97 protein-coding genes, 1 tRNA gene, 3 rRNA genes and 3 pseudogenes (2 of these 104 running past the window's edge) are annotated in these 113,847 nt (G+C 71.3%); 38 read left to right on the top strand and 66 right to left on the bottom strand.

What is annotated here, in order from left to right:
* Positions 1-728 (top strand): annotated as a pseudogene (locus tag ACWZEH_RS19505) (helix-turn-helix domain-containing protein) (it extends 99 nt beyond the left edge of the window).
* A complete protein-coding gene (locus ACWZEH_RS19500; protein ID WP_456192446.1) occupies positions 725-931 on the top strand; it encodes a DUF397 domain-containing protein in 207 nt (68 codons plus the stop codon). Before ACWZEH_RS19505 ends, ACWZEH_RS19500 begins: the two are co-directional and overlap by 4 nt.
* Positions 932-988: 57 nt before the next feature.
* On the opposite strand, the gene ACWZEH_RS19495 is transcribed toward ACWZEH_RS19500, so the two are convergent.
* From ACWZEH_RS19495 to ACWZEH_RS19470, 6 genes are all read right to left on the bottom strand, one after another.
* Positions 989-1,306, bottom strand: coding sequence for a hypothetical protein (locus tag ACWZEH_RS19495; RefSeq protein WP_456192445.1), 318 nt, complete (start codon positions 1,304-1,306; stop codon positions 989-991).
* Between the two features lie 275 nt (positions 1,307-1,581).
* The gene (locus ACWZEH_RS19490; protein WP_456192444.1) at positions 1,582-3,297 is read right to left on the bottom strand and encodes a bifunctional uroporphyrinogen-III C-methyltransferase/uroporphyrinogen-III synthase; all 1,716 of its coding nucleotides are present in this window, start codon (positions 3,295-3,297) and stop codon (positions 1,582-1,584) included.
* Positions 3,294-4,292 carry a hydroxymethylbilane synthase gene (hemC, locus tag ACWZEH_RS19485; RefSeq protein ID WP_456192443.1) on the bottom strand — a complete coding sequence of 333 codons (999 nt, stop codon included), beginning with the start codon at positions 4,290-4,292 and terminating at the stop codon, positions 3,294-3,296. Before hemC ends, ACWZEH_RS19490 begins: the two co-directional genes overlap by 4 nt.
* The gene (locus tag ACWZEH_RS19480) at positions 4,289-6,055 is read right to left on the bottom strand and encodes a glutamyl-tRNA reductase (protein WP_456192442.1); all 1,767 of its coding nucleotides are present in this window, start codon (positions 6,053-6,055) and stop codon (positions 4,289-4,291) included. The genes hemC and ACWZEH_RS19480 overlap by 4 nt, the downstream gene beginning before the upstream one ends.
* A complete protein-coding gene (locus ACWZEH_RS19475) occupies positions 6,052-6,855 on the bottom strand; it encodes a redox-sensing transcriptional repressor Rex (RefSeq protein ID WP_456192441.1) in 804 nt (267 codons plus the stop codon). The genes ACWZEH_RS19480 and ACWZEH_RS19475 overlap by 4 nt, the downstream gene beginning before the upstream one ends.
* 289 nt (positions 6,856-7,144) lie before the next feature.
* Positions 7,145-7,435 carry a glutaredoxin family protein gene (locus ACWZEH_RS19470; protein ID WP_456192440.1) on the bottom strand — a complete coding sequence of 97 codons (291 nt, stop codon included), beginning with the start codon at positions 7,433-7,435 and terminating at the stop codon, positions 7,145-7,147.
* Positions 7,436-7,648: 213 nt separating this feature from the next.
* On the opposite strand from ACWZEH_RS19470, the gene ACWZEH_RS19465 reads away from it, so the two are divergent.
* The 3 genes from ACWZEH_RS19465 to ACWZEH_RS19455 all read left to right on the top strand — a co-directional run bounded on the left by ACWZEH_RS19465 (position 7,649) and on the right by ACWZEH_RS19455 (position 11,354).
* Positions 7,649-8,560, top strand: coding sequence for an HAD family hydrolase (locus tag ACWZEH_RS19465; RefSeq protein WP_456192439.1), 912 nt, complete (start codon positions 7,649-7,651; stop codon positions 8,558-8,560).
* Positions 8,561-9,006: 446 nt separating this feature from the next.
* A complete protein-coding gene (locus ACWZEH_RS19460; RefSeq protein WP_456192438.1) occupies positions 9,007-9,840 on the top strand; it encodes an ECF subfamily RNA polymerase sigma factor, BldN family in 834 nt (277 codons plus the stop codon).
* Between the two features lie 242 nt (positions 9,841-10,082).
* Positions 10,083-11,354 carry a DUF5667 domain-containing protein gene (locus tag ACWZEH_RS19455; protein ID WP_456192437.1) on the top strand — a complete coding sequence of 424 codons (1,272 nt, stop codon included), beginning with the start codon at positions 10,083-10,085 and terminating at the stop codon, positions 11,352-11,354.
* A gap of 85 nt (positions 11,355-11,439) precedes the next feature.
* On the opposite strand, the gene ACWZEH_RS19450 is transcribed toward ACWZEH_RS19455, so the two are convergent.
* The 11 genes from ACWZEH_RS19450 to ACWZEH_RS19400 all read right to left on the bottom strand — a co-directional run bounded on the left by ACWZEH_RS19450 (position 11,440) and on the right by ACWZEH_RS19400 (position 23,769).
* Positions 11,440-12,606, bottom strand: coding sequence for a lysophospholipid acyltransferase family protein (locus ACWZEH_RS19450; protein ID WP_456192436.1), 1,167 nt, complete (start codon positions 12,604-12,606; stop codon positions 11,440-11,442).
* A gap of 13 nt (positions 12,607-12,619) precedes the next feature.
* Entirely contained in the window at positions 12,620-13,687 is a 1,068-nt protein-coding gene (locus ACWZEH_RS19445) for an NAD-dependent epimerase/dehydratase family protein (RefSeq protein WP_456192435.1), read from the bottom strand.
* Between the two features lie 137 nt (positions 13,688-13,824).
* Positions 13,825-13,923, bottom strand: a complete 99-nt coding sequence (locus ACWZEH_RS19440; protein WP_003948845.1) for a 30S ribosomal protein bS22 — start codon at positions 13,921-13,923, stop codon at positions 13,825-13,827.
* A gap of 156 nt (positions 13,924-14,079) precedes the next feature.
* Positions 14,080-14,292, bottom strand: a complete 213-nt coding sequence (locus ACWZEH_RS19435) for a helix-turn-helix domain-containing protein (protein WP_062193679.1) — start codon at positions 14,290-14,292, stop codon at positions 14,080-14,082.
* 129 nt (positions 14,293-14,421) lie between these two features.
* Complete coding sequence (locus ACWZEH_RS19430) at positions 14,422-15,237, bottom strand: phosphatase (protein ID WP_456199698.1); 816 nt, start codon at positions 15,235-15,237, stop codon at positions 14,422-14,424.
* Between the two features lie 222 nt (positions 15,238-15,459).
* On the bottom strand, positions 15,460-16,632 hold the full coding sequence (locus ACWZEH_RS19425; RefSeq protein ID WP_456192434.1) for an acetoin utilization protein AcuC: 1,173 nt from the start codon (positions 16,630-16,632) through the stop codon (positions 15,460-15,462).
* The gene (locus ACWZEH_RS19420; RefSeq protein ID WP_456192433.1) at positions 16,583-17,818 is read right to left on the bottom strand and encodes an MFS transporter; all 1,236 of its coding nucleotides are present in this window, start codon (positions 17,816-17,818) and stop codon (positions 16,583-16,585) included. Before ACWZEH_RS19420 ends, ACWZEH_RS19425 begins: the two co-directional genes overlap by 50 nt.
* 60 nt (positions 17,819-17,878) lie before the next feature.
* Positions 17,879-18,529, bottom strand: coding sequence for an HAD family hydrolase (locus ACWZEH_RS19415; protein ID WP_456192432.1), 651 nt, complete (start codon positions 18,527-18,529; stop codon positions 17,879-17,881).
* A gap of 65 nt (positions 18,530-18,594) precedes the next feature.
* Positions 18,595-18,711, bottom strand: a 5S ribosomal RNA gene (gene rrf / locus ACWZEH_RS19410).
* Positions 18,712-18,810: 99 nt separating this feature from the next.
* Positions 18,811-21,931, bottom strand: a 23S ribosomal RNA gene (locus ACWZEH_RS19405).
* A 308-nt stretch (positions 21,932-22,239) separates the two neighbouring features.
* Positions 22,240-23,769, bottom strand: a 16S ribosomal RNA gene (locus ACWZEH_RS19400).
* The 16S, 23S and 5S rRNA genes sit together here, the layout of an rRNA operon.
* A gap of 901 nt (positions 23,770-24,670) precedes the next feature.
* Between ACWZEH_RS19400 and trpS the strand changes: the two genes are divergently transcribed.
* Together trpS and ACWZEH_RS19390 are read left to right on the top strand one after the other, a co-directional pair.
* Entirely contained in the window at positions 24,671-25,711 is a 1,041-nt protein-coding gene (gene trpS / locus ACWZEH_RS19395; protein WP_456192431.1) for a tryptophan--tRNA ligase, read from the top strand.
* A gap of 121 nt (positions 25,712-25,832) precedes the next feature.
* On the top strand, positions 25,833-26,420 hold the full coding sequence (locus ACWZEH_RS19390; protein WP_456192430.1) for a cysteine hydrolase family protein: 588 nt from the start codon (positions 25,833-25,835) through the stop codon (positions 26,418-26,420).
* 81 nt (positions 26,421-26,501) lie between these two features.
* Here the strand turns inward: ACWZEH_RS19390 and proC are convergent, their stop codons facing one another.
* The 5 genes from proC to ACWZEH_RS19365 form a co-directional block, all read right to left on the bottom strand.
* Positions 26,502-27,314, bottom strand: coding sequence for a pyrroline-5-carboxylate reductase (gene proC / locus ACWZEH_RS19385; RefSeq protein WP_456192429.1), 813 nt, complete (start codon positions 27,312-27,314; stop codon positions 26,502-26,504).
* A 131-nt stretch (positions 27,315-27,445) separates the two neighbouring features.
* The gene (locus ACWZEH_RS19380; RefSeq protein WP_456192428.1) at positions 27,446-28,243 is read right to left on the bottom strand and encodes an ABC transporter permease; all 798 of its coding nucleotides are present in this window, start codon (positions 28,241-28,243) and stop codon (positions 27,446-27,448) included.
* Positions 28,240-29,097, bottom strand: a complete 858-nt coding sequence (locus tag ACWZEH_RS19375; RefSeq protein ID WP_456192427.1) for an ABC transporter ATP-binding protein — start codon at positions 29,095-29,097, stop codon at positions 28,240-28,242. The genes ACWZEH_RS19380 and ACWZEH_RS19375 overlap by 4 nt, the downstream gene beginning before the upstream one ends.
* Positions 29,098-29,302: 205 nt before the next feature.
* Complete coding sequence (locus ACWZEH_RS19370; RefSeq protein ID WP_456192426.1) at positions 29,303-29,815, bottom strand: EamA/RhaT family transporter; 513 nt, start codon at positions 29,813-29,815, stop codon at positions 29,303-29,305.
* Between the two features lie 53 nt (positions 29,816-29,868).
* Positions 29,869-30,183 (bottom strand): SH3 domain-containing protein, encoded by a 315-nt coding sequence (locus ACWZEH_RS19365; protein WP_456192425.1) that lies wholly within the window; start codon positions 30,181-30,183, stop codon positions 29,869-29,871.
* Positions 30,184-30,372: 189 nt separating this feature from the next.
* Between ACWZEH_RS19365 and ACWZEH_RS19360 the strand changes: the two genes are divergently transcribed.
* The gene (locus tag ACWZEH_RS19360) at positions 30,373-32,595 is read left to right on the top strand and encodes a serine/threonine-protein kinase (protein ID WP_456192424.1); all 2,223 of its coding nucleotides are present in this window, start codon (positions 30,373-30,375) and stop codon (positions 32,593-32,595) included.
* Positions 32,596-32,700: 105 nt separating this feature from the next.
* Here the strand turns inward: ACWZEH_RS19360 and ilvD are convergent, their stop codons facing one another.
* The 4 genes from ilvD to ACWZEH_RS19340 form a co-directional block, all read right to left on the bottom strand.
* On the bottom strand, positions 32,701-34,554 hold the full coding sequence (ilvD, locus tag ACWZEH_RS19355) for a dihydroxy-acid dehydratase (protein WP_456192423.1): 1,854 nt from the start codon (positions 34,552-34,554) through the stop codon (positions 32,701-32,703).
* Between the two features lie 170 nt (positions 34,555-34,724).
* Positions 34,725-35,375: a TetR/AcrR family transcriptional regulator gene (locus tag ACWZEH_RS19350; protein ID WP_456192422.1), complete on the bottom strand. Its 651-nt coding sequence runs from the start codon at positions 35,373-35,375 to the stop codon at positions 34,725-34,727.
* Entirely contained in the window at positions 35,372-36,205 is an 834-nt protein-coding gene (locus ACWZEH_RS19345) for a sugar phosphate isomerase/epimerase family protein (RefSeq protein WP_456192421.1), read from the bottom strand. Before ACWZEH_RS19345 ends, ACWZEH_RS19350 begins: the two co-directional genes overlap by 4 nt.
* Positions 36,206-36,595: 390 nt before the next feature.
* Entirely contained in the window at positions 36,596-37,528 is a 933-nt protein-coding gene (locus ACWZEH_RS19340; protein WP_456192420.1) for a Ppx/GppA family phosphatase, read from the bottom strand.
* Positions 37,529-37,623: 95 nt separating this feature from the next.
* Here ACWZEH_RS19340 and ACWZEH_RS19335 point away from each other — a divergent pair, with 95 nt between their 5' ends.
* The gene (locus tag ACWZEH_RS19335; protein ID WP_456192419.1) at positions 37,624-38,478 is read left to right on the top strand and encodes a DUF3109 family protein; all 855 of its coding nucleotides are present in this window, start codon (positions 37,624-37,626) and stop codon (positions 38,476-38,478) included.
* Positions 38,479-38,702: 224 nt separating this feature from the next.
* On the opposite strand, the gene ACWZEH_RS19330 is transcribed toward ACWZEH_RS19335, so the two are convergent.
* Positions 38,703-40,595, bottom strand: coding sequence for a BACON domain-containing protein (locus ACWZEH_RS19330; RefSeq protein WP_456192418.1), 1,893 nt, complete (start codon positions 40,593-40,595; stop codon positions 38,703-38,705).
* Between the two features lie 221 nt (positions 40,596-40,816).
* Here ACWZEH_RS19330 and radA point away from each other — a divergent pair, with 221 nt between their 5' ends.
* Both radA and disA read left to right on the top strand, forming a co-directional pair.
* Positions 40,817-42,226 (top strand): DNA repair protein RadA, encoded by a 1,410-nt coding sequence (gene radA / locus ACWZEH_RS19325; protein ID WP_456192417.1) that lies wholly within the window; start codon positions 40,817-40,819, stop codon positions 42,224-42,226.
* Between the two features lie 143 nt (positions 42,227-42,369).
* The gene (gene disA, locus ACWZEH_RS19320; RefSeq protein WP_456192416.1) at positions 42,370-43,494 is read left to right on the top strand and encodes a DNA integrity scanning diadenylate cyclase DisA; all 1,125 of its coding nucleotides are present in this window, start codon (positions 42,370-42,372) and stop codon (positions 43,492-43,494) included.
* Between the two features lie 319 nt (positions 43,495-43,813).
* Here disA and ACWZEH_RS19315 read toward each other — a convergent pair whose 3' ends face one another.
* Positions 43,814-44,695, bottom strand: a complete 882-nt coding sequence (locus ACWZEH_RS19315) for a hypothetical protein (protein ID WP_456192415.1) — start codon at positions 44,693-44,695, stop codon at positions 43,814-43,816.
* 339 nt (positions 44,696-45,034) lie between these two features.
* Between ACWZEH_RS19315 and ACWZEH_RS19310 the strand changes: the two genes are divergently transcribed.
* The 5 genes from ACWZEH_RS19310 to cseC all read left to right on the top strand — a co-directional run bounded on the left by ACWZEH_RS19310 (position 45,035) and on the right by cseC (position 49,784).
* Positions 45,035-45,970, top strand: a complete 936-nt coding sequence (locus ACWZEH_RS19310) for an HhH-GPD family protein (RefSeq protein WP_456192414.1) — start codon at positions 45,035-45,037, stop codon at positions 45,968-45,970.
* Positions 45,971-46,290: 320 nt separating this feature from the next.
* Positions 46,291-46,830, top strand: coding sequence for a SigE family RNA polymerase sigma factor (locus ACWZEH_RS19305; RefSeq protein WP_456192413.1), 540 nt, complete (start codon positions 46,291-46,293; stop codon positions 46,828-46,830).
* The gene (locus tag ACWZEH_RS19300) at positions 46,818-47,501 is read left to right on the top strand and encodes a hypothetical protein (protein WP_456192412.1); all 684 of its coding nucleotides are present in this window, start codon (positions 46,818-46,820) and stop codon (positions 47,499-47,501) included. The genes ACWZEH_RS19305 and ACWZEH_RS19300 overlap by 13 nt, the downstream gene beginning before the upstream one ends.
* A 232-nt stretch (positions 47,502-47,733) precedes the next feature.
* Positions 47,734-48,432: a two-component system response regulator CseB gene (gene cseB / locus ACWZEH_RS19295; protein WP_456192411.1), complete on the top strand. Its 699-nt coding sequence runs from the start codon at positions 47,734-47,736 to the stop codon at positions 48,430-48,432.
* Positions 48,321-49,784, top strand: a complete 1,464-nt coding sequence (gene cseC, locus ACWZEH_RS19290) for a two-component system sensor histidine kinase CseC (RefSeq protein WP_456192410.1) — start codon at positions 48,321-48,323, stop codon at positions 49,782-49,784. Before cseB ends, cseC begins: the two co-directional genes overlap by 112 nt.
* Positions 49,785-49,837: 53 nt before the next feature.
* Here cseC and ACWZEH_RS19285 read toward each other — a convergent pair whose 3' ends face one another.
* Complete coding sequence (locus ACWZEH_RS19285) at positions 49,838-50,551, bottom strand: M23 family metallopeptidase (RefSeq protein ID WP_456192409.1); 714 nt, start codon at positions 50,549-50,551, stop codon at positions 49,838-49,840.
* Between the two features lie 453 nt (positions 50,552-51,004).
* Here ACWZEH_RS19285 and ACWZEH_RS19280 point away from each other — a divergent pair, with 453 nt between their 5' ends.
* On the top strand, positions 51,005-51,658 hold the full coding sequence (locus ACWZEH_RS19280; RefSeq protein ID WP_456192408.1) for an HAD family acid phosphatase: 654 nt from the start codon (positions 51,005-51,007) through the stop codon (positions 51,656-51,658).
* Between the two features lie 93 nt (positions 51,659-51,751).
* Here the strand turns inward: ACWZEH_RS19280 and ACWZEH_RS19275 are convergent, their stop codons facing one another.
* On the bottom strand, positions 51,752-54,277 hold the full coding sequence (locus ACWZEH_RS19275; RefSeq protein ID WP_456192407.1) for an ATP-dependent Clp protease ATP-binding subunit: 2,526 nt from the start codon (positions 54,275-54,277) through the stop codon (positions 51,752-51,754).
* A 430-nt stretch (positions 54,278-54,707) separates the two neighbouring features.
* Between ACWZEH_RS19275 and ACWZEH_RS19270 the strand changes: the two genes are divergently transcribed.
* Positions 54,708-55,412 (top strand): SCO3374 family protein, encoded by a 705-nt coding sequence (locus tag ACWZEH_RS19270; protein WP_456199696.1) that lies wholly within the window; start codon positions 54,708-54,710, stop codon positions 55,410-55,412.
* Here ACWZEH_RS19270 and ACWZEH_RS19265 read toward each other — a convergent pair.
* The 10 genes from ACWZEH_RS19265 to ACWZEH_RS19220 form a co-directional block, all read right to left on the bottom strand.
* Positions 55,391-55,726 carry a histone-like nucleoid-structuring protein Lsr2 gene (locus ACWZEH_RS19265; protein ID WP_456192406.1) on the bottom strand — a complete coding sequence of 112 codons (336 nt, stop codon included), beginning with the start codon at positions 55,724-55,726 and terminating at the stop codon, positions 55,391-55,393. The genes ACWZEH_RS19270 and ACWZEH_RS19265 overlap by 22 nt on opposite strands.
* A 298-nt stretch (positions 55,727-56,024) precedes the next feature.
* Positions 56,025-56,558, bottom strand: coding sequence for an amino-acid N-acetyltransferase (locus ACWZEH_RS19260; protein WP_456192405.1), 534 nt, complete (start codon positions 56,556-56,558; stop codon positions 56,025-56,027).
* 9 nt (positions 56,559-56,567) lie between these two features.
* Positions 56,568-57,059, bottom strand: coding sequence for a BlaI/MecI/CopY family transcriptional regulator (locus tag ACWZEH_RS19255; protein ID WP_456199694.1), 492 nt, complete (start codon positions 57,057-57,059; stop codon positions 56,568-56,570).
* Between the two features lie 245 nt (positions 57,060-57,304).
* The gene (locus ACWZEH_RS19250; RefSeq protein ID WP_456192404.1) at positions 57,305-57,484 is read right to left on the bottom strand and encodes a hypothetical protein; all 180 of its coding nucleotides are present in this window, start codon (positions 57,482-57,484) and stop codon (positions 57,305-57,307) included.
* An 87-nt stretch (positions 57,485-57,571) separates the two neighbouring features.
* Complete coding sequence (locus ACWZEH_RS19245; RefSeq protein WP_456199693.1) at positions 57,572-58,264, bottom strand: hypothetical protein; 693 nt, start codon at positions 58,262-58,264, stop codon at positions 57,572-57,574.
* 372 nt (positions 58,265-58,636) lie between these two features.
* On the bottom strand, positions 58,637-59,434 hold the full coding sequence (locus ACWZEH_RS19240) for a type III pantothenate kinase (RefSeq protein ID WP_456192403.1): 798 nt from the start codon (positions 59,432-59,434) through the stop codon (positions 58,637-58,639).
* A gap of 9 nt (positions 59,435-59,443) precedes the next feature.
* Positions 59,444-60,433, bottom strand: a complete 990-nt coding sequence (nadC, locus tag ACWZEH_RS19235) for a carboxylating nicotinate-nucleotide diphosphorylase (RefSeq protein WP_456192402.1) — start codon at positions 60,431-60,433, stop codon at positions 59,444-59,446.
* Between the two features lie 5 nt (positions 60,434-60,438).
* Entirely contained in the window at positions 60,439-62,268 is a 1,830-nt protein-coding gene (locus ACWZEH_RS19230) for an L-aspartate oxidase (protein WP_456192401.1), read from the bottom strand.
* Positions 62,265-63,260, bottom strand: a complete 996-nt coding sequence (gene panC, locus ACWZEH_RS19225; RefSeq protein WP_456192400.1) for a pantoate--beta-alanine ligase — start codon at positions 63,258-63,260, stop codon at positions 62,265-62,267. Before panC ends, ACWZEH_RS19230 begins: the two co-directional genes overlap by 4 nt.
* Positions 63,257-64,216, bottom strand: a complete 960-nt coding sequence (locus ACWZEH_RS19220) for a Rossmann-like and DUF2520 domain-containing protein (RefSeq protein WP_456192399.1) — start codon at positions 64,214-64,216, stop codon at positions 63,257-63,259. Before ACWZEH_RS19220 ends, panC begins: the two co-directional genes overlap by 4 nt.
* Before the next feature lie 437 nt (positions 64,217-64,653).
* On the opposite strand from ACWZEH_RS19220, the pseudogene ACWZEH_RS19215 reads away from it, so the two are divergent.
* Positions 64,654-65,775 (top strand): annotated as a pseudogene (locus tag ACWZEH_RS19215) (threonine aldolase family protein); the annotation flags it as partial.
* A 100-nt stretch (positions 65,776-65,875) separates the two neighbouring features.
* Here ACWZEH_RS19215 and ACWZEH_RS19210 read toward each other — a convergent pair.
* The 3 genes from ACWZEH_RS19210 to ACWZEH_RS19200 form a co-directional block, all read right to left on the bottom strand.
* Positions 65,876-66,508, bottom strand: a complete 633-nt coding sequence (locus ACWZEH_RS19210; protein ID WP_456192398.1) for an AAA family ATPase — start codon at positions 66,506-66,508, stop codon at positions 65,876-65,878.
* 49 nt (positions 66,509-66,557) lie between these two features.
* The gene (locus ACWZEH_RS19205; RefSeq protein ID WP_456192397.1) at positions 66,558-67,229 is read right to left on the bottom strand and encodes a response regulator; all 672 of its coding nucleotides are present in this window, start codon (positions 67,227-67,229) and stop codon (positions 66,558-66,560) included.
* A gap of 66 nt (positions 67,230-67,295) precedes the next feature.
* Complete coding sequence (locus tag ACWZEH_RS19200; RefSeq protein ID WP_456192396.1) at positions 67,296-68,498, bottom strand: sensor histidine kinase; 1,203 nt, start codon at positions 68,496-68,498, stop codon at positions 67,296-67,298.
* Positions 68,499-68,616: 118 nt separating this feature from the next.
* On the opposite strand from ACWZEH_RS19200, the gene ACWZEH_RS19195 reads away from it, so the two are divergent.
* A complete protein-coding gene (locus ACWZEH_RS19195) occupies positions 68,617-69,747 on the top strand; it encodes an SAM-dependent methyltransferase (protein WP_456192395.1) in 1,131 nt (376 codons plus the stop codon).
* 45 nt (positions 69,748-69,792) lie between these two features.
* Here ACWZEH_RS19195 and ACWZEH_RS19190 read toward each other — a convergent pair whose 3' ends face one another.
* Complete coding sequence (locus ACWZEH_RS19190; protein WP_456192394.1) at positions 69,793-70,944, bottom strand: NADH-quinone oxidoreductase subunit D; 1,152 nt, start codon at positions 70,942-70,944, stop codon at positions 69,793-69,795.
* A 31-nt stretch (positions 70,945-70,975) separates the two neighbouring features.
* Here ACWZEH_RS19190 and ACWZEH_RS19185 point away from each other — a divergent pair, with 31 nt between their 5' ends.
* Complete coding sequence (locus tag ACWZEH_RS19185; RefSeq protein ID WP_456192393.1) at positions 70,976-71,554, top strand: PH domain-containing protein; 579 nt, start codon at positions 70,976-70,978, stop codon at positions 71,552-71,554.
* Positions 71,551-72,885: a PH domain-containing protein gene (locus ACWZEH_RS19180; RefSeq protein ID WP_456192392.1), complete on the top strand. Its 1,335-nt coding sequence runs from the start codon at positions 71,551-71,553 to the stop codon at positions 72,883-72,885. The genes ACWZEH_RS19185 and ACWZEH_RS19180 overlap by 4 nt, the downstream gene beginning before the upstream one ends.
* 148 nt (positions 72,886-73,033) lie before the next feature.
* Here ACWZEH_RS19180 and ACWZEH_RS19175 read toward each other — a convergent pair whose 3' ends face one another.
* A complete protein-coding gene (locus ACWZEH_RS19175) occupies positions 73,034-74,506 on the bottom strand; it encodes a hypothetical protein (RefSeq protein ID WP_456192391.1) in 1,473 nt (490 codons plus the stop codon).
* A gap of 481 nt (positions 74,507-74,987) precedes the next feature.
* Between ACWZEH_RS19175 and folP the strand changes: the two genes are divergently transcribed.
* The 5 genes from folP (at position 74,988) to ACWZEH_RS19150 (ending at position 78,215) form a co-directional block, all read left to right on the top strand.
* The gene (gene folP / locus ACWZEH_RS19170; protein WP_456192390.1) at positions 74,988-75,911 is read left to right on the top strand and encodes a dihydropteroate synthase; all 924 of its coding nucleotides are present in this window, start codon (positions 74,988-74,990) and stop codon (positions 75,909-75,911) included.
* Complete coding sequence (locus ACWZEH_RS19165; RefSeq protein WP_456192389.1) at positions 75,908-76,429, top strand: nuclear transport factor 2 family protein; 522 nt, start codon at positions 75,908-75,910, stop codon at positions 76,427-76,429. The genes folP and ACWZEH_RS19165 overlap by 4 nt, the downstream gene beginning before the upstream one ends.
* 271 nt (positions 76,430-76,700) lie before the next feature.
* On the top strand, positions 76,701-77,060 hold the full coding sequence (gene folB, locus ACWZEH_RS19160; RefSeq protein WP_456192388.1) for a dihydroneopterin aldolase: 360 nt from the start codon (positions 76,701-76,703) through the stop codon (positions 77,058-77,060).
* On the top strand, positions 77,057-77,668 hold the full coding sequence (gene folK / locus ACWZEH_RS19155; RefSeq protein ID WP_456192387.1) for a 2-amino-4-hydroxy-6-hydroxymethyldihydropteridine diphosphokinase: 612 nt from the start codon (positions 77,057-77,059) through the stop codon (positions 77,666-77,668). Before folB ends, folK begins: the two co-directional genes overlap by 4 nt.
* 55 nt (positions 77,669-77,723) lie before the next feature.
* A complete protein-coding gene (locus ACWZEH_RS19150; RefSeq protein ID WP_456192386.1) occupies positions 77,724-78,215 on the top strand; it encodes a DUF3180 domain-containing protein in 492 nt (163 codons plus the stop codon).
* 18 nt (positions 78,216-78,233) lie between these two features.
* On the opposite strand, the gene folE is transcribed toward ACWZEH_RS19150, so the two are convergent.
* From folE to dacB, 6 genes are all read right to left on the bottom strand, one after another.
* Positions 78,234-78,839: a GTP cyclohydrolase I FolE gene (gene folE / locus ACWZEH_RS19145; RefSeq protein ID WP_456192385.1), complete on the bottom strand. Its 606-nt coding sequence runs from the start codon at positions 78,837-78,839 to the stop codon at positions 78,234-78,236.
* Between the two features lie 146 nt (positions 78,840-78,985).
* Positions 78,986-81,025, bottom strand: coding sequence for an ATP-dependent zinc metalloprotease FtsH (gene ftsH, locus ACWZEH_RS19140; protein WP_456192384.1), 2,040 nt, complete (start codon positions 81,023-81,025; stop codon positions 78,986-78,988).
* Between the two features lie 187 nt (positions 81,026-81,212).
* Positions 81,213-81,773, bottom strand: coding sequence for a hypoxanthine phosphoribosyltransferase (gene hpt / locus ACWZEH_RS19135; RefSeq protein ID WP_456199691.1), 561 nt, complete (start codon positions 81,771-81,773; stop codon positions 81,213-81,215).
* A 61-nt stretch (positions 81,774-81,834) separates the two neighbouring features.
* Positions 81,835-82,908 carry a tRNA lysidine(34) synthetase TilS gene (gene tilS, locus ACWZEH_RS19130; RefSeq protein ID WP_456192383.1) on the bottom strand — a complete coding sequence of 358 codons (1,074 nt, stop codon included), beginning with the start codon at positions 82,906-82,908 and terminating at the stop codon, positions 81,835-81,837.
* A gap of 288 nt (positions 82,909-83,196) precedes the next feature.
* Positions 83,197-84,363, bottom strand: a complete 1,167-nt coding sequence (locus tag ACWZEH_RS19125) for a zinc-dependent metalloprotease (protein WP_456192382.1) — start codon at positions 84,361-84,363, stop codon at positions 83,197-83,199.
* 82 nt (positions 84,364-84,445) lie between these two features.
* Positions 84,446-86,068: a D-alanyl-D-alanine carboxypeptidase/D-alanyl-D-alanine endopeptidase gene (gene dacB / locus ACWZEH_RS19120; RefSeq protein WP_456192381.1), complete on the bottom strand. Its 1,623-nt coding sequence runs from the start codon at positions 86,066-86,068 to the stop codon at positions 84,446-84,448.
* Positions 86,069-86,147: 79 nt separating this feature from the next.
* On the opposite strand from dacB, the gene ACWZEH_RS19115 reads away from it, so the two are divergent.
* Both ACWZEH_RS19115 and ACWZEH_RS19110 read left to right on the top strand, forming a co-directional pair.
* The gene (locus tag ACWZEH_RS19115) at positions 86,148-86,639 is read left to right on the top strand and encodes an inorganic diphosphatase (protein ID WP_042174359.1); all 492 of its coding nucleotides are present in this window, start codon (positions 86,148-86,150) and stop codon (positions 86,637-86,639) included.
* Between the two features lie 150 nt (positions 86,640-86,789).
* Positions 86,790-88,499, top strand: coding sequence for a threonine/serine exporter family protein (locus ACWZEH_RS19110; RefSeq protein WP_456192380.1), 1,710 nt, complete (start codon positions 86,790-86,792; stop codon positions 88,497-88,499).
* Between the two features lie 96 nt (positions 88,500-88,595).
* On the opposite strand, the gene ACWZEH_RS19105 is transcribed toward ACWZEH_RS19110, so the two are convergent.
* A complete protein-coding gene (locus ACWZEH_RS19105; protein ID WP_456192379.1) occupies positions 88,596-89,603 on the bottom strand; it encodes a DedA family protein in 1,008 nt (335 codons plus the stop codon).
* A 137-nt stretch (positions 89,604-89,740) separates the two neighbouring features.
* On the opposite strand from ACWZEH_RS19105, the pseudogene ACWZEH_RS19100 reads away from it, so the two are divergent.
* A pseudogene (locus tag ACWZEH_RS19100) lies at positions 89,741-90,100 on the top strand (YbjQ family protein); the annotation flags it as partial.
* A gap of 25 nt (positions 90,101-90,125) precedes the next feature.
* Here ACWZEH_RS19100 and ACWZEH_RS19095 read toward each other — a convergent pair.
* Entirely contained in the window at positions 90,126-90,887 is a 762-nt protein-coding gene (locus tag ACWZEH_RS19095) for a MerR family transcriptional regulator (RefSeq protein WP_456192378.1), read from the bottom strand.
* Positions 90,888-91,248: 361 nt separating this feature from the next.
* Here ACWZEH_RS19095 and gad point away from each other — a divergent pair, with 361 nt between their 5' ends.
* The gene (gene gad / locus ACWZEH_RS19090; RefSeq protein WP_456192377.1) at positions 91,249-92,658 is read left to right on the top strand and encodes a glutamate decarboxylase; all 1,410 of its coding nucleotides are present in this window, start codon (positions 91,249-91,251) and stop codon (positions 92,656-92,658) included.
* A gap of 14 nt (positions 92,659-92,672) precedes the next feature.
* On the opposite strand, the gene ACWZEH_RS19085 is transcribed toward gad, so the two are convergent.
* The 6 genes from ACWZEH_RS19085 to ACWZEH_RS19060 all read right to left on the bottom strand — a co-directional run bounded on the left by ACWZEH_RS19085 (position 92,673) and on the right by ACWZEH_RS19060 (position 98,365).
* Positions 92,673-93,494 carry an ABC transporter permease gene (locus ACWZEH_RS19085; protein ID WP_456192376.1) on the bottom strand — a complete coding sequence of 274 codons (822 nt, stop codon included), beginning with the start codon at positions 93,492-93,494 and terminating at the stop codon, positions 92,673-92,675.
* Positions 93,491-94,489, bottom strand: coding sequence for an ATP-binding cassette domain-containing protein (locus tag ACWZEH_RS19080; RefSeq protein ID WP_456192375.1), 999 nt, complete (start codon positions 94,487-94,489; stop codon positions 93,491-93,493). Before ACWZEH_RS19080 ends, ACWZEH_RS19085 begins: the two co-directional genes overlap by 4 nt.
* A gap of 117 nt (positions 94,490-94,606) precedes the next feature.
* Positions 94,607-95,248 carry a PadR family transcriptional regulator gene (locus ACWZEH_RS19075; protein ID WP_456192374.1) on the bottom strand — a complete coding sequence of 214 codons (642 nt, stop codon included), beginning with the start codon at positions 95,246-95,248 and terminating at the stop codon, positions 94,607-94,609.
* Between the two features lie 25 nt (positions 95,249-95,273).
* The gene (locus ACWZEH_RS19070) at positions 95,274-95,822 is read right to left on the bottom strand and encodes a DinB family protein (protein ID WP_456192373.1); all 549 of its coding nucleotides are present in this window, start codon (positions 95,820-95,822) and stop codon (positions 95,274-95,276) included.
* Between the two features lie 128 nt (positions 95,823-95,950).
* Entirely contained in the window at positions 95,951-97,411 is a 1,461-nt protein-coding gene (locus ACWZEH_RS19065; protein WP_456199690.1) for an aldehyde dehydrogenase family protein, read from the bottom strand.
* A gap of 129 nt (positions 97,412-97,540) precedes the next feature.
* A complete protein-coding gene (locus ACWZEH_RS19060) occupies positions 97,541-98,365 on the bottom strand; it encodes a helix-turn-helix domain-containing protein (protein WP_456199689.1) in 825 nt (274 codons plus the stop codon).
* A gap of 364 nt (positions 98,366-98,729) precedes the next feature.
* Between ACWZEH_RS19060 and ACWZEH_RS19055 the strand changes: the two genes are divergently transcribed.
* The gene (locus ACWZEH_RS19055; protein WP_456192372.1) at positions 98,730-99,209 is read left to right on the top strand and encodes an ATP-binding protein; all 480 of its coding nucleotides are present in this window, start codon (positions 98,730-98,732) and stop codon (positions 99,207-99,209) included.
* Between the two features lie 163 nt (positions 99,210-99,372).
* Here the strand turns inward: ACWZEH_RS19055 and ACWZEH_RS19050 are convergent, their stop codons facing one another.
* Positions 99,373-99,672, bottom strand: a complete 300-nt coding sequence (locus tag ACWZEH_RS19050; protein ID WP_456192371.1) for a DUF397 domain-containing protein — start codon at positions 99,670-99,672, stop codon at positions 99,373-99,375.
* A gap of 423 nt (positions 99,673-100,095) precedes the next feature.
* On the opposite strand from ACWZEH_RS19050, the gene ACWZEH_RS19045 reads away from it, so the two are divergent.
* Positions 100,096-100,725 carry a hypothetical protein gene (locus ACWZEH_RS19045; RefSeq protein ID WP_456192370.1) on the top strand — a complete coding sequence of 210 codons (630 nt, stop codon included), beginning with the start codon at positions 100,096-100,098 and terminating at the stop codon, positions 100,723-100,725.
* Positions 100,726-100,847: 122 nt separating this feature from the next.
* Entirely contained in the window at positions 100,848-101,387 is a 540-nt protein-coding gene (locus ACWZEH_RS19040; protein WP_456192369.1) for a DUF4232 domain-containing protein, read from the top strand.
* 238 nt (positions 101,388-101,625) lie between these two features.
* Here ACWZEH_RS19040 and ACWZEH_RS19035 read toward each other — a convergent pair whose 3' ends face one another.
* Positions 101,626-102,813: a DUF2786 domain-containing protein gene (locus ACWZEH_RS19035; RefSeq protein ID WP_456192368.1), complete on the bottom strand. Its 1,188-nt coding sequence runs from the start codon at positions 102,811-102,813 to the stop codon at positions 101,626-101,628.
* Positions 102,814-102,907: 94 nt separating this feature from the next.
* Here ACWZEH_RS19035 and ACWZEH_RS19030 point away from each other — a divergent pair, with 94 nt between their 5' ends.
* Both ACWZEH_RS19030 and ACWZEH_RS19025 read left to right on the top strand, forming a co-directional pair.
* A complete protein-coding gene (locus ACWZEH_RS19030; protein WP_456192367.1) occupies positions 102,908-103,687 on the top strand; it encodes a Clp protease N-terminal domain-containing protein in 780 nt (259 codons plus the stop codon).
* Between the two features lie 89 nt (positions 103,688-103,776).
* The gene (locus ACWZEH_RS19025; protein WP_456192366.1) at positions 103,777-105,465 is read left to right on the top strand and encodes a bifunctional 3'-5' exonuclease/DNA polymerase; all 1,689 of its coding nucleotides are present in this window, start codon (positions 103,777-103,779) and stop codon (positions 105,463-105,465) included.
* Positions 105,466-105,531: 66 nt separating this feature from the next.
* Here the strand turns inward: ACWZEH_RS19025 and ACWZEH_RS19020 are convergent, their stop codons facing one another.
* Complete coding sequence (locus ACWZEH_RS19020; RefSeq protein ID WP_456199688.1) at positions 105,532-106,380, bottom strand: helix-turn-helix transcriptional regulator; 849 nt, start codon at positions 106,378-106,380, stop codon at positions 105,532-105,534.
* Positions 106,381-106,622: 242 nt separating this feature from the next.
* Between ACWZEH_RS19020 and ACWZEH_RS19015 the strand changes: the two genes are divergently transcribed.
* Both ACWZEH_RS19015 and ACWZEH_RS19010 read left to right on the top strand, forming a co-directional pair.
* A complete protein-coding gene (locus tag ACWZEH_RS19015; protein ID WP_456192365.1) occupies positions 106,623-107,636 on the top strand; it encodes an NADP-dependent oxidoreductase in 1,014 nt (337 codons plus the stop codon).
* A gap of 268 nt (positions 107,637-107,904) precedes the next feature.
* A complete protein-coding gene (locus ACWZEH_RS19010; protein ID WP_456192364.1) occupies positions 107,905-109,791 on the top strand; it encodes an AMP-dependent synthetase/ligase in 1,887 nt (628 codons plus the stop codon).
* A 301-nt stretch (positions 109,792-110,092) separates the two neighbouring features.
* Here ACWZEH_RS19010 and ACWZEH_RS19005 read toward each other — a convergent pair whose 3' ends face one another.
* The 4 genes from ACWZEH_RS19005 to ACWZEH_RS18990 form a co-directional block, all read right to left on the bottom strand.
* Positions 110,093-110,326, bottom strand: coding sequence for a hypothetical protein (locus tag ACWZEH_RS19005; RefSeq protein WP_456192363.1), 234 nt, complete (start codon positions 110,324-110,326; stop codon positions 110,093-110,095).
* A 425-nt stretch (positions 110,327-110,751) separates the two neighbouring features.
* Positions 110,752-110,825: transfer RNA gene (locus ACWZEH_RS19000), tRNA-Thr, on the bottom strand.
* Between the two features lie 118 nt (positions 110,826-110,943).
* Entirely contained in the window at positions 110,944-112,545 is a 1,602-nt protein-coding gene (locus ACWZEH_RS18995) for an alpha/beta hydrolase (protein WP_456192362.1), read from the bottom strand.
* 97 nt (positions 112,546-112,642) lie between these two features.
* Positions 112,643-113,847, bottom strand: partial view of a DNA polymerase III subunit delta' gene (locus tag ACWZEH_RS18990; RefSeq protein ID WP_456192361.1) — the 3' portion only. 1 nt of this gene lie beyond the right edge of the window; the window shows 1,205 of its 1,206 coding nt (coding positions 2-1,206); its start codon straddles the right edge of the window (only 2 of its three bases are visible, at positions 113,846-113,847); its stop codon occupies positions 112,643-112,645.

Here is a 113,847-nt window from a genome sequence, read left to right as displayed (position 1 = left end):
GCGGAGTTCGGGGCGGCGATCAAGTACGGGGAGGAGATGGTCTCCTGTGTGGAGCGGGGGCGGCGGATTCCCCGGCCGGAGTACCTGGACGCGGCGGACGAGGTGCTGGGGGCGGGCGGGAAGATCGCCGCGCTCAAGCAGGACGTGGCGGAGGTCCGGTACCCGAAGAAGGTACGGGACTTGAAGAAGCTGGAGGCTGAGGCCGTCGAGCTGGGGGCCTACAACAACTCCGTCATTCACGGGTTGCTGCAGACGGAAGAGTACGTGCGCGCGTCGGTCGCCACCCGACGGCCTCCGTTCACGGAAGACGAGTTCGAGCAGCACGTGGCAGCACGCTTGGCCCGCCAGGACATCCTGACCAAGACTGCTCCGCTGCGCCTCTTCGACTTCGTCCAATGCGAGTCGACGCTCCGCCGTCCCATCGGTGGCAGGATGGTGATGCGAAGGCAGCTCGAACACTTGCTGGAAGTGGGGCAGTTGAGAAACGTCGACTTGCAAGTCCTGCCCCTGGACCGCGAGGACAACGGCGGACTGGCAGGTTCGTTCAGGTTGCTGCGGCTACGAGATGGCAGCACGGTAGGTCACAACGAAGTCCAGCTCGTCAGCCGTGTGATCACCGACCCCAGGGAAGTCCAAGTGCTGGACATCCGCTATGGGACCATCCGGGCGCAGGCTCTCACCCCCGGGAGTCGCTGGCCTTTATCGAGAAAGTGCTGGGAGAGAAATGATCCGCAAGCCCTCAAGGGAAGATGCCACGGCTCCCGAGTGGATAAAGAGCAGCTACAGCACGCCTGACGGTCCCGACTGCGTCGAGGTGGCGGCTGTCCCTGACCACCTCCTCGTCCGCGACTCCAAGAATCCGGACGGCCCCCGGCTCGCCCTCACCCCCACCGCCTGGGCGACCTTCCTGCCGTACGCGTCCGAGCGCTGACATAGCAACACACATGGCCCGCACCCGAATTAAAGGGGTGCTGGCCACGTCTGCGTGTCAGTCGGCGACCGGAGCCGCCTCCGCCGCAGGGCCCTCTCCCCGTGCCTGCTGCAAAGTCTCCGCGATCGCGGCGAACTCCTCCAGCGCGGGCAGGTTGTCCGCGTCGTCGAGGCCCGGGTCACGGAGCCGGGTGATGTCGAGGTCGGCCTTGTCGCGGGCGATCGGTTCCTCGTACGTGTACGCCTTGAAGCGTTTCCTCCCGACCCGCTTCGGAGGACGGCGTCCCGCGGAGTGGCGTAACGGATCCTGGCTGGGAAGTGCGCCGTTTCCGTGCCCTCGCCCGTGCCCTCGCGTGCATCGACTGCCGGTGAACACTCCCTGGGAACGGGGCGAGCCACCGTGCGACTGTCCTTGGCAGTGCCTGGTCTGTGATCCCTGAGCCCAATCGTCCTTGAGGCTGCGCGCAGGGACACAACCGCCGCTCGGAACGAAGCAGTTGAGCCCGCAGCCCCAGGCGTCGGCGCGCGCCCGCGGGGCATGGTGGGGCGGCCTCGGGGCAGACACGGCGCTCCCGGGCCACAGAAACGACGCCGTGCCCCGGGAACCGCCGAACGGCGGCACCGGGGCACGGCATACCTACGAACAGAGCGTTACGTCGTCGACCGGCGCCTGCGCGCCCCCGGGCGCCGTTCGCTCGGGCGGGTCACCGGGTCGCCCGCGTCCAGCGCGGCCGTGCGGCGGCGGGCGCCGAAGTCGGCCAGGGCCTCCGCCAGCTTGTGCACCGACGGCTCCGGGGCCATGACGTCGACCCGCAGCCCGTGTTCCTCGGCCGTCTTCGCCGTCGCCGGGCCGATGCAGGCGATGACCGTCACGTTGTGCGGCTTGCCCGCGATGCCGACCAGGTTCCGGACCGTCGACGACGAGGTGAAGAGCACCGCGTCGAAGCCGCCGCCCTTGATCGCCTCGCGGGTCTCCGCCGGCGGCGGCGAGGCGCGCACCGTGCGGTAGGCGGTGACGTCGTCGACCTCCCAGCCCAGGTCGATCAGGCCGGCCACCAGTGTCTCGGTGGCGATGTCGGCGCGCGGCAGGAAGACGCGGTCGATCGGGTCGAAGACCGGGTCGTAGGGCGGCCAGTCCTCCAGGAGCCCCGCCGCCGACTGCTCGCCGCTGGGCACCAGGTCGGGCTTGACGCCGAAGGCGATCAGCGCGTTGGCGGTCTGTTCGCCGACCGCGGCGACCTTGATCCCGGCGAAGGCGCGGGCGTCGAGACCGTACTCCTCGAACTTCTCCCGCACCGCCTTGACCGCGTTGACGGAGGTGAAGGCGATCCACTCGTAGCGGCCCGTGACCAGGCCCTTGACCGCCCGCTCCATCTGCTGCGGGGTACGGGGCGGTTCGACGGCGATGGTCGGCACCTCGTACGGCACCGCGCCGTAGGACCGCAGCTGGTCGGAGAGCGACGCCGCCTGCTCCTTCGTGCGCGGCACGAGCACCTTCCAGCCGAACATCGGCTTGGACTCGAACCACGCCAGCCGGTCGCGCTGGGCGGGGGCGGAGCGCTCACCGACCACGGCTATGACCGGCCGGCCGCCCTCGGGCGACGGCAGCGCCTTCGCCTGCTTCAGCGTCTGCGCGATCGTGCCGAGTGTCGCCGTCCAGGTGCGCTGCCGGGTCGTCGTACCGGCGACGGTCACCGTCAGCGGGGTGTCGGGCTTGCGACCGGCGGACACCAGTTCGCCCGCCGCCGCGGCCACCGAGTCGAGCGTCGCGGAGACGACCACCGTGCCGTCCGACACCCCGACCTCGGTCCAGCACCTCTCGGACGCGGTGCGCGCGTCCACGAACCGTACGTCCGCGCCCTGCGCGTCCCGCAGCGGTACACCGGCGTACGCGGGCACGCCGACCGCGGCCGCGACACCGGGGACGACCTCGAAGGTCACCCCGGCCGCCACGCACGCCAGCATCTCCTCGGCGGCGTACGCGTCGAGGCCGGGATCACCGGCCACCGCACGGACGACCCGCCTGCCGCCCCGTGCGGCCTCCATGACAAGATGTGCCGCATCCCGCACCGCGGGTGCGCCAACGGTTGATGACGCGCCGTCAACAACCGTGAGTTGAGGCGTGCCTGTGCCCGGAGCGGACGTCGCGGAGGAACCCGCCGAGTCCGTGTCCGTGGGCACCTCGGCGACGCCCTGCCTGGCATGCCGGCGTACGACGTCGAGCACCTCGTGCTCGGCGACGAGAACGTCCGCGTTCGCCAGCGCCTCCACGGCGCGCAGAGTCAGCAGTCCCGGATCCCCGGGTCCGGCACCGAGGAAGGTGACGTACCCGTGTTCCGGAGGGGGTGGAAGGGTGGTGGGGCTCACAGTGCTCGCTCCCCCATCAGACCGGCCGCGCCCTGCGCGAGCATCTCGGTGGCGAGTTCGCGACCGAGCGCCATCGCCGCCTCATGCGTCTCGGGCACGGGACCGGTGGTGGACGACTGCACCAGCGTGGTGCCGTCGGTCGTGCCGACGACGCCCCGCAGGCGCATTTCCTTGACAATCGACCCGTCCGTCTGGGGGTCCCCCCGGTCTCGAGCGAAGTCGAGAACTGGGGGAAGGTCGGCGAGCGCCCCCACAGGGGCGGTGCAGCCGGCCTCCAGGGCGGCGAGCAGTGACCGCTCGGCCGTCACGGCGGCCCGCGTGAACGGGTCGTCGAGCTCGGCGAGCGCGGCGGTCAGCTCCGTGTCCCGCACGGAACACTCGACCGCCAGGGCCCCCTGGCCGGGGGCGGGCAAAACCGTGTCGACCGACAGGAAGTCGGTCACCTCGTCGCTGCGCCCGACCCGGTTCAGTCCGGCGGCGGCCAGCACGACGGCGTCCAGCTCACCGCTGGTGACGTACCCGATCCGGGTGTCGACGTTGCCGCGTATCGGCACCGTCTCGAACTCCAGGCCGCGGGTCACCGCGTACGCGTTCAGCTGAGCCATCCGACGCGCCGCGCCGGTGCCGATGCGGGCGCCGTGCGGAAGGTCCGTGAGCTTGAGCTCGTCGCGCCCGATGAGCACGTCCCGCGGGTCCTCGCGCTCCGGTACCGCGGCCAGGACCAGCTCGTCGTGCGGCGCGGTCGGCAGGTCCTTCAGCGAGTGCACCGCGAAGTCCACCTCGCCGCGCACCAGGGCGTCACGCAGCGCGGCCACGAAGACGCCCGTACCACCGATCTGCGAGAGGTGCTCACGCGACGTGTCACCGTACGTGGTGATCGGGACGAGCTCGACAGGCCGTCCGGTCACCTGGCTCACGGCATCCGCCACCTGCCCGGACTGGGCCATGGCGAGCTTGCTCCGCCTGGTCCCGAGCCTCAGTGCCTTTCCAGTCATGCCGGCCCTCGGTTCTCTGCGATGTTCGCGACGGTCGCGTTCTTCGCGTTCTTCTCGGTGCTTTCCTCGGCTCGGGAGACGGAGGCCACCGTCTCGGGGTCGAGGTCGAACAGGGTGCGCAACGCGTCCGCGTACCCGGCGCCGCCGGGTTCGGCCGCGAGCTGTTTGACCCGCACGGTCGGCGCGTGCAGCAGCTTGTCGACCACCCGCCGCACGGTCTGGGTGATCTCCGCGCGGTGCTTGTCGTCCAGGCCGGGCAGCCGGCCCTCGAGGCGGGCTATCTCACCGGCCACCACGTCCGCGGCCATGGTGCGCAGCGCGACCACGGTCGGCGTGATGTGCGCGGCCCGCTGTGCCGCCCCGAACGCCGCCACCTCGTCGGAGACGATACGCCGGACCTGGTCCACGTCGGCAGCCATCGGAGCGTCCGCGGACGCCTGGGCGAGCGCCTCGATGTCCACCAGCCGCACCCCGGCGAGGCGGTGCGCGGCGGCGTCGACGTCGCGTGGCATCGCGAGGTCGAGCAGGTACAGCACGGGCTCCGGGCGCCACGGCTCGGCCACCGGCTCCGGACGGCGCCGCTCGGGGATCCGGCCGACGCTCGCCGCGGTCGCGGCCAGCGCGCCGATCAGCTCGGGGTCCACCTGGTCGGCGCCGTCGGCGCCGCGCCGGCCGGCCTGGCGGCGGTCGACGGCGCCGCCCGCGGCCCACGCCGCGTGCTGCTCCAGCGTCGACGCGTCCATGCCGGCGACGGCCGCCTCGCCCATCACGGAGAAACCGGGCGGCACGGAGGCCAGGTCCAGCGGGCAGTCCTCGTCGGTACCGATGCTCACGGGAGGCAGGGACGCCGTCCGCGCCTCCGGCACCCCGCCTCGTACGGTCTCCGGCGCCTCACCGCGTACGGTCCCCGGCTGCGCTCCGACCCGGCCCTCGACACCGGCGGCGATCGCCTCGGCGGTGAGGACGAGCCCGGTCGCGCCCGTGCAGGAGACGACCACGTCGGCACGTGTCAGCTCGAACGGCACCGATCCCATCGGTACCGCGCGGGCCGGCACGTCCGTGTCGTCGCCCTCCGTCAGGATCTCCACGAGGCGCTCGGCACGGTCGGCGGTGCGGTTGGCGATCACGATCTCGCGGACACCGGTCCGCGCGAGTGTGGCCGCGGCCAGCGACGACATCGAACCGGCGCCTATGACCAGGGCCTTCTTGCCCTGAGCCCAGGTCTCGACGGGTGCGCCGAGGGCCAGCTGCTCCAGGCCGAAGGTGACCAGGGACTGCCCGGCGCGGTCGATGCCGGTCTCCGAGTGGGCCCGCTTGCCGACCCGGAGCGCCTGCTGGAACAGGTCGTTCATCAGCCGGCCGGCGGTGTGCAGTGCCTGCGCACGCGCCAGCGAGTCCTTGATCTGGCCGAGGATCTGCCCCTCACCGACCACCATCGAGTCCAGTCCGCAGGCCACCGAGAACAGGTGGTGGACGGCGCGGTCCTCGTAGTGCACATAGAGATGGGGAGTGAGCTCCTCCAGGCCGACCCCGCTGTGCTGTGCCAGCAGCGTGGACAGCTCGGCGACACCGGCGTGGAACTTGTCCACGTCGGCGTACAGCTCGATGCGGTTGCAGGTGGCGAGCACAGCGGCCTCGGCGGCCGGTTCGGCGGCGACCGTGTCCCGCAGCAGCTTGGTCTGCGCGTCCATGCTCAGCGAGGCCTGGTCCAGCACACTGACCGGCGCGCTGCGGTGGCTCAGTCCGACGACGAGGAGACTCATGTCGGCATCACGGCGGGTACGTCCCCGTCGGGTCCCTGGTCGACGGCGGGCTCCTGGTCCGCGGCGGCGCCCCGGCGCGCGACGACGGGCGGCTGGACGGAGGCGGCGGCCGGGACCACGGCCCCGGAGGCGGCCAGCTCACCGGCCTTGCGCTGCTCGTGGAAGGCGAGGATCTGCAGCTCGATGGAGAGGTCCACCTTGCGTACGTCGACGCCGTCCGGGACGGACAGCACGGTCGGCGCGAAGTTCAGGATGGAGGTGACCCCCGCGGCCACCAGGCGCTCGCAGACCTGCTGGGCGGCGCCGGCCGGCGTCGCGATCACACCGATCGACACACCCTCGTCCTCGACGATCTGTTCCAGTTCGTCGGTGTGCTGGACGGGTATCCCCGCGACGGGCTTTCCGGCCATCGCGGGGTCGGCGTCGATGAGCGCGGCGACCCTGAATCCTCGGGAGGCGAACCCGCCGTAGTTGGCGAGCGCGGCACCGAGGTTGCCTATACCGACGATCACAACCGGCCAGTCCTGGGTCAGGCCGAGTTCGCGGGAGATCTGGTAGACGAGATACTCGACGTCGTAGCCCACACCCCGGGTCCCGTAGGAGCCCAGGTAGGAGAAGTCCTTGCGCAGTTTCGCGGAGTTGACGCCCGCGGCAGCCGCCAGTTCCTCCGAGGAAACCGTGGGCACCGAGCGCTCGGAGAGCGCGGTGAGGGCGCGGAGGTACAGCGGAAGCCTGGCGACGGTGGCCTCGGGAATTCCTCGGCTACGGGTCGCCGGTCGGTGAGTTCGGCCAGTTGCCACGGTGCTCCTGCGGGTAGAGCGGGGCTTCAGGCGGTCATACGTCCCCGGACCGCCCCGTCGAATGCAGGCTATGCCTTTGTGAACGCGTGCACAAAGATGGTGTCCGTTTTGTCCACCCAAAGTGACCGGGGTCACGCGCTCCCGGCGCATTCGTGCGGAACCGGTGCACGAGCACCCTGGCTCCCTTTGTTCCGGGGGCAAAACCGCACACTCTCCTCTGCGTATCCCGCCCCCGAGACCTGGTCGCCATCGATCCTAAGCGACTTTCCGGTTGTTTTGTACTGGCCGGTCAGTCACACCCCCGGTCGGTCAGGGCCCTGCGGAGGCGTCCCTCGTCGACACGCCAGAACGTGTGCTGGCGGCCGTCGACGAGGACGACGGGAATCTGCTCCCAGTACCGCTCGTGCAGTTCTGGGTCCCGGGTGATGTCCTTCCTCTCCCACGCCACCCCGAGATCGCCGCACACCTTCTCCACCACGGCCTGGGCGTCGTCGCACAGATGACAGCCGGGCTTGCCCACAAGGGTGACGAGACGATCCTGCGAAGCCTTGCGGCGGAAGAGCGGACTCATGCCGGCCATTCTCGCCCCTCGACGGGACAGGGGAACCCCCTGCGACCCCTGTGGTGCGGGACGGCGCACGGGACGGCGCATGAAGCGGTCCGCCGGTCCGGCCCTCGGGGAGCGGCCCCCTGTGGGCCGGGAGGGCTGCTTTAACGACACGGACGTGCGGAGTTCACGGTGTTCAAACCTCTCGACTCCGGAACGGCCGGACGGACTGGCTATGCTCACGCCATGGCCGCTCTCGGATGGCTCACTCCCCGTAGGCGCTCCGCCACGGCGCGGAGCGTATTGGCAGGCGAGGCCTCGGCGGAGGCAGCACGCAAGTCCACCCAGGAAGTTTCCGGCCGCGAACCGGATTTCCCGGTTCACGGCGACGAGCGGGCTGCCGCGTTCTTCGACCTGGACAACACCGTGATGCAGGGCGCGGCCCTGTTCCACTTCGGCAAGGGCCTCTACAAGCGGAAGTTCTTCGAGAAGCGCGACCTCGCCCGGTTCGCGTGGCAGCAGGCGTGGTTCCGGCTGGCCGGCGTCGAGGACCCCGAGCACATGCAGGACGCACGCGACTCCGCGCTCTCCATCGTCAAGGGCCACCGGGTCTCCGAGCTGAAGTCCATCGGCGAGGAGATCTACGACGAGTACATGGCCGAGCGGATCTGGCCGGGGACGCGGGCGCTGGCACAGGCGCACCTGGACGCGGGCCAGCGGGTGTGGCTGGTCACGGCGGCGCCGGTGGAGATCGCCCAGGTGATCGCGCGCCGACTGGGCCTGACCGGAGCCCTCGGGACGGTGGCCGAGTCCATCAGTGGCGTGTACACCGGCAAACTGGTGGGCGAGCCGCTGCACGGCCCGGCCAAGGCCGAGGCGGTGCGCGCACTGGCGACCGCGGAGAACCTGGACCTGAACCGCTGCGCGGCGTACAGCGACTCCCACAACGACATCCCGATGCTCTCGCTGGTCGGGCACCCGTACGCGATCAACCCGGACTCCAAGCTGCGCAAGCACGCCCGCACCGAGGACTGGCGCCTGCGGGACTACCGCACGGGACGCAAGGCGGCGAAGGTCGGCATCCCCGCGGCCGCGGGTGTGGGCGCGGTGGCCGGCGGCACGGCCGCGGCCATCGCGATGCACCGACGCCGGCGCTGAACTCCGGCCGCTCCCGGTCACCCCTGCCGCGCCTGCCGCCGCCTGCCGCTTCCTGCAGCCCGGTCAACTCCGCGGCGACGGACACCCGTACGGCCGCCGGTCCGATCAGCGCGGAGCAAAAGTGGCACCCCGCCCGCAAACCCGGCCAATCCAACTGCCGCGCCCCGCAACCCCGCTGTCCAGTCCTCTTGGCTGCACACGGCCACAACACGTCCCACGTCGAACCGGAATGCGAAGCATTTCGGTCAATACTCGGTCATCATCGAGCGCCTGAACGACCGTCAACAGGCCACCAAAACGACGTAATCGACGTTTTCAGCAACTCGGCGTAGCAGGCCCTGCACGAAGCGTTATTCTCCTCAGACGCAAACCGGTGCCCCTCCGTCGCCACGACGGGTGAAAGGTTCCGCACTGCACGTGATGGAAGCTCTGCCTCTGGGAGTCCCGTGTACCCACACGTCGGGGTTGACGGCCCGGGCCTGACCGCACTGCGCACAGCAGTCACGGCAGCTCGGGAGCTGCTGCGCGGCTGCGTCCCCACCGCATACGCCGTCCCCGCATACGCCGTCCCCGCATACGCCACCGCGCCCGTCGGCCCCTGCCCCACCGCTGCCGACGCGCCCGTCGGCCCCTGCTACGCCCTCGCCGACGACAGTGCCGCGGTGGGAAGACACCGAGGCGGACGGCCGTCCGGCGCCGCCGCCACCACCCGCCGTCCCGCCGCGGACAGCGACAGCGCCAGGATGATGGAACTCGTGGAACGCGCCCAGGCGGGCGAGGCCGACGCCTTCGGGCGTCTCTACGACCAGTACAGCGACACCGTGTACCGCTACATCTACTACCGGGTGGGCGGCAAGGCGACCGCGGAGGACCTCACCAGCGAGACCTTCCTGCGGGCGCTGCGCCGCATCGGCACCTTCACCTGGCAGGGGCGCGACTTCGGCGCCTGGCTCGTCACCATCGCCCGCAATCTCGTCGCCGACCACTTCAAGTCCAGCCGCTTCCGCCTCGAGATCACCACCGGGGAGATGCTCGACGCCAACGAGGTCGCGCGCTCCCCCGAGGACTCCGTTCTCGAATACCTGTCCAATGCCGCCCTCCTCGATGCCGTACGACGTCTCAACCCCCAACAGCGCGAATGCGTCACGCTCCGATTCCTCCAGGGTCTCTCCGTCGCGGAGACCGCCCGCGTGATGGGCAAGAACGAGGGAGCGATCAAGACCCTCCAGTACCGGGCCGTCCGCACCCTCGCACGGCTTCTCCCCGAGGACACGCGCTAGCGTCACCTCCGGTGACGGTCAACGCGCCCTGAGTGACGCTCCGTTGACTTCCCGTCGGCTTCCCGAACCGACCCCACGGTGCGCGTAACCCATGCGCCGTGCCGCTCGTTGTGCGGGATACAGGCTCCCTGTGGTCAATCCCCGACCGACTCCGATCACCCGATCGTGTGGACATGGTCAGGGGGTGAAACCCTCAGGACCCCCTGGGGAGTCGACCGTCATGACGAGAGGAGGTGCCGCCAGTGATCGCGAACGTATCGGCACACCGGCGGGCGAGCGCCTTCGCCCAGGCCCTGGAGGAGCAGTCCGATCGGGGCACGGCGGCCGAACAGTCCAAAGGATCGGCCCCGGCTCCGGCCGCTGCGGAGACGGAACAGGCGCGGTTGCTCACGCTGGCCGCCGGTCTCGGCGAGCTGCCCAGGCCGGAGCTGGATCCCGAGGTCAAGGTCGTCCAGCGGGCCCGGCTGGTGGCCGCGTTCGAGGCCATGCTCCAAGAAGGCACCGCCGAGGGCGAGGCAGCGGATCCGTCCGTACCCGACCAGCGTTCACGCCGCGCCCGGGGTGCACACCGGGCAACCCCGCTGGGGAAGCTGAGACCGCGCTCACGTCTGGCCAAGGGCCTCACCGCGGGCGGACTCGGCGTCACCGTGGCCGCGGGCGCCTTCGGCGGAGTCGCCGCCGCCAGCTCCGACGCCCTGCCCGGCGACTCGCTCTACGGTCTCAAGCGCGGCATGGAGGACGTCAAGCTCGGCCTGGCCGACGGCAACGACGAGCGGGGCCGAGTCCTCCTCGACCATGCCTCCACCCGCCTCAGCGAGACCCGCCGGCTGATGGAGCGCGGCCGCGGCGGCGACCTCGACCACGAGTCCCTCGGTGAGATCCGCCGCACCCTGTCCGGCATGCGGCACGACGCGTCCGAAGGCCATCGGCTGCTGCGCAACGCCTACCGGCACGACCCGGACTCCCTGGGCCCCATGCAGGCCCTCTCCTCCTTCTCGCACGCGCACCGGCAGGTCTGGGGATCCCTCCGCGACCGGCTGCCGCCGCAGCTCGGTGACGTCAGCGAGCAGGTCTCGTCGGTGTTCGACGCCATAGACGAGGACGTCGCCCCGCTGCAGTCCCTGCTGCCCGACCCCCCTGCCCGCGAGGGCGGCGGCGACGGCGGCGAGCGGCGCGGCGGCCCCGGGTCCACGCCGAGCGCCCCCTCCGACACGGACGGCTCCGGGACGCCCGGCACCGGCACCGACGGCTCCGCCGACGAGGACGGCACCGGCACCGGCACCGGCAGCGGCGACCCCAGCGGGTCCGCCGACTCCGGCGACAAGGGCGGGGGTCTGCTCGACGGCAGTACCGGCGGGCTGCTCGACCCGCCGGAGGAGAGCGGTGGCACCGGCACCTCGCCGCCCGCCGACAGCGGCGGAGCGACCGCGCCGGCCTCGCCCGACGTCACGCTCCCGCCCCTCCTCCCCGGCCTGCTGCCGGGGCTGGGCATCGACAGCGAGGACGCGCAGTAGGACGCGGCGGAGCGACCGCGTGGGTTGGCGGGTCCCCGGTGGCCGGGGGCCCGCCCCTTCACGTACCCACCACGGACGGGTCTTCCTAGAAGAACACCGACCGTCGCTGCACCAGCAGCTTGTAGAGGGTGTGCTGGATCTGTTCCCGGACCTGGTCGGTCAGGTTGAACATCAGCATCGGGTCCTCGGCCGCCTCCGGCGGGTAGCTCTCCGTGTGGATCGGCTCGCCGAACTGGATGGTCCACTTCGTCGGCAGCGGGATCGCGCCGAGCGGGCCCAGCCACGGGAAGGTCGGAGTCAGCGGAAAGTACGGGAAGCCGAGCAGCCGCGCGATGGTCCTGCCGTTGCCGATCATCGGGTAGATCTCCTCGGCCCCGACGATCGAGCACGGGATGATCGGCGTCCGCGCGCGCAGCGCCGTGGACACGAAGCCGCCGCGGCCGAAGCGCTGCAGCTTGTAGCGGTCGGCGAAGGGCTTGCCGAGACCCTTGAAGCCCTCCGGCATCACCCCCACCAGTTCCCCCTGCTCCAGCAGCCGTGCCGCGTCCTCGGCGCAGGCCAGGGTGTGACCGAGCTTGCGGGCGAGTTCGTTGACCACCGGCAGCATGAACACCAGGTCCGCCGCGAGCAGCCGCAGATGCCGGTCGGCGGGGTGGTTGTCGTGGACGGCGACCTGCATCATCAGACCGTCCAGCGGCAGCGTCCCGGAGTGGTTGGCGACGATCAGGGCGCCGCCCTCGGAGGGGATGTTCTCGATGCCCTTCACCTCGACCCGGAAGTACTTCTCGTACACCGGGCGCAGCAGGGACATGAGGACCTGGTCGGTGAGCTCCTCGTCATAGCCGAAGTCGTCGACCGCGTAGTCCCCGGTGAGCCGGCGGCGCAGGAAGGCCAGCCCGCTCGCGACCCGCTGCTCCAGGCCGCCGCCCTCGTCCCCGGGGCCGGATTCCGCACCGGTGCCGGGGACGGCACCGGACGCGGCGCCGCCGCCGTCATGCTCCGCGCGGGCTTCACGGGGCTCGCGGGACTCAGGGGCTTCACGGGACTTGCGGGACTCAGGGGGCACCGGGACATCGTCCCCGGCGGACTCCCGCCCCGGCAGGGGCTGGACGTCGCCCATCCCGGCGGCCCCCGCGCCCTGGCGTCGGTTTCCCGCATCCCGGAGGCGCGACGGGCGCTGCGCGGCGCCCCTGGCACCCCCGCCCCCACGGGAGCGGTCGTCGTCGAACGGAATGACCTTGGCGTCCGCCATCGTGCTGCGCTCCTCAGTTGGCACTCTGCTTCGGGGAGTGACCGCTGCCCGTGCCCGGCAGGGGCAGCGCGGCGATCCGGTCGACGGCCCCCGCGAGAACCTCCGGCGGAAGCAGCCCGGGGCCGCGGCCGCGCACGAAGTCCGCGAACGTTTCTGCCGTCGTGTACTTCGCCGTGAAGCCCAGCGTCTCGCGCATCTGGTCCGTCGCCACCACCCGGCCGTGTGTGAGCAGCCGGATCTGCTCGGGTGAGAAGTCCGACATCCCCAGCGTACGCACCAGCGTGCCCGCCCAGGTGACCGCCGGGAGGAGCAGGGGCACGGTCGGCCGGCCGAGCCGCCTCGAGCACTGGGACAGCGTCAGGACACCGTCCCCGGCGATGTTGAAGGTGCCGCTGTTGAGCGTGGAGCGCCGGGGCTCGTACGAGGCGAGGCGCAGGACGTCGATCACATCGTCCTCGTGCACGAACTGCAGCCGCGGGTCGTAGCCGAACACGGTCGGCAGGATCGGCAGCGAGAAGTACTCGGCGAGCGGGCTGTCCGCGGCGGGGCCCAGGATGTTGGCGAACCTGAGCACGCACACGGCGACGTCCGGGCGGCGGCGCGCGAAGCCGCGCACATAGCCCTCGACCTCGACGGTGTCCTTCGCGAAGCCGCCGCTGGGCAGGGACTTGGCCGAGGTCGTCTCGGTGAAGACCGCCGGATCGCGGGGCGCGGAGCCGTAGACGTTCGTACTGGACTTCACGACCAGCCGCTTGACGCTCGGGGACTTCTGGCAGGCACCGAGCAGCTGCATGGTGCCGATGACGTTGGTCTCCTTGAGCGCCGTCCGGCTGCCACTGCCGAGCGGTGTGCCCGTGACGTCGAGGTGCACGACGGTGTCGGCGCCGGCCTCGGCGAGCACGCGCGCGACGGTGGGCTGCCGGATGTCGGTCTGGACGAAGTCGGCGCCGCCCAGGTGGTGCGCGGGCCGGACCGCGTCCACGGCCACGACCCGCTCCACGTCCGGGTCACGCAGGATCCGCCGGACGAAACGGCCCCCCAGCGGACGGGCCGCTCCGGTCACGAGCACGACTTTCCCCAAGACCAGCGCCTTCCTCTTGCCTTCGCCCTGCCTGCGCCCGGCTTCGTCCTGCCTGCGCCACGCGCCCGGCCCATGTGATGACAGTGGCCCCCCACCGATGCGGTGGGGGGCCACTGAACACGCTTCCGCGTCGTCGCTTACTTCTTGTTGCGACGCTGAACGCGCGTGCGCTTGAGCAGCTTGCGGTGCTTCTTCTTGGCCATCCGCTTGCGCCGCTTCTTGATAACAGAGCCCACGACTACCCTCGCTCACTTCTCATCACTCGGTGTTTGGGCGCCATGGGCCCACACGACCTACGAGGGGCTAGCCTACCCGCCCGAGCGCTGAGGTCGTAATCGAGGTGACCGGGGGGACCCGTGAGTGCCCTTGTTGCGGGTCTCCCCGGCTCGCCGTCAGGCGGTTTCCACCCCCACATAGCTCTCGCGGAGGTACTCGTGAACCGCTTGCTCCGGGACGCGGAAGGACCGCCCCACCCGGATCGCGGGCAGATGACCACTGTGCACCAGGCGGTACACGGTCATCTTCGACACTCGCATCACCGAGGCGACTTCCGCCACGGTAAGGAACCGAACCTCGTTCAGAGGCCTCTCGCCAGCTGCAGCCATGACACACCTGAACCTTCCGCACTCGACGGCCACCGGCTTCCCCTTCCGGTGACTCTTCGTCGTTGCGTGCTCACTCCCCAATGTAGGGGCGGGTGATGCGAATGGGGAAGAGGTGCACCCATCGGCGGCCTACCGTGACAGACACGCCCGATTGAGTACGTAGCGGGCCGGCGGCAGGTAGTAAGCGGACCGCACGCCGTCATCAAGTGGAACGACCGCCGAGAGGCACCCCTCGGCCTCTCCCACGAACGGGGCGGGGTCGTTCACATCCGCCAGCGCGATGGCCTCGAACCCCAGCTGACCTGCCCCGCAGGCCCAGCCGTGGTCTCCGATCACCAGCCCGGGAAGCGGCCCGCCGGCCTCGGCGGCCGCGGCGAGCGCGGTCCGAACCGGGAGCGGGGAGTGCGTATGTGCGCCGGGCTCACCACCGGGGCGCCCGGGAGGCGCATCCCGGACCAGCGCGACTCCTCGCACGTAGTCGAGGTGGTGCGTGCGTAGACCGAACCGGGTCGTTATGTCGACACAGCGACCCTGCGCCGGGGTGAGGACATCACATCCCGCCGCCGACAGAGCGTCTGCCAGAACGGCGTAGAAGCCGAGCAGCCGGTGCGGGTGACCGGTGCCGAGCAGCACGGGCGCACCGCTCCGGGCGACAGCCGCGATCCGTTCCGCATAGACGTCCAGGGCAGCCAGGGTCCGCTCCGGGTCGATCACATCATGCCCGGAAACGTGACGAGGATCGGCCGAAACCCCACACCTGGCCGCCATCAGCTCGATCAGTTCCCGCTGCCCCCACACCCCTCCCGGGTCGAGTCCGATCAGCGCGCGCGGATCCCGGGCGGCGAAGAGCCGGTAGCTCCGCAGACTCTCCTCCCGCGTGGTGGCCACGGTCCCGGACAACCGGGCGGCCAGCAGATGCGCACGAAGCCCGGCGACGCCCGGCACGGCGGGCGGAGCGACAGGCGGGCCGGCGGCAGGTACGGCGGGCGAAGGGGCGGGTGGGTCGGTCGTGGTCGGCACGGCAGCGATGGTGCGCGATCGGGCCCCGGGCCGCCCCGGGAACCCGGAAAACACCGCACGGTCGGCGTAACCGCACAGGAACGACGTCACCACGCAGGGGCGGGGACAGGGACAGCGCGGGCCCGCGCCCCGTACGGCGCGGCCGGGCTAGGGCAGCAGCCCACGCAGCGGGAAGACCGCGCGCCGGGTCGCCAGTACCGCCTGGTCGAGACGGTCCGCCGGGTCGTAGCCGTCCTCCCAGGAGGCCCAGGACACGGGCCACCGGCCATCGGTCATCCGCACCGGTCCCAGCTGCCGGGTCCGGGCGTACACCTCCTGCCGCCAGCTCTCGGGGATCATCGTCGCAGGATCCACCGGCTTGCCTGCCGCGATCCCCACCAGATGCGTCCAGGACCGCGGGACGACCTCCACCACCGCGTAACCGCCGCCGCCCAGCGCCACCCAGCGCCCGTCGGCGTGTTCGTGCGCCAGCTCGTGGCACGCCACCTGTACCGCGCGCTGCGCGTCCAGCGACACCGCCAGATGTGCCAGCGGGTCCTCGAAGTGCGTGTCCGCCCCGTGCTGCGTCACCAGTACCTGCGGCCGGAAGTCCGCCAGCAGCTCCGGCACCACGGCGTGGAACGCCCGGAGCCAGCCCTCGTCCCCGGTCCCGGCCGGCAGGGCGACGTTGACCGCGCTGCCCTGCGCGCTGTCCGCCCCGGTCTCCTCCGGCCACCCGGTCTGCGGGAACAGCGTCCGGGGATGCTCGTGCAGCGACACCGTGAGGACCCGCGGGTCCTCCCAGAACGCCGCCTGCACCCCGTCCCCGTGATGCACGTCGACGTCGATGTACGCGACGCGTTCGACGCCCAGCTCCAGCAGCCGGGCGACGGCCAGCGCCGCATCGTTGTACACACAGAACCCCGAGGCCGCTCCCGGCATCGCGTGGTGCAGCCCGCCCGCGAAGTTCACCGCGTGCAGCGCCTCTCCCCGCCACACCGCCTCGGCCGCGCCCACCGACTGCCCCGCGATCAGCGCCGACGCCTCGTGCATCCCCGCGAAGGCGGGATCGTCCGTCGTTCCCAGCCCGTACGACTGGTCCGCGGACGCCGGGTCCGCCGACGCCGCCCGCACCGCGCCGATGTAGTCCTCGCGGTGCACCAGCCGCAGCGTCGACCCACCGGCCGTCTTCGCCGCGACCACCGCCACCTCACGGTCCAGCCCCAGGGCTGCCACCAGACTCCGGGTCAGCACGAGCCGGACCGGGTCCATCGGATGGTCCCGGCCGAAGTCATAACCCGTTACTTCCTCGTCCCACATCAGCTGTGTGCGGCCGCTCATGCCCGCCACCGTATCGGTCCGGTTCAGAAGTGAACGACCTGGCGTACACGAGTGTCACCAGCACCAGGACCATCGGCACGAGCATCGCCCCTCGGTAGCTCCAGACGTCCCCGAGCACCCCGACCAGCGGGGAACCGATCAGGAACCCCACGTAGTTGAAGACGTTGAGCCGTGCGACGGCCGCGTCCGACGCCCCGGGGAACAACCGCCCCGCAGCCGCGAAGGTCTGCGGCACCAGCACACAGAGCCCCAGCCCCAGCAGCGTGAACCCCAGCATCCCCACCCACTGACCGGGCGCCCCGGCGACCACGGCGAACCCCGCCGCCGCCACCAGCGCCCCGGCCCGCACCACCGCCACGGCGCCGAAGCGCCGCACCCCGAAGTCCCCGATCGTCCGTCCCAGCAGCGTGGTGACCATGTAGACGTTGTACGGAACGGTCGCCGTCTGTTCCGAGCTCCCCAGCACGTCCTGGAGGTACTTCGCGCTCCAGTTCGAGACCGTCGAGTCCCCGATGTACGCCACCGTCATCACCAGACACAGCGGCAGCAACAGCTTGAAGGCGACCGTCCCGGACCCGGACCCGCTCTCCTCGGTCGGCCCGGCACCCTCGCCCCCGCCCTCGTGCTGCTCCTGGTCCACGTACCGCCGGCTCCCGATCAGCGCCGCCGGCATCAGCACCAGCACGACCGGCAGATACGACACCCACAGCGCCAGCTGCCAGTGCGCCCCCACCCACGCGAGCGACGCCCCGGCGATGCCGCCCAGACTGTAGGCGGCGTGGAAACTCAGCATGATGCTGCGCCCATAAGCCCGTTGGAGGCTCACCCCGAGCATGTTCATCGAGGCGTCCAACGCCCCCACGGCCAGCCCGAACACGGCCAGCGCCACGGCCAGCCCGGCCATGTGCTCCCCCGCCCCGACCCCGAGCAGCGCCAGCAGCACGACCGGCTGCGACCACCGCAGGACCCGGCTCGGCGGCACCCCCTTCACCAGGCGCTCCGTCACCACACTTCCGATACCGGCGAGCACGGGCACCGCGGCGAGGAAGGCGGGCAGCAGCGCGTCGGAAACCCCGTACCGGTCCTGGATGGCCGGGATCCGCGTCACGAGCAGAGCGAAGGCGACTCCCTGCACCAGGAAGGCGAACGCCAACGAGGCCCTGCCGCGCCGCAGCACATCAGTCATGGCGGCGAGCGTAGGGCCCCGGCGTACTGGTGGGTAGATCCGGCCAAAGGTGAATCGTGCTCAGTTCTTCCTCAGGAGCCCAGGCAACTCCGCCGGATGCGAGAAGAGTTGTGTGGCGCCCGCCAGCTTCTCGGCCGGCGTCATCGAGGTGAACCCGTACACGTCCATCCCGGCCGCGACCGCCGCCTGGACGCCCAGTGGACTGTCCTCGACCACGACACACCGCTCCGGTGCGACCCCCATCCGTTCCGCCGCGTACAGGAACAGGTCCGGCGCCGGCTTGCCCCGCCCCACATCCTGGGAGCTGAAGATCCGCTCGTCCTCGAACCACCGGTCGAGCCCGGTCGTACGGTGACCCACCCGGATCCGCTCATGGCTCCCGGACGAGGCCACGCAGTACGGCACCCTGTCGGCCGTCAGCGTCTCCAGCACTTCGACAGCACCGGCCACCGGCTTCAGCTCCCGCTCGAACGCGGCGAAGACACGGCCATGGAACACATCGTCGAAGTCGTCAGGCAACCGCTGCCCGGTCCGCTCCTCCACCAGGTCGTGCACCCGATGCATGGCGGACCCCATGTAGTCACGGATGGACTCCTCGTACGACGTCGGATACCCGAGCTCGGTGAGGTAGCCGGCCAGAAGCCGGTTGGAAATGGGCTCACTGTCGACGAGGACACCGTCGTTGTCGAAAATAACCAGGTCATAGTCCATGGCTTCGACCTTAAACGCAGAAAGCCCCGTGCCGAATGGCACGGGGCTTTCCCTTCACAAAAATTGTTCGGCGGCGTCCTACTCTCCCACAGGGTCCCCCCTGCAGTACCATCGGCGCGGTAAGGCTTAGCTTCCGGGTTCGGAATGTAACCGGGCGTTTCCCCTACGCTATGACCACCGAAACACTATGAAACAATCAATCCAACCGCACCACACACCGTCCGGGGACGGGTGCGGGGTTGTTCGTGGTTTCAGAACCAACACAGTGGACGCGAGCAACTGAGGACAAGCCCTCGGCCTATTAGTACCGGTCAACTCCACACGTTGCCGTGCTTCCATATCCGGCCTATCAACCCAGTCGTCTACTGGGAGCCTTACCCTCTTATAGAGGTGGGAGTCCTCATCTCGAAGCAGGCTTCCCGCTTAGATGCTTTCAGCGGTTATCCCTCCCGAACGTAGCCAACCAGCCATGCCCTTGGCAGGACAACTGGCACACCAGAGGTTCGTCCGTCCCGGTCCTCTCGTACTAGGGACAGCCCTTCTCAAGACTCCTACGCGCACAGCGGATAGGGACCGAACTGTCTCACGACGTTCTAAACCCAGCTCGCGTACCGCTTTAATGGGCGAACAGCCCAACCCTTGGGACCGACTCCAGCCCCAGGATGCGACGAGCCGACATCGAGGTGCCAAACCATCCCGTCGATATGGACTCTTGGGGAAGATCAGCCTGTTATCCCCGGGGTACCTTTTATCCGTTGAGCGACGGCGCTTCCACAAGCCACCGCCGGATCACTAGTCCCGACTTTCGTCCCTGCTCGACCCGTCGGTCTCACAGTCAAGCTCCCTTGTGCACTTACACTCAACACCTGATTACCAACCAGGCTGAGGGAACCTTTGGGCGCCTCCGTTACTCTTTAGGAGGCAACCGCCCCAGTTAAACTACCCATCAGACACTGTCCCTGATCCGGATCACGGACCCAGGTTAGACATCCAGCACGACCAGACTGGTATTTCAACGACGACTCCACCACCACTGGCGTGGCAGCTTCAAAGTCTCCCAGCTATCCTACACAAGCCGAACCGAACACCAATATCAAACTGTAGTAAAGGTCCCGGGGTCTTTCCGTCCTGCTGCGCGAAACGAGCATCTTTACTCGTAGTGCAATTTCACCGGGCCTATGGTTGAGACAGTCGAGAAGTCGTTACGCCATTCGTGCAGGTCGGAACTTACCCGACAAGGAATTTCGCTACCTTAGGATGGTTATAGTTACCACCGCCGTTTACTGGCGCTTAAGTTCTCAGCTTCGCCACCCCGAAGAGTGACTAACCGGTCCCCTTAACGTTCCAGCACCGGGCAGGCGTCAGTCCGTATACATCGCCTTACGGCTTCGCACGGACCTGTGTTTTTAGTAAACAGTCGCTTCTCGCTGGTCTCTGCGGCCACACCCAGCTCAGAGGGAAAACCCCATCACCGGACATGGCCCCCCTTCTCCCGAAGTTACGGGGGCATTTTGCCGAGTTCCTTAACCATAGTTCACCCGAACGCCTCGGTATTCTCTACCTGACCACCTGAGTCGGTTTAGGGTACGGGCCGCCATGAAACTCGCTAGAGGCTTTTCTCGACAGCATAGGATCATCCACTTCACCACAATCGGCTCGGCATCAGGTCTCACCCACATGCCATCCGGATTTACCTGGATGACGGGCTACACCCTTACCCCGGGACAACCACCGCCCGGGCTGGACTACCTTCCTGCGTCACCCCATCACTCACCTACTAACCGCTTGGGCCGGCGGCTCCACCACTTTCCATTCCCCGAAGGGTCCGGAACGGCTTCACGGCCTTAGCATCACGATGCTCGATGTTTGACGCTTCACAGCGGGTACCGGAATATCAACCGGTTATCCATCGACTACGCCTGTCGGCCTCGCCTTAGGTCCCGACTTACCCTGGGCAGATCAGCTTGACCCAGGAACCCTTAGTCAATCGGCGCACACGTTTCTCACGTGTGTATCGCTACTCATGCCTGCATTCTCACTCGTGAACCGTCCACAACTCGCTTCCGCGGCTGCTTCACCCGGCACACGACGCTCCCCTACCCATCACGATCCCCGTTGGGGGTACATATCGCAATGACACGACTTCGGCGGTACGCTTGAGCCCCGCTACATTGTCGGCGCGGAATCACTAGACCAGTGAGCTATTACGCACTCTTTCAAGGGTGGCTGCTTCTAAGCCAACCTCCTGGTTGTCTGTGCGACTCCACATCCTTTCCCACTTAGCGTACGCTTGGGGGCCTTAGTCGATGCTCTGGGCTGTTTCCCTCTCGACCATGGAGCTTATCCCCCACAGTCTCACTGCCGCGCTCTCACTTACCGGCATTCGGAGTTTGGCTAAGGTCAGTAACCCGGTAGGGCCCATCGCCTATCCAGTGCTCTACCTCCGGCAAGAAACACACGACGCTGCACCTAAATGCATTTCGGGGAGAACCAGCTATCACGGAGTTTGATTGGCCTTTCACCCCTAACCACAGGTCATCCCCCAGGTTTTCAACCCTGGTGGGTTCGGTCCTCCACGAAGTCTTACCTCCGCTTCAACCTGCCCATGGCTAGATCACTCCGCTTCGGGTCTTGAGCATGCTACTGAAACGCCCTGTTCGGACTCGCTTTCGCTACGGCTTCCCCACTCGGGTTAACCTCGCAACACACCGCAAACTCGCAGGCTCATTCTTCAAAAGGCACGCAGTCACGACGCAAGGACAAGTCCTTGCGCGACGCTCCCACGGCTTGTAGGCACACGGTTTCAGGTACTATTTCACTCCGCTCCCGCGGTACTTTTCACCATTCCCTCACGGTACTATCCGCTATCGGTCACCAGGGAATATTTAGGCTTAGCGGGTGGTCCCGCCAGATTCACACGGGATTTCTCGGGCCCCGTGCTACTTGGGTGTCTCTCAAACGAGCCGCTGATGTTTCGACTACGGGGGTCTTACCCTCTACGCCGGACCTTTCGCATGTCCTTCGCCTACATCAACGGTTTCTGACTCGTCCCACGGCCGGCAGACCGTGAAAGAGAGATCCCACAACCCCGCATGCGCAACCCCTGCCGGGTCTCACACACATACGGTTTGGCCTCATCCGGTTTCGCTCGCCACTACTCCCGGAATCACGGTTGTTTTCTCTTCCTGCGGGTACTGAGATGTTTCACTTCCCCGCGTTCCCTCCACATACCCTATGTGTTCAGGTATGGGTGACAGCCCATGACGACTGCCGGGTTTCCCCATTCGGACACCCCCGGATCAAAGCCTGGTTGACGACTCCCCGGGGCCTATCGTGGCCTCCCACGTCCTTCATCGGTTCCTGGTGCCAAGGCATCCACCGTGCGCCCTTAAAAACTTGGCCACAGATGCTCGCGTCCACTGTGCAGTTCTCAAACAACGACCAACCACCCATCACCCCCGGCAACAACCGGAGTTCACTGGGGTCGGCATCGGAGGGGGTTCATTCCCTCAGACACCCAACAGCGTGCCCGGCACTCCCCGCCGCCTTCCTCGACGTTCCACACCCGTGCGGGCAGTACTGGAAGAAGAAGACGATCAAGAGTGCCGAATAATCAACGTTCCACCCATGAGCAACCAGCATCGGACATGCGCCGATGTACTGGCCCCTGGACCACCAGGCAAGCCTGGCAGCCTAGAAGTGCTCCTTAGAAAGGAGGTGATCCAGCCGCACCTTCCGGTACGGCTACCTTGTTACGACTTCGTCCCAATCGCCAGTCCCACCTTCGACAGCTCCCTCCCCACAAGGGGGTTGGGCCACCGGCTTCGGGTGTTACCGACTTTCGTGACGTGACGGGCGGTGTGTACAAGGCCCGGGAACGTATTCACCGCAGCAATGCTGATCTGCGATTACTAGCAACTCCGACTTCATGGGGTCGAGTTGCAGACCCCAATCCGAACTGAGACCGGCTTTTTGAGATTCGCTCCACCTCACGGTATCGCAGCTCATTGTACCGGCCATTGTAGCACGTGTGCAGCCCAAGACATAAGGGGCATGATGACTTGACGTCGTCCCCACCTTCCTCCGAGTTGACCCCGGCGGTCTCCCGTGAGTCCCCAACACCCCCGAAGGGGCTTGCTGGCAACACGGGACAAGGGTTGCGCTCGTTGCGGGACTTAACCCAACATCTCACGACACGAGCTGACGACAGCCATGCACCACCTGTACACCGACCACAAGGGGGGCACTATCTCTAATGCTTTCCGGTGTATGTCAAGCCTTGGTAAGGTTCTTCGCGTTGCGTCGAATTAAGCCACATGCTCCGCTGCTTGTGCGGGCCCCCGTCAATTCCTTTGAGTTTTAGCCTTGCGGCCGTACTCCCCAGGCGGGGAACTTAATGCGTTAGCTGCGGCACCGACGACGTGGAATGTCGCCAACACCTAGTTCCCACCGTTTACGGCGTGGACTACCAGGGTATCTAATCCTGTTCGCTCCCCACGCTTTCGCTCCTCAGCGTCAGTAATGGCCCAGAGATCCGCCTTCGCCACCGGTGTTCCTCCTGATATCTGCGCATTTCACCGCTACACCAGGAATTCCGATCTCCCCTACCACACTCTAGCCTGCCCGTATCGACTGCAGACCCGGGGTTAAGCCCCGGGCTTTCACAATCGACGCGACAAGCCGCCTACGAGCTCTTTACGCCCAATAATTCCGGACAACGCTCGCGCCCTACGTATTACCGCGGCTGCTGGCACGTAGTTAGCCGGCGCTTCTTCTGCAGGTACCGTCACTTTCGCTTCTTCCCTGCTGAAAGAGGTTTACAACCCGAAGGCCGTCATCCCTCACGCGGCGTCGCTGCATCAGGCTTTCGCCCATTGTGCAATATTCCCCACTGCTGCCTCCCGTAGGAGTCTGGGCCGTGTCTCAGTCCCAGTGTGGCCGGTCGCCCTCTCAGGCCGGCTACCCGTCGTCGCCTTGGTGAGCCATTACCTCACCAACAAGCTGATAGGCCGCGGGCTCATCCCTCACCGCCGGAGCTTTTAACCCCCACCCATGCGAGTGGAAGTGTTATCCGGTATTAGACCCCGTTTCCAGGGCTTGTCCCAGAGTGAAGGGCAGATTGCCCACGTGTTACTCACCCGTTCGCCACTAATCCCCACCGAAGTGGTTCATCGTTCGACTTGCATGTGTTAAGCACGCCGCCAGCGTTCGTCCTGAGCCAGGATCAAACTCTCCGTGAATGCTTTCCCGGCTGCGTCCGGTTAAGGACTGCGGGTCGACACATCACGAGAGCGGAACGGTCGGGCGGAATAGGCCCGGCCGTTCACAGCGTCCTCGCTGTGTTTTTCTTCAAAGGAACCTCGTCCCGGCCGAACGGCCGGAGACGGGGTATCAACATATCTGGCGTTGATTTTTGGCACGCTGTTGAGTTCTCAAGGAACGGACGCTTCCTTTGTACTCACCCTCTCGGGCTTTCCTCCGGGCGCTTCCCTTCGGTATTTCGTGTCCCCGACTCTACCAGATCTTTCCGATCCGATTTCCTCGGGGTTTCGCCTTCCGGGTTCCCGCTTCCGCGTTTCCCTTTCCGGCGGCTCCGACTCTATCAGATCTTTTTTCTTCGACCTGACCCCCAGTCAGCGGGGTTCGTCTTTCCGGCCCTCGGGCCGTTCCGACGAGGTGAGACTCTAGCGGATTCCCGGCTCCCGAGCTAATCGGGGGCCTGCGCCCTTTCAAGCGCGGATTCCTCATTTCACGAATACGCACACCAATGACATGACAGCAGACAGAGGACTGTCGTCGATCAGGTGCGGTACTTGCGGAATGGCTGTCCGGGGCCGACCGGAGTCGGTGCTCACGTCGGACAACTCGGAGAACAGTACGGATCACGGCAGGGCGTGTCAACTCGCTGCCGTGATCCTTGCCCGGCCCCCCTCTTCAGGGCGTAGCCTGGCCCGCATGACGACGACGCGTACGTACAGCCAGTTCTGGTGGGCCGCCTGACAGCGGCCGTCGTACGTATGCGCTCAACGGCCGCCGCTTCGGTGGCCGTTTTCGTTTCTCCCTCCGGGGCTTCGGCCCTCGGGACTCCGGGAGCGGCCGGCCGGGGCGACGGCCACGACCGGGAGACGGAGACAGGAAGCGATGACACGGGTCTTCAGTGGGATCAAACCGACCGGGCATCTGACGCTGGGGAACTACCTGGGGGCCATGCGGCGGTGGGCCGAGGTCGACCAGCACCGGGCGGACGCGTTGTTCTGTGTCGTCGACCTGCACGCGCTGACCGTGGACCACGATCCGGCACGGGTACGCAGACTGAGCCGGCAGGCGGCGACGCTGCTGCTGGCCACCGGGGTGGATCCGGAGCTGTGCACCGTGTTCGTGCAGAGCCACGTCGACGAGCACACCCGTCTGTCGTACGTGCTGGAGTGTGCGGCGACCGACGGCGAGATGCGGCGGATGATCCAGTACAAGGAGAAGGCCGCGCTGGAACGGCGGCGGGGCGGCAGTGTGCGGCTGTCACTGCTGACGTATCCCGTGCTGATGGCGGCGGACATCCTGGCGTACGGGACGGACGAGGTGCCGGTGGGGGACGACCAGGCCCCGCACGTGGAACTCACACGGGATCTGGCCGTGCGGTTCAACCAGCGGTACGGGCACACCTTCACCGTGCCCCGGGCCACGCATCCGGCGGTGGCCGCGCGGGTGATGAATCTGCAGGACCCCCTGGTGAAGATGGGGAAGAGCGACGACGTCGGACCGGGGATCGTCTATCTGCTGGACGAGCCGGACGTGGTGCGCAAGAAGGTCATGCGGGCCGTGACCGACAGCGGTACCGATGTCGTGTACGACCGGGAGGCGCGGCCGGGGGTGGCGAATCTGCTGGAGATTCTCGCGGCGTGCTCGGGCGGGGACCCGGAGACGCTCGGCGGTGCGTACGAGTCGTACGGGGCGTTGAAGAAGGACACCGCGGAGGCCGTGGTCGAGGTGCTGAGGCCGTTGCGGGAGAAGCACAAGGAGCTGTGCGCGGATCCCGGTTACGTGGAGGGGGTGTTGCGGGACGGCGCGGAGAGGGCTCGCGGTATGGCACGGCCCACCGTGGATGCCGCTTGTCGGGCCATCGGCCTGCTTCCGGCGTCCGATGTCGGGGCCGGGGCCGGGGCCGGAACTGGAACCGGGAGATAGTCCCGGTATCCGTGCCCGTGGCGGTGTCCTTGCCGGTCGGTCGGCTCCCTTGGCAGTAAGTCGTGGGTCGATGGCCTCCGTACCTCTGGGAGGTGGGGTGCGGGGGCGGCACGATCGGGGCATGGACATTGCGGAGAACGCGGCGCTGGTGGTCGTCGACGTGCAGCGGGGTTTCGAGGACCTCGGTTTTTGGGGGCAGCGGAACCATCCGGGGGCGGACGAGAACATCGCCGCGCTGCTCGACGTGTGGCAGGCGTCGGGGCGGCCGGTGGTGTTCGTGCGGCACGACTCGGTCGAGCCGGGGTCTCCCCTGCGTCCGGGGCAGCCGGGCAACGGGTTCAAGGAGTACGTGGAACAGCGGCGCGGAAAAGGAGGTGCGGGCGCCGGGCTGCTGGTGACGAAGAGCGTGAACTCGGCGTTCCACGGCACCCCGGATCTCGGCGCCTGGCTGAAGAACGCCGGGATCTCGCAAGTGGTGCTGGTCGGGATCCAGACCAACATGTGTGTGGAGACGACGGCCCGAGTGGGCGGGAACCTCGGGTACGACGTGGTGGTCGTGTTCGACGCGACGTACACCTTCGACGTGGAGGGGCCGTTCGGCTGGCGGCGCACCGCGGACGAGGCGGCACAGGCGTCGGCGGTGACGTTGCACGGGGGCGGGTTCGCACGTGTGGTGGGGTCGGGGGACGTGCTCGCCGGAGCGAAGTGAGGGGCAGCGGGGGGCGGTGACCGACGGGACGCCCGGTCGTGGGCGCCCCGGGCAGGGGATGGTCGGGGCGGGGGCCCGGTCTCAGTCCTTGGTGCCGGAGGCCAGTTCGCGACTGCGGTCGCGGGCGGCTTCGAGGGCGGCGATGAGGGCGGCTCGTACGCCGTGGTTCTCGAGTTCGCGGATGGCGTTGATGGTGGTGCCGGCGGGGGACGTGACGTTCTCGCGGAGCCGTACGGGGTGCTCGCCGCTGTCGCGGAGCATGGTCGCGGCGCCGATCGCGGACTGGACGATCAGGTCGTGGGCCTTGTCGCGGGGCAGGCCGAGCAGGATGCCGGCGTCCGTCATGGCTTCGACCAGGTAGTAGAAGTACGCCGGACCGGAGCCGGAGAGGGCGGTGCAGGCGTCCTGCTGCGACTCCGGGACGCGGAGCGTCTTGCCGACGGCGCCGAAGATCTCCTCGGTGTGGGCGAGGTGTTCCGGGGTGGCGTGGCTGCCGGCGGAGATGACCGACATGGCCTCGTCGACCAGGGCGGGGGTGTTCGTCATGACGCGGACGACCGGGGTACCGGCGGCGAGGCGGTCCTCGTAGAAGGAGGTGGGGATGCCGGCGGCGCCGCTGATGACCAGGCGGTCGGCGGGGGTGTGCGGGGCCAGCTCGTCGAGGAGGGTGCCCATGTCCTGCGGTTTGACCGTGAGGATCAGGGTGTCGGCGGTCTTGGCGGCTTCGGGGTTGGAGACCGGGGTGACTCCGTGGCGGGCGCGGAGTTCGTCGGCCCGCTCCTGGCGGCGGGTGGTGACCAGGAGGTCGGCGGGAGCCCAGCCGGCGCGGATCATTCCGCTGAGCAGGGCCTCACCGATCTTGCCGGTGCCGAGGACTGCGACTTTCTGAGCCATGGCGGGGGATGACCTCCGGGGTGCGCGTCGTCCTGGTGCATCGTCCTGGTCATCCTCGCACCCGGGGGGCGTGGGGGCGGGGTGATGTCCGGTGGGCGGACGGTACGCGGACGTCGGCGCCCGGGGGCGCGTCAGGCCGTCCTGCGGCGGAGGGTTGCCGCACCGAGGGCGAGCACCAGCAGGGCGCAGCCGGCGACGACCAGGATGTCGCGTACGAAGGCGGCGGTCATGTCCGTGTGCCGGAGGACCTCGTTCATGCCGTCGACGGCGTAGGACATGGGGAGGACGTCGGAGACGGTCTCCAGGACGGGGTGCATGTTCTCGCGTGCGGTGAAGAGTCCGCACAGCAGGAGCTGGGGGAAGATCACAGCCGGCATGAACTGCACCGCCTGGAACTCCGAGGCCGCGAAGGCCGAGACGAAGAGGCCGAGGGCTGTACCGAGGAGCGCGTCGAGCAGGGCCACCAGCAGCAGCAGCCACGGGCTGCCGACGACGTCGAGTCCCAGGAACCAGACCGCCAGCGCGGTGGCCAGGGCGGACTGGACGATCGCGATCGCGCCGAAGGCGAGGGCGTAGCCGGTGATCAGGTCGCCCTTGCCGAGCGGCATGGCGAGGAGGCGTTCGAGGGTGCCGGAGGTGCGCTCGCGCAGGGTGGCGATCGAGGTGACCAGGAACATCGTGATCAGCGGGAAGATCCCGAGGAGCGAGGCGCCGATGTTGTCGAAGGTGCGCGGGCTGCCGTCGAAGACGTAGCGGAGCAGGAACAGCATCAGGCAGGGGACGAGCAGCATCAGCGCGATCGTGCGCGGGTCGTGGCGGAGCTGGCGCAGGACCCGGGCGGCGGTGGAAAGGGTGCGCGAGAGGTTCAGGGCGCTCGTCGCCGCAGGGGACGGGGTCGGAGGGAGCGTCGTCGCACGGGGGGTGCTCATCGTGAGGTCTCCTTCGTGCGGCTTGCTGCGACGGCCGCGTCCACCAGGTGCAGGAAGGCCGCCTCGACGGTGTCGGATCCGGTACCGGTGCGCAGGGCGTCGGGGGTGTCGTCGGCGAGGATCTCGCCCGCGCGCATGAGCAGGAGGCGGTCGCAGCGCTCGGCCTCGTCCATGACGTGGGAGGAGATCAGCAGGCTGGCGCCCCGTTCGGCGGCGATGGTGTGGAAGAGCTGCCAGAGGTCTCGGCGCAGGACGGGGTCGAGACCGACCGTGGGTTCGTCGAGGACCAGCAGCTCGGGAGTGCCGAGGAGGGCGACGGCGAGGGAGACGCGGTTGCGCTGGCCGCCGGAGAGGTCGCCGGCGAGGGCGTCGGCGTGGGTGGTGAGGTCGACGTCGGCGATGGCCCGGGTGACGTTGTCGCGGCGGCGGTCGGCGGCGATGGGGGTCCCCCCGCGCGAGCGAATTCGAGCGTGGGGGAGGCCGGGGTCGAGGACCGAGGCGAAGTAGTCGAGGTTCTGCCGGACCGTCAGGTCGTCGTAGACCGAGGGGGCCTGGGTGACGTAACCGATGCGGGTGCGCAGGGTGGGGTGGCCCGCGGGGAGGCCGAGCACGTCCAGCGTGCCGGTGACCTTGGCCTGGGTGGCGACGATGGCCCGCATCAGGGTCGACTTGCCGCAGCCGGAGGGGCCGAGGAGGCCGGTGACCTGCCCGCGGGGGACGGTGAAGTCGAGGCCGCGCAGGACGGTGCGGGGGCCTCGGACGACGGTGAGGTCCTGGGCCCGGACGGCGGGGTCGTGCTCACCGGGACCCTCGCCGGTGTCCGGGTGTGGAGGGCCGGAGAAGTAATTCATCATGTGATGAATAATCCTCTCGGGTGCGGAACACGTCAAGCGGGCCGACGGACATGCCGAAGGGACGCGCGGGCGCGGTGGCGGCGGGCGCGTGGCGGTGGCGCGTGGTGATGAGGATGCGGTGGAGGCAGGCGGCGGGGGCGGGCCGGGGCGGCGACGTGCGGCTCGGCGCGGGCGCGCGGGCAGCGACCCGCCCGTCGGTGCGCGGTTACGGGCGGCGGCGCTTCGTGGGGTTGCCGGAGCGGCGGGACGTCCGCTTCTCGTACTGGGTGCGGGCCGTTTCGTACTCCTCGCGGTGGAGCCCCTCACCGGGGGCCTCGGCGAGGGAGCGGAAGAAATAGGCGAGGAGGGAGCCGACGAAGCCGATGGTCAGCAGGCCGCGGAGGGACCGCAGGCGGTCCGGGTCGGGACGCCGCTTGAACGCCTCCCAGGTGTGCCCGAACGCGAGGGCGCTGCAGACCGCGAACATCACGGCCATGAGGAGGGTGACGAAACCGCCGACCTCGGCGATCTGGAGACCCTGGTAGGCGATGCGCAGAACGAGGCAGGCGGCGGCCGCGGCGGCGAGCGAGCCGACGGCGACGCCGACGCGGCGGGCCGGGTAGCCGTTGCCGTGGTCGACCCAGGTCGTCCCGAAGAAGCGGATGGGCTCGGGGCGGGGGCCGACGGGGGTCCCCGAGGAGCCCGCGGGGTGGTCCGGGGTGCCGTTCTCTGCGCTCACGCTTCGATTATGGCTCCGGTACCCACGCGGGCTCCGAGCGGGATCAGGTGGGATCAGGTGCAGCGCGGGGCCACGTAACCGTCGCTGCCGGTCCTCACGTAGGCGTCCGAGACGTACTGACCGCTGTCGATGTTGCACCAGATGTTCGACGTGCCGTACGGGCCGGTGACGGTCGTGCCCGGACGCTGGCAGAAGATCGGCACCTGCGCGCCCACGGGCAGGGTGCGGACGACGGCGTGGTTCGTGCCCGGACCGCTGCGGACGTTGACCCGGTAGCCCGGCGCGACCGGGTAGTACTGCACGGCCGCCGCCGCGGCCGACTCGGCCGCTCCGGTGTTCTCTGCTTCTGCGACATGGTCGACTGCCATGGAAAAACTCCCCCGTTGTGCGTGTGCGCCCCATGCCTGTCATGGGGTCCCGTTGATACCCCGAGAACTCGCCACGCACACATGTACGTTGTTTGAACGCCGGTGCCGGCACGCCGCCTCGGTCCCGTACGTTTCATCGACTAGGGTCTGTGCGGCGCGCACGCGGACGAACAGCACGGGGGTGGTCCCATGGCGCCACAGCGGAACGTCGGAGCGGGTGCGGAAGCGGAACTTCCCGAGTACGCCGGTCACTACCGTCTCGAGTCCTGCCTCGGCTCCGGTGGAATGGGCGTGGTCCATCTGGCCCGGAGTACGTCCGGGCTGAAGCTCGCGGTGAAGGTCGTGCACGCCGAGTTCGCGCGGGACCGCGAGTTCAGGGGGCGTTTCCGCCAGGAGGTCGCGGCGGCCCGGCGGGTGAGCGGCGCCTTCACCGCGCCGGTGGTCGACGCCGACCCGGAGGCCGAGCGGCCCTGGATGGCCACGTTGTTCATCCCCGGCCCGACGCTCGCCCAGCATGTGAAGCGGAACGGGCCCATGCCCCCACCGCAGTTGCGCAGGCTGATGGCCGGACTCGCGGAGGGAGTGCGGGACATCCACCGGGTCGGGGTCGTTCACCGCGATCTCAAACCCAGCAACGTACTGCTCGCCGAGGACGGGCCGAAGATCATAGATTTCGGCATATCCCGGCCAAAGGACAGCGAACTGCGGACCGAGACCGGGAAGTTGATCGGCACCCCGCCCTTCATGGCGCCCGAGCAGTTCCGGAGCCCTCGTGAGGTGGGGCCCTCCGCCGACATCTTCGCGCTCGGTTCGCTCCTGGTGCACGCCGCCACCGGGCGCGGGCCGTTCGACTCCGACAGCCCGTACGTCGTCGCCTACCAGGTGGTGCACGACGAGCCCGATCTGACCGGCGTGCCGGACGGGCTCGCCCCGCTGGTGCTGCGCTGCCTGGCCAAGGAACCCGAGGACCGGCCCTCCCCCGACGCGTTGATGCGGGAACTGCGGTCCGTCTCGGCCTCGTACGACACCCAGGCCTTCATGAGCGCCCAGGCCTTCATACCGGCGCAGCGGACGGACTCGGGAGCGGACCCTGGAGCGGACCCGGCGGGCGCCGTGGCCGCCCGCCGGGAGGTGCCCGACGCGGAGGGCGGGGACGCGGCCGGGACCGGCCCCGCCGCCGCACCCGCCGCCGGGGCCGGCCGCCACGGCGGCCCGTCGGCGGCCCGGCGTTCCGCGCGGCCTCCCTTCAGCAAGCGGGCGCTGATCGGGGGCGGGGCGCTCGCCCTGGCCGTGTTCGGCACGCTCTTCTCCGTCCAGTTGCTCGGCGACGAGCCCTCGGTCCGGCGGGGAGCCGCCGGCCCACGGGCCACACCGGACGCGTTCCGGGCGTGGGAGGCGGCGCCGTCCGGCAGGCCGGGCAGCCCGCAGTGCTCGTACGGGGCCGACCGGCTGGTGTGTGTCCGGGCGGGGTCGGTGTTCGCCCTCGGCCCCGACGACGGCCGCCTGCTGTGGCGGCACGCCACCGCGCGGACGTCGGTGAGCGGGCCGCCGGTCGTGTCGGGCGGGCTCGTGCACCCCGCCCTGGAGCCGGGCAGCGGCCTGGAGGCACTCGACCCGGCCTCGGGGGAGCCCCGGTGGCGGCAGGACGCCGCCGAGTACAACGGCCTGACCGGGGCCGGGGACACGCTGCTGCTCACCGGCGCCGACGGAACGGTCACCGGCATGGACAGCGCCTCGGGCGACGTGCTGTGGACCGGGCGGGTGCCGGGGCACGACGCCCCGTACTTCCGCACGTTCGCGGGGGATCCGCTGGCCTACGTGGCGAGCACGTCGGACGACGGTTCCAGCACGCGGGTCACGGCGGTCGACCCGCGGTCCGGCGCGGTGCGCTGGGACGCCCGGCTGGAGGGGATGCTGACGCCGGTCGGCATCACGGGCGAGGCGGTCGTCCTCGCCTCCGAGGACCCGGTCCTCGGCGACACGCGGGCCCTGGTCCGCCACACACCGGGCAGCGGGGAGACGCGCCGGGTGACGCTGCCCGTACCGCTGGCGCAGGGGCACGGCACCGTGCACGGGGACGTCGCCTATCTGACGGGGACCGGCGGCAGGCTGGTGGCCGTCGACATGGCCGCGCTGCGGCAGCGGTGGAGCCTGGAGACGGGTGTCGCCCGCGGGTCCGCGCCGGTCGCGGACGGGCGGCACGTCTACTTCACGGCGCCGGACGGCCGGCTGCTCGCGGTGGACGCGCGCGAGGGACGGTTGGCCGGGCAGACAGCACCCCGGATGGGCGACCACCCCGACCGGGTGGCCGCCACCCTGCCACAACCGGTGATCGCCGACGGCCACGTCCACGCCACCGCCCCCGACGGCGCGGTCTTCGCCGTGGACGGCAGCGACCCGGTGGACTGGTAGGACCCGCGGAACACGGCAGGGCCCACGGAACACCATGGTTCCGTGGGCCCCTTGGGTCCCGTGGGCCCCGTAGGAGTCGCGGGCCTCGTAGGGGTCGCGGGCGGTTCAGCCCAGCTTCGACACGTCCCGCACCGCGCCCTTGTCGGCGCTGGTGGCCATCGCCGCGTACGCCTTCAGGGCCGCCGAGACCTTGCGCTCACGGTTCTTCGGGGCGTACGCACCGTCCAGTGCCCGCTCGCGGCGGGCCAGCTCGGCGTCGTCGACCAGCAGCTCGACCGAGCGGTTCGGGATGTCGATGCGGACCCGGTCGCCGTCCTCGACCAGGGCGATGACGCCGCCCGAGGCCGCCTCCGGGGAGGCGTGGCCGATGGAGAGGCCGGACGTGCCGCCGGAGAACCGGCCGTCGGTGATCAGGGCGCAGGCCTTTCCGAGACCGCGGCTCTTCAGGTACGACGTCGGGTAGAGCATCTCCTGCATGCCGGGGCCGCCCTTGGGGCCCTCGTAGCGGATGACGACGACGTCGCCCTCCTTGACCTGCTTGGTGAGGATCTTCTCGACGGCCTCCTCCTGCGACTCGCAGACGACCGCCGGCCCCTCGAAGGTCCAGATCGACTCGTCGACGCCGGCCGTCTTGACCACGCAGCCGTCCACGGCGAGGTTGCCGCGCAGCACGGCCAGGCCGCCGTCCTTGGAGTACGCGTGCTCGGCGGAGCGGATGCAGCCGCCCTCGGCGTCCTCGTCGAGGGTGTCCCAGCGCTCGGACTGGGAGAACGCCTCCGCGGAGCGGACGCAGCCGGGGGCGGCGTGCCACATCTCCACCGCATCCGGGGACGGGGAGCCGCCGCGGATGTCCCAGGTCTTCAGCCAGTCGGCCAGGGTGGGACTGTGGACGGAGTACACGTCCTCGTTCAGCAGGCCCGCGCGGTGCAGTTCGCCGAGCAGGGCGGGGATGCCGCCCGCGCGGTGCACGTCCTCCATGTAGTACGTACGGCTCTTGGCGACGTTCGGCGCGACCTTCGCCAGACAGGGGACGCGGCGCGAGAGGGCGTCGATCTCGGTCAGGCCGAAGGGCACCTCCGCCTCCTGGGCGGCGGCCAGCAGGTGCAGGATCGTGTTGGTGGAACCGCCCATGGCGATGTCCAGCGCCATCGCGTTCTCGAACGCGGCGACGGTCGCGACGCTGCGGGGCAGGACCGTGTCGTCGTCCTGCTCGTAGTAGCGGCGGGTGATGTCCATGACCGTGCGGGCGGCGTTCTCGTAGAGCGCCTTGCGGGCCGTGTGGGTGGCGAGGACCGAGCCGTTGCCCGGGAGGGACAGGCCGATGGCCTCGGTGAGGCAGTTCATCGAGTTGGCGGTGAACATGCCGGAACAGGAGCCGCAGGTCGGACAGGCGTTCTCCTCGATGCGCAGGACGTCGGCGTCGGAGATCTTGTCGTTGGCGGCGTCCACCATCGCGTCGATCAGGTCCAGCGTGCGGACCGTGCCGTCGACCAGCGTCGCCCGGCCGGCCTCCATCGGGCCGCCGGAGACGAAGACCGTCGGGATGTTCAGCCGCAGAGCGGCGTTGAGCATGCCCGGGGTGATCTTGTCGCAGTTGGAGATGCAGATCAGGGCGTCCGCGCAGTGGGCCTCGACCATGTACTCCACGCTGTCCGCGATCAGGTCGCGGGAGGGCAGGGAGTACAGCATGCCTCCGTGGCCCATCGCGATGCCGTCGTCGACGGCGATCGTGTTGAACTCGCGCGGGATGCCGCCGGCCGCCACGACCGCCTCGCTGACGATCCGGCCGACCGGCGCGAGGTGGGTGTGCCCGGGGACGAACTCCGTGAAGCTGTTGGCGACGGCGATGATCGGCTTCCTGCCGATGTCCGCACCCGGCACACCGGAGGCTCGCATCAGGGCGCGCGCGCCCGCCATGTTGCGGCCGTGGGTGACTGTGCGGGACCTCAGCTCGGGCATCGTCGCTCGCTCCTTCAGACCTTCTCGGGGTGCCGGGGTCAGAGGCTTCTGACTGTCGTCGAGCGTACGCCCGTCATCCAGTGGGCGGGACGGGGTGTCCGTAATACGGGATACGTATCTCAGTGCGGGAGTGGTGCGGGGACTGCGGTACGGGGGTGGGGCGCGGTGCGTCAGCGGCCGGTGAGATGGCCCTGGACCACCGGCGCCACCCGCCCGATGATCTGCTCGGGGTCGGCCGAGGCCAGCGGTTCGATCTTGATCACGTACCGGATCATCGCGATCCCGACCAGCTGGGCGGCGGCGAGCTCGGCGCGCAGCTCCGCGTCCGGCAGGTCGAGCTGTCCCGCGATACGGCGCAGCAGCTGGCCGGCGACCAGGCGACGGAAGACCCCGGCGGCGGTCTCGTTGTTCACGGCGGACCGGATGATCGCGAGCAGCGGGGCCCGGGTCACCGGGTTCTCCCACAGGCCGAGGATCATCCGGGTCATCCGCTCCCCGACCTCCTCCAACGGAGCGTCGAGAACCGCTTGGCGGCCCTTGAACACCGGAGCGAAGGCGACCTCGACGGCCGCCTCGAACACCTGCTCCTTGGTGCCGAAGTAGTGGTGCACGAGTGCGGAGTCGACCCCGGCCGACTTGGCGATGCCCCGCACGGACGTCCTGTCGTACCCGCGTTCGGAGAACTCCTCGCGGGCCGCGTCCAGGATGCGGTCGCGGGTGTCGGCCGACTCCGTGCGCGGGGGCCGGCCACGGCGCCGGGGTGCGATGCCGTTGCGGCCGGGGGACGCGTCCGGGCCTCCGGGCGCGCCGACGCCGGTCATCGGCGCGGCGTCCGCAGCGCCGGGGCCGCCGACGCCAGGTGCAGGCGGGTGAACGCCAGCGCCTCCGCCAGGTCGGCCTCGCGCTCGGCGCCGGACATGGCGCGGCGGGTGTTGACCTCGATGACGACATGGCCGTCGAAGCCGCCGTGGGCGAGGCGCTCCAGCACCTCGGCGCAGGGCTGGTCACCGCGGCCGGGCACGAGGTGCTCGTCCTTGGCCGAGCCCCGGCCGTCGGCGAGGTGGAGGTGACCGAGGCGGTCGCCCATGCGGTCGAGCATCCCGAGGGTGTCGGTGCGGGATGTCGAGGCGTGGCTGAGGTCCATCGTGAAGTGGCGGTAGTCGTCCTTGGTGACGTCCCAGTCGGGGGCGTAGGCGAGCATCTCGCGGTCGCGGTAGCGCCACGGGTACATGTTCTCCACGGCGAACCGCACATCCGTCTCGTCCGCCATCCGCCAGATTCCGTCGACGAAGTCACGGGCGTACTGGCGCTGCCAGCGGAACGGCGGATGGACGACGACCGTGGCTGCACCGAGCCTCTCGGCGGCGGAGCGGGCCCGCTGGAGCTTGGTCCAGGGGTCGGTGGACCACACGCGCTGCGTGATGAGCAGGCAGGGGGCGTGCACGGCGAGGACGGGGATGCGGTGGTAGTCGCTGAGCCGGCGCAGCGCCTCGATGTCCTGGCTGACCGGATCGGTCCACACCATGACCTCGACACCGTCGTACCCGAGGCGCGCGGCGATCTCGAAGGCCGTCGCCGTCGACTCCGGATAGACGGAGGCCGTCGACAGAGCGACCTTCGCATCCGGGATGCGCACCGCTGAATCTGCCACGAGGGACAGCGTACGGGGTGTGTTCGACGGGCGGGACGCGGGCGGTGGGCTTCGGCCGGGGTCCGTCCGGCGTGGCCGCGGCCGCGTGTCCGCAGGCCACGGGGCGCTTCGTCCGTTCGACGGACCTGTGGTCCGGGCGGCCGCCGTGTGATCGAGCCAACCGGACACCGTCGCACGGCCCGGTTCGCCGGCCACCGCACGGTGGGCGTTCACGGCGCCCCGGTACGCCGGCCTCCCGCGCGGGATGCCGCCGGGCCCTGTCGTCGTCTTCCCGTCGTCCGCCCACAGGGCGGACCTCGCGGCGTCATGTGGCCCCTGCTCGGGGAGCTCGGGGAGCGTGCACGGCGTCGGGAGGCAGTCGGGAGACAGGCGGGAACGTGACGGCAGGGCCTAGGCGGGCCCCATGTGGTCCAGGCGGCGCAGGATGACACCCTCGCGCAGTGCCCAGGGGCAGATCTCCACGGACTCCACCCTGAACAGGTCCATCGCGGCCTCCGCGACCAGTGCCCCGGCGACCAGCTGGCCCGCGCGCGCCTCGGAGACGCCCGGCAGCTCGGCGCGCTCGGCGGTGGTCATCGCGGACAGCCTCGACACCCACCCCTCCAGGGACTGGCGCTTCAGTTCGCGCGGGACGTACGGGCCCTCGGCGGAGCGGGCGGCTCCCGCGATGCGGGCGAGCTGCTTGAAGGTCTTGGAGGTGGCCACCACGTGGTCCGGCGGGCCGAGGCGGCTGAACTCGCCGACCGTACGGGCGATCTCCGTGCGGACGTGCCGGCGCAGCGCCCGGACGTCGTCCGGTGCCGGCGGGTCGCCGGGCAGCCGGGTGCCCGTGAGGCGGCCGGCGCCCAGCGGCAGCGACACCGCCGCGTCGGGCTCCTCGTCCATACCGAAGGCGATCTCCAGCGAGCCACCGCCGATGTCGATGACCAGCAGCTTTCCCGCCGACCAGCCGAACCAGCGGCGGGCGGCGAGAAAGGTCAGCCGGGCCTCCTCCGGACCGGTGAGGACCTGGAGTTCGACTCCGGTCTCCCCGCGTACGCGCTCCAGGACCTCGCCGGCGTTGCGGGCGTCGCGCACCGCCGAGGTCGCGAACGGCAGCAGTTCCTCGACGCCCTTGTCCTCGGCGGCCCGGAGCGCGTCGCGGACGACCCGGATCACCCGGTCCAGACCGCCGGGGCCGATCGCACCGTCGGCGTCCAGCAGCTGGGCGAGGCGCAGCTCCGCCTTGTGGGAGTGCGCGGGCAGCGGACACGCTCCGGGGTGCGCGTCCACCACCAGCAGATGCACCGTGTTCGAACCCACGTCGAGGACACCGAGTCTCATGTACGGAACGCTACTGCCCGTCGCGCGGCCTGAACCCCGTCCCGGGACACTCGGTCCGGTACAGGACCGTGATCCGGGCGACTTACCCTGGACGGGTGCCAAAGACGAAAAAGGCGAAGACCGAGAAGACGGACAAGAAGACCAAACAGGTTGACCAGGCCAAGACGGCCAAATCGGTCGACGGTCCGTCGGGGGTGCCGCCGAACGACGAGAAGGGCCTCGACTTCGCCCGGGCGTGGGTGGAGTTCCCCGATCCCGCGGACGAGGAGCAGGTGTTCCGCTGCGATCTGACCTGGCTGACCTCTCGCTGGAACTGTGTCTTCGGCAGCGGTTGCCAGGGCATCCAGGCGGGCCGTGCGGACGACGGATGCTGCACCCTGGGGGCGCATTTCTCGGACGAGGACGACGAGAAGCGGGTCGCGGGTCATGTGGCGAGGCTGACGCCGGACATCTGGCAGCACCACGACGAGGGCATCCGGGGCGGCTGGGTCTCCGAGGACGAGGACGGAGACCGCCAGACGCGTCCCTTCGAGGGCTCGTGCATCTTCCAGAACCGGCCGGGCTTCGCCGGCGGCATGGGCTGTTCGCTGCACATCCTCGCCGTACGGGAGGGCCGCGAGCCGCTGGAGACCAAGCCGGACGTGTGCTGGCAGCTGCCGGTCCGGCGGACCTACGACTGGATCGACCGGCCCGACGACACGCGCGTACTGCAGGTGTCGATCGGTGAGTACGACCGCCGGGGCTGGGGTCCGGGCGGCCACGACCTGCACTGGTGGTGCACGTCGGCGACCTCGGCGCACGGCGCGGGCGACCCCGTGTACGTGTCCTACCGGGCGGAGCTGACCGAGCTGATGGGCAAGGCCGGCTACGACCGGCTGGCCGAGCTGTGCGAGGAGCGGCTGGCCTCGCAGCTCCCGCTGCTGGCACCGCATCCGGCGGATCCCGCCTGACCCGTCCGCCGACGCGCGGGACACGGGCTACCGGTCACGGGGCCTGAGGGGTCCTTGCACTATGAGCGCCCGATGAGGTCGCGTGGTCCGGTGCTGTGCCTCGCAAGGCGCCGGAGAGCCCTTGTAGCGGAGCTACCAGGGCTTTTCGGCAACGCGGCGAGGTGCGGTGCCGGGCCGCGCGACCCGGGCGGGCATAGTGCAAGGCCCCCTGAAAGCCACGCCGGTCACCACGCGGACGGACTCGGGTCGTCGTCGCCGCCCCTGTCACCACTGGCGTCGTCGTCCTCGTCGTCGTCCTCGGTGGGCGGTGGTGTCGTGTCCGCCGGGCGGGCGAGGGCGGCCAGGCCTCCGGGCGGCGGTTCCGCGGGCACCGGGCCGGGCGACGGGGGCGGATCGCTCGGGGCGGGCTCCGGCCGGGGCGGTGGCGTGGGTGCCGGGGACGGGGACGACGGCGGGGGGCCGGCCGGGTCGCCGGGGCTCGGGGGCGGGCTGCCCGGGGGAGCGGGGTGCGCCGTTCCCGGACTTCCCGTGCTGCCGGGACGGCCGGGGCCTTCGGAGTGACCGGGGAGCGGGGCGTCCGGGAAGGACGGGCCGGGTGCGTCGCCATGACCGTGGCCGTCGATGGCCACCACGGCACCGGCGGGCGAGACCGCCACCCGTGCGCTCCAGCGGCCGGACGGCTCGCGCAACCGGTCGACGTGCACCCTGACCGTCAGCGACTGCCCCGCCCGGAGCGTTCCCGACGACTGGCTCAGGTAGAGCCAGGGCGCCCCCGTCGACGCGGACCAGCGGACCGGCGCGGCGCCCCGCGCGGCGAGCGTGATCAGTGTGGTGTCGCCACTGTGCCCGGCGGTGACGCCCAGCACGGAGGCTCCCCCGTGACCGGCGCCGGCGACCCCGACGACCTCCACGGACACGTCCGCCCTGTCGCTCTCGCCGTTCCTGCCGCTCTCGCCGTCCCTGCCGAAGGGGCCCTCGGGCCGCGTGCCGGCGTTGCCGGTGTTCTCGTAGCCGCCCGGGCCGTCGAGGCCGACGGTCGAGTCGTCCTGCCGCGCGGAGGCCGACCGGCCGTCCCGGCCCTCGCCGGCGGGGGTGCCCCGGTAGGCGGCGTACAGCGCGAGCACGGGCGCGGCGACGACGGTGGCGACGACGGTCGTCGTGACCGCACGCGCGCGCAGCCGGTCCCGGCGGGCGACGCGGTCCTTGGGGTCCATCGGGAAGCCGCGCCGGTCGAAGCGGGGCGCGCCGCGCCGCGCGCGCGGATGGTGTGCGAGAGCGGTGCGCAGGGCCGCTTCGGGGGCCGGAAGGACGGGCAGGACGTCGGGGGTGACGCAGTTGCCGGGCCAGCGGCCGGGAATGGCGCGGCCCGCGGTGCGGCGGCAGTGCGGGCAGTCGTCGACGTGCCGGACGAGTTCGCGGCGCAGTGCGCTGCTGAGGACGAGCCGGTCGTCGCCGGTGAGATGCGCCACACCCCGGCAGGCGCCGGTCTCGACGACGGCGAGTGCCGCGCGGGTGCGCTCGACCTCGCAGGCGGCGGAGGCGAGGAGTTCGCGGGCGGTGTCCGGCTGCATGCCGAGCACGGCGGCGACCTCGTGGGCTCCGAGACGGTGCCGGACGGCGAGTTCGAGCGCCTCGCGCTGCTCCGGCGTGGTGCCCGCCGCCTCCGGCCAGGCGAGCAGGGCCAGTTCACGGCGGCGCTGCTCCCGCACCTCCTCGGAGACGGCGGGGCCGGCGGGGGCGGCGGTCCGCGCCGGCCCCTGCCGGCCGGTCCGGCCCGCCGCGGGGGTGACCTGACGTTTCTGCCGGGCCTCGGCCAGCTTGCGCAGGCAGGCCCAGCGGGCCAGTGCGTACAGCCACGCCCTGCGGTCCCCGGGCGCCTCCGGGACGTGCCGGCCGCGGCGCTCCGCGAGCGTGAGGACGTCGGCCAGGGCCGCGGTCGCCGCGTCGTGGTCGCACAGCACCGACAGGCAGTAGGTGAACAGGCCGTCCAGATACGGTTCGTGGCAGGTGGACGGCCGGTGTGCCAGCGCGCGCGCCGCCCCGCGGTCGCGCACCTCGCGGTGCGCCCGGTGTGCGCCGGTCGTGCGGGTCGGGATCTCCGGGCCACTGGTCGTCATTCGGCGACCGTAGGCGGCCGGGGGCGGCCTCTTCCGGAGCCCTGCGCACTTTTAATCCGTACGGGTGAAACGATCCCTCAATCGGGGACGGGAACCCCTCGTTCCACGGGCGGGGCGGGGGGATCGGCCCGGTCCCGGGGCCGGCGACCGGGCCGGTGGCCGGGCCGGTGGCCGGGCTCCGGGGCGCCGGGCTGTCAGTGCGGGGCGCTACGGTTTCGACCATGGCTGCCCGTTCCAAGACCACCAAGGACCGACCGTCCTACCGCTGCACCGAGTGCGGCTGGCAGACCGCGAAGTGGCTCGGCCGCTGCCCCGAGTGCCAGGCCTGGGGGACGGTCGAGGAGTACGGCGTGTCCGCGGTCCGTACGACGGCGCCGGGGCGGGTCACCACCTCCGCCGTGCCCATCGGCCAGGTCGACGGCCGGCAGGCCACGGCCCGTTCCACCGGCGTTCCCGAGCTGGACCGGGTGCTCGGCGGCGGGCTGGTCCCCGGCGCGGTGGTGCTCGTCGCGGGCGAGCCGGGTGTCGGCAAGTCCACGCTCCTGCTGGACGTCGCGGCCAAGTCGGCGAGCGACGAACACCGCACGCTCTACGTCACGGGCGAGGAGTCGGCGAGCCAGGTCCGGCTGCGCGCCGACCGGATCCACGCCATCGACGACCACCTGTATCTCGCCGCAGAGACGGATCTGTCCGCCGTCCTCGGCCATCTGGACGCGGTGAAGCCGTCCCTGCTGATCCTCGACTCGGTGCAGACGGTCGCCTCCCCGGAACTCGACGGCGCGCCGGGCGGCACGGCCCAGGTGCGCGAGGTGGCGGGCGCGCTGATCCGCGCCTCGAAGGAGCGCGGGATGTCCACGCTGCTGGTGGGCCATGTCACCAAGGACGGCGCGATCGCGGGCCCGCGCCTGCTGGAGCACCTGGTGGACGTCGTCCTGAGCTTCGAGGGCGACCGGCACGCGCGTCTGCGTCTGGTCCGGGGTGTCAAGAACCGCTACGGCACCACCGACGAGGTCGGCTGCTTCGAACTGCACGACGAGGGCATCACGGGCCTGGCCGACCCCAGCGGGCTGTTCCTGACCCGCCGCGCGGAGCCGGTGCCGGGCACCTGTCTGACGGTGACGCTGGAGGGCCGCCGCCCGCTGGTCGCCGAAGTGCAGGCGCTCACCGTCGACTCGCAGATCCCCTCCCCCCGCCGCACCACGTCGGGGCTGGAGACCTCGCGCGTCTCGATGATGCTCGCCGTGCTGGAACAGCGCGGGCGCATCAGCGCCCTGGGCAAGCGGGACATCTACTCCGCGACGGTCGGCGGGGTGCGGCTCTCCGAGCCGGCGGCGGATCTGGCGATCGCGCTCGCCCTGGCGTCGGCGGCGAGCGACACCCCGTTGCCCAAGAACCTGGTCGCGATCGGCGAGGTCGGCCTCGCGGGCGAGGTCAGACGGGTGACGGGGGTGCAGCGCAGGCTCTCCGAAGCGCACCGCCTGGGCTTCACGCACGCGCTCGTGCCGGGCGATCCGGGCAAAATCCCGTCAGGGATGAAGGTTCTGGAAGTCGCGGACATAGGGGACGCCCTGCGCGTCCTTCCGCGGTCGCGTCGCCGGGACGCCCCACGGGACGAGGAGGACCGCCGGTAGACTTTGCCCTGGTCTCGCCCGTCCGTACGAACCGAGTGCGTTAGGGTCCCCTGTTCGGATCAGACCGGACAGGGAGCGGGGCATGATCCGAACGGGAGACCCTGAGCGGGGGCGCCCCCCGACACCGCGACCGGAGGAGTGCAGTGGCAGCCAACGACCGGGCAGCAGCTCCCGGAAAGTCCGGCGGGAGTACCGGCTCCGATCGCCTGATGCGCGCCTCGCTGAGCGCCGTGGCACCCGGTACCGCCCTGCGTGACGGCCTGGAGCGCGTCCTGAGGGGCAACACCGGCGGTCTCATCGTGCTCGGTTCCGACAAGATCGTCGAGACACTGTGCAGCGGCGGTTTCGTCCTGGACGTCGAGTTCACCGCGACCCGGCTGCGCGAGCTGTGCAAGCTCGACGGCGGCATAGTCCTGTCGTCCGACCTGTCGAAGATCCTGCGGGCGGGCGTCCAGCTGGTGCCGGACCCGACGATCCCGACCGAGGAGACGGGCACGCGGCACCGCACCGCCGACCGGGTCTCCAGGCAGGTCGGTTTTCCGGTCGTCTCGGTCTCCCAGTCGATGCGCCTGATCGCCCTCTACGTCGACGGCCACCGCCGCGTCCTGGAGGACTCGGCGGCGATCCTGTCCCGCGCCAACCAGGCACTCGCGACGCTGGAGCGCTACAAGCTCCGCCTCGACGAGGTCGCCGGCACGCTGTCGGCGCTGGAGATCGAGGACCTGGTGACCGTGCGGGACGTCTCGGCGGTCGCGCAGCGGCTGGAGATGGTGCGCCGCATCGCCACCGAGATCGCCGAATACGTGGTCGAACTGGGCACCGACGGCCGTCTCCTCGCCCTTCAGCTGGACGAGTTGATCGCGGGTGTGGAGCCGGAGCGCGAGCTGGTCGTGCGGGACTACGTGCCCGAGCCCACCGCCAAGCGCTCCCGCACGGTCGACCAGGCCCTGCACGACCTGAACGGTCTCCCCCAGGCGGAACTGCTGGACCTGCCCACGGTGGCCCGGGCGCTGGGCTACACCGGCTCCCCCGAGACCCTGGACTCGGCCGTGTCCCCGCGGGGCTTCCGGCTCCTCGCCAAGGTGCCGAGGCTGCCCGGCGCGATCATCGACCGCCTGGTGGAGCACTTCGGCGGCCTGCAGAAGCTGCTGGCAGCCAGCGTGGACGACCTCCAGGCGGTGGACGGCGTCGGCGAGGCCCGCGCCCGCAGCGTCCGGGAGGGCCTGTCGCGGCTGGCGGAGAGCTCGATCCTGGAGCGGTACGTCTGAGGTCAGTCCGACCGGTGTCGCCGTCCGCCCGAAGGGCGCGCAGCCCGCGGCGTCCGGCGCCGTGCGAGCGCAGGACGCCGCAGCGCCCTCGGCGGAGTCCTTCCCCGGGCGGAGCCGGCGGTGAGGGAGGATCCACCGCGTTTCGGCGACGCGGCCGGGCCCCCGCTCGCAGAGCCCGGGAGAGCGGGCGCCAGGCGTCACGGGCCGGGCGGGGAGCGTCCGACAGGCCCCGCGGGGCTGCGGCAGACCCTCCGGCCCACCCCGGCCCGCCCCGGCGGGTCGTGCCGGACCGGCCCCGCGGCTGCGGCTCGGGTGGGTGTCAGGCGCTCTTCAGCACGAAGGACGTCTGCACCTTGGCGAATCCCGGTGTCTTCGCCTCGACCAGGTACGTGCCCGCCTTGGCCGACCCGGCCGGCGGCGTCGCGCACTGCGGGGCACTCGGCTTGCGGTCCCACTTCACGGTGTACGTGATGCTGTCGTCCGCGGGCACCCGGAACACCAGGCTCCCCGCACCCCTGGGGCAGTCGTCCGACGCCCAGTACGTGTCGTCGGCGGTCGCCGGGGTGACCGTCAGCACCGTGCCCTCCGGGCCGAGGTCCACCTTGCAGTCGCTGCCGGAGATGTTCCGCGCGGTCAGCCGGAAGGTGGGCGTCCCGTCGGGCTCGTAGGAGTTCCGGACGCTGCTCAGGCTGAACTTGACCGCGGTCGCGGTGCATTTGGGGAGTCCGGAACCGGCCGGCAGCGCGTCACCCGCGCCGACCCCCGCCGTACCGCCCCCGGAGCCGCCGCCGGCGCTGCCCCCGCCGTCGCCGTCGCCGTCGCCCGAACCACCGCCCGAACCACCGCCGCCCGAACCACCGCCGTCCGGCCCGCCGGAGTCACCGGGGTCGCCGTTCGCCCCGTCGTCCCCCGCACCGGTGCCGGACGAGGAGCCGCCCGAGTCCTCGTCACCGGACTCGTCACGGCCGCCCGGCGCCTGACTGATCGCCGGCCCCGAACTCGACGGTCCCGGAGTGATGGTGGAGGGCGTGGGATTCTTGCCGTTGGCCCCGTTGTCGTGCCCGCCGCCGTCCCCGCCGCCGGAGACGACGACCCAGGTGACCAGCAACGCCAACACGCCCAGCAAGGACAGCAGTACGGCCCTCCTTCGCCAGTAGATGGAGGAGGGAAGCGGCCCGACCGGATTGCGCAGAGATCCCACGGCGCAAACTGTACGAGAAATCCCGGCCTTCGCTGGTCCCACCCGCCGCCGAGAGGTCAACTTTTCCGGATCATCATCCCGGAAACCGCCGCTCTTTTCCGCTCTTCGTCAGGCGCGCCACGCGATGGTCGCGGAGTGTGATCATAAGATCGCCCCCCTTACGGTCCGTGACCGGGGAGTCCGGAGGTCGTCCCGGCCACCGGGAGCTCCGCACTCCGGCGCCCCCGCGTTCGCGATCGCGTCCCTTGCAGCTCTGGCCATGGATCGGACCGCCACGGCGGCGCGACGGGGTGGCGATGTCGCCGTTCGTGCCGGTGGTCGTGGCAGGATCGAGAGGCCATGACTGCTCTCACGAAGCCCCAGCCCGACGGCACTGCCGACCACGTGTCCGAGCGCGCTCCCGGAGCGCCGCTCCACTCCCCCGTCATCGACTGGTTCGACGAGCACGCCCGGGACCTGCCGTGGCGGCGCCCGGAGGCCGGCGCGTGGGGGGTGATGGTCAGCGAGTTCATGCTCCAGCAGACCCCGGTGAACCGGGTCCTGCCCGTCTACGAGCAGTGGCTGGCCCGCTGGCCGCGCCCCGCCGACCTCGCCGCCGAGGCGCCCGGCGAGGCCGTCCGCGCCTGGGGCCGGCTCGGTTACCCGCGCCGTGCGCTGCGGCTGCACGGCGCCGCGGCCGCCATAACGGAACGGCACGGTGGCGACGTACCCGCCGACCACGCGCAGCTCCTGGCGCTGCCCGGCATCGGCGAGTACACGGCCGCCGCCGTGGCGTCGTTCGCGTACGGGCAGCGGCACGCCGTGCTGGACACCAACGTGCGCCGGGTCTTCGCCCGTGCGGTGACCGGTGTCCAGTACCCGCCGAACGCCACCACGGCCGCCGAACGCCGGCTCGCCCGTGCGCTGCTGCCCGAGGACGAGTCGACCGCCGCACGGTGGGCCGCCGCCTCCATGGAGCTGGGGGCGCTGGTGTGCACGGCGAAGAACGAGTCGTGCCATCGCTGCCCCATCGCCGAGCAGTGCGCCTGGCGGCTCGCGGACAAGCCGGCACACGACGGCCCGCCACGCCGGGGGCAGACGTACGCGGGCACGGACCGTCAGGTCCGCGGCCGACTGCTGGCCGTGCTCCGGGAGGCGCACGGTCCCGTACCGCAGGCGGCCCTGGACCGGGTGTGGCAGGAGCCGGTGCAGCGTGCCCGCGCGCTGGACGGCCTGGTCGCCGACGGTCTGGTCGAACCACTGCCCGGCGGGCTCTACCGGCTGCCGTCGACCTGACCGCCACCGGCCCGACTCCCGCCCGGCTGTTCCGCGTTCCCTCCCGGGCGGCACACATCGACCCATAAGGCGCCCAAATCCCCCACCGTCTTACCTCGCTCCTACTTCCGTTACACAACCGACGGACAGCCGAGGGCAGGCCGCAGGCTGCTCCGCACAGTGCCGTGACAACGCCTCCGTACCTTCGTTCCCATGCCCCGCACGCCACACGCGACGCGGAACGCAGCGCACACAGCGCGCCGGGGCGCGACCACCACGGATCACGGCAGTGGACCGGGCCGCACGGGCGGGCCGGTACGGGGAACGGAAGGCGGTTCACCATGGCGCAGGGCGAGGTGCTCGGGTTCGAGGAGTACGTCCGCACCCGGCAGGACGCGCTGCTGCGCAGCGCCCGCCGTCTGGTGCCGGACCCCGTCGACGCGCAGGACCTGCTGCAGACCGCGCTGGCCCGGACGTACGGCCGCTGGGACGGGATCGCCGACAAGCGGCTGGCCGACGCCTACCTGCGCCGCGTCATGATCAACACCCGGACCGAGTGGTGGCGCGCCCGCAAGCTGGAGGAGGTGCCCACCGAGCAGCTCCCGGACGCCCGCGTGGACGACGCCACCGAGCAGCACGCCGACCGCGCCCTCCTGATGGACGTACTGAAGGTGCTCGCCCCGAAGCAGCGCAGCGTGGTGGTGCTGCGACACTGGGAGCAGATGTCCACGGAGGAGACGGCCGCCGCACTCGGCATGTCGGCCGGAACGGTCAAGAGCACGCTGCACCGGGCGCTCGCCCGGCTCCGCGAGGAGCTGGAAACCCGCGAGCTGGACGCACGCGCGCTGGAGCGTGAGGAGCGGGAGCGTTGCGCGGCCTGACCGGCGCGGGACCCACGGGGGTCCGGAGAACCACCCAGGCGGCGACCACGGCGACGTCCGTGCTCGCCGCCCTCGTCCTTTTCGTCACCGCCTGCGGTACGGGCGGCACCGGTGCCCGTGACGAGGGTCCCGCGCACGCGGACTCGGCGGTCAGCCCGCTGCCCACCTCCTCGTCCTCCTCCCTGCCCACACCCTCACGGGCGGAGGCCGCGACCGGGGCCGGGGGCCGGGTGGACGCGGTGCGGCTGATCAAGGGGGACCCGGCCGTCTCGGCGGCGGTCAAGCGGGAGCTGGAGCCGTGCGTGGGCGACGAGTACCCCGTCGACGTGAGCTACGGCAACCTCACCGGGGGGACCGCGAACGACGTCGTCGTCAACGTCCTGACCTGCGGAGACGCGGTGGGCGTCGGTTCGTACGTGTACCGCGACCAAGGCGGTGCGTACGTGAACGTGTTCCAGACCGAGGAGCCCCCCGTGTACGCGGAGATCGACCGCGGGGACCTGGTGGTGACGATGCAGGTGTACGACCGGGGCGACCCGGTGTCGAGTCCGTCCGGCGAGAACGTGATCACCTACCGCTGGGCCGCGGGCCGGTTCGCCGAGGAGTTCCGCACCCACAACGACTACGGCAAGGTGTCCGGCGCTGAGCCGACAGCGATGCCGGGCAGCTGAGATCCGGGGGCCGGGGCCGGCCGGGACCGGCCCCGGACCACAGGTGAGGGCGTGCGGCGTGAACCGGCGGGCCGCGCGGTCCGATGAAGGGGATGAACCCTCCGCGCGGTCCCCGCGTCCGTCCGGTGGGCGGGGTGAAACCCTCGCACCGGTCCGACACCGCACGGGCACCGAGCACTGAGCACTGAGCACCGAGACCTGAGCACGAGAACTGAGAGCTGGGATCACCGGGATGGCAGACCAGACCCACGTCCTGTTCGTCGAGGACGACGACGTCATCCGTGAGGCCACCCAACTCGCGCTGGAGCGGGACGGCTTCGCGGTCACAGCAATGCCCGACGGGCTGTCGGGCCTGGAGGCGTTCCGCGCCGACCGGCCGGACATCGCACTGCTCGACGTCATGGTGCCCGGCCTCGACGGCGTCAGCCTGTGCCGGAGCATCCGCGACGAGTCGATGGTGCCGGTGATCATGCTGTCGGCGCGGGCGGACGCCATCGACGTGGTCCTGGGCCTGGAGGCGGGCGCCGACGACTACGTGACCAAGCCGTTCGACGGTGCCGTCCTGGTCGCCCGTATCCGGGCGGTGCTGCGCCGGTTCGACCGGGCGAACGGCAGCCGGGAGGAAGCGGAGGCCGGGGCCCTCGCCGGCCCTCTGGCCTTCGGTGAACTGGAGATCGACACCGTGGGCATGGAGGTGCGTCGGGCCGGGACCCCGGTGGCGCTGACTCCGACCGAGATGCGGTTGCTGCTGGAGTTCTCCTCGGCGCCGGGCACCGTCCTCTCCCGCGACCGGCTGCTCGAACGCGTGTGGGAGTACGGGTGGGGCGGCGACACCCGCGTCGTCGACGTCCATGTGCAGCGGCTGCGCGGGAAGATCGGCCAGGACCGCATCGAGACGGTCCGCGGCTTCGGCTACAAACTGAAGGCCTGAGCACGGACATGCGGCGACACGTCGGACGGCTGGTGGGTGCGGGACTCGAGCGGGCGGGCGTCCTCACCGGGCTGAGATGGAAGCTCAGTGCCGCCATCGCCCTGGTCGGCGCGCTGGTGGCGGTCGCGCTGAGCCTGGTCGTGCACAACGCGGCCCGGGTGTCGATGCTGGACAACGCGCGCGATCTCGCCGACGAGCGCATCATGATCGCCCAACGCAACTACGAGCTGTCCGGGCGGCTGAACTTCCCCAACACCAAGGTCGACGACCCCGAACTGCCGCCGGAGCTGCGGGCGAAGGTGGAGGAGGGCCGGCGGGCCACCTACGTGGCCGACCGGCCGGGCGGGGCGCCGGACATCTGGGCGGCCGTACCGCTGAAGAACGGCCATGTCATGTCCCTGCACTCAGGCTTCACGGACCGCAGCTCGGACATCCTCAAGGACCTCGACCAGGCCCTGGTGATCGGTTCCATCGCGGTCGTCCTGGGCGGCAGCGCGCTCGGGGTGCTGATCGGCGGGCACCTGTCACGCCGGCTGCGCAAGGCGGCGAGCGCCGCCAACCGGGTCGCCAAGGGGGAGACGGAGGTCCGGGTGCGCGAGGCCATCGGCGGGGTCGTCCGGGACGAGACCGACGACCTGGCCAGCGCGGTGGACGCGATGGCGGACGCGCTGCGTCAGCGGCTGGAGGCCGAGCGCCGGGTCACCGCCGACATCGCGCACGAACTGCGCACCCCGGTCACCGGTCTGCTGACCGCCGCCGAACTCCTGCCGCCCGGCCGGCCGACCGAGCTGGTGCTGGACCGGGCGAAGGCCATGCGCACCCTGGTCGAGGACGTCCTGGAGGTGGCCCGGCTGGACGGCGCGTCCGAGCGGGCCGAGCTGCAGGACATCCTGCTGGGCGAGTTCGTCACCCGGCGGGTCGCGGCGAAGGACCCGGGCGTCACGGTGCGCGTGGTGCGCGAGTCGGAGGTCACCACCGACCCGCGGCGTCTGGAGCGGGTGCTGTTCAACCTGCTGGCCAATGCCGCCCGGCACGGCAGGCCGCCCATCGAGGTCTCCGTCGAGGGGCGGGTCGTCCGGGTCCGCGACCATGGGCCCGGCTTTCCCGCGGAGCTGCTTGCCGAGGGACCGAGCCGGTTCCGCACCGGCAGTACGGACCGGGCCGGGCGCGGTCACGGTCTGGGCCTGACCATCGCGGCCGGGCAGGCCCGGGTTCTGGGCGCACGGCTGACCTTCCGCAACGTGCGGCCGGCCGGCGCGTCCGAGGACGCGCGGGCCGAGGGGGCGGTCGCCGTGCTGTGGCTGCCGGAACACGCGCCTACGAACACCGGGAGTTATCCGGTACTGCCGTAGGGCGTCCGGCCGGGGCGACCCGGGGCCGGGACCCGGTTTTTGGACCGGAGCCCTCAGAACTGCACGCCCTTGCCGCGCAGGAACTTGACCGGGTCGATCGCGGAGCCGTAGTTCGGGCTGGTCCGGATCTCGAAGTGCAGGTGGGGGCCGCTGGAGTTGCCGGTGTTGCCGGACGCGGCGATCTTCTGGCCGGTCTTGACGACCTGACCGGGCTGCACGTTCACCTCGGAGAGGTGGGCGTACTGGGAGTACGTGCCGTTGCCGTGGTTGATGACCACGGCGTTGCCGTAGGCCGGGCCGTCGCCGGCGCCGTTGCCGCCCGCCTTGGCGACCGTGCCGCCGTGCGCGGCCACGACCTTGGTGCCGTTCGGGACCGCGTAGTCCTGCCCGCTGTGGGCGGACTGCCACATGCCGCCGGCCTGGGCGTAGCTCGCGGAGATCTTGTAATTCTTCACCGGGTCGACCCAGGACGCCTTCTTCTTGGCGGGCTGAGCCGGCTTCTCGGCCTTCTGGGCCTTCTTCGCCTCGGCGGGCTTCTTGTTCTCGGCGGCCTCGGACTTCGCGGCCTCGGACTTCGCGGCCTCGGCCTGGGCGTCCGCCTGGGCCTGCACGGCCTTGGCGGTCTCGCTGCCTGCGGCCGTGGTGTCGGCGGCGGCCGCGATCCCGGCTCCCACGACGGCCGTGACTCCCATGCCGGCGGCCATGACGGCCGCACGGGTGCGGAGGTGGGACGTGAGGAAGGAACGGGGCGTGACGCGCTGGGACATCTGAACCTCATGAGGAAGGGAGCAAAGGAAAGCCACCGGACGAACAGGTCCGTTCCGAAGTGGCCATCCCTTGGTAACCCCTCCGCCCACAAAGGCACAAAAAGGGGTATCTACGACAGACCTTCGTACTTCCTCAGTGAGATGGACGTCTCTTGACACCCCGCCCGTACCGGACGAAAGCCCCATTTGAGGCTGATCAATCAGAGCTTTACGTTAAATGTCCGTTTTGCGTTTTAGCGTTTCCCCACTATTCCGGCTAGTACCGGACGAAACGCCTGTGGAGCATGTCACCGGGGGCGGGGTTCGGACATTCCATAAATGTGGCGTGCACCTCTCTGGCCACCTACCGCGCGGTAACCCTACGGTTCACCTCGCGTCACCCTCCACGACGAACATGCACACGACACATCGACCCATCGGCAGCGTTACGAGCCCGAGAGGACCCCCCACCACATGAGAAGCCGACGCCCCTGGCTGCGCCGCGCATCGGTCACCGCCGTCTCCACCGCGGCCCTGGTGGCCCTGGCCGTCCCCGCCCAGGCGGCGACCGCCACCGGCACCTCCGCAACGGCCGCCCCGGCGGCCTCCGTGACAGCCACGGCAGCCGCCGCAGACGTCGACTACGACACCTGGCAGCGTGACTGCCAGGCGGTCATGGACCAGGCCCTGCCGCAACTGCAGCAGCGGATCGCGAACCCGCGGCCGGGCGAGAAGCAGGCGATCGTCCTCGACATCGACAACACCGCACTGGAGTCCGACTTCGGCTTCAGCTTCCCGGCACCGGCCAACGAGCCGGTCCTGGAGGTCGCGCAGTACGCCCAGGAGCGCGGGGTGGCGGTGTTCTTCGTGACCGCCCGGCCGGGCATCATCGGGGCCTTCACCGAGTACAACCTCGACCACGCCGGATACGAGTCCGCCGGGCTGTACGTCCGCAGCCTCACCGACCTGTTCCGGAACGTGGCCGCGTACAAGACGGCCAAGCGCGTCGCCATCGAGTCGAAGGGCTACACGATCATCGCCAACATCGGCAACAACGACACCGACCTGTCGGGCGGCCACGCCGAAAGGACCTACAAGCTGCCGGACTACGACGGCCGGCTCTCGTAACCCCGGACACGGCATGCGAAAGGGGCCGGTGCCCCTCCCGGGCACCGGCCCCTTTCGGCTGCCGTCACGCTGACGCGTCACACACCGACGTGCTTACGCGTCCTTGCTGAGATTCGGGCCGGCACCGCCGGCCGCCTGCTCGATCGGCGGGACGTCGGGCAGGGCCGCCTTCTCCTCACCGCGGAAGGTGAAGGTCACGCTCTCGCCCTCACCCTCGGTGTCCACGACCACGATGTGGCCGGGGCGCAGCTCGCCGAAGAGGATCTTCTCCGACAGCGAGTCCTCGATCTCGCGCTGGATGGTCCGGCGCAGCGGCCGGGCGCCCAGCACGGGGTCGTAGCCCCTCGTGGACAGCAACTCCTTGGCGGACTGGGAGAGCTCGAGGCCCATGTCCCGGTCCTTCAGGCGCTCGTCCACCTTCTCGATCATCAGGTCGACGATCGCGAGGATGTCCTCCTGGGACAGCTGCGGGAACACGACCACGTCGTCGACACGGTTGAGGAACTCGGGACGGAAGTGCTGCTTGAGCTCGTCCGACACCTTGTTCTTCATGCGCTCGTAGTTGGACTTCTTGTCGCCGGCGGCTGCGAAGCCCAGGTTGAAGCCCTTGGAGATGTCCCGGGTGCCGAGGTTGGTCGTCATGATGATGACCGTGTTCTTGAAGTCCACGACCCGGCCCTGGGAGTCGGTCAGGCGACCGTCCTCCAGGATCTGCAGCAGCGAGTTGAAGATGTCCGGGTGGGCCTTCTCGACCTCGTCGAAGAGGACGACCGAGAACGGCTTGCGGCGCACCTTCTCCGTCAGCTGACCGCCCTCCTCGTAGCCCACGTAGCCGGGGGGCGAACCGAAGAGACGCGAGACCGTGTGCTTCTCGCTGAACTCCGACATGTCGAGGGAGATCAGCGCGTCCTCGTCACCGAACAGGAACTCGGCGAGGGCCTTGGACAGCTCGGTCTTACCGACGCCGGACGGGCCGGCGAAGATGAACGAACCACCGGGACGCTTCGGGTCCTTCAGACCGGCACGCGTACGGCGGATCGCCTTCGACAGCGCCTTGACGGCGTCCTTCTGGCCGATGACCCGCTTGTGGAGCTCGTCCTCCATGCGCAGCAGACGCGAGGACTCCTCCTCAGTCAGCTTGAAGACCGGGATGCCGGTGGCCGTGGCGAGGACCTCGGCGATCAGGTCGCCGTCGACCTCGGCGACGACGTCCATGTCGCCGGCCTTCCACTCCTTCTCCCGCTTGGCCTTGGCGGCGAGGAGCTGCTTCTCCTTGTCGCGCAGGGAGGCGGCCTTCTCGAAGTCCTGCGAGTCGATCGCGGACTCCTTGTCCCGGCGGACATCGGCGATCTTCTCGTCGAACTCGCGCAGGTCCGGCGGCGCGGTCATCCGGCGGATGCGCATCCTCGAGCCGGCCTCGTCGATCAGGTCGATCGCCTTGTCCGGGAGGAAGCGGTCCGAGATGTACCGGTCGGCCAGGGTGGCGGCCTGCACCAGCGCCTCGTCGGTGATCGAGACACGGTGGTGCGCCTCGTACCGGTCGCGCAGACCCTTGAGGATCTCGATGGTGTGCGGCAGGGACGGCTCGGCGACCTGGATCGGCTGGAAGCGGCGCTCGAGGGCCGCGTCCTTCTCCAGGTGCTTGCGGTACTCGTCCAGCGTGGTCGCGCCGATGGTCTGGAGCTCACCACGCGCCAGCATCGGCTTCAGGATGGAGGCCGCGTCGATGGCGCCCTCGGCGGCACCCGCACCGACCAGCGTGTGCAGCTCGTCGATGAACAGGATGATGTCGCCGCGGGTGCGGATCTCCTTGAGCACCTTCTTCAGGCGCTCCTCGAAGTCACCGCGGTAGCGGGAGCCCGCGACCAGGGCACCGAGGTCCAGGGTGTAGAGGTGCTTGTCCTTGAGGGTCTCGGGCACCTCGCCCTTGACGATGGCCTGGGCGAGGCCCTCGACGACGGCGGTCTTGCCGACACCGGGCTCACCGATCAGCACCGGGTTGTTCTTGGTACGGCGGGACAGCACCTGCATGACCCGCTCGATCTCCTTCTCGCGCCCGATGACCGGGTCGAGCTTGGACTCACGAGCGGCCTGGGTGAGGTTCCGGCCGAACTGGTCGAGGACCAGGGACGTGGAGGGAGTGCCCTCGGCAGGACCGCCGGCGGTGGCGGTCTCCTTGCCCTGGTAACCGGAGAGCAGCTGGATGACCTGCTGCCGCACGCGGTTCAGATCTGCGCCCAGCTTGACCAGGACCTGGGCGGCGACGCCCTCGCCCTCACGGATCAGGCCGAGCAGGATGTGCTCCGTGCCGATGTAGTTGTGACCCAGCTGCAGCGCCTCGCGGAGCGACAGCTCGAGCACCTTCTTGGCACGGGGGGTGAAGGGGATGTGACCCGACGGGGCCTGCTGGCCCTGCCCGATGATCTCCTCCACCTGCTGGCGGACCGCCTCGAGCGAAATCCCGAGGCTCTCAAGGGCCTTGGCGGCGACACCCTCACCCTCGTGGATCAGGCCCAGGAGGATGTGCTCAGTGCCGATGTAGTTGTGGTTGAGCATCCGGGCTTCTTCCTGAGCCAGGACGACAACCCGCCGCGCGCGGTCGGTGAACCTCTCGAACATCGTTAATCGCTCCTCAGAGCGGTCAGGCAGTGGGGGGAACTTCCCCTCCCTGTCCTTCCGCAGCTTAGTCCCGCAAGCGGGGACCGCTCATTCCAACTGCCGACACCGTCGATGGCCTCCTGACCTCGAACGCCGACATATGCTCCAACCCGATGGTGCGAGACGATGTTCCCGCAGACCAGGCAGTTACCCCTATCGCCAGTACGCCGATGGCGAACGCGAGACCCGCCGGCCCGTGTGTCGCCCCCTCCCACTAGGGATGTCTTACCCGCTGCGACCGACAGTCCATGCCGGGTGCAGCAGTTCCCTCCGCTACGGGCGAACAACCTCACGCCTCCCCGGGCCCCCGCACGCCTCCGCGCTCGACACCCTTTGCATACACATGCGGACCCAGCGTAACCCGAACGGCCTTCCGGCGGTTGCGCCCGGCATGGCCGGCACCGCCCTCTCCGTCGTCCCCGTCGCCCCGGGCCCGTTCGTCTCCGCGCACCGTTCCGTCACCACGGCCGAGGAGGTCCGGGGCGGTCCGGACGATCCGGTCCGGCGCTGGTACGAGGACGAGCACGGGTGGCCGACGCTGCCCGGTGCTCCGGTACGCCTGTCGGTGGGGGTGCGCTTCGACGTCCTGGACGTCCCCGCCGAAGCCGGCCACGCGGCGCTGGAGCGTCTGGCACTCCGGGGGCCGGTGGCCCTGCAGGGCGGCCGGATGCGGCTGCTGGTGGCCGCGGGCGGCGCGGAGGAGCTGCCGGGGCTGCTCGTCTGGCTGGAGTGGGGCACGCTGGCCCTCGATCTGGCCGCGGTCGGCGCGGGCGGGATCATCGAAGCCCCGTCGCCCCCGGGGACCGTCGGCCACGGTGCCGGCCGGCCGCTCTCGCCGGACCACGCCGGTACACGGGCCGGTACACAGGGGGCCGCCGTGTGGCTGCGGCCCCCCGAGCCGGGGCGCGAGGTCGAGGCCTCGCTGCCGGCACTGTCGGCGACGGGGGGCCGTGGGGGCGCCCCCGATCTCGTGCGGCTGGTGAACACGGTGGCCACACAGTGCCACCGGATCCGGCTCCTGCGCGCCTGCGGCCGACCGCAGGCCGGGGTGCGCGAGGCGGGACGGACCGACAGTCAGCCGTTGGCCTGCTCGTAGGCCTCGCGAATGGCCGCGGGGACCCGGCCGCGGTCGTTGACCTCGTGGCCGTTCTCCTTCGCCCAGGCGCGGATCGCCGCGGTGTCCTGGCTGCCGCCGGAAGCGGCACGCGCCTTTCCACGCCCGCCCGAAGCACGGCCTCCCGTACGGCGGCCGCCCTTCACGTAAGGCTCGAGAAGGCCACGGAGCTTGTCCGCATTGGCGGTGGTGAGATCGATCTCGTATGTCTTGCCGTCCAACGCGAACGTCACGGTCTCGTCCGCCTCGCCGCCGTCGAGGTCGTCGACAAGAAGGACCTGAACCTTCTGCGCCACCGGATTTCCTTTCATCGATAACGTCAGGGCCTGGGTGTACCGGCGTTCGCCGTATCACCGTCCCCTGTTATATCCACTGCTGCAGTACATCGGAAAGCAAACCGCTTTTGCCGGAAAAACACAAACCCCGGGGAGAGACCCGCTGCCCGCCCGCAGCCCGGAAACGTGCGCGTTTCGGACATAGGGAACCGGGCAAGGCCCGCGGCGGCGAAGCAACTGCGGAAGCAAGTACGGAATATGCCCGGGCGTCGCCCGCCGGGGCCTCCGCCGCAAGGTGCCGGGTACGGAACGCCGACGATCACAGATGCAGAAGCATCCGGCTGTTGCCCAGGGTGTTCGGTTTCACTCGTTCGAGACCGAGGAACTCCGCGACGCCCTCGTCATAGGAACGCAGCAGCTCGGCGTACACATCGGTGTCGACGGGCGTCTCACCGATCTCCACGAAGCCGTGCTTGCCGAAGAACTCGACTTCGAAGGTCAGACAGAAAACACGGCGAACACCGAGCCGACGGGCGGTCTGCAGCAACTTCTCCATCAAGCGATGCCCCACGCCGGCACCCTTCAGGCCGGGCTTCACCGCGAGAGTGCGGACTTCCGCGAGATCTTCCCACATCACGTGCAGCGCGCCGCAGCCGACGACCTCCCCGTTGTCGTCCCGTTCCGCGATCCAGAACTCCTGGATGGCCTCGTAAAGCGTCACCGTCGCTTTGTCGAGCAGGATGCCCTTGCGGACGTAGGCGTCAAGGAGGTGACGAACGGCGGGGACATCGCTGGTGCGGGCCCGTCGGACGGTGATGGATTTTGCGGGGACATCCGGGCTGTCTACTGACATGAGCGGACGCTATCGCCCGCGCGGACCCTCGGCCGAGGCGGGGTTCTCGACAGAGGGTTCCGCGGGCGTGGGTTGTTCGGGCGATCCGGCTTGTTCGGCCGTTTCAGGCTGTTCCGGCGTTCCCGGTTGTTCCGGTGTTCCCGGCCGTTCGGCCGGCCGGCGTTGTTCCGTGGTTTCCGGAAGGGGCGCGACGCGTACGGCATCGGTGAGGGCCTGGCGCTGCTCCTCGCTCATCATCCCGAAGAAGGCGACGAGTGCGGCGGCGGCGTTGTCGCTCTGCGACCAGGCCTCGTTCATCAGCGCGGCGGCGTACGCGGCGCGGGTGGAGACCGCCTCATATCGATAGGCCCGGCCTTCCGCCTGGCGGCGTACCCAGCCCTTCTGATGGAGATTGTCCAGAACGGTCATCACCGTGGTGTACGCGATGGACCGTTCCTTCTGCAGATCTTCGAGGACTTCCCTGACGGTGACCGGGCGGTTCCACTTCCACACCCGCGTCATGACCGCGTCTTCGAGTTCTCCCAATGGGCGAGGCACACCTCGTAACGATAGTGCGAAATCCATATCATGGCGTGCCGAGCATCCACGAAGGCCGACGAACGCGAATAAAAAGGGCGTACGACTCGCGCACGGCCGCGCTCGAGTCGTACGCCGGGTCCGCCTCCCGCGCCGTCCGCGGTCCGACCGGACGGCCTTCGGCCGGCCCCTCGGTCGGCCCCTCGGCCGGCCCCTCGGTCGGGCCTCGGTCAGGTCTCGGTCCTGGAGGGGGCCTGGTGGGGTGCCTCCGCGCGGGCGAGGGCCGCGTCCACGGCGGCGTCCTCCTTGGTCTTGTTGGCGCCGCCCTGGGTCTTCACGATCACCCGGATCACGCCGATGAAGAGGGCGGCCATGACGGCCGGGGGCAGGAGCGCGGAGACATAGTCCATGGATCCAGGGTAGCCAGAGTCCGGTCGACGGGCGGGCAGGGGTGGATGTACGGCGGACGGGCGCGCGGCGGCCGCGCGGCGGGCCTCTCAGCCCGCGGCGAGCCGCCGGCCCTGCGGGGGCGGGGCGGGCTTGCGACGGGGGAAGACCTCGCCCGGGGTGGGGACGGGCCGGCCCGGTTTCGGGTCACCGGGTGCGGGGGCGCCGGGAGCCGGCGCGGGTTCGGGCCGGGGAGCGGACGGCTTGCGCTCCGGCTCCTTCTCCGGGTTCTCGGCGGCCTGGCCGCCCGGCAGGGCGAGGAGGCGGGTGCGGGAGGCGGGGACCACGGACAGGGGGCCCTTGGGGGGCCGACCGGCGGACGGGCTGCCGGACAGGGACCCCACGGAGCCCACGGAGCCCACGCGGACCGTACGGCCGGCGAGGCGGGCGCGCACGTCCTGCTCGGCGAGGAACCGGCAGCGGTCCAGGAGAGCGGCGGCGGCGGGGTTGCCGCGCAGCGCCCGGAGGGCGGCGAGGTCGTCGGCGTCGGGGCGGTAGCCGGCGCCCAGTGCCTCCTCCAGAAGCCTGAGATAGCCGGTGACGGTGCCGGGGAGGGCTGCGCGGTAACGGCCGAGGTCGGTCACCAGGAAGGCGCGCAGCCGGGCATCCTCCCGCGTCGCCTCGTCGAGGGACTCGGTGAGGCGGAGGCAGTCCTGGACGTCTTCGGCCGAGGCGGACGTGGGGTGCAGGGCGAGGGCGAGGGCGCGGCGGAGCACACGCAGCTCCTCCGCACCGAACGCCATGCCGCCGCGGGATCCGTAGGGCGTGGGCATGCCGCGACGATACGCGCTAATCAGACAAACAGCGCATAACGCACGAGTGTGGCGCGCGGGCGCGGCGCGGTTCCACCCGGGTGGGGGCGGGCCGGGTGAGGGCCGCCCGGTCCCGCCCCGGACGCGGTGACGAATCGGCGGGGACCCCGGCCCGGCCGCGGACCGTGGAACTTTCCGGGAATGTGTCACGGTCCGCGGCAGGAACGTCCGGGCCACGGGGGGGGCGGACCCACGGGGCCCGGCCCGTTCCACGAGGCGTGCGGGCCGGGCAGCCCCCGTACTGCTCGGGACCGGCCACCCGTGTCCCGCGTCCCGGGCCCGGAGCGCCGCGTCCGGGAGGCGCTACATCCGCGACACGTTCCGTTCGTGGACCAGGCGCAGGCCGACCAGGGTCAGCCAGGGCTCGTGCTCGTCGATGACCGTGCTCTCGCCCAGGACCATCGGCGCGAGTCCGCCGGTCGCGATGACGGTCACCTCGTCGGGGTCCTCGGAGAGCTCTCGGGCCATCCGGCGGACGACGCCGTCGACCTGGCCGGCGAAGCCGTAGACGATGCCGGACTGCATCGCCTCCACCGTGTTCTTGCCGATCACGCTCCGGGGCCGGGCCACCTCGATCTTGCGGAGCTGCGCGCCGCGGACACCGAGCGCCTCGACGGAGATCTCGATGCCGGGGGCGATCACACCGCCGACGTACTCCCCGCGCGCGCTGACCGCGTCGAAGGTGGTGGCGGTGCCGAAGTCGACGACGACGGCGGGTCCGCCGTAGAGGTCGACGGCGGCGACCGCGTTGATGATGCGGTCCGCGCCGACCTCCTTGGGGTTGTCGGTGAGGATCGGCACGCCGGTCTTGACGCCCGGCTCGACCAGGACCGCGGGGACGTCGCCGTAGTAGCGGCGGGTCACCTCGCGCAGTTCGTGCAGGACGGAGGGGACGGTCGCGCAGATGGCGATGCCGTCGATGCCGTCGCCCAGTTCGTCGCCGAGCAGGGGGTGCATGCCCATCAGGCCCTGGAGGAGGACGGCGAGTTCGTCGGCGGTGCGGCGCGCGTCCGTGGAGATCCGCCAGTGCTCGACGATGTCCTCGCCGTCGAACAGGCCCAGGGTGGTGTGCGTGTTGCCCACGTCGATCGTCAGCAGCATGGCCGGCCCCTACTCAGCCGCTCGCAGGTCCAGGCCGATGTCCAGGATCGGCGAGGAGTGGGTGAGGGCGCCCACGGCGAGGTAGTCGACCCCCGTGTCGGCGTACGCCCTGGCGTTGTCGAGGGTGAGCCGGCCGGACGCCTCCAGGGCGGCGCGGCCGGCGACGAGAGCCACCGCCTCCTCGCACTCACCGGGGGTGAAGTTGTCCAGCAGGATCAGGTCGGCGCCGGCTTCCAGTACCTCGCGGAGCTGGTGCAGGGTGTCGACCTCGACCTCGATCGGTACGTCGGGGAAGCGTTCCCGGACGGCCTGGAAGGCCTGGGCGACGCCGCCCGCGGCGACCACGTGGTTGTCCTTGACCAGGGCCGCGTCGGAGAGCGACATGCGGTGGTTGACGCCGCCGCCGCAGCGCACGGCGAACTTCTCCAGGGAGCGCAGGCCCGGAGTGGTCTTGCGGGTGTCGCGGACCCTGGCCTTCGTCGCGTCCAGGACGTCCGCCCACGCGCGCGTGGCCGTCGCGACGCCCGAGAGGCGGCACAGGAGGTTCAGGGCGCTGCGTTCCGCCGTGAGGAGGTCGCGGGTGCGGGCGGTGACGGAGAGGAGCCTGGCGCCGGCTTCCACCCGGTCTCCGTCCTCCACGTGCCGTTCCACCTCGAACTCCGCCGTGCAGACCACCGAGACGACCGCCTCGGCGACCCTGAGGCCCGCCACCACGCCCGCCTCCCGCGCGGTGAAGTCGGCGGTGGCGACGGCGTCCTCGGGGATGGTCGCGACCGTCGTCACGTCCACGCCGTGGGCGAGGTCCTCCTGGAGGGCGACGTTGGCGATGTCCTCGACCTCCACCGGGTCCAGCCCCGCGTCGGCCAGGAGCTCGGCGAGCGCGGGGTCGAGGCCGCACTCCAGGTAGGTCTCGTCGTAGCTCTCGTCGCTGTCCGCGCCGCAGGCGCAGCCGCCGCCGCAGCCGCCGGACGGGGCGAGGGGAAGATCTGGTGTGGTCACTGCTGTCACTGCTCCTGAGGGGCCTGGGACGGGAGGTTCGGGGCGTTCGGGGCGTTCGGGGCGTCGGGGGGAAGCGGGACGCCGGGGAGGGTCGGGGGGAAGTCCGTGCCGTCGGTGGTGTGCGCCGCCAGTGTGCGGTCCGGGTTCAGCCGTACGACGATGTGGCGGCGCCAGGCGGTGTCGTCGCGCTCGGGCCGGTCCTCGCGCCAGTGACAGCCCCGGGTCTCCTCGCGCCGCAGCGCGGCGGCGACCAGGACGCGGGCGACGCACAGGAGGTTCGTGGCCTCCCAGGTGTCGACGCCGGGCTCGGCGGTCTTGCCCTGCTCGTCGAGGGCGTCGCGGGCGTCGGCGTGCAGCCGCTGGAGCCCGTCGGCGGCCTGTTCCAGGGAGGCGGCGGAGCGCAGGACCCCGGCTCCCCCGGTCATGATCCGCTGGATGGTGAAGCGGGCCTCCGCGGGCAGGAGGGGGTGCCCGGGGCGCTCGGCCTGCGGGAGGGGCTGCGGCGCACGCGCGCGAAGGGCGTCCCCGGTCCGGCTCGCGGCGATGTCGGCGGCGATGCGCTCGGCGTAGACCAGGCCCTCCAGGAGCGAGTTGGAGGCGAGCCGGTTGGCTCCGTGCACGCCGGTGCAGGCGACCTCCCCGCAGGCGTAGAGGCCGGGGACCGTGGTGCGGCCGTGGGAGTCGGTGCGGACTCCGCCGGAGGCGTAGTGGGCGGCGGGGGCGACCGGGACGGGCTCGGTGACCGGGTCGATGCCGTGGGCGCGGCAGGCGGCGAGGATCGTCGGGAAGCGGTGCTCCCACATGTCGGCGCCGAAGTGCCGGGCGTCGAGGTACATGTGCTCGGCGTCCCGCTCCCGCATCCGGCGCATGATGCCCTTGGCGACGATGTCCCGCGGGGCGAGCTCGGCGAGCTCGTGCTGCCCCACCATGAAGCGCACGCCGTCGGCGTCGACCAGGTGGGCGCCCTCGCCGCGTACCGCCTCGGAGACCAGGGGCTGCTGGCCCTCCGCGTCCGGGCCGAGGAACAGGACGGTCGGGTGGAACTGCACGAACTCGAGGTCGCTGACCTCGGCACCGGCGCGCAGGGCCAGCGCCACCCCGTCGCCGGTCGAGACGGAGGGGTTCGTGGTCGCGCTGAAGACCTGCCCCATGCCACCGGTCGCGAGCACCACCGCGGGAGCGTGCACGGCCCCCACTCCGTCGTGCTGGCCCTCCCCCATGACGTGCAGGGTCACACCCGCGCTGCGCCCTTCGGCATCGGTCAGCAGGTCCAGGACCAGCGCGTTCTCGATCGTGCGCAGTCCCGCCCGTCGCCCCTCACCGCCCTCGCCCGGGAGCGCTTCGCGCGCACCCCTCCTGACCGCGTGTACGGCCTCGACCAGCGCGCGGGAGATCTCCGCGCCGGTGGCGTCCCCGCCCGCGTGCGCGATGCGCCGGCGGTGGTGACCGCCCTCGCGGGTGAGTTCCAGGGCGCCCTCCTCGGACTCGTCGAAGTGGGCGCCGGTGGCGATGAGCCGGCGTACGGCGCCGGGGCCCTCGGTGACGAGGAGGCGGACCGCCTCCTCGTCGCACAGGCCTGCCCCGGCGACCAGGGTGTCGTCCCGGTGCTGTTCGGGGGTGTCGCCCTCACCGAGGGCCGCGGCGATACCGCCCTGGGCCCAACGGGTGGAACCGTCGTCGAGCCGGGCCTTGGTCACGACGACCGTGGCCAGCCCGGCGGCCTCGCAGCGCAGCGCGGCGGTCAGTCCGGCCACGCCGGAGCCGACGACCACGACGTCGGCCTCGATCGACCACCCGGGCGCGGGCGCGTGCAGTCGTATGCCGGTGCTGGTCACGAGGCGGCTCCGAGGGTGCCGAAGGTCAGGGGGACGTTGTCGATCAGGCGGGTCGTGCCGACCCGGGCGGCCACGGCGAGGACGGCCTCGCCGGTGAAGCCGTCGCCGATCTCGGTGAAGTCCGAGGGGTCGACCAGAGCCAGGTAGTCCAGGGTGAGCGGCGGGGTGAAGCGGGCGGCCGCGTCGAGGACCTGGCGGGCGGCGGCGCGGACGGCGTCGGGGCCGCCGACCGTGGCGACGGCGTGCGCGTCGGCCGCCGCGCGGGACTCCCCGAGCGCGCTCAGCGCCTCGACGCGCGCGCGCGTGGCGGGCACTTCGCGGGCCCGCGCGTGCAGCGCCTCCTGCGCGGCGTGCCGGTCCCGTCCTGCGAACAGGGCGCCGGACAGGGCGAGCGCGGTGCGCCGCTCCGTGGCGGAGAGGTAGCGGTTGCGGCTGGAGCGGGCCAGCCCGTCGGCCTCGCGGACGGTGGGGACGCCGACGACGTCGACGCCGAAGTTCAGGTCGCGCACCATGCGACGGATCAGCGCGAGCTGCTGGGCGTCCTTCCGGCCGTACAGGGCGACGTCGGGACGGGTGAGGTGCAGCAGTTTGGCGACGACGGTGAGCACGCCGTCGAAGTGACCGGGGCGGGCGGCGCCCTCCAGACGTTCGCCCATGGGACCGGCGCTGACGCGGACCTGGGGCTCGCCGCCCGGGTAGACCTCGTCGGCCGACGGGGCGAAGACCACGTCCGCGCCCGCCTGCCCGGCGAGCCCGAGGTCGGCGTCCAGGGTGCGCGGATACCGGTCGAGGTCCTCGCCCTCGCCGAACTGCAGCGGGTTGACGAAGACGGTGACCACGACCTCGCCCGCGGGACCCGCGAGGTCGCGCGCGGCGCGGATCAGGGTGGCGTGGCCCTCGTGCAGGGCGCCCATGGTCATCACGACGGCGCGGCGGCCCGTGCGCGCGCGTGCGTGCAGGTCGTCGGCGGTGCGCAGCAGGGTGGTGGTCATCGGGGATTTCCTTCGTCGTCGCCGGTGGTGCCCGTTTCGCCGGTGGTGCCCGTCGTCCCGTCGGCGAGTACCCCGAGGAGGTCCTCGGCGAGTTCCGGCTTCAGCAGGCCGTGGGCGAGGGCGCGGTCGGCGGTCGCGCGGGCCATCGCCAGGTAGCCGGCGACGGTCTGCGGGGCGTGCCGGCGCAGTTCGGCGACATGGGCGGAGACGGTGCCGGCGTCACCGCGCGCGACGGGGCCGGTGAGGGCCGCGTCACCGGAGCGCAGGGCGTTGTCCAGGGCGGCGCCGAGCAGTGGGCCGAGCATCCGGTCGGGGGCCTCCACCCCGGCGGTGCGCAGCAGTTCCAGGGACTGGGCGACCAGGGTGACCAGATGGTTGGCGCCCAGGGCGAGGGCCGCGTGGTAGAGCGGGCGGCTCTCCTCGGCGATCCACTCCGGTTCGCCGCCCATCTCGATCACCAGGGCCTCGGCGGCCAGCCGCAGTTCCTCCGGAGCGGTGACCCCGAAGGAGCATCCGGCGAGCCGCTGCACGTCGACGGGGGTGCCGGTGAACGTCATCGCCGGGTGCAGGGCCAGCGGCAGCGCGCCGGCCCGCAGGGCGGGGTCCAGCACCTTCGCGCCGTACCGGCCCGAGGTGTGCACGAGGAGCTGTCCCGGCCGTACCGCACCCGTCTCGGCGAGCCCGGCCACCAGCTCCGGCAGCGCGTCGTCCGGGACGGTCAGCAGTACCAGTTCGGCCCGCTCCAGCACCTCGGCCGGCGCGACCACCGGCACGTCGGGGAGCAGCTGCTCGGCGCGCCGGAGGGAGGCGGCGGAGACGGCGGAGACGGCCACCGGACGGTGTCCGGCGAGCTGCAGGGAGGCGGCCAGGGCCGGGCCGACGCGCCCGGCGCCGACCACACCGACGCTGAGCCGCGCGGGGCGGTCCCTGGGATCCGGTTGTGGGCTTGTGTTCACGCGACGACGGCCTTCCCGTTCCAGTCCGCTCGGGGTACCGGACGATTTCTCGTCATGTTAACGCGAAACGCGGGCGGCTCCCGGGCGCACGTTTGTCCACAGGGTGTGGATTCCGCAGGGTGTGGATTCCACAGGGAAAATCCGGGTGCCCTCGCCCGCCCGCACGCGGGATGATCCCGGGCATGGGCGACACGGCGGAGAACGGCACCACGGCACCAGGCGGACGGCGGTCCGGGCCACAACCGGGCCCGGACCGGGAACCGGGCCAGGGGGCGGATCGGGGGACGGATCAGGGGACGGATCGGGGGACGGATCAGGGGGATCGGGGGACGGATCAGGGGACGGATCGGGGGACGGATCAGGGGACGGATCGGGGGACGGATCAGGGGACGGATCGGGGGACGGATCAGGGGACGGATCAGGAACGCGGCCGGAAGCTCCGCGAGCGGAGGATCGCCGCCTCGCGCGGCGCCCCGCGCGTGCTCGCGCGCCTCGGCTTCCTCGGCCCGCTCCGGGAGCGACTGGCCCTGCTGGGGGCGGCGGGCGACGTGTACGACCTGGACGAGACGGCCGACCTCTACGGCAACGGCGTCGTCGAGGCGCTGGAGGAGCGGGTGGCCGGGCTCCTGGGCACCGAGGCCGCCGCGTTCTTCCCGACCGGGACGATGGCCCAGCAGGTGGCCCTGCGCTCCTGGGCGGGCCGCAGCGGCAACCCCGTGGTCGCGCTGCACGGGCTCAGCCACCCCGAGGTCCATGAACGGAGCGCGTTCAGCCGGGTCAGCGGTCTGCGTCCGGTGCGGGTGACCAGCGAGCCCCGGATGCCGACCGCAGCCGAGGTGCGGGACTTCGACGAGCCCTTCGGCGCGCTGATGCTGGAACTCCCCCTCCGGGACGCCGGTTTCGTACTGCCCACCTGGGAGGAGCTGACCGGGGTGGTGGACGCCGCGCGGGAACGCGAGGCCGTGGTCCACTTCGACGGGGCCCGGCTGTGGGAGTGCACGACGCACTTCGGCCGTCCGCTGGAGGAGATCGCCGCCCTGGCGGACAGCGTCTACGTGTCGTTCTACAAGTCCCTCGACGGCTTCGGCGGCGCGGCGCTCGCCGGTCCCGCGACCCTGGTCGAGGAGGCGAAGGCCTGGCGGCACCGGTACGGCGGCAACGTCTTCCAGCAGTTCCCGACCGCGCTGTCGGCGCTGATCGGCCTGGAGCGGGAGCTGCCCCGGCTGCCCGATTACGTCAGGCACGCGCGCGTGGTGGCCGCCGCCCTGCGCGAGGGCCTGGAGGCAGGAGGGCTGCCCTGGTTCCGCGTCCACCCCGAGGTGCCGCACACCCACGACTTCCAGGTCTGGCTGCCGTACGACGCCGATGCCGTCGCGGAGGCGGCGATCCGGGCGGCCGAGGAGACGGGAACCGTCCTGTTCGCCAACCACTGGGACCCGAAGGGTCCGGGCCTGGCGTCCACGGAGGTGTACGTGCGGGCCGCGGCCCTGGAGTGGACGGCCGACGACGTGCGGGCCGCGGCCTCGGACTTCGCACGACGGCTGACGGCTGAGGGCTGACGGCTGACGAAGCCGTGAGGGGCCGGGAACACGTCGTAGGGGCGCCGGCTCCCTTCACCGTCCCCGGACCGGCCGCGGCCGGTCCGTGTACGACGGGGCCTCAGTCGAAGCGGATGTGCCGGATGCCGACGCCCGCCTGCCGCAGCCGGGTCCTGAGCCGTCCCCCGTGGTGGGGGGACAGCTCCAGCCCTGCCAGTACGGCGATGCGGTCCGCCGTCTTCGGGACGGTCGTGTGGTCCGTCCACAGATGCTCGGCGAACTCCGGTCCGGCGAGCCGTTCCAGACAGTGGTCGAGCCGGTCCACGGCCCACCTGTCCCGGCTCGGGTCCGCTTTCTTTCCGACGACGCGGCGCAGGAGGCGCTCGAGGCCGCGTTCCCGCAGCCGCCTCAGCACCGTCTCCCGTTCGGCGAGGAGGGTGAAGTGGTGGACGTCGTGGCCGAGTTCGCGCAGTCGGCCGACGGTCTCGGTGAAGCAGCGGGAGTCCGTGACCGTCATGGGCGCGATCACGACGCCGTCGTGCCGGGTCAGCGCGAGGTCGAGCACCTCGACGACGCCCTGCCGCCAGGAGGCCAGTTCCCGGAAGTCCCCCCGCAGTTCGGGCGGCAGCATGCGGCGCAGCCCGAACCCGGCGTGCTCCGGATCGCAGACGACACTGCCCGCAAGACGACGCCGCAACTCGTACGCGGTCTGCGTCTTGCCGCCCCCGAAGGGGCCGTTGATCCAAAGCAGCATGCGCAGACCCTACCGACGCGGGGACTCCCGGTCAGCCCCGTGGACAAGGTCAGCCCTGTCCGCCGGCCCGCACCAGTCCCGTCTCGTAGGCGAGGACCACCACCTGCACCCGGTCCCGCAGTCCCAGCTTGGTCAGGATGCGGCCCACGTGGGTCTTCACGGTCGCCTCCGACAGCACCAGGCGGGCCGCGATCTCACCGTTGGACAGGCCCTGCGCGACCAGCACCATGACCTCCCGTTCCCGTCCGGTGAGCCGCTCCAGCTCCTTGTGCTGGGGCTGCTCGGTGGCGCTCGGCAGCATGGGTGCGAAGCGGTCCAGGAGCCGGCGGGTGGTGGACGGGGCGACCACGGCGTCGCCGCTGTGCACCGCGCGGATCGCGGCGAGCAGTTCGCCGGGCGGCACGTCCTTGAGCATGAAGCCACAGGCGCCCGCCTTCAGGCCGGAGAAGGCGTACTCGTCGAGGTCGAAGGTGGTCAGGATCAGCACCTTCGGCGGGTCGGTGTCCGCGCAGATCCGGCGGGTGGTCTCCACCCCGTCCAGTTTCGGCATCCGGACGTCCATGAGCACCACGTCGACGGCGGTGGACCGCAGCACCCGGAGGGCCTCCACGCCGTCGCCCGCCTCCGCCACGACCTCCATGTCCGGCTGGGCGTCGAGCACCATCCGGAACCCGGTGCGCAGCAGCACCTGGTCGTCGACGAGCATCACGCGGATCGCCATCGGGGCCTCTTTCGTCTCAGAAGGTGTTACAGGTGTCGATAAAGGGCGTGCGCAAGCGTTCAGGTGTCAATGAACGGGTTTGAGGGGCAACAGGACACTGATGCGGAATCCCCCGCCCGGTCGCGGGCCCGCGTCCAGGGTGCCGCCGACCATACCGACCCGCTCACGCATGCCGATCAGACCGTGGCCCTGGCCGTCGAACCCGCCCTCCTCGTACAGCTCGTGCGGGGCGCCCTTGCCGTCGTCCTCGACGAGCAGGCCGAGGCCGTCGTCGAAGTACACCAGGCGCACGCTGGCGCCCGTGTTGGGCCCGCCGTGCTTGCGGGTGTTGGTGAGCGCCTCCTGCACGATGCGGTACGCGGTGAGTTCGAGGCCGCTGGGCAGCGGACGCGGGGTGCCCTCGACCTTGAAGTCCACCGGCAGTCCGGACCCCCGGCACTGCTCGACGAGGTCCTCGATCTGCCGCACGTCGGGCTGCGGTACGTACTCCCCGGCCTCCTCGTGCTCACCGGTGCGCAGCACGCCGAGCAGGCGGCGCATCTCGGCGAGCGCCTGGCGGCCGGTGGAGGAGATCGTCTCCAGGGCCTTCTTCGCCTGGTCGGGGGCCGCGTCGAGGACGTAGGCGGCGCCGTCGGCCTGCACCACCATCACCGACACGTTGTGCGCGACGACGTCGTGCAGTTCGCGCGCGATGCGGGCGCGTTCGGCGGCGACCGCGACCTTCGCCTGTGCCTCGCGTTCCCTCTCGAGCCGCGCGGCGCGCTCCTCGAGCTGGGCGAAGTAGGCACGCCGGGTGCGTATGGAGTCACCGAGCACCCAGGCGAGGACGAAGGGCACGGTCTGGAAGACCACCATGGCGATGTTGCCCGCCACACCCACGTCGTCGAGCGGCCAGCGTGCCTGCGCGACCGGCGCCGCGCACAGACCGGCGCCCAGCGCGAGACGGGACGCCCAGCGGGCCCCGACGGCCGCGACCGTGTAGACGATCACCAGCATCGCGAAGTCGGCCGGCACCGGTGCCACGTCCAGGACCACCTGGAGGACGCCCACCACGACGGTCAGGATCAGCATCCGCTCCGGCATCCGGCGGCGCAGCGCGACGACCAGCGACAGCAGCAGCATGACCGGCACGGTCACGGCCGTCGGAGCGGTTCCCTGGGCCTCCTCCACGGGCGCTCCGCTGAACACCGAAATCCCGAACAGGACGACGGCCCAGAAGCCGTCGCCCCATGACGGGTGTCTGCGGAGAAAATCATAGAGGCGCTGCACGTAACCCAGCGTAGGGAAGCCACATGCGTGCAGGGGTCAACCGGAGGGTCGAGACCCGGTCCGCACGCGTACTCCGCAAGGTGGAGGCCCGGCACATTCCCGCACGTAACCTGGGCCGGTGACGAGGGCGACGAGGGCAGGGGCGGGGACACACGGCGGCCCGCGCGGGTGGCGGGCCGCGACCCGGGCGGCTCTGTACGGGCCGGACGGCTTCTACCGCAGGCCGGAGGGTCCCGCCGGGCACTTCCGTACGTCGGTGCACACCTCGCCGCTGTTCGCGGGGGCCGTGGCACGTCTGCTGTGCCGGGTCGACGAGGAGCTGGGCCGGCCCGCGGTGCTCGATTTCGTGGACATGGCGGCGGGCCGGGGCGAACTCGCCGCCGGTGTGCTCGCCGCGCTGCCCGCCGACGTGGCGGCACGCACGCGTACGTACGCCGTCGAACTCGCCGGCCGTCCCGGCGGGCTCGACCGGCGGATCGAGTGGCGGGCCGAGCCGCCGGAGCGGATCACGGGGCTGCTGTTCGCCAACGAGTGGCTGGACAACGTGCCCCTGGAGGTCGCCGAGGTCGGCCCGGCGGGCGACGTGCGCCTGGTCCTGGTGGCCGACGACGCAACGGAGCACCTCGGGCCGCCGGTCACGGGCCCGGAGGCGGAGTGGCTCGCCCGGTGGTGGCCGCTGACGGCCGGACGACCCGCGTGGGGCGGCGGGGAGGCCGTGGCGGACGGGGAGGCCGCCCCGGAGAGCACTACCGGGGCCGCGGGCGAAGTGGGACCGCGGGCGGAGACCGGACTGCGGGCGGAGATCGGACTGCCCCGGGACCTGGCCTGGGCGTCGGCGGTCGGGGCGCTCGCGCGCGGGCTCGCCGTCGCCGTGGACTACGCGCACACGGCGGACGCGCGCCCGCCGTTCGGGACGCTGACGGGATTTCGGGAGGGGCGGGAGACGGCACCCGTGCCGGACGGATCGTGCGACATCACCGCGCATGTCGCCCTGGACGCCTGCGCGGCGGCCTGCGCGCTCCCCGGCGCCCGCCTGCTCCCCCAGCGGGCCGCCCTGCGCGCCCTGGGCCTCACCGGCTCGCGCCCCCCGCTCACCCTCGCGTCCACCGATCCCGCCGGCTACGTACGGGCCCTGGCGGCCGCCTCAAAGGCCGCCGAACTCGTCGCGCCGGGCGGACTCGGCGACTTCGGGTGGCTGCTGCAGCCGGTCGGGATCCCGGACGTGCTCGCGGCCCCGGACCCCGCCTGACCCCGTGCTGCTCCCCGCCCCCGCCCCCGCTTCCCCGCTCGTCGACTACTTGTCGATGTCCCCCACGACGAAGAACATCGACCCCAGGATCGCCACCATGTCCGAGACCAGCGTCCCCGGCAGCAGTTCGGTGAGCGCCTGGACGTTGTTGTAGGACGCCGAGCGGAGCTTCAGCCGGTACGGCGTCTTCTCACCCTTGCTGACCAGGTAGTACCCGTTGATGCCGAGCGGGTTCTCGGTCCACGCGTACGTGTGCCCCTCGGGCGCCTTGAGCACCTTCGGGAGCCGCTGGTTGACGGGACCCGGAGGCAGGTCGGCGAGCCGGTCGAGGCAGGCCCCGGCGAGGTCGAGGGCGTGGTAGGTCTGTTCCAGGAGGCATTCGAAGCGGGCGAGGCAGTCGCCCTCCTCGCGGGTCACGACCTTCAGGACGTCCGCCAGCTCTCCGTAGGCGAGATACGGCTCGTCGCGGCGCAGGTCGAGATCGACGCCCGAGGCACGGGCGATCGGCCCGCTCACCCCGTACGCGTGCACGGCCTTCGGGGACAGGACGCCGACACCACGCGTGCGGCCGCGGAAGATCTCGTTGCCGAGCACCAGGTCGTCGAAGCGGTCCATACGGGAGCGCACGTCGGCGACGGCGCCACGCGCGCGGGTGGTCCATCCCGCCGGAAGGTCCTCCTTGAGGCCGCCCACGCGGTTGAACATGTAGTGCATGCGCCCGCCGGAGACCTCCTCCATGACGTGCTGGAGTTCCTCGCGCTCGGTGAAGGCGTAGAACATGGGGGTGATGCCACCGAGTTCCAGCGGGTAGGAGCCGAGGAACATCAGGTGGTTGAGCACCCGGTTCAGTTCCGCGAGCAGCGTGCGCAGCCACACCGCGCGCTCGGGGACCTCCATGCCGAGCATCCGCTCCACGGCGAGGACCACGCCCAGCTCGTTGGAGAACGCCGACAGCCAGTCGTGGCGGTTGGCCAGCATGATGATCTGCCGGTAGTCCCGCGCCTCGAACAGCTTCTCCGCGCCCCGGTGCATGTAGCCGATCACGGGCTCCGCGCTGGTGATCAGCTCGCCGTCCAGGACCAGCTTCAGTCGCAGCACGCCGTGCGTGGACGGATGCTGGGGCCCGATGTTGAGCACCATGTCGGTGCTCTCCGCGGCGCCGCCGATGCCGACCATGGTCTCCGTCGTAGGAGTCATGAACACAGTCTCCCCTACGTACGCTGGGGCCATGGAGACGGGGAACCCGCACGACACGGGTACAGCGGGACCGCAGCAGCCGGAACAGCCGGAACAGCCCGCTGAGGCGGCCACGGTGACCACCGGCGCACCGGCGGCCCCCGGCGACGGGCCGCGGTGGATCGCGCTGCCGCCGGGGCTGCTGAAGGTGCGCCGGCTGATGCTGGTGGTGTGGCTCGGGCTGCTCACGCTGGCCGCCGGGCTGGTCCCGGGCCTGCTGGCCGGACCCGGCTGGGCGGCCTTCGCCCTGCTGCCGCTGGCCGTGACGGTCTGGGGCTGGGTGATGCTGGAGCGCAACTGGCGTTCCTGGCGGTACGCCGAGCGCTCCGACGACCTGCTGATCAGCCGGGGTGTCCTGTGGCGTCAGGAGACGGTCGTGCCGTACGGGCGGATGCAACTGGTCGAGGTCACGTCCGGGCCCGTCGAACGGCACTTCGGGCTGGCCAGCGTGCAGTTGCACACGGCGGCCGCGGCGACCGACGCCACCATCCCCGGCCTCGTCCCGGCCGAGGCCGAACGGCTGCGCGACCGGCTCACGGAGCTGGGCGAGGCCCGATCGGCGGGGCTGTGACCGCCCAGGAGGCCCCCGAGGAGGTGCGCGAGCGGCGGCCCGTGGTCGAGCGCCGGCTGCACCCCGTCACACCGCTCAGGCGGGCGTGGGCGCCCGTCGCGGTCGTCATCGGGTGGGCGCTGCACGACCCGGACCAGGCGCAGCGCCAGCTGACCCGGCTGACGACGACCACCCTGCTGATCGGCATCGGCGTCCTGATCCCGGCTGCCGCCCTCTACGGCTTCTTGACCTGGTGGTTCACCCACTTCGCGGTGACCGACAGCGAACTGCGCATCCGCACCGGTCTGCTGTTCCGGCGCACCGCGCACATCCGGCTGGAGCGGATCCAGGCCATCGACGTCACCCAGCCGCTGCTCGCGCGGGTCGCGGGCGTGTCGAAGCTCAGACTCGACGTCATCGGGACCGACAAGAAGGACGAGCTGGCCTTCCTGGGGGCCGACCACGCCCGCGCGCTGCGGGCCGAACTGCTCGCGCGGGCGGCCGGTTTCGCACCCGAGACGGCGCACGAGGTGGGCGAGGCGCCGTCCCGGCAGCTGTTGCGCGTGCCGCCCGGCGTCCTCGCCCTGTCCCTCGTGCTGACCGGCACGACCTGGGTGTGGCTGATCGTCGCCGCCGTCGTGCTGCCGCCGCTGTGGATGGTCACCGACAGCCTGTGGACGGTCCTCGCCACCGCCGTGCCGCTGCTCGGCGCGGCGGGCGCGAGCAGCGTCGGCCGGTTCGTCTCCGAGTACGACTGGACGCTGGGCGAGTCGCCCGACGGGCTGCGCATCGACCACGGGCTCCTCGACCAGGCGCACGAGACGGTGCCGCCGGGACGGGTGCAGACCGTGCGGATCGTGGAGCCGCTGCTGTGGCGGCGCCGGGACTGGGTACGGGTGGAGCTCGATGTGGCGGGCTCGTCCAATTCCCTGCTGCTGCCGGTCGCCCCGCGCGAGATCGCCGAGTCCGTCGTCGCGCGGGTGCTGCCCGGCGTCGGTGTGCCGTCGCACGCGGAGCTGTCCCGGCCGCCGCGGCGCGCGCGGTGGTGCGTGCCGGTGTGGTGGCGCGGTTACGGACTCGCCGTCACCGACACCGTGTTCGCCGCCCGGCACGGCCGGCTGACCCGGACCGTCGCCTTGGTGCCGCACGCCAAGGTGCAGAGCGTACGGCTGGTCCAGGGGCCCTGGCAGCGCGCCAGGGGCGTCGCGGACGTCCATGTGGACACCGGGGCCAACAAGTCCGTGGTGGCCCGGCTCCGGGACGCCGACGAGGCGGCGGAGCTGCTGCGGGCCCAGGCGGAACGGTCACGGACCGGCCGCCGGGACGCCCGCCCGGACCGGTGGATGGCCTGACCGGGCCGCCGGGCCGCCGGGCCACTGGCCACCTCGCGCCCGGGGGTCCGTCCCGGACACGGGAACACGCGAACGGGGTCCCGCACGTCTTTTGTACGGGACCCCGTTCGCGCAGCCACGTTGCGCCGTGTGCCGTCGCCGCCGTCCGTCAGGAGGCCGCGCTGCGCAGTCCCTTCGTGCCGGCCTCGGCCTGTGCCCCGGCCCCGGTCTCCTCGTCTGCCGGCTCCGGCTCGTCGTGCGCCGTCAGATCGATGACCCGGCCGACGCCCCGCGTGTCGTCGGTCGGCTCGAACTCCGGCTCGGCCTGGGCCGGGTGAGAGGCCGGCGCCTCCTCCTCGGCCACGTCGGCGTCGCCCTCCGCCTCCTTCTGCGTACCGAAGAAGTCGAAGGTGCCGTCGGACACCGGGCGCCGTACGGGCTCCGTCTGCGGTACCACCGCGACCGCGGTCGGCACGGTGAAGTGCCCGGAGGGCCTCCGCGCGGAACTGCCGGGCGGGGCCGACGGGGCAGGCTGTGCGGACTGAGCCGGCCGGCCCGACTGCTCGGACGTGGTGCCGGTGTCCGGGCCGGGGGAGGCGGTCGCGCTCCCGTGCCCGGCGACCGTCCCGGGCTGCCCCCGGGTCTCGTCCTTCGGCGGCTGCTCCGGCTTCCTCGCCGTGGTGGGCCCGGGGCCGTCGTCCTCGGGGGTGCTGTCGCTCCGGGGGGACCCGGCGGTGCGACCGGGCCGGGTGCCGTCCTCGGCCGATGCGGAATCGCCCTCGGCCACGTGGTCGCCCTGGGGGGTGCCGGCGTCGGCCGGCGTGTCGTCGGCCTCCGCGTCGGGCGTGCCGGGCGTGCCGGCTGCGTCGGGCACGGCATCGGCATCGGCGACCTCCCCCGCGGGGCGGTCGTCGTCGGCTCCGTCCTCGTCGCCCTCACCGCGGCCGGCGAGCCGTGCCAGTGCCTCGTCGGCCCGCAGGAACAGCGTGGATCCCGCCGGAGAGAAGGCCTGGGGAGCCGTGGGCCGGCCGGCCTCCCCCTCACCGTCCGCGGTCGCCGCGGGCTCCGGCCCGGTGGTCCTTTCGCCCTCGGTTCCGGTCCTGGCCGTCGGCACCGCCGCCCTGTCGTCGGGCCCGGCGCCGGACTCGGCGGGCGACGGCCCCGCCGTCAACGCGCGGGCCGGAACCGCCGCCTCGATCTCGAGCACCCGGCGCTCCTCCAGGACGGTCGCCCGGTCGGTCTCCGCCGCGGCGTACCGCCTGAGCAGTGCCGCGTGCTCGTTGCGCAGCCCGGTGAGCTCCGTGCGCTTGGCGCGCAGCCGCTGCTCCAGCTTGACGCGCAGCTCGCGCGACTCGTCGAGGTCGGACTCCAGTTCGGCGACCCGTTCCTCGAAACGCCACTCGTCACTGGCACGCGCGCGCGTGAGTTCGGCGACCTGCTTGCCGGCCTGCGCGTCCCAGTGCCGCATCACGACCGCGCCGAGGACCGCCGTGGCCGCCGCCGCGGCGGCCAGGAGGCGGAGCGCCATCGGCTGTGTGAACACCCAGGGCCCCAGGGCGCAGACGAGCGAGACGCCTGCGATCGCCGACGGGGGCAACATCCTGTGCAGGGGCGGGGAATGGCGGTGACGTCCACGTGACATGGCCAGAAACTTACCGCGCGTAGGCGAATGATGGAGCCCCGCCCCGTAAAAACAAAGCCGCACCGGGGCTTTCACAGGGCATCAGGGAACTCCACCGAACCGTGAATAGACCCGCGCCGCAATTATCAAGATCGTTTTGCGGGCGGGAGGCCGGTTCCGGTACGCCCCGGGCCCGGCCCGCACCGTTCCTCCGGCCCCCGCCGGCCCCCCGGGCTTCCGGCCGAAAACCCTGCTCCCGGGTGAGGAAGTGGCATCCGGGTCGTATCCCAGGGCGCCCGAATCGCCCCGCCGCTTTCCGGGACGACCGGCGGGATCCCGATACGCCCGCCACCCGTCTCACCCCTGCCGGAAATACCGGGCCGCGCTCCGGACTCCGGCCCCGAGCTCCTGGATCCGGGATACGGGATCCCCGGAACCGGCTCCCGTCCGTGCCCCCCGGTCCATGTACTCCCCGGCCCCGCCCAACGCCTACGCTGAACATATGAGCAACAGCAGCGGACACCTTCACGTCTCGGGCCTCCCCCACTGGGACCGCTGCGCGGTCATGGGCGTCGTGAACGTGACGCCCGACTCCTTCTCCGACGGTGGCCGCTGGTTCGACACGACGACCGCCGTCAAGCACGGCCTCGACCTGGTCGCCCGGGGCGCCGACCTGATCGACGTCGGCGGCGAGTCCACCCGACCCGGCGCCACGCGCGTCGACGAGGCCGAGGAACTCGAGCGCGTCATCCCCGTGGTCCGGGGCCTCGCCTCCGAGGGCGTCACGGTCTCCGTCGACACCATGCGCGCCTCCGTCGCGGAGCAGTCCCTCGCGGCGGGCGCCGTGCTCGTCAACGACGTGAGCGGCGGTCTCTCCGACCCCGGCATGATCCCCGTGGTCGCCGACGCCGGTGCCCCCTTCGTCGTCATGCACTGGCGCGGCCTGCTGGAGGGCGGCAACGTGAAGGGCGCCTACGACGACGTCGTCACCGAGGTCGTCGACGAACTGCGCGCGCGCGTGGACGCCGTGCTGGAGGGCGGCATCGCCCCCGACCGCGTGATCGTCGACCCCGGGCTCGGCTTCTCCAAGGGCGCCGGCCACGACCTCGCCCTCCTCGCCCGTCTCGACCGCCTCCGAGCGCTCGGCCACCCGCTGCTCGTCGCCGCGTCCCGCAAGAGGTTCCTCGGCCACGTCCTGGCCGGCCCCGACGGCACGCCCCCGCCCGCCCGGGAACGCGACGCGGCCACCGCCGCCGTATCCGCCCTCGCCGCCCAGGGCGGCGCCTGGGCGGTCCGCGTGCACGAGGTGCGCGCCACCGCGGACGCCGTACGCGTCGCCCGCGCCGTCGAACTGGCCCGTACCCCGGACGGCACACCCCCTGTACACGGCGCACACGGCGCACACGGCACAGAGGGAACCCGGTGAGCGCCCCGCACACCGATGTCGAGCAGGTCGAAGCCACCAACGCCGCCTTCTACGAGGCGCTCGAGCAGGGAGACTTCGAAGAGGTCGCGTCGCTCTGGCTGACCCCGGCCGACCTGGGCGTCGACGAGACCTACCACGACCCGGCGGACGCCGGAGTGATCTCCTGCGTGCACCCCGGCTGGCCGGTGCTCACAGGGCGCGGCGAGGTGCTCCGGTCCTACGCCCTGATCATGGCGAACACCGACTACATCCAGTTCTTCCTCACCGACGTGCATGTCTCCGTCACCGGTGACACCGCCGTCGTGACCTGCACCGAGAACATCCTCAGCGGCGGCCCCGCCCCGAAGGCCGGCGAGGAGCTCGGCCCCCTGCTCGGCCAGCTGGTCGTCGCCACCAACGTGTACCGGCGCGCCCCCGGGGGCTGGAAGCTCTGGTCCCACCACGCCTCCCCCGTCCTCGCCGAGAACGACGAGACCGACGGCCCCGAGGCCCCCGACGACACCGAGACCCCTTCCTGAGCGGGCGGTCCGGCGGCGGACCCCGCTCTTTTCTCCCGCACCCGAAGAGCGATTGGCATCACCCCCGTGCGGGTAGGGGCCGGGCCGTCACCTGTCCGTGCGCCCCGGGCCTTCCCGGGGGAGACGCACGGTGAAACCTCCCGGCACGGGTCGGACCCACCCACCTCGGGGCCCTCCCGACCGGCACCCGCGGGTAGATTCGACCGGGACAGGGGTGCCGCCCCCACACGGCACCGACCGGCCGGACCGACGACTGCAGGAGTGGATTGGTGTGGATCGTGTCGCGCTGCACGGCCTGAAGGCCCGTGGGCACCACGGTGTGTTCCCCAAGGAACGCGAGGAAGGCCAGACCTTCATCGTGGACCTGGTCCTCGGCCTGGACATCCGGCCGGCCGCGACCGACGACGACCTGACGAAGACCGTGCACTACGGCATCGTGGCGGAGGAGGTCGTGGCGGTCGTCCGGGGCGAGCCCGTCAACCTCATCGAGACGCTCGCCGAGCGCATCGCACAGGTCTGCCTCAAGCACGACGTGGTCCAGGAGGTCGAGGTCCGCGTCCACAAGCCGGACGCGCCGATCACCGTGCCCTTCGACGACGTGACCATCACCATCATCCGGAGCCGCGCATGACCAGGCCGTCCACCCAGGGCCACACCGACCCGACCGTCCAGCCCGTCCCCGCCTCCGTGGTCGAGCGGGTCGACGCCGCCGACACCACCCTGCACAACCCGAAGCGGGCCGTCGTCTCCCTGGGCGCCAACCTCGGCAACCGGCTGGAAACCCTCCAGGGGGCCGTCGACGCCCTCGAGGACACCCCCGGCGTCCGGGTCAAGGCAATCTCGCCCGTGTACGAGACGGAGCCGTGGGGCGTAGAGCCCGGCAGCCAGCCCTCCTACTTCAACGCGGTCGTGGTCCTCAGGACCACCCTGCCCCCGTCCTCCCTGCTGGAGCGGGCCCACGCGGTCGAGGAGGCCTTCCACCGGGTGCGCGACGAGCGCTGGGGCCCGCGCACGCTGGACGTGGACATCGTCTCCTACGCGGACCTCCTCTCCGACGACCCGCAGCTGACCCTCCCCCACCCCCGCGCCCACGAACGCGCCTTCGTGCTGGTCCCCTGGCACGACGTCGACCCGGAGGCCGAGCTCCCCGGACGCGGCCCCGTCGCCGCCCTGCTCGCCGCGGTCGCCCACGAGGGCGTCACGCCCCGCGTCGACCTGGAACTCCGGCTGCCCGAGTAGCCGTTAAGGTCGACAGGACCGCACACCGGGACACCGGGGGAACCGAAGGGACACCGTGAGAGAGCTGCGCATCAGGGTGCTGGCCGGAGTCTTCGTCGTGGCCGGGATCCTGTCCTGGGCCGGCGCCCGCCTCTGGAACTCCCTCGGCACCCTGCCGAGCGTCCCGCTGGCGGCGCCCGTCGTCCTCGCCCTGATCGCCGTGGTCCTCACGGCCACGGCGCTCTCCCTGCGCGCCCGCCTCAAGGACCAGCGCGAGCGCCGCCCCGACGCCAAGGGCGTCGACCCGATGATGGCGGCCCGCGCGGTCGTCTTCGGCCAGGCCAGTGCCCTGGTCGCCGCCCTCGTCGCCGGGATGTACGGCGGTACGGGCGCCTTCCTCCTGGAGTTCCTCGACGTTCCCGCCCGCCGCGACCAGGCCATCTACGCCGGCTTCTCGGTCCTGGCGGGAATCGCCGTCATAGCGGCGGCCATCTTCCTGGAGCGCGTCTGCAAGCTCCCGGAGGACGACGAGGACCACAACGGCCGGGGTACGGCCCCGGCCGCCTGACGCCCGCCGGGCGCGCCCTCAGCGCGCCATGATCAGGCTCATCGCCTCGTTGCGCGTCGCCGCGTCCCGCAGCTGCCCGCGCACGGCCGACGTGAGGGTCTTCGCGCCGGGCTTGCGGATGCCCCGCATCGACATGCACATGTGCTCGCACTCGACCACCACGATCACCCCGCGCGGCTCCAGAATCTCCATCAGGGAGTCCGCGATCTGGGTGGTGAGCCGTTCCTGCACCTGCGGGCGCCGGGCGTACACGTCCACGAGCCGGGCCAGCTTGGACAGTCCCGTGATCTTTCCGCTGGTGGCCGGGATGTAGCCGACATGGGCCACCCCGCGGAACGGCACCAGGTGGTGCTCACAGGTCGAGTACACCTCGATGTCCTTCACGAGCACCATCTCGTCGTGGCCGAGGTCGAACGTCGTGGTCAGCACGTCCTCGGCCTTCTGCCGCAGACCCGCGAATATCTCCTTGTACGCCCGTGCCACCCGGCCCGGCGTCTCCCGCAGGCCCTCCCGGTCGGGGTCCTCGCCGACAGCGATCAGCAGTTCGCGTATGGCGTTCTCGGCGCGCTTCTCGTCGAACTCGCCGATCGTGGCCTCGCCGTCCAGCGTCACCGGGTCGGTCATGGGGTGCCTCGTTCCTGTGCCTGCGCGTGTGTCGGACCCGACGCACACGCTCTCAACTGCGGATACACAAAAATCCGCGCCCCCCAGGCTAGAACCAGGGGGGCGCGGCATCCATTCCGGGCCCGGTGGGCCGCCGGGAGAGCCGGTCAGCTCTCGGGGCGGTCCTCCGGGATCGGCTCGGGCGCCGGGGCGGGCTCCGCGGCGGTGCTCTTCGCGGTGGAGATGGCCGGCGTCGCGCCGTTCGCCCCGTTCGTCAGCGCGAGCTCCTTGGGGGAGAGCACCGGCGGGCGGGTGGACGGCGTACGGCGGGAGGATCCGGTCCAGGCGGGCCGGGGCGGACGCTTGACGATCGAGGCGAAGACCTCGGCGATCTCCTCCTTGCCCAGCGTCTCGCGCTCGAGGAGTGCGAGGACCAGGTTGTCGAGCACGTCGCGGTTCTCGACCAGGATCTCCCACGCCTCGTTGTGCGCGGTCTCGATGAGCTTCTTGACCTCTTCGTCGACCAGCGCGGCGATCTCCTCCGAGTAGTCGCGCTGGTGAGCCATCTCACGTCCGAGGAACGGCTCGGTGTTGTCGCCACCGAACTTGATCGCGCCGAGCCGCTCGGTCATGCCGTACTGCGTGACCATCGCGCGGGCCAGGCCGGTGGCCTTCTCGATGTCGTTGGCCGCACCGGTGGTCGGGTCGTGGAAGACGAGCTCCTCGGCCGCGCGGCCGCCCAGCATGTAGGCCAGCTGGTCCAGCATCTCGTTGCGCGTGGTGGAGTACTTGTCCTCGTCCGGCAGCACCATCGTGTAGCCGAGCGCTCGGCCTCTCGACAGGATCGTGATCTTGTGGACGGGGTCGGAGTTCGGTGAGGCCGCCGCGACCAGGGCGTGTCCGCCCTCGTGGTACGCGGTGATCTTCTTCTCCTTGTCCGACATGATCCGGCTCCGCTTCTGCGGGCCCGCGACCACTCGGTCGATCGCCTCGTCCAGCATGTGGTTGTCGATCAGCTTCTGATCGCTGCGCGCGGTCAGGAGCGCGGCCTCGTTCAGCACGTTGGCCAGGTCTGCACCCGTCATGCCGGGTGTGCGGCGGGCGACGGCCGACAGGTCGACGTCCGGAGCGACCGGCTTGCCCTTCTGGTGGACCTTGAGGATCTCCAGCCTGCCCTGCATGTCCGGGCGGTCGACCGCGATCTGCCGGTCGAACCGGCCGGGACGCAGCAGAGCCGGGTCGAGGATGTCGGGCCGGTTCGTGGCGGCGATGAGGATCACGCCGCCCTTCACGTCGAAGCCGTCCATCTCGACGAGGAGCTGGTTCAGGGTCTGCTCGCGCTCGTCGTGACCGCCGCCGAGGCCGGCGCCGCGATGGCGGCCGACCGCGTCGATCTCGTCGACGAAGACGATCGCCGGAGCGTTGGCCTTGGCCTGCTCGAAGAGGTCACGGACCCGGGAGGCACCGACACCGACGAACATCTCGACGAAGTCGGAACCGGAGATCGAGTAGAAGGGGACGCCGGCCTCGCCCGCGACGGCGCGCGCGAGCAGGGTCTTGCCGGTACCGGGCGGGCCGTACAGCAGCACACCCTTGGGGATCTTGGCCCCGACGGCCTGGAACTTGGCCGGCTCCTGCAGGAACTCCTTGATCTCGTGGAGTTCCTCGACCGCCTCGTTCGATCCGGCGACGTCGGAGAACGTCGTCTTCGGCGTGTCCTTGGTGATGAGCTTCGCCTTGGACTTGCCGAATTGCATGACGCGGGAGCCGCCGCCCTGCATCTGGTTCATCAGGAACAGGAAGACGACCACGATGAGGACGAAGGGGAGCAGCGACAGCAGAATGCTCACGAACGCGTTCTGCTTGGACGGCGAGACTGTGTAGCCGTCCGGGATCTGCTCGTTCTGGAACTTGTCCTGCAGCGTGTTGGCGATGGTGACGCCCTGGTCACCGATGTAGCTCGCCTGGATCTTCGAGCTGTCCTTGACCTCTTCGCCGTCCTTGAGCTGGACCTTGATGATCTGCTCGTCGCCGGTGGTCAGTTTGGCCGACTCGACTTTGTTCTCGTTGATCGCCTGGACGACCTCGCCGGTGTCCACCGTCTTGTAGCCGCCGGACGAGCCGACGACCTGCATCAACACGACCACGGCGAGGACGGCCAGCACGATCCACATGACCGGCCCACGGAAGTATCGCTTCACGTCCATCCATACGGAGCGGTGCCGCCCCGTCCCTCCTGCCATAGTGAGTTTGATAAAGACTGTTCTTCGGACGGTACCCCAGCATTGCCCCCCGAAGCTGCGTGGGACTACTGGCAAACGCGTCCACGCATGCTCCAACGGCGCGGAGGCCGCCGGGGTTCCCGATCACATACGGCGCCCCTGCCCCGGTGTCTCAACCGCCGTAGACATGGGGCGCGAGCGTACCGACGAAGGGGAGGTTGCGGTACTTCTCGGCGTAGTCGAGGCCGTAGCCGACGACGAACTCGTTGGGAATGTCGAATCCGACCCATTCCACGTCGATGTTGACCTTCGCGGCCTCGGGCTTGCGCAGCAGCGTGCACACCTTGAGGGAGGCGGGCTCGCGCGAGCCGAGGTTGGAGATCAGCCACGACAGGGTCAGGCCGGAGTCGATGATGTCCTCGACGATCAGGACGTGCTTGCCCTTGATGTCGGTGTCGAGGTCCTTGAGGATCCGCACCACACCGGAGGACTGGGTGCCCGCCCCGTACGAGGATACGGCCATCCAGTCCATCGTGAGGGGGGTGGACAGCGCCCGGGCGAGGTCGGCCATGACCATCACCGCGCCCTTGAGGACGCCGACGATCAGCAGTTCCCTGTCCGCGTACTCCGCGTCGATCTTCGCGGCCAGCTCAGCCAGCTTGGCGTCGATCTCTTCCTTGGTGATGAGCACCTTCTCGAGGTCGGCACCCATGTCTTTCGCGTCCACCCGCATCACTTTCGGTCGTCCCACCGGCTGTCCCGTACCGTCCGCGGCTCTGCCGAGGGTACGTTTTTCAGCCTTGCCGAATCACCAGTCTGCCACTCTGGCGACGGGCCACGACCCGGCCGGGGAGATTGATGGCCCCCTGGCCGCGCCAGCCGGTGATCAGCCGGTCGACCTCCTCGATGTGCCGGGCGAACAGGGAACCGGCCGGAGCCCCCGCGTCGATGGCCGCGCGGCGCAGTACACGACGGCGCACCGCGGGCGGGAGTGCGTGGAGTCCGGCGCACTCCAGACGGCCGTCGGCGTCGCGGACGCCGGCCTCGGCGCGGCCGGCCCAGGCGTCGAGGGCGTCGGCGTCGTCGCGGGAGAGCCGGGCCGTCCGGGCGAGTGCCTCGACGACGCCTTTGCCGAGGGCCTTCTCCAGGGCGGGCAGGCCTTCGTGGCGGAGCCGGGAGCGGGTGTAGGCGGGATCGGTGTTGTGCGGGTCGTCCCAGACGGGGAGGGACTGGGCCATGCAGGCCTTGCGGGCGGTCTGCCGGTCGATCCGGAGGAAGGGCCTTCGGTAGCGGCCGGCGGCCCCCGAGACCGCGGCCATTCCGGACAGGGAGCGGATACCGGAGCCTCGGGCGAGTCCCAGCAGGACGGTCTCGGCCTGGTCGTCGCGGGTGTGGCCGAGCAGGACGGCGGCTGCCCCGTGCCGCTCGGCGGCGTCGTCGAGGGCGGCGTAGCGGGCGTCGCGGGCGGCGGCCTCGGGTCCGCCCTCGCGGCCGACGGTGACGGCGACGGACTCGACGGGGCCGAGGCCGAGGCCGCGCAGGCGCAGGGTCACTTCGGCGGCGCGCAGGTCGGAGCCGGCCTGGAGGCCGTGGTCGACGGTGACGCCGCCGGCGCGCACGCCGAGACGGGGGGCTTCGAAGGCGAGGGCGGAGGCGAGCGCCATGGAGTCGGCACCGCCGGAGCAGGCCACGAGTACGAGCGGGGACGGTTCACACTCGCGCGGGGCATCGGGGGTGCGGCCGGGGTCGGCGGGATCGGCGGGGGTCCGGTTGCGTTCGCCGGAGTTTCGGTTGTGTTCGTCGAGGATGTCGTGGAGTACGCGGCGGACCGCCAGACGTATCGCCGCGACCGCAGGATGGGGACCCATGTCCGGTTCCCTTCATGAAGTTTTCGGGGGGTGAGCCCGGGATCGGTCACTCAGAGTGTGTAGATGGTGACAGAACCGGGGCGTTCCCCGAGCATTGCACGCCTACTCTTCGCTCACGGTCCCTCGGACGGGTGATTGAGGACCCGTCCGACTGCCGTACACCGGATTCTCCTCACGCCGTCCCCCGCAGTCCCGTTCCCGGGCGTCGTTCCGCCCCGTTCCCCGCGCGGCGCACGCCGGTCGCCCGGATGCACGAGCGGCGCACGCCGCGACGCGTGTCCAGACCCTTCACGCCTCGGGTTTGCGGTGAACGCGGGTGACCCACTCCGCGGGCTTGGCGATCTCCGCCTTGGTGGGGAGGGTGTTGGGCGAGGTCCACACCCGGTTGAAGCCGTCCATGCCGACCTCCTCGACCACCGCGCGGACGAAGCGTTCGCCGTCGCGGTACTGACGGAGCTTGGCGTCCAGGCCGAGCAGTTTGCGCAGGGCCAGGTCCAGGCGGGAGGCGCCCTTCGCACGGCGCTGCTGGAACTTCTCGCGGATCTCGGCGACGCTCGGCACGGCCTCGGGCCCGACCCCGTCCATCACGAAGTCGGCGTGTCCCTCCAGCAGGGACATCACGGCCGTGAGCCGGCCGAGGATCTCCCGCTGGGCGGGAGTCTGCACGAGCTCCACGAGAGAGCGTCCGTCGGCCCCGTCCGCGTCGTTCTCGCCCTCCTCGCCCTCGGGCCGGCCGCCGGTGAAGGACTGGACGGCCTGGCGGACGCGCTCCAGGACGGTCATGGGGTCGACGTCGGTCTCCGCCAGGAACGACTGGATCTCGCCCCGCATGTGGTCGCGCAGCCAGGGCACGGCGGAGAACTGGGTCCGGTGCGTCTCCTCGTGCAGGCAGACCCACAGCCGGAAGTCGTGCGGGTCCACGTCGAGTTCGCGTTCCACGTGGACGATGTTGGGGGCGACGAGCAGCAGCCTGCCGCCGCCGCCCGGCGCGCCGGACGGGTCGCCGGCCGGGAGGTCGCGGGCGGCGGGGGCGAAGGTCTCGTACTGGCCGAGGACGCGGGAGGCCAGGAAGGACAGCAGCATGCCGACCTCGACGCCGGTGACCTTGCCGCCGACGGTGCCGAGGAGGACCCCGCCGGGTGAGGTACCGCGCCGGTCCTGCATCTTGTCGAGGAGCGGCGCCAGCAGTTCGCGGAAGCCCGCGACGTTGGCCCGGACCCAGCCGGGGCGGTCGACGACGAGGACGGGGGTGTCGTGCGTCTCGTCGGTGCCCAGCCGGGTGAAGCCGCGGACGTGCGCCTCGGAGGCCTTCGCGTGCCTCCGCAGTTCGGTGACGACGGCCCTGGCCTCGTCACGGCTCACGTCGGGCCCCGGCCGCATGAGCCGGGTCGCGGTCGCGACCGCGAGATCCCAGTCGACCATCCCGGAAGAGGCAGCACCACCGAAACTCGTCATGCTGCAACGGTACGTGAGGAGCGCGGCGCGGGGCAGGGCGGCGGGAGAGCCGGTGCCGGGCGCCCCCACGGCGCCCGGCACGTCATCGGCAGCCGCACGCCGCCAGGGCGGTGGCTGCCTTGTCGAGAGCGGCCTGGGCGGCCGCCGGGTCGGTGGTGCCGCTCGCGAGGAAGGCGAAGGCGAGCAGCCTGCCCTCCCGGTCGACGACGGTTCCCGCCAGGGCGTTGACGCCGGTGAGGGTGCCCGTCTTGGCCCGTACGACGCCGGCCGCGCCGTCGGCGTAGCGGCCGGTGAGGGTGCCGGTGAAGCCGGCGACGGGCAGGCCGGTGAGGACGGGGCGCAGTTCGGGGCGGGCGGGGTCGCCGGACTTCACGAGGAGCGCGGTGAGCAGGCCGGTGGTGAGCCGGTTCCTGCGGTCGAGGCCGCTGGCGTCCTTGAGCGCGGTGCCCTTCAGGGGGACGCCGAGCTTCTGCAGCTGGGTGCGGACGGCGGCGGCGGCGCCCGCGAAGTCGGCGCGCCGGCCGGCGGCGATCGCGGTCTGGCGGGCGAGGGCTTCGGCGAGGTCGTTGTCGCTGTTGGTGAGCATCCGTTCGACCAGGGTGGCGAGCGGGGGCGAGGAGACCGTGGCGAGGGTGCCGGCGCGGGCCGTGGACTTCGACGGGCCGGGGGGCGTGGCCTTGATGCCGTGTTCCTTCAGCAACGCGCCGAACTTCCGCCCGGCGTCTGCCGCGGGGTCCGGGACGCGGTCCGCGGGGCCGCTGACGGAGTCGTCGGTGCGGGCCTCGTCGGCCATCAGGGGAGTGATGAGGGCGATGTTGGGGTTGACGCCGATCGGGTGCCGTTCGCCGCCCGGGTAGAGGGTGGTGTCGTAGGACAGGGTGACCTCGCGTACGCCGCGTTCGGCGAGGGCGGCGGCGGTGCGTGCGGCGAGGTGGCGCAGGCTCGCCGAGCCGGTGGTGTCCTTCTTCCGGGCGGTGAGGGTGGGGTCGCCGCCGCCGACGAGGATGACCTCTTTCGTGTCGGGTTCGTAGGTGGCGCGGGTGGTCAGGCGGTGGTCGGGGCCGAGCGCGGTGAGGACGGCGGCGGCAGTGGCGATCTTCGTGGTGGAGGCCGGGGTGAGCGCGTCGGCGGGGCCGTCGGCATACAGGCTCCGGCCGGTGGACACGTCGACCACGGAGGCGGAGCGGTCGCCGAGCGCCGGGATCCTCAGCAGCGGGGCGAGGGTGCCCGTGAGGGCCTTGCCGCCGGGCGCCGACTTGACGGTGGTGGCGCCGCCGCCGAGTCCGGTGAGCACGGAGGGGGCGCTGGGGGCCGTACGGGGGCCGCGGGGCGGCGTACCGGCGTTGCCGCGGGTGCCGCCGTGATCTGTGCCACGCGTGGCCTCCAGGGCCACGGCCCGGTCCTGCTCGGCCGTACGCTGGCCGGTGGAGTCCCAGGGACCGGCGGCGGTCACCGCGCCTGCGGCCAGCACCGTTCCGGCGGTGGCCGCGACCACGGTGAACCGCCAGGCTCCCGGCCGGGCCGCCGACCGCGTGATCCGTGGCCCGGCGGCCGTGGCGCCACCCGCGGGACGGCTCGGCCGCAACCGCGCCAGACGCGGCCGAACAGCCGCCGCGGTCCGTGCCAGACGGGGGCGTACGGCGTCCGTGAACCGCGCCACACGCGGTCTCGCGGCCCGCCAAGGTCTCAGCTCCGGCACGACCACCAGCCCCTTTCGCGATCACACACCTGCGTGAGGGACACTTAACCACCAGAACTATGTGCTGATCATGGAGGAGCCACCGGTGGAGTTCGACGTCACGATCGAGATCCCGAAGGGTTCGCGGAACAAGTACGAGGTGGACCACGAGACGGGTCGGATCCGTTTGGACCGTCGACTCTTCACCTCGACCGCCTACCCGACCGACTACGGATTCGTCGAGAACACCCTCGGCGAGGACGGCGACCCGCTGGACGCGCTGGTCATTCTCGACGAGCCGACGTTCCCGGGCTGTCTGATCCGCTGCCGCGCGATCGGCATGTTCCGGATGACGGACGAGGCCGGCGGCGACGACAAGCTGCTGTGCGTCCCGTCGACGGACCCGCGCGTGGAGCACCTGCGGGACATCCACCACGTGTCGGAGTTCGACCGTCTGGAGATCCAGCACTTCTTCGAGGTCTACAAGGACCTGGAGCCGGGCAAGTCGGTGGAGGGCGCCAACTGGGTCGGCCGGACGGACGCCGAGATCGAGATCGAGCGGTCCTACAAGCGTTTCAAGGAGACGGGCGGCCACTGAGCCTCCTGAGCACGAGACGCGAAAAGGGCCGCACGCATATGCGTGCGGCCCTTTTCCCTGCCCGTGCGCATACTGACCCGTGGGGCCCGCCGACCGGGCCCCACGGGGGTGAAGGCAACAAGGACATGTCGTACAGGGAGCGCAGCGCAGGTGACGGACGTGGAGGACCGCAAACGCCGGTCGGACGAGGCGAGGAGCGCCTTCGGCTCTCGGGTCGGACTGGCGGCTCCGGTGGACACGGAGTCGTCGACGACGTCGGAGTTCGCCGTTCCGGAAGGACTGGCCCCCACGAGGGCCCAGCGGGTTCCCACGGAGTCGGAGACGACGTCGGAGTTCGCCCTGCCCGAGGGCCTGGACACGGCTCCCCACCCGCCCGCCGAGGCGGAGGGGTCGGCGTTCAACCTGCCGAGCACGTACCAGGCCAAGCAGGCTCCGCCGGCGTTCACCCCGCCCCACGGGATCCCGTCCGTCTCCCTGCACCGGGACGTGCCCTGGCAGGACCGGATGCGCACCATGCTGCGCATGCCGGTGACCGAGCGGCCGGTGCTGGAGCAGGTGCACCGGCACGACGACGACACCGGCCCCGCCGTGCCGCGCGTGCTCGACCTGACGCTGCGTATCGGGGAACTGCTGCTGGCGGGCGGCGAGGGCGCGGAGGACGTGGAGGGGGCGATGTTCGCCGTCTGCCGCTCCTACGGCCTGGACCGCTGCGAGCCGACCGTCACCTTCACCCTGCTGTCGATCTCCCATCAGCCGTCGCTGGTGGAGGACCCGGTGACCGCGTCGCGCACGGTGCGCCGCCGGGGCACCGACTACACCCGCCTGGCGGCCGTGTACCAGCTGGTGGACGACCTCAGCGACGACGAGACGCACATCTCCCTGGAGGAGTCCTACCGGCGGCTCGCGGAGATCCGCCGCAACCGGCACCCCTACCCCACCTGGGTGCTGAACGCGGCCAGCGGGCTGCTGGCGGGCTCGGCCTCGGTGCTGGTCGGCGGTGGTCTCCTGGTGTTCGTGGCCGCGGCGGTGGGCGCGATGCTCGGCGACCGGCTGGCCTGGAAGTGCGCCGACCGGGGACTGCCGGAGTTCTACCAGTTCACGGTGGCCGCGATGCCGCCGGCCGCGATGGGCATCGCGCTGACGCTGGCGCACGTGGATGTGAGGGCCTCCGCGGTGATCACCGGTGGGCTGTTCGCCCTGCTGCCGGGGCGGGCGCTGGTGGCGGGCGTGCAGGACGGTCTGACGGGCTTCTACATCACCGCCTCCGCGCGACTCCTGGAGGTCCTGTACTTCTTCGTGGGCATCGTGACGGGCGTGCTGGTGGTGCTCTACTTCGGCGTGCAGCTGGGCGCCAAGCTGAACCCCGACGCCGCACTCGTCCTGCCCGACCAGCCGCTGCTGCAGATCGCCGCGTCGCTCGGGCTGTCGCTGGCCTTCGCGGTGCTGCTCCAGCAGGAGCGGTCCACGGTGCTGCTGGTCACCCTCAACGGCGGTGTCGCCTGGGTGGTGTACGGCGCGATGCACTACGCGGGCGGCATCTCACCGGTGGCCTCCACGGCCGCGGCGGCGGGGCTCGTGGGACTGTTCGGGCAGTTGCTGTCCCGGTACCGGTTCGCCTCGGCGCTGCCGTACATCACGGCGGCGATCGGGCCCCTGCTGCCCGGTTCCGCCACGTACTTCGGTCTGCTGGCGATCGCCCAGAGCGAGGTGGACGCGGGTCTGCTGTACCTCTCGAAGGCGGTGGCGCTCGCCATGGCCATCGCGATCGGGGTGAACCTCGGTTCGGAGATCTCCCGGCTGTTCCTGCGGGTCGGCTCCGCCGAGAAGCGCAGGGCGGCGAAGCGGACCCGCGGTTTCTGACCCCGGAGCGCCGGGTCGCCCGGTACACGAATCCCCGGGGTGCGCGAGCGGTCGCGCACCCCGGGGACGTGTTCGGTCCGGGTTCGGAACGGCGGTTCAGTAACCGCGGTTGTAGGGCTGCTGCTGGTTGTAGTCCTGGCCCTGACCCGGCCCCGGCGCCTGGGGCCGCCCCTGCGCCCCGCCCTGGCCCTGGCCCTGGGGATACTGCTGCTGCCCGCCGTAGTACTGGTCGTATCCGCCCTGGTCGCCACCGTAGGGCTGCTGGGGCTGCTGGTGCGGGTAGCCCTGGTTGCCATAGGGCTGCTGGGGCGGCTGGGGCTGCGGGGCCTGCTGCCGCTGCTGCTGCGGTCCGTCCGGGGTGATGCGGCGGAGCTGGGTCGTGGCGTCGTCCATGACCGGCTGCCGGGCGTACTCGGAGGCCTGCCGGCTGACGTACGCGTCGTACTCGTCCTGCTGCCCGGTGTCCGGGTTCTCGACGGCGTCGCGCTTCTTCTTGGCGCGCTCCCGCAGGAACTCGATGATGATCGGGACCACCGAGAGGAAGACGATCAGGATGAGGATCGCCCCGAGGTTGGTCTTGATGAACTCGATCTGGCCGAGCCAGTAACCGGCGGTCGTGATACCCATGCCCCAGGCCACGCCGCCGATGACGTTGTACGTGAGGAACGTGCGGTACTTCATCCGGCCCGCGCCCGCCGTGATGGGGGCGAAGGTGCGCACGATCGGCACGAAGCGGGCCAGCACGATCGCCTTGGGGCCGTACTTCTCCATGAAGTCGTGGGCCGCCTCCAGGTTCTCCTGTTTGAAGAGCTTGGAGTCGGGACGGCTGAAGATCCTCGGGCCGAAGAACTTTCCGATCGTGTAGCCGACTTGGTCGCCCAGGACGGCGGCGATCACGATCAGCGTGCAGACCAGCCACAGCGGCTGGGTGATGTAGCTGCCCTCGGCCACGAAGAGGCCCGCCGTGAACAGCAGGGAGTCGCCGGGCAGGAACGCGAAGAATCCGGACTCGGCGAAGACGATCAGCAGGATGCCGGGAAGGCTGAAGGTCTCGATCAGGTAGTCCGGGCTCAGCCACTCGGGGCCGAGCGCAAGGGTGGTCACGGGGCTGTGGCTCCTGCTGGTTGAGGGGGGCGGACGGGGGCTGGGTGCCAAAGCTATCAACGCAGCCGTCCCGGCCCGGGTTCCACGGGGCGTACCCAGGATTGCACCGTGCCCCCTCCCCGGCGAAGCTGGGGGCCGTGGGCATCGAGGAGTACGGCGGTGGACAGGGCCCCGGGCCCGACGTCCTGGTGGTCACGACGAACGACGTCCCGGGGTACCGGGTGCAGGAAGTGGTCGGAGAGGTCTTCGGGCTGACCGTGCGGTCCCGCCACCTCGGCAGCCGGATCGGCGCCGGTCTGAAGTCGATGGTCGGCGGGGAGCTCAAAGGACTGACCAGGACGCTCGTGGAGACCCGCAACCAGGCCATGGAGCGGCTGATCGAGCAGGCCCGCGCGCGGGGCGCCAACGGGGTGCCGGCGTTCCGTTTCGACATCACGGACGCGGCGGACGTGGGCACCGAGGTGCGCGCGTACGGCACCGCGGTGGTCCTTCCTCGTACGCGAGTGACCGCGCGGCGCGGGCTCAGCCGCTGTGCCGGGCCGCGTTGGCGACGATCGCGTCGCGCAGGTAGACCGCCAGGCCGGGGCGGATGTCCTCGTACGTCCGCGTGAAGCGCGGGTCGGCGACGTACATCTCGCCCAGGCAGGTGTGCATCTCATGCCCGCAGTCGTAGTACGCGCGGGTGATGAAGAGCCGGTGTTCCTCCGCCGTGTCCATGGCCTCCCCGGAGTCGGCCGGAGTGCCGGCGGACATCAGATCGGCCATGCGCAGGTGGAGGGAGTCGAACTCCTCGGTGACGCGTTTCCAGTCGTCCTTGGTGTAGGACGCGGTCCGCTGCCGGGACTGCCGGTAGGCGTCGGTGTCGCCCCAGCGCTCCCGGACCTCGTCCTCGTACTGGTCGGGGTCGTGGTCCCCGAACACCTCGAACCGTTCCTCGGGCGTCAGGCTGATTCCCATCGTGCGTGCCTCCATGGCGTGCTCCACGGCCGCCGCCATCTTCTGCAGCCTCTCGATCCGGGCGGTCAGCAGGTCGTGCTGCCGGCGCAGATGCGCGCGCGGATCCGCCTCCGGGTCGTCGAGCAGGGCGGCGACCTCGTCGAGCGGGAAGCCGAGTTCCCGGTAGAACAGGATCTGCTGCAGCCGGTCGAGGTCGGCGTCGGTGTAACGCCGGTGACCCGCGCGGCTGCGCTCGCTCGGAGCGAGCAGGCCGATGTCGTCGTAGTGGTGCAGGGTGCGCACCGTGACCCCGGCGAATCCGGCCACCTGTCCCACGGAGTGACTCACTTCCGCTCCCTCTTCGTTCTCGGTACGCACTCCACCCTGGGTCCTCACGCCACGTGAGGTGCAAGCCGGTTTCCCCGGCCGTTCACACCGGACGCCCACACCGACCGTTTCATGCGGTTTCATACCCTTGGTCCGTCTATCGTGTGCGCGTGGTCCAGGACAGCGCGCAGCGGGGACCCTCCGCCGCCCCGACGACCGGCGACCCGGCGACCCGGCGACCCGGGCACGCGACCTGCCGGCCGTCCGACGTCCCCGCGCCGGTCATGGGGGGGGGCAGGTACTTCGTGCTCCCTTCCTCTCCTCCCGTGCCCCCGCCCGCACGAACCCCCGCACGAATCCCCCCATGCCCCCGGAGGCATCCATGCCGCTCCACGATGCTCCCCGGCGCGATGAGCGCCCCCTGTCCGTCAACCCCTTCCTGGGTCCGGCCAACCCTCTCGGGGACATGACCGAGGCACCGCCCAAACACCGGATGCCCGACGCTCCGATGGCGCCCGCGACGGCGTACCAGCTGGTGCACGACGAGCTGATGCTGGACGGCAACGCACGGCTGAACCTGGCCACCTTCGTCACCACCTGGATGGAGCCCGAGGCCGGCCTGCTGATGGCGGAGTGCCGGGACAAGAACATGATCGACAAGGACGAGTACCCGCGCACCGCCGAGCTGGAGCGGCGCTGCGTGTCGATGCTCGCGGACCTGTGGCACGCGCCCGACCCGTCGGCGGCCGTGGGCTGCTCGACGACCGGGTCGAGCGAGGCGTGCATGCTCGCCGGGATGGCGCTCAAGCGCCGCTGGGCGCGGCGCAACGGCGACCGGTACCCGTCGAAGGACGCCCGGCCGAACCTCGTCATGGGTGTCAACGTCCAGGTCTGCTGGGAGAAGTTCTGCACCTTCTGGGAGGTGGAGGCACGTCAGGTGCCCATGGAGGGCGACCGGTTCCATCTCGACGCGCGGGCCGCCGCCGCGATGTGCGACGGGAACACCATCGGCGTCGTCGGCGTCATGGGATCCACCTTCGACGGGTCCTACGAGCCGGTCGCGGACCTGTGCGCGGCACTGGACGAACTCCAGGAACGCACCGGTCTCGACGTCCCGGTGCACGTCGACGGGGCGTCCGGCGCGATGGTCGCGCCCTTCCTCGACGAGGACCTGGTGTGGGACTTCCGCCTCCCGCGCGTGACGTCGATCAACACGTCGGGGCACAAGTACGGGCTGGTCTACCCGGGCGTCGGCTGGGCGCTCTGGCGGGACGCGGGCGCCCTGCCCGAGGAACTGGTCTTCCGGGTGAACTACCTGGGCGGCGACATGCCGACGTTCGCCCTGAACTTCTCCCGTCCGGGCGCCCAGGTGGTGGCGCAGTACTACACGTTCCTGCGGCTGGGCCGCGACGGCTACCGCGCGGTGCAGCAGGCCGCGCGGGACGTGGCGCGCGGGCTCGCCGGCCGGATCGGGGAGAGCGACGACTTCCGGCTGCTGACCCGGGGCGAGGAGCTGCCGGTGTTCGCGTTCACGACCGCGCCCGGGGTGACGGCGTTCGACGTCTTCGACGTGTCCCGGCGGATGCGGGAGAACGGCTGGCTGGTGCCCGCGTACACCTTCCCCGCGAACCGTCAGGACCTGTCGGTGCTGCGGGTGGTGTGCCGCAACGGCTTTTCCGAGGACCTCGCCGACCTGTTCGCCGAGGACCTGGCCCGGCTCCTCCCGGAGCTGCGCCGGCAGCCGCGGCCCCTCACCCGCGACAGGAACGCGGCCACCGGCTTCCACCACTGAGCGTGCCACGGGCCCTAGCGGCTCAGCCGCGCGAACCTGCGTACCGCCAGCGGGAAGAACACCGCGAGCAGCGCCAGGGGCCAGGCGACGGCGGCCCACACGTGCCCCGGCTCCCCGCCGGGGCTGCCGAAGAGGTCGCGCACGGCCGTGGCCGTCTGCGAGAGCGGGTTCCACTGGACGACCGTGCCGAGCCAGTCCGGCATGGACTCGGGCGCGGCGAAGGCGTTGGACAGGAAGCCGACCGGCCAGACCAGGATCTGCACGGCCTGGACCAGTTCGGGCCTCCCCGCCACCAGCGCCAGATGGATGCCGATCCACAGCATGGCGAAGCGGAACAGCAGGAGCAGGCCGACGGCGCCCAGGAAGCCGGCCGGGCCGCCGTCGCCGCGCCAGCCGAGCGCGGCGGCCACGGCCAGGAGCACCGCGAGGCCGAGCGCCGACTGGAGCATGTCGGCGGCGGAACGGCCCACCAGGACAGCGCCGTCGGCCATGGGCATCGAGCGGAAGCGGTCGATGACACCCTTGTCGAGGTCCTGGGTGACGGCGACCATCGTGCCTTCCAGGCCGAAGGCCATGGTGAGCGCGAGCATGCCGGGGACCAGGTAGTCGAGGTAGTCGCCGCTCACACCCCGTCCGCCACCGACCAGGTAGCCGAACATCAGCAGCAGCATCACCGGGAAGACCAGGCCGACCACCACCGCGACCGGCTGCCGCCGCCAGCGGGATAGTTCACGGCGGGTCATGGTCCAGGAGTCGGCCAGGGCGTGGACGGTCCGTGCGTGGCCGGCCCGGGTACGGGCGGCCGTCGCGTGCGTGGGCGGCGCGTGGGTGGTCATGCGGCCTCCTCGGCCCGGTCGGCCCGGTCGGCCCGGTCGTCGTCGGGTCCGGTGAGCCGCAGGAACACCTCGTCGAGCGTGGGTCTGCGCAGGGCGATGTCCTCGGCCCGGATGCCCGCCTCCTCCAGTGCGCGCACGGCCCCGGCCAGGGCCGCCATGCGGTCGGTGACCGGGGCGCTGAGCAGCCTGCGGTCGGTGTCCACGGTGATCTCGTCCTTCGGTACGGGCAGCAGGGCGACGGCCGCGCCCAGCTGCCCGGCGTCGCGCAGGACGACGTCGATGCGGTCGCCGCCGGTGGCCGCCTTGAGTTCGTCCGCCGTGCCGTCGGCGATGACCCGGCCGGCGTCCACGACACAGACGCGGTCGGCGAGCTGGTCGGCCTCCTCCAGGTACTGGGTGGTGAGCAGGACGGTCGTACCGCCGCCGACCAGGGAGCGGACCGAGGCCCACACCTCCGCGCGGCCGCGGGGGTCGAGGCCGGTGGTCGGTTCGTCCAGGAAGAGCACCTCCGGCTCGGTGATCAGGGAGGCGGCCAGGTCCAGGCGGCGGCGCATGCCCCCGCTGTACTGCCGTACCGCCTTGCGCCCGGTGTCGGCGAGGCCGAAGCGCGCCAGGAGTTCGTCGGCACGCGCGCGTGCCCGTCGCGTCCCCAGGTGGTGCAGCCGGCCGAACAGTTCGAGGTTCTGCCGGCCGCCGAGTTCCTCGTCGAGCGCCGCGTGCTGGCCCAGGAGGCCGATGCGCAGCCGCACGGCGTACGCCTCGCGCACCACGTCGTGGCCCGCGACCTCGATCCGGCCCGCGTCGGGCCGCAGCAGGGTGGCCAGGACACGGACCAGGGTGGTCTTGCCCGCGCCGTTCGGGCCGAGCACCGCGTGCACCGTGCCGCGCGCGACCGTGAGGTCGAGCCCGTCCAGCGCGGGCCGGCCGCTCCCGCCGCCTCTCGCCGCGCCGTACGTCTTCCGTGCGTCCTCGACGGTGATCACCGCGTCGGTCATGGGGAGGACCCCCTCTCTAGTCAAAATTGACTACATGCTTCACGGTAGGCCGGGGAAGGCCATTGGTCAAACTTGATTAATGTGTGGGGGTCGACCGGTGATCAGTGCGCGGACGCCTCAGCGGCTGTCCCCCGGGTGGCGCTCCCCCGTCGCGTACGGGTTCTCCTGGTCCTCGGCCAGGATGCCGACGAACGGCTCGCCCTCCCCGGCGAAGGTGTAGGAACCGCCCTCGATCCGTCCGACCAGGCCCCTGGCCCACTGGGCCTCGGCGTCGGCCGTGTGCACCCACAGGTTCATGATCTCGCCGATGTGGCCCAGCGGTTCGGGGCCGCCCTCGGGCACGTAGTGCTCGGTGACCGTGGCCCGCCACTCCTCGATGCGCCGGATCCGCTCCTTCAGCAGCGCCGTCGCCTCCTGCCTCGGCAGGTCGACGACGAAGCCGATGGCCGCCGACTTCACGTCCGTCTTCTGGTCGTAGGCGACGAGGGCCTCGCGCAGCAGCGTGAAGTACTCCTCGTTCCCCGCCGCGGTGATCTCGTACTCGGTGCGCGGCGGGCCGCCGGCCGTCGAGGGCGCGGTCTCGTGCGCGTGCAGCAGCCCCTGCTTCGCCATCTGCTTCAGGGCGTGGTAGATCGAGCCGGGCTTGGCGTTGGACCACTCGTGCGCGCCCCAGTACTCCAGGTCGTTGCGCACCTGGTAGCCGTGGGCCCGCCCGTGCTGGCGCACCGCGCCGAGCACGAGGAGACGGATCGCTGACATGGGCTCCAGCGTAGGCCGCGGACGGTCACTCCCAGGAGCTGCCCTGCTCCTTCGCGACCAGCTCGAACGCGGTGGCGCCGTCCAGGGACTCGCGGATGATGTCGGCGTGGCCGGCGTGCCGGGCGGTCTCGCGGATCAGGTGGAGACACAGCCAGCGCATCGAGAGCCACTCGTCCTTCGGGTTCCAGGACGTCCTCGCCATCAGGAAGGTGTCGTCGAGGCCGGGCACCGCGCGGATGAACGACTCCGTCTCGGCGGCCACCCTCTCGTAGTACGCGAGGAAGGACTCCACGGTTTCGTCGCCGACCAGTTGGAAGCACTCGTGCCAGTTCGACTCGTCCCGGTGGACGGCCGGCGGCTCGCCCTTGGCGCGGGCGATCCAGCCCTGCTCGATCTCGGCGACGTGCTTGAGCAATCCGGCCAGGGACAGCTCACTGGCGCTGGGCCGCGACGCGGCCTGCTCGTCGGTGAGGCCGAGCAACGACCGGCGGATGCCCCCGCGCTGCTCCTCGATGAACGCCAGCAGCGCCCCGCGCTCGTCGCCCCGGGCCTCCGCGGGAACGTGAGTGACCATGACGGCCGCCTTTCGTCGGTGAGGGCTTTCGCCCCGGTTTTCCTGGCACCGACGACGCTACGGGCCCTTGCGGTCAGGTGCTGTCCGCAAGGGCCCGGGAGGACGAGGAGCGAGCCGGAAGGGGCGGGTCAGAAGGGGAACCCGCTGCGGCCGTGCTGCACCGAGATCCACTTGACCGTGGTGAAGGCGTCCAGCATCGCCTCGCCGTTCAACCGGCCGCTGCCGGAGCTCTTCTCGCCGCCGAAGGGGACGATCGGCTCGTCGTGCACGGTGCCGTCGTTCACGTGGAACATGCCGGTGTCGATCTGCTTGGCGAAGTTCACCCCGCGCTCGATGTCCCCGGTGTGCACGGCGCCGCTCAGGCCGTACGGGGTGTCGTTGACGAGGCGTACGGCCTCCTCCTCGCCGTCGAACGGGACGAGGAAGGCGACCGGTCCGAAGACCTCCTGCCTCAGCAGGGCGGAGTCGGCGGGGAGGCCGGTGAGCACGGACGGCTCGACCAGGTTGTCGGTCCGGGCGCCGCGCACCAGGGCTGTCGCGCCCTCGGCGAGCGCCTGCTCGACGACACCGGCCAGCGAGTCCGCCTGCTGGGAGTTGATCACCGGGCCGATGACCGTCCCGGGGTCGCGCGGGTCGCCGGCCTTGAGGGACTTGACCTTGCTGACGAACTTCCCGGTGAACTCGTCGGCCACCGAGCGGTCCACCAGTACGCGGTTGGCGGCCATGCAGACCTGGCCCTGGTGGACGTACCGGCTGAACACGGCCGCGTCGACCGCGTAGTCGATGTCGGCGTCGTCGAGGACCACCAGCGCGCTGTTGCCGCCGAGTTCGAGGACCGAGCGCTTGAAGAGGCGCGCGCAGACGGTTGCCACGTGACGGCCGACCGCGTCGGAGCCGGTGAAGGAGATGACCTTCGGGACCGGGTGCTCGAGGAAGGCGTCGCCGATCTCCGCGATGTCCGTGATGACGACGTTCAGCAGACCGCCCGGCAGACCCGCGTCCTCGAAGATCTTCGCGATCAGTGCCCCGCCGACGATCGGGGTGTTCTGGTGCGGCTTGAGCACCACGCCGTTGCCGAGCGCGAGCGCCGGGGCGACCGACTTCAGCGACAGCAGGAACGGGAAGTTGAACGGGCTGATCACACCGACGACACCGACGGGCACGCGGTAGACGCGGTTCTCCTTGCCGTCCACCGGTGAGGGGATGATCCGGCCCTCGGGGCGCAGCGCCAGGTGCACCGACTCGCGGAGGAACTCCTTGGCGAGGTGGAGCTCGAAGGCGGCCTTCAGGCGCGTACCGCCGAGTTCGGCGATGATCGCCTCGGTGATCTCCTCCTCGCGCTCCTCGACCAGCGCGAGCGCCTTCTCGAGCACCGCGCGGCGGGCGTACGGGTTGGTCGCCGCCCACTGCTTCTGCGCGCGGGCCGCCGCCCGGTAGGCCTCGTCGACCTCGTCGACGGTGGCTGTCGTGATCGACGCCAGTTTCTCGTCGTCGTACGGGTTGAAGTCGATGATGTCCCAGGAGCCGGTGCCCGGACGCCACTCGCCGTCGATGTACTGCTGGGCCAGGTCGGTGAAGTACGACGACATGTGATCCCTCAACCCCTCAATCCCTCGCCGCCGAGGCGGGCCCACCCCGCGTCGGCCTCACGGTCCGGCCGCACGGGCTGGTGTCCGTCCGGTCCGCGCGGCCTGATTGAGCGTCATCGTACTGATGTTTCAGGAGAGTTGGAGGAGACCCCGCAGAAGGTCCCGGCTCTCCGAAGGCCCCGGACTGTCCTGCTGGAGCTCCTTGAGCGCCTTCTCGTACTGGGCCACGTCCTCGGCCTTGTCGAGGTACAGCGCGCTCGTCAGCTGCTCCATGTACACGACGTCCGACAGGTCGGACTCGGGGAAGCTGAGGATGGTGAACGCGCCGGACTCACCGGAGTGGCCGCCGAATCCGAACGGCATGACCTGCAGTCGGATATTGGGCCGCTCGGAGACCTCGATCAGATGCTGGAGCTGCCCCCGCATCACCTCGCGGTCGCCGTACGGCCGGTGCAGCGCGGCCTCGTCGAGCACGACGTGGAACTCCGGCGCGCTCTCGGAGACCAGGTACTTCTGCCGCTCCAGGCGCAGCGCCACCCGCCGTTCGACGTCGGCCCCGCTCGCGCCCGCCATGCCGCGCCGGACCACCGCACGCGCGTACTCCTCGGTCTGCAACAGGCCGTGCACGAACTGCACTTCGTACGCCCTGATGAGTGCGGCGGCGCCCTCGAGACCCACATAGGTGGGGAACCAGCTGGGCAGCACGTCCGAGTAGCTGTGCCACCAGCCCGCGACATTGGCCTCTCTGGCCAGGGAGAGCAGCGAGGTGCGCTCCTGCTCGTCCGCGATGCCGTACAGCGTCAGCAGGTCCTCGACGTCCCTGGTCTTGAAGCTCACCCGGCCCAACTCCATCCGGCTGATCTTCGATTCCGAGGCGCGGATCGAATAACCCGCCGCCTCACGCGTGATCCCCCGAGCCTCACGCAGTCGCCTGAGTTGTGATCCGAGCAGCATGCGCCGCACCACCGATCCCGGCTCTCCCGCGCTCACGTTCGCCAGCCTCCCCAACGTCTGTCAGGGGCCGAAGTCTGCCACTAAAACACTCCGAGCAGTACTCGCCCGGTTACGGAAATGGAATCAGGGTCGGGGTTTCGAGCAGGGAGAAGTAGAGAGCAAGCCACGGAAGTGACAGGAGGGACGTGAATATGGCGGAAAAATTGACCAACAAGCGGTACGGGAGGTCCTATTTCGGTCAGCTGCACGTGCATCTGCCCTTGCATCTGCCGTACGCATCCGAAACCATGGTCTCCGCACCACCGCCGTATCGCTACGACCGCGAATCCCGGGAGTGCCTCGCATGGGGACGAATGGATCGACCATGCTCCAGCCGTTACGGCAGGGCCTTCCGCCACTGGACCCCGCGGCCGTGTCCGACGCCGCCTCCTGCTCCCTCCCCGCCCGCTACGAAGCGGTGCGCGAGGCACGGCAGTTCACCCGGAAGACCTGTGACCAGTGGGACGCGGGCGACCGCTTCGACGACGTGTGCCTGGTCGTCTCCGAACTGGTCACCAACGCCCTGCGGCACGGCCTGCCGGTCGGCGCGCCGCGGCCGGCGGAGCAGGAGGCTCTGGTGCGGCTGCACCTGATGCGGTGGACCGGGCGGCTGGTGTGCGCGGTGCGCGACCCGAGCCACGGCAGCCCCGTCACCCGCGAGGCGGACGACTTCTCCGCGGAGTCGGGTCGCGGGTTGCTCCTGGTCGAGTCGTTCAGCGACGGCTGGGGCTGGCAGCCGATGCGCGGCCGACGCGGCAAGGTGGTCTGGGCACTGTTCCTGCTGCCGCCTCCGGGCGGCGAATGACGGGATCGACGAGAACGCGACACCTTGGGACGTCGTGTTCTACGCGCGTCACGCGGGATGTGGCGGCCGCCGGGCGAGGGAGCGGCGGGCGAGGCGGGCACCACGGGCGCGGCGGCATCTCCAGGCGCGTTCGGACGCGCCGCACGCGTGGGGCGCGATCGGGTCAGCCGACGACCAGGTGGTCGAACTCGCCGTCCTTGACGCCGAGGAGCATCGCCTCGATCTCCGCCCTGGTGTAGACGAGCGCGGGCCCCTCGGGGAAGCGGGAGTTGCGCACCGCCACCTCGCCGCCCGGCAGCCGGGCGAACTCCACGCAGGAACCCTGCGAGTTGCTGTGCCGGCTCTTCTGCCAGGCCACGCCGTCCAGCCCGGTGGCCGCCATTCCGTTGTACACGCGGGACGCGCCGGCGCCGCCATGCGCGTCACCGTCGTACACATCGCCCTCGTACACGTCGTGGTCCACAGGTCGCTCCCCGTTGTGCACTGGCCGGTGTTGCCATTGATGCATTGGTCAACTGACCCGGATCATAGCTTTGTTCAAGTGCAAATGCATGGGCAGATGCACGTGCACGCGGGGTGTTCCCTCCGTTACAGCCCTGTGGGCCGGCCTGCCGGACCCCGCGTGAGTGGAGACGCTTACGCGGGCCCTCGTGTTCCCTCGTCGGAGCCCTCATGTTCCTCGTTGTCTCCGTCTGTCCGCACGCGGCTCACTCAGTCCCGCAAGCGGTCTCTTTCCAGCCCTGCAAGCGGTCTCCCTCCTCCGTCACCGCGCGGTGACGGTGCGGTGCGAGGTGGGTCACCGGGACTGGTGGGGTGCCGGGCACGTCCTGTTAGCTGGCTGCGGTCGTTCCGGCCGACGGGGCCGGCTACAGGCAGGGGGCCAGCGGTGGCATCGGTGGATCAGGGCGGCACGGGGACGCCGGCGGACCCGGGGGCGGTTTCGGGTGCGGACCCGGGGGCGGGCCCGGCGGCGTCGCGCTCCTGGCGCACCGTGTCCCGTCGGCGCGTTCGGCTCGCGGTCGCGGCCGTGGGGCTGGCCGGCGCGCTCGCCCTCACCGGGTGCAGCAGCGACAGCGACTCCGGTGACGGCTCCCCCACGCCCACCGCGACGCCGTCCGCCCCGGCCGCCGGCGATCCCGACGGCGGCACCGGAGGCGCGGACGGGACGGACGGTTCGGACGCGAGCGGCACCCCGGCGGGTGAGCTGGAGGGCAGCTGGCTCACCACGGCCGACGGCAAGGCCGTGGCCCTGATGTTCACCGGCGAGCAGGCCGCCCTCTTCGCCACGGGAGGCACCGTGTGCAGTGGCACGGCGGAGGGGGGTGCCGGAATCGCAACGACGATCAGCCTCGGCTGCCCGGACGGCGACGAGGACCGGGCGGACGGCACGGTCGACTCGGTGAGCGGGTCCACCCTGAAGGTCACCTGGGAGGGCTCCCTCGGCACCGAGACGTACACGAAGGCCGAGGGCGGCCGAGGGCCGTCGGGTCTTCCGACCGCTGGGATCGGGTCGTAGCGCCTGCCGCGAGGACCCCGCCCCCCCCCCCCCCCCCCCCCCCCCCCCCCCCCGGGTGCGCCGGGAGGGCCTCCCGGGGTGTGATGATCTGGGGGCCGCTCCACGAACCCGGGGGAATCCTCATGCGCGCCATGCCGATCGCCGTCACCGCTGCCACCGCCCTCCTCCTGCTGACCGCCTGCGGCGGCGAGGGCGGTGGTGACGGGGCGAAGGACGAGAACGACGCGAAGCAGGAGAGCGGGGCCTGTTCGAGCGCGACGGTGAGCCTCGAGGCCGGTCCCGCGAGCGAGGCCCCGGCCGCCGGTGACACCGGCGAGGTGCCTGTGAGCCTCGTCAACCAGGGCGCCGCCTGCGTCCTGGACGGCTTCCCCGAGGCGAGCCTGGTGGTCGGGGGCGAGCCCGTCGCGCTGACCCCGGCCGAGGGCGCCACGGCGCAGGAACTGACCCTGGCGGAGGACGAAGCGGCCTCCTTCACGATCACCTACGTACGCGGCCCGGAGGGCGCGGGCGAGAGCCTGGACGCCACGTCCCTGCGGATCGGCCTCCCCGGCGAGTCCGCCACCCGGGACTTCCCCTGGACCTACGGCCCGGTGGCGGTCAGGGAACCGGCCGAGGCCGCGGCCGACGCGTCCCTGAGCGCCTTCCAGCGGACGGGCGACTGACCGGCGGGCGGGCGGGCCTCCGGCCTCCGGCCTCCGGACAGGACGACGACCCGCAACCCGCGCGGGGCCCGGCAATCCGTGGCCTCGCCCCGCGCGGAGGCGGACAGTCCGTGACCCACCGCGCGGGGCCGGGCAGCCCGGAGCCCGCGCGGGCTCCGGACCGGCCACACGGGCCATATCGGCCGCGGAGTGCGGGCTCCGGCTCCGGGCACCGGGCTCCGGGCTCCGGGCTCCGGTTTCAGCCGAGTCGTCGGCGGGCTTCGACCTGGGCGTCCTCCGCCGCCCGCGCGCCCTCCTCCCACCCCGCCGCGTCGCTCACCCCGCGCAGCCTGGTGGTCGTCGTCTCCGGGAACAGGCGGTCCAGCCGCTCGGTGACCGCGACGTCGCGGGAGGCGAGCACCGGGAGCAGGTCGTCGCTCAGCCCACTCGTCCGGCCTTCGGCGGCAGCCGCCAGACGCGCTCCCACGCGGTGGGCGTAGGCCGCGAGGAACGACTGACGGAAGGTCTTGGTCCGTTTGCGTCCGCCCGCCTTCTGGGCCGCCTCCGCCTTCGTCATGGCCGTACCGGCCTGCACGAGCAGTGAGGTGTAGAGGAGTTCGACCGCTTCCAGGTCGGCGTCGAATCCGACCACGGTGGAGAAGCCGAGGGATTCGTTCCACACGGCCCGGCAGCGGTTCGCGTCGGCGATCGCGTCGAGCAGGACGGCCTTGGTCTGCTCGTACGGCGCATCCACCCCGATCCGGCACGCGCCCGGCGCCGTCGCCGCGTGCGCCCGCACCGCGAGCAGGGCCTCGTCGACGCTGTGCCGCGCCATCAGTTCCTGCGCCTTGGCGGTGAGTGCCTCCGCCTCCTCCGGGAAGCCGGTCGCCTCCGCCTTGGCGAGCAGCGCGCGGATGCGGCCGAGCGTGCGGGACTCCGGACGCCGGTCGCCCTCCCCGGGGCCCGCCCCGCCGGCCGTCCCGGCACTCCCGGCCGCCGCCTCGTCGAGGGACTCGAGCGTGGGCAGGCGCAGCAGCAGCCGGTACAGCTCCAGTACGGCCGTGGCGTGCGAGAAGCGGTCGGTGCGGGGCGGGCGCGAGGGCGCGGGAGTGGCGCCGGTTCCACCGGGGGCGTCGAGCGCGTCGAGCTGGGCGGTCCAGCGAGGGCCCCGGGGCCGGTCGTGCGGCGCCTGCGCACGGATCAGCGCCGTGACGAGCCTCAGGTGCACGTCGTCCAGTTCGCGCCGGACGACGCGTACGACGTCGGCGGGCTGCCAGCCGCGCCGCCAGGCGTTCGCCACGAACTCCTCGCCCCGTCGGGCGAGTTCGGCGTCCGCCGCCGGATCGGCGGCGAGCAGGGACGCGCCGGTGTCGAGGGCGTCGTCGGTGGTGGCGTACAGGGTGGCCCGAAAGGCGCGTTCGACGGTGCTGGACGTACTCGTACTCACGAGCCGATCGTGCCATGCCCCAGGAGTCCACCACTTCGCCCTCAAGTGTCAACTCGCGGTTGACAGCCATCCACTGTCAACCTACCGTTGACACATGACGACGAACCCCGGCATCACGTCATCCGTACGTCTCGACGACCTCATCGCGGCCATCAAGAAGGTCCACGAGGAACCCCTTCAGCAGCTCCAGGACGCGGTACTCGCGGGCGAGCACCTCGGCGACGTGGCGGACCACCTGATCGGCCACTTCGTGGACCAGGCCCGGCGTTCGGGCGCCTCCTGGACGGACATCGGCAAGAGCATGGGCGTCACCCGGCAGGCGGCCCAGAAGCGTTTCGTGCCCAAGGAGTCGGCCTCCCTCGACCCGGACGAGGGCTTCAACCGCTACACGCCCCGCGCCCGCGCGGTGGTGATGGCCGCGCACAACGAGTCCAAGGCCGCGCGCAACGCCGAGGGTCTGCCCGAGCACCTGGTCCTCGGCCTGCTGGCCGAGCCGGGCGGCCTGGCCGCGAAGGCGATCACCGAGCAGGGCGTCACCCTGGACGCGGTCCGCGCGGCCGCCGCCGCGGCCCTCCCGCCGGCCGTCGAGGACGCCCCCGAGCTGGTGCCGTACGGCCCGGCGGCCAAGAAGGTCCTGGAACTCACCTTCCGCGAGGCCCTCCGCCTCGGTCACAACTACGTCGGCACCGAGCACCTCCTGCTCGCCCTCCTGGAGCACGAGAACGGCAAGGGCGTCCTCAGCGGCCTCGGCGTCGACAAGACGGCCACCGAGCGGTACGTCGCCGAACTGCTGGCGCAGGTCGTGGCGGTGCGGCAGGAGGACGACCGGGAGGAGGACGGCGACCAGGAGCAGGCACCCTCACCGGAGAACTGACCCCGGCCGGTGTCGGCCCCGCGGCCGAACCTCGTGGCCGGACCCCGCGGTCGGGCGCCGTTGTCACACCCCCCTGCCACACTCACGTCATGACCGACCGGTGGGCACTCGCTCCGGCCGAGGACGGTGGCGTGGACGTCGCCCCCCTCGGCCCGGACGGGCTGCCCGCCGCTCCGGTGCGGCGGGAGGCGGATGCCGCCGAGGCCGTGCGGAGCCGTCCCGGTGTCACACGGTGGGTGTGGCGGTCCACCGCCGAGGTCCATCCGCGTCTGCTCGCCACGGGGGTGCGAGTGGAGCGGTGCTACGACGTCGAGGCCGCCGAGACGCTCCTGCTCGGTCACGAAGGGCGGTACGGGCAGCCCCGTTCGGCCGGGGCCGCCCTGGCCCGGCTCCGCGGCGGCCCCGTACCGCCCGATCCGCCGCAGCGTTCGGCCGGGCCGGGCGCGCAGTCGTCCCTCTTCGAACCCCGGGGCGCGCACGTCCCGCTGGCGGACCTCCTGGCCGTCTACGCCGGGCAGCAGCGCCGGACCGAGGCGACCGCGCACCCGGACCGGATGCGGCTGCTGCTGGCCGCCGAGTCGGCGGGGATGCTCGTCGCCGCCGAGATGAACCGCGCGGGGATGCCCTGGCGGGCGGACGTGCACCGCGCGGTGCTGCACGACCTGCTCGGCGAGCGGTACGCGGGCGGCGGCGAGCCCCGCAGACTCGCCGAGCTGGCCGACGAGGTGTCCGCCGCCTTCGGCCGCCGGGTCCGGCCCGACCTGCCCGCCGACGTCGTCAAGGCGTTCGCGCAGGCCGGGATCAAGGTCTCCTCGACCCGCCGCTGGGAACTGGAGTCCCTCGACCACCCGGCGGTGAAACCGCTGATCGAGTACAAGAGGCTGTACCGCGTCATGGTCGCCCACGGCTGGTCGTGGCTCCAGGACTGGGTACGCGACGGCCGCTTTTGGCCCGAGTTCCTGGCGGGCGGGACGGTGACCGGCCGCTGGGTGACCAACGGCGGGGGCGCACTGCAGATCCCCAAGGTGATCCGCCGCGCGGTGGTCGCCGATCCGGGCTGGCGGCTCGTCGTCGCCGACGCCGACCAAATGGAGCCGCGCGTCCTCGCGGCGATCTCCCGCGACCCCGCGCTGATGGAGGTGGCCGGCCGGGAGAGCGACCTCTACCAGTCGGTGTCCGACCGCGTCTTCTCCGGCGACCGCGCGCAGGCGAAGCTCGCCGTCCTCGGCGCGGTCTACGGCCAGACGTCCGGCGACGGCCTGAAGAACCTCGCCGCCCTCAGACGCCGCTTCCCCAAGGCGGTGGCCTACGTCGACGAGGCCGCCCGCGCCGGCGAGGAGGGCCGTCTCGTACGGACCTGGCTGGGCCGCACCTGCCCGCCGGCGGCCCGCACCACGGACGACGCGGTGGAGGAGGCCGGCATCCCGCTCGCGGAGGAGGAGCCCGACGCCGCCCGGCAGTGGACACCGGGTTACGCCTCGACCGACGCCCGCGCGCGAGGCCGTTTCACCCGCAACTTCGTCGTCCAGGGCAGCGCCGCCGACTGGACCCTGCTGCTGCTCGCCGCACTGCGGCAGGCGTTGACGGACCTGGCGGCCGAGCTGGTCTTCTTCCAGCACGACGAGGTGATCGTGCACTGCCCCGAGGAGGAGGCGGAGACGGTGGCGGGGGCGATCCGGGAGGCGGCGGAGCTGGCCGGGCGGCTGACGTTCGGACCGACCCCGGTGCGGTTTCCGTTCACCACGGCGGTGGTGGAGTGCTACGCGGACGCGAAGTGACCACGGAGCCCGGACTCCCCGCCGGACCAGGCCGGGCATCTCTTCCCCCTCGGCCGGGACGTCGCCTTACTGTCGTGCGCTTGTCACCGCCCAGCTGCCCAGCAGTTTCAACGCGGTCTCCGCGGTGTCGCAGGAAGCGGTGAAGATGACGAGTGACCGGCCCTCGTCGCCGGGCATGGTGAGGGCTTCGTAGGCGAGGTCGAAGCGACCGACCACGGGGTGGTCGAAGCTCTTGGTGCCATGTGTCTTCTCCCGGACTTCCTGTGCCGCCCACAGCCCCCGGAACTCGGGACTGCGGTCACTGAGTTCTGCGACGAGGTGTCCCGGACGCGAGTGGTGCGCATGACGTGCGGCTGAGAAGCGCAGGAACCCGACGGTCTGGCGGGCCACCTGTTCCCAGTGCGGGTACAGGCTGCGGGCCGTGGTGTCCAGGAAGATGTGACGGGCGATGTTCGAAGTGCCCGCCGGGACACCGGCACAGCCGGGGATCAGGGCCAGGGCGAGGTCGTTGGCGGCGAGTACGTCCATGCCGGGGCCGAGGACGTATGCGGGCACGGCGCCCACGGCGTCCAGAAGCCGGCGGACATCCGGACGCACCCGCTGCGCCCCAAAGGCCGAGGACTCAGCCGCCCGGTGCTGCGGCGGGCGCGCCAGCGCGTACAGGTGAGCCCGCTCGGTCGCGTCCAGCCGCAGCACACGGGCCAGTGCCTCCAGCACGGAATCCGAGGGGTTGGTGGCACGTCCCTGCTCCAGGCGCGTGTAGTAGACAGTGCTCACTCCGGCGAGTTCCGCCACCTCCTCGCGGCGCAGGCCGGGCACCCGCCGTCGGCCCAGAGCGGGAACGCCCGCGGCCTGGGGCGTCACGTGCGACCGCCGCGAATGAAGAAACCTGCCCAGCTCACGCGCCTGCTTCACGGCCACCCCTGGATCGTCCTCGTCGGAGCGGGCCGCTGTTTCCCCGCGCCGCCCGCGTCAGTATGCCCTCGGTGGGACGCGCCGTCCTGTCCCTGCCAGTACCCCCTCCACGCCGTGGACTGGTACTCACGGGGTAATGGCCGGCAGGGCGTCTCCGGTCCACGGTTGAGCACAGTGCGTACCGCACAACCGTCGCCCCCTGCGGCCGACGGCTCGTCTCGGACTTCTCAGGAGCACCGGTCATGCGTGCAGTGGTCTTCTCCCGCTATGGCGACGAAAGCGTCCTGGAACTGACCGAGCGGCCGGTGCCGGCCGCCGCGGACGGGGAGATCCTGGTCAGGGTCCGGGCAGCCGGGGTGAACCCCGTCGACTGGAAGTTCCGTGAAGGCGCGGTCGGTACGGACCGCCCCTTCCCGCTGGGGGTGGGCTGGGACGTGGCAGGGACGGTCGCCGCGACGACGGCGGCCGACGGCCCGGCTGTTGGTGACGAGGTGTTCGGCATGCTGCCCCTGCCGTACGGCGGCGCCTACCAGGAGTTCGCCGTACTGCCGGCCTCAGCAGTGGCGCCCAAGCCTGAGGGTCTGTCGTTCGCACAGGCCGCGGCCGTCCCGCTGGCGGCCCTGACTGCCTGGCAGTCCCTCGACACCGCACAGGTGACCGCCGGGCAGCGGGTGCTGGTGCACGCCGGCGCGGGCGGTGTCGGCCACTTCGCCGTACAGCTCGCCAAGTACCGCGGGGCGCATGTCTCGGCGACCGCCTCACCGCGCAACCTCGGCTTCCTGCGCCGGCTCGGCGTCGACGAACCCCTGGACCGCACCTCGGACGGCCTGCGCACCATCGAACCGGTCGACGTCGTCATCGACACTGTCGGCGGCCGGACCCAGCAGGAGTCGTGGCCGCTGCTGCGTCCGGGCGGGATGCTCGTCACGCTGCCGGAACCGATCGACGACGCCCACCGCGTGCCCGGCACCACAGGGCGGCGCGTCGTCGTCGCTCCTGACGGCCGGGCACTGCACCGCATCGGCACGCTCATCGACACCGGAGTCGTCCACGTCGAGGTCCAGGACGTTCTGCCCCTGGAGAAGGCGGCCGAGGCACAGCTGATCAGCAAGACCGGTCAGGTCCGCGGCAAGCTCGTGCTCAGTCTGCAGCCGGACTCACGGCATGCCAACGAGGTGGGCGGCTGGTCGTCGACGCGCCGCAAGCGGATCCCGACGGCGTACGAGACGGTGGCCGGGCGTGAATCGGCAGTGTGAAGACCGGTCCGTCGATGCCGGACAGGTGTCCCCCGGCCCCTGTCGTCGCCCTGTACGGCTACCACGCGGGAGCACCACTCGCGTCGCCGCCGAGGCCGGGCCCCTGGCGGGGGAGGCTCCTTGTGCGCGCCCGGGGTTCGGCACAGAGACCTGTGCAGCTCCTTCTCCCTTACGTGTGGGGGGCTCACGCCCTACTCTGAGCATTGCTTGCGAGTTACCTGTCGGTTAACAAGTCGTTCGATGGGCGCACCCGGGCCCGGAGGTCAATGTGAGTTCCGCGCAGTCCCCTCTTGAAAATCGCCCGGTTTCCGTGGCGCACCTCTTTCTCTCGAGAGTCGAGGCCACACCCGACCGGGAGGCTTACCGGTATCCCGCGCCGGCCGACGACGGCCCTCCCGGCGCCGAGCAGTGGCGCTCGCTGACATGGGCGCAGACCGCCGAGCGCGTCACGGCGATCGCGGCCGGCCTGCTCGCCCTCGGGATGCGGCCCGAGGAACGGGTGGCGATCTCCTCCTCCACTCGGGTGGAGTGGATACTGGCCGACCTGGGCGTCATGTGCGCGGGCGCGGCCGCCACCGCTGTCTACCCCAGCACCAATGCCGATGAGACGGTGTACATCCTCTCCGACTCCGGCAGCCGGGCGATCTTCGTCGAGGACACCGCCCAGCTGGCCAAGGTGGTCGCCCACGTCGACCGTCTGCCCGGGCTGGGCCACGCGATCCTCTTCGACCCTGCGGCGGACGTCCCTCGGGTGGAGGGGCTGGAGGTGCTGTCCCTCGCCGAGCTGGAGAAGCGGGGCACGGCATATCTGGAAGATCACCCGGACGCGGTCGAGGAGACGGTCCGGGCGATCGAGCCGGAGCAGCTGGCCACTCTGATCTACACCTCCGGTACGACCGGCCGGCCGAAGGGCGTGCGCCTGGTGCACGACTGCTGGTCGTACCAGGGCGTGGTGCAGGAGGCCGGCGGGCTGCTGCGCTCCGACGACGTGCAGTTCCTGTGGCTGCCGCTGTCCCACGTCTTCGGCAAGGCTCTGATCTCGGGTCAGGTCAGGACCGGTCATGTGATGGCCGTGGACGGGCGGGTCGACCGCATCATCACCAACCTGCCCGCCGTCCGGCCCACCCTGATGGCGTCGGCGCCGCGGATCTTCGAGAAGGTCTACAACGGTATCGCGAGCAGGGCGAGGGCCGAGGGCGGCATCAAGTACAAGATCTTCCTCTGGGCTGCGAAGGTCGCCCGCGACTACGCCAGGACCGGCCAGGAGAGCATGGCGGCGACCGGACGACGCAGGGTGCCCCTGCCGCTCGCCGTGCAGCGCGCTGTCGCCGACCGGCTGGTGTACGGCAAGATCCGCGCGGCCTTCGGAGGCAATCTGCGCGCCAGCATTTCCGGCAGTGCCGCCCTGGCCCCCGAGATCGGCTACTTCTTCTCCGGCGCCGGCGTGCACGTCCTCGAGGGCTACGGTCTGACCGAGACCAGCGCGGGCTGCGTCGTCAACCCCGCCGACGACTACCGGGTCGGCACGGTCGGCAAACCGCTGCCCGGCACGGAGGTCCGCATCGCCGAGGACGGCGAGATCCTGTTGAGAGGCCCCGGCGTCATGCGTGGCTACCACAACCTTCCGGAGAAGACCGCGGAGGTGCTGGAGAGCGACGGCTGGTTCCGCACCGGCGACATCGGTGAGGTGGACGAGGACGGCTTCGTGCGGATCACCGACCGCAAGAAGGACGTGTTCAAGACCTCGGGCGGCAAGTACGTGGCGCCCACCGAGATCGAGGGCCGCTTCAAGGCCATCTGCCCGTTCGTCAGCAACATCCTGGTCATCGGCAACGGCCGTAACTTCTGCACCGCCCTGATCGCCCTGGAGGAGACCGTGATCATGCCCTGGGCGGCGTCTCACGACCTCGGCGGCCGCAGCTACGCCGAGGTCGTCTCCTCCCCGCAGGTTCACGAACTGATCGACGGATTCGTCCAGCGGGTCAACGGTGAGCTGCAGCGGTGGCAGACGATCAAGAAGTTCTCGGTGCTGCCGCGTGACCTCGACATCGAGCACGGTGAGCTCACCCCGAGCCTCAAGGTCAAGCGGCCTGTCGTGGAGCGTGAGTACTCCGAGGTCGTCGAGGGGATGTACGAGGGTTCCCGCGAGGCCTGATCCCCATCCCGTCCGGTACGGCACTTCCCGCGGCCGTACCGGCCTCAACACCCCGACGATGGCCGGGGAATCGGCGGGCGCGGGTACACGGCCGAGGGCGGCCGCGCCGGGACAGCAGAGCCTGCTTGCGCGGTTCGCCCGGGGACGCGACCGCCGGGCCCGCCTGCCGCTCGTTGGAGCGGCGGCTTCGCGGCGCTCGTACCGAGGAGCAGCACGACATCTTCCGGCAGAACATGCCGAAGTCGTGGAGGGTGCTGAAGCCCACGACTTTCGACGGCCGGATGTGCGGTGGCGGCGCCGGTCAGCTGTGCGGGGCAGGAGTGGCGGTGAAGGGGTCCTTCAACTCCGTGAGCGACCGCACCCGCTCACAGAGGGCGGCGAAGGCCCCGCCGATGGGGATCCCCTCACGTTGCGAGAGGTACGGGGGCCGGGCTCCGGCGGGCAGCGTGCCCGAGTCCTGGTGCAGGTCCACCTCGACACCGACCTCCACGGCGCAGGACTCCGGGCCCACCACGAGCGCCGCGTGGATGTCCACCACGCCGGCGTCGCGTAGCGGAGACAAGTCGCAGGAAGCGCTGATGCCCTCGCTGTTCCGACCAGCGAGGGCACGGGGGAGGGCAATGGCGAGCGTCGGCGAAGCCGAGTGAGCCGGGATCGCTCGACGTGGTCAAAACGGCTGCTCGCACGTCGCCCCTGCCCGAGCAGCACGCCGATCGAGGGTGAGCGACGGCTGCATCCCTCGTCCTCCCCGGCAGCTGAAGGGCCAAAGGCGCTTCGGCCACCAGCGGAAGCACACGCCGCGTGCTGTGAGAATTTTGTGAGGGAAGAAGCTCCGGCGGGGCGCTCACGCATCGCTCACGCAAGCCCTCCACAACGGCCCCGGTATGCGTGTGCCACGCCCGGCCCCGGCCGAAAGCGAAAGCCCCAGGTCACGGCGAGTGAGTCCTGAGGCTTTCACAGAGCCGCCTTCGGGATTCGAACCCGAGACCTACGCATTACGAGTGCGTTGCTCTGGCCATCTGAGCTAAGGCGGCGCGCTGCCGGCACCATGGTGCGATCAGCGACGACGGTAAGTCTACACAGTTTCGGATGGTGCTCCGTACCTGTCCCGGAGGCGGGCCGACAGGCCTGCCTCCGGGTTGGGTGCACCGGCTATGAACAGCGCTTTCCGTCCGCGGGCGGGGTGCCGTCGACGAGATAGGTGTTGATCGCGGAGTCGATGCAGTCGCTGCCCCGGCCGTAGGCGGTGTGGCCGTCGCCCTCGTACGTGAGGAGGCGGGCCGAGGTGAGCTGGTCCGCCATGGCCTCCGCCCAGCGGTAGGGGGTGGCGGGGTCGCGCGTGGTGCCGACGACGACGATCGGGGCCGCGCCCCCGGCCTCGATGCGCTGGGGCTCACCGGTGGCGCCGACCGGCCAGTACGTGCAGTTCAGGGCGGCCCAGGCGAAGCTCTCGCCGAAGACCGGGGAGGCCTTCTCGAAGTCCGGGAGTGCCTCGCGCACCTGCTCCGGGGAGTCGAAGGCGGCCGGGAGGTCCAGGCAGTTCACGGCGGCGTTGGCGAACATCAGGTTGGCGTACTCGCCGTCGGCGTCGCGTTCGTAGTAGCTGTCGGCCAGGGCGAGGAGCCCGGCTCCGTCGTTCTCCTTCGTCGCCGCCGTCAGGGCCTTGCGCAGGAGCGGCCAGGCACCCTCGTCGTACATCGCGGCGATCACGCCGATGGTGGCCAGCGACTCGGTGAGTTCACGGCCGTCGGCGTCACCGGTGGGGAGGGGCTGGGCGTCGGTCTTGCCGAAGAACTCCTTCAGGTGTGCACCGACCTCTTCGGGGCTGGTGTCACGGCCTCCGAGCGGGCAGTCTCCCTGCCGTACGCAGTCCTTCGCGAAGGCCGTGAACGCCGTGTCGAAGCCCGCCGTCTGCTCGATGTTGAGCTGCCGCGCCGGCAGGGAGGGGTCCAGGGCTCCGTCGAGCACCAGACGGCCCGTGCGGTCCGGGAAGAGCCCCGCGTACGTCGCCCCGAGGAAGGTCCCGTAGGAGGCGCCGACGAAGTTCAGGTTCTCGTCGCCCAGTGCCGCCCGCACGATGTCCATGTCCCGGGCCGCCTCGACGGTGGACACGTGGCGCAGCAGCTTCGGCGCGTCCGTCGCGCAGCCCTCGGCGAACTTCCGGTACGCGGCGACCAGCGCGTCCGTCTCCTTCTCGTCGTCGGGTGTGAGGTCCGTCCGCGTGTGCGCGTCCATCTCGGGGCCGTCCAGGCATTCGACGGGCTCGCTGCGGGCCACGCCGCGCGGGTCCACGGCCACCATGTCGTAGCGGGCGCGCACCTCCTTTGGGTAGCCGATGCCGGCGTACGCCTGGAGGTAGCCGATCGCCGAGCCGCCCGGTCCGCCCGGGTTGACCAGCAGGGACCCCAGCCGCTCCCCCGGGCCCGTGGCCTTCTTGCGGGACACGGCGAGGCGGATGTCGCCGGCGGACGGCTCGGCGTAGTCGAGCGGGGCCTTCAGCGTGGCGCACTGGAAGCCGGGCGCACCGCAGTCGCGCCAGGCCGGCTTCTGCTCGTAGTACGGCGTGAGCGCTTCGGGCGTGGAGCGGGGCAGGGCGGCCAGCACCGCTGTCGCCTTCGCCGCCGAGCTCGCGGAACTCGCGGTGCTCGTCGTGCTCGTCGTGCTCCCGGAGGAGCAGCCGAAGACCAGGAGCGCGGCGGCGGCGAACATCGTGGCTCCGGTACGGGTTCTGCGGAGGGTACGCCATGTGTGCATGGAGCGAGCGTAACTCTGCGCCACGCGACGAGTGCACTGTGTGCGTGTCGCGCCTCGTACGAGTTGCGGGTTCCGGTTGCGGGTTCCGGTCGGGTGATCAGCCTGCTCTGAGGGCCATCGTCATCGCCTCCACCGCCAGGAGCGGGGCCACGTTGCGGTCGAGGGCGCCGCGGCAGGCGCCGACGGCCTCGATGCGGCGGAGTGTGGACTCGGGGGAACTGCCCCGGGCCATGCGCTCCAGGGCGTCCTCGACGTCCGTGTTGGCGAGGGCGATGCGGGAGCCGAGCTGCAGGGCGAGGACGTCGCGGTAGAAGCTGGTGAGGTCGGTCAGGGCCACGTCGAGGCTGTCCCGCTGGGTACGCGTTCTGCGGCGCTTCTGCATGTCCTCCAGATCCTTGACCACTCCCGCGGTGCCGCGCGGCAGCCGGCCGCCCTGCGTCGCGCCGAGTGCCGCCTTCAGCTCGTCGGTCTCCTTGGTGTCCGTCTGCTCGGCCAGCTGCTTGGCGTCCTCGGCGGCGGCGTCCACGAGTTCCTGGGCCGCCTTGAGCGCGCCCCCGATGTCCTCGACACGCAGCGGCAGCTTCAGTACGGCGGCGCGGCGCTCCCGGGCCGCCGGGTCGGTGGCCAGCCGGCGGGCCCGGTCGACGTGTCCCTGGGTGGCGCGGGCCACGGCCGCGGCGACGTCCGGCTCGATGCCCTCGCGTCGTACGAGCAGGTCGGCGACGGCGTCCACGGAGGGCGTGGTGAGGTTGAGGTGGCGGCAACGGGAGCGGATCGTCGGCAGGACGTCCTCGACGGAGGGGGCGCAGAGCAGCCAGACCGTGCGGGACGCGGGCTCCTCGACGGCCTTGAGGACGGCGTTGGCGGAGCTTTCGTTCAGCCGCTCGGCGTCCTCGACGAGGATCACCTGCCAGCGGCCGTTCGCCGGCGCGGTGAACGACTTGCGGACGGTGTCCCGCATGTCCGACACCCGGATCACCGCACCGACGGCGGCGATCGTGCTCACGTCGGCGTGGGTGCCGACCAGGGCGGTGTGGCAGCCGTCGCAGAATCCGCAGCCCGGGGAGCCGCCGAGCGCGCGGTCGGGGCTCACGCACTGCAGTGCGGCGGCGAAGGCACGCGCCGCCTGGTTGCGCCCCGCGCCGGGCGGGCCGGTGAACAGCCACGCGTGCGTCATCCTCGACGCCTCCGGTGGTGGGGCGTCGGCGGCCGCGGCCGTGACGAGGGCGTCGGCGTCCCGCGCGGCGGCGGCGAGCTGGTCGCTCACCCGCTGCTGCCCGACGAGGTCGTCCCACACGGTCA

The organism is Streptomyces yamdrokensis, from assembly GCF_053890455.1.
This window is presented reverse-complemented; position numbering and strand designations above follow the sequence as displayed.

Bases quoted from the DNA above. Each gene is read 5' to 3' on its own strand.
- ACWZEH_RS19500 (WP_456192446.1), top strand. From the start codon at position 725: ATGATCCGCAAGCCCTCAAGGGAAGATGCCACGGCTCCCGAGTGGATA.
- hemC (WP_456192443.1), bottom strand. From the start codon at position 4,292: ATGACTGGAAAGGCACTGAGGCTCGGGACCAGGCGGAGCAAGCTCGCC.
- ACWZEH_RS19480 (WP_456192442.1), bottom strand. From the start codon at position 6,055: ATGAGTCTCCTCGTCGTCGGACTGAGCCACCGCAGCGCGCCGGTCAGT.
- ACWZEH_RS19470 (WP_456192440.1), bottom strand. From the start codon at position 7,435: ATGGCCGGCATGAGTCCGCTCTTCCGCCGCAAGGCTTCGCAGGATCGT.
- ACWZEH_RS19465 (WP_456192439.1), top strand. From the start codon at position 7,649: ATGGCCGCTCTCGGATGGCTCACTCCCCGTAGGCGCTCCGCCACGGCG.
- ACWZEH_RS19450 (WP_456192436.1), bottom strand. From the start codon at position 12,606: ATGGCGGACGCCAAGGTCATTCCGTTCGACGACGACCGCTCCCGTGGG.
- ACWZEH_RS19435 (WP_062193679.1), bottom strand. From the start codon at position 14,292: ATGGCTGCAGCTGGCGAGAGGCCTCTGAACGAGGTTCGGTTCCTTACC.
- ACWZEH_RS19425 (WP_456192434.1), bottom strand. From the start codon at position 16,632: ATGAGCGGCCGCACACAGCTGATGTGGGACGAGGAAGTAACGGGTTAT.
- ACWZEH_RS19420 (WP_456192433.1), bottom strand. From the start codon at position 17,818: ATGACTGATGTGCTGCGGCGCGGCAGGGCCTCGTTGGCGTTCGCCTTC.
- ACWZEH_RS19415 (WP_456192432.1), bottom strand. From the start codon at position 18,529: ATGGACTATGACCTGGTTATTTTCGACAACGACGGTGTCCTCGTCGAC.
- trpS (WP_456192431.1), top strand. From the start codon at position 24,671: ATGACACGGGTCTTCAGTGGGATCAAACCGACCGGGCATCTGACGCTG.
- ACWZEH_RS19390 (WP_456192430.1), top strand. From the start codon at position 25,833: ATGGACATTGCGGAGAACGCGGCGCTGGTGGTCGTCGACGTGCAGCGG.
- proC (WP_456192429.1), bottom strand. From the start codon at position 27,314: ATGGCTCAGAAAGTCGCAGTCCTCGGCACCGGCAAGATCGGTGAGGCC.
- ACWZEH_RS19380 (WP_456192428.1), bottom strand. From the start codon at position 28,243: ATGAGCACCCCCCGTGCGACGACGCTCCCTCCGACCCCGTCCCCTGCG.
- ACWZEH_RS19375 (WP_456192427.1), bottom strand. From the start codon at position 29,097: ATGATGAATTACTTCTCCGGCCCTCCACACCCGGACACCGGCGAGGGT.
- ACWZEH_RS19365 (WP_456192425.1), bottom strand. From the start codon at position 30,183: ATGGCAGTCGACCATGTCGCAGAAGCAGAGAACACCGGAGCGGCCGAG.
- ACWZEH_RS19360 (WP_456192424.1), top strand. From the start codon at position 30,373: ATGGCGCCACAGCGGAACGTCGGAGCGGGTGCGGAAGCGGAACTTCCC.
- ilvD (WP_456192423.1), bottom strand. From the start codon at position 34,554: ATGCCCGAGCTGAGGTCCCGCACAGTCACCCACGGCCGCAACATGGCG.
- ACWZEH_RS19350 (WP_456192422.1), bottom strand. From the start codon at position 35,375: ATGACCGGCGTCGGCGCGCCCGGAGGCCCGGACGCGTCCCCCGGCCGC.
- ACWZEH_RS19340 (WP_456192420.1), bottom strand. From the start codon at position 37,528: ATGAGACTCGGTGTCCTCGACGTGGGTTCGAACACGGTGCATCTGCTG.
- ACWZEH_RS19330 (WP_456192418.1), bottom strand. From the start codon at position 40,595: ATGACGACCAGTGGCCCGGAGATCCCGACCCGCACGACCGGCGCACAC.
- radA (WP_456192417.1), top strand. From the start codon at position 40,817: ATGGCTGCCCGTTCCAAGACCACCAAGGACCGACCGTCCTACCGCTGC.
- ACWZEH_RS19310 (WP_456192414.1), top strand. From the start codon at position 45,035: ATGACTGCTCTCACGAAGCCCCAGCCCGACGGCACTGCCGACCACGTG.
- ACWZEH_RS19305 (WP_456192413.1), top strand. From the start codon at position 46,291: ATGGCGCAGGGCGAGGTGCTCGGGTTCGAGGAGTACGTCCGCACCCGG.
- cseB (WP_456192411.1), top strand. From the start codon at position 47,734: ATGGCAGACCAGACCCACGTCCTGTTCGTCGAGGACGACGACGTCATC.
- ACWZEH_RS19285 (WP_456192409.1), bottom strand. From the start codon at position 50,551: ATGTCCCAGCGCGTCACGCCCCGTTCCTTCCTCACGTCCCACCTCCGC.
- ACWZEH_RS19280 (WP_456192408.1), top strand. From the start codon at position 51,005: ATGAGAAGCCGACGCCCCTGGCTGCGCCGCGCATCGGTCACCGCCGTC.
- ACWZEH_RS19275 (WP_456192407.1), bottom strand. From the start codon at position 54,277: ATGTTCGAGAGGTTCACCGACCGCGCGCGGCGGGTTGTCGTCCTGGCT.
- ACWZEH_RS19270 (WP_456199696.1), top strand. From the start codon at position 54,708: ATGGCCGGCACCGCCCTCTCCGTCGTCCCCGTCGCCCCGGGCCCGTTC.
- ACWZEH_RS19260 (WP_456192405.1), bottom strand. From the start codon at position 56,558: ATGTCAGTAGACAGCCCGGATGTCCCCGCAAAATCCATCACCGTCCGA.
- ACWZEH_RS19255 (WP_456199694.1), bottom strand. From the start codon at position 57,059: ATGACGCGGGTGTGGAAGTGGAACCGCCCGGTCACCGTCAGGGAAGTC.
- ACWZEH_RS19250 (WP_456192404.1), bottom strand. From the start codon at position 57,484: ATGGACTATGTCTCCGCGCTCCTGCCCCCGGCCGTCATGGCCGCCCTC.
- ACWZEH_RS19245 (WP_456199693.1), bottom strand. From the start codon at position 58,264: ATGGCGTTCGGTGCGGAGGAGCTGCGTGTGCTCCGCCGCGCCCTCGCC.
- ACWZEH_RS19240 (WP_456192403.1), bottom strand. From the start codon at position 59,434: ATGCTGCTGACGATCGACGTGGGCAACACGCACACCACCCTGGGCCTG.
- panC (WP_456192400.1), bottom strand. From the start codon at position 63,260: ATGACCACCACCCTGCTGCGCACCGCCGACGACCTGCACGCACGCGCG.
- ACWZEH_RS19210 (WP_456192398.1), bottom strand. From the start codon at position 66,508: ATGCTGCTTTGGATCAACGGCCCCTTCGGGGGCGGCAAGACGCAGACC.
- ACWZEH_RS19205 (WP_456192397.1), bottom strand. From the start codon at position 67,229: ATGGCGATCCGCGTGATGCTCGTCGACGACCAGGTGCTGCTGCGCACC.
- ACWZEH_RS19190 (WP_456192394.1), bottom strand. From the start codon at position 70,944: ATGACTCCTACGACGGAGACCATGGTCGGCATCGGCGGCGCCGCGGAG.
- ACWZEH_RS19185 (WP_456192393.1), top strand. From the start codon at position 70,976: ATGGAGACGGGGAACCCGCACGACACGGGTACAGCGGGACCGCAGCAG.
- ACWZEH_RS19175 (WP_456192391.1), bottom strand. From the start codon at position 74,506: ATGTCACGTGGACGTCACCGCCATTCCCCGCCCCTGCACAGGATGTTG.
- folP (WP_456192390.1), top strand. From the start codon at position 74,988: ATGAGCAACAGCAGCGGACACCTTCACGTCTCGGGCCTCCCCCACTGG.
- folK (WP_456192387.1), top strand. From the start codon at position 77,057: ATGACCAGGCCGTCCACCCAGGGCCACACCGACCCGACCGTCCAGCCC.
- folE (WP_456192385.1), bottom strand. From the start codon at position 78,839: ATGACCGACCCGGTGACGCTGGACGGCGAGGCCACGATCGGCGAGTTC.
- ftsH (WP_456192384.1), bottom strand. From the start codon at position 81,025: ATGGACGTGAAGCGATACTTCCGTGGGCCGGTCATGTGGATCGTGCTG.
- hpt (WP_456199691.1), bottom strand. From the start codon at position 81,773: ATGCGGGTGGACGCGAAAGACATGGGTGCCGACCTCGAGAAGGTGCTC.
- tilS (WP_456192383.1), bottom strand. From the start codon at position 82,908: ATGGGTCCCCATCCTGCGGTCGCGGCGATACGTCTGGCGGTCCGCCGC.
- ACWZEH_RS19125 (WP_456192382.1), bottom strand. From the start codon at position 84,363: ATGACGAGTTTCGGTGGTGCTGCCTCTTCCGGGATGGTCGACTGGGAT.
- gad (WP_456192377.1), top strand. From the start codon at position 91,249: ATGCCGCTCCACGATGCTCCCCGGCGCGATGAGCGCCCCCTGTCCGTC.
- ACWZEH_RS19085 (WP_456192376.1), bottom strand. From the start codon at position 93,494: ATGACCACCCACGCGCCGCCCACGCACGCGACGGCCGCCCGTACCCGG.
- ACWZEH_RS19080 (WP_456192375.1), bottom strand. From the start codon at position 94,489: ATGACCGACGCGGTGATCACCGTCGAGGACGCACGGAAGACGTACGGC.
- ACWZEH_RS19075 (WP_456192374.1), bottom strand. From the start codon at position 95,248: ATGTCAGCGATCCGTCTCCTCGTGCTCGGCGCGGTGCGCCAGCACGGG.
- ACWZEH_RS19070 (WP_456192373.1), bottom strand. From the start codon at position 95,822: ATGGTCACTCACGTTCCCGCGGAGGCCCGGGGCGACGAGCGCGGGGCG.
- ACWZEH_RS19065 (WP_456199690.1), bottom strand. From the start codon at position 97,411: ATGTCGTCGTACTTCACCGACCTGGCCCAGCAGTACATCGACGGCGAG.
- ACWZEH_RS19060 (WP_456199689.1), bottom strand. From the start codon at position 98,365: ATGCTGCTCGGATCACAACTCAGGCGACTGCGTGAGGCTCGGGGGATC.
- ACWZEH_RS19055 (WP_456192372.1), top strand. From the start codon at position 98,730: ATGCTCCAGCCGTTACGGCAGGGCCTTCCGCCACTGGACCCCGCGGCC.
- ACWZEH_RS19040 (WP_456192369.1), top strand. From the start codon at position 100,848: ATGCGCGCCATGCCGATCGCCGTCACCGCTGCCACCGCCCTCCTCCTG.
- ACWZEH_RS19030 (WP_456192367.1), top strand. From the start codon at position 102,908: ATGACGACGAACCCCGGCATCACGTCATCCGTACGTCTCGACGACCTC.
- ACWZEH_RS19025 (WP_456192366.1), top strand. From the start codon at position 103,777: ATGACCGACCGGTGGGCACTCGCTCCGGCCGAGGACGGTGGCGTGGAC.
- ACWZEH_RS19015 (WP_456192365.1), top strand. From the start codon at position 106,623: ATGCGTGCAGTGGTCTTCTCCCGCTATGGCGACGAAAGCGTCCTGGAA.
- ACWZEH_RS18995 (WP_456192362.1), bottom strand. From the start codon at position 112,545: ATGCACACATGGCGTACCCTCCGCAGAACCCGTACCGGAGCCACGATG.